Source organism: Pseudoalteromonas sp. MMG022, from assembly GCF_021654245.1.
Lineage (GTDB): Bacteria > Pseudomonadota > Gammaproteobacteria > Enterobacterales > Alteromonadaceae > Pseudoalteromonas > Pseudoalteromonas amylolytica.
Genome location: NZ_JAKFZQ010000006.1, coordinates 57672 through 173014, shown reverse-complemented (window position 1 = coordinate 173014; position 115343 = coordinate 57672). Strand labels below are relative to the sequence as shown.

Annotated in this window: 102 protein-coding genes and 2 tRNA genes (2 of these 104 cut by a window edge); 49 read left to right on the top strand and 55 right to left on the bottom strand. The window is 43.9% G+C overall.

Annotated features, from left to right (window positions below; translation table 11 throughout):
• On the top strand, window positions 1-536 hold the 3' portion of the coding sequence (gene arcA / locus L1070_RS07815; protein WP_070985700.1) for a two-component system response regulator ArcA. The gene continues 181 nt to the left of window position 1, outside the view; 536 of the gene's 717 nt are visible here — the last part of the coding sequence; the start codon falls outside the window, past its left edge; its stop codon occupies window positions 534-536.
• Window positions 537-596: 60 nt separating this feature from the next.
• Here arcA and arcB read toward each other — a convergent pair whose 3' ends face one another.
• On the bottom strand, window positions 597-2927 hold the full coding sequence (arcB, locus tag L1070_RS07810; RefSeq protein ID WP_237125116.1) for an aerobic respiration two-component sensor histidine kinase ArcB: 2331 nt from the start codon (window positions 2925-2927) through the stop codon (window positions 597-599).
• Between the two features lie 211 nt (window positions 2928-3138).
• Between arcB and folE2 the strand changes: the two genes are divergently transcribed.
• The 4 genes from folE2 (at window position 3139) to L1070_RS07790 (ending at window position 6531) form a co-directional block, all read left to right on the top strand.
• Entirely contained in the window at window positions 3139-4059 is a 921-nt protein-coding gene (gene folE2, locus L1070_RS07805) for a GTP cyclohydrolase FolE2 (protein WP_237125115.1), read from the top strand.
• Window positions 4060-4144: 85 nt separating this feature from the next.
• Window positions 4145-4735 (top strand): DUF2726 domain-containing protein, encoded by a 591-nt coding sequence (locus L1070_RS07800; RefSeq protein WP_070985702.1) that lies wholly within the window; start codon window positions 4145-4147, stop codon window positions 4733-4735.
• 124 nt (window positions 4736-4859) lie between these two features.
• Window positions 4860-5567 carry a 5'-methylthioadenosine/S-adenosylhomocysteine nucleosidase gene (gene mtnN, locus L1070_RS07795; RefSeq protein ID WP_237125114.1) on the top strand — a complete coding sequence of 236 codons (708 nt, stop codon included), beginning with the start codon at window positions 4860-4862 and terminating at the stop codon, window positions 5565-5567.
• A 16-nt stretch (window positions 5568-5583) separates the two neighbouring features.
• Window positions 5584-6531 (top strand): cobalamin biosynthesis protein, encoded by a 948-nt coding sequence (locus tag L1070_RS07790; protein ID WP_237125113.1) that lies wholly within the window; start codon window positions 5584-5586, stop codon window positions 6529-6531.
• A 53-nt stretch (window positions 6532-6584) separates the two neighbouring features.
• Here L1070_RS07790 and tyrS read toward each other — a convergent pair whose 3' ends face one another.
• The gene (gene tyrS / locus L1070_RS07785; protein WP_070985851.1) at window positions 6585-7784 is read right to left on the bottom strand and encodes a tyrosine--tRNA ligase; all 1200 of its coding nucleotides are present in this window, start codon (window positions 7782-7784) and stop codon (window positions 6585-6587) included.
• Window positions 7785-7932: 148 nt separating this feature from the next.
• Between tyrS and L1070_RS07780 the strand changes: the two genes are divergently transcribed.
• Entirely contained in the window at window positions 7933-9258 is a 1326-nt protein-coding gene (locus tag L1070_RS07780; protein WP_237125112.1) for a peptidoglycan DD-metalloendopeptidase family protein, read from the top strand.
• A gap of 204 nt (window positions 9259-9462) precedes the next feature.
• Complete coding sequence (locus L1070_RS07775; RefSeq protein ID WP_237125111.1) at window positions 9463-10047, top strand: class I SAM-dependent methyltransferase; 585 nt, start codon at window positions 9463-9465, stop codon at window positions 10045-10047.
• A gap of 140 nt (window positions 10048-10187) precedes the next feature.
• Here L1070_RS07775 and mdh read toward each other — a convergent pair whose 3' ends face one another.
• The gene (gene mdh / locus L1070_RS07770; RefSeq protein WP_070985707.1) at window positions 10188-11126 is read right to left on the bottom strand and encodes a malate dehydrogenase; all 939 of its coding nucleotides are present in this window, start codon (window positions 11124-11126) and stop codon (window positions 10188-10190) included.
• Window positions 11127-11380: 254 nt separating this feature from the next.
• Here mdh and argR point away from each other — a divergent pair, with 254 nt between their 5' ends.
• Window positions 11381-11848, top strand: coding sequence for a transcriptional regulator ArgR (argR, locus tag L1070_RS07765; RefSeq protein ID WP_070985708.1), 468 nt, complete (start codon window positions 11381-11383; stop codon window positions 11846-11848).
• A gap of 32 nt (window positions 11849-11880) precedes the next feature.
• Here the strand turns inward: argR and L1070_RS07760 are convergent, their stop codons facing one another.
• The 5 genes from L1070_RS07760 to L1070_RS07740 form a co-directional block, all read right to left on the bottom strand.
• Window positions 11881-12798 (bottom strand): Dyp-type peroxidase, encoded by a 918-nt coding sequence (locus L1070_RS07760; RefSeq protein ID WP_070985709.1) that lies wholly within the window; start codon window positions 12796-12798, stop codon window positions 11881-11883.
• A 25-nt stretch (window positions 12799-12823) separates the two neighbouring features.
• Window positions 12824-13855, bottom strand: coding sequence for an ABC transporter ATP-binding protein (locus L1070_RS07755; RefSeq protein ID WP_237125110.1), 1032 nt, complete (start codon window positions 13853-13855; stop codon window positions 12824-12826).
• A complete protein-coding gene (locus L1070_RS07750) occupies window positions 13852-15468 on the bottom strand; it encodes an iron ABC transporter permease (protein WP_237125109.1) in 1617 nt (538 codons plus the stop codon). Before L1070_RS07750 ends, L1070_RS07755 begins: the two co-directional genes overlap by 4 nt.
• A 17-nt stretch (window positions 15469-15485) precedes the next feature.
• Window positions 15486-16490 carry a Fe(3+) ABC transporter substrate-binding protein gene (locus L1070_RS07745; RefSeq protein ID WP_070985712.1) on the bottom strand — a complete coding sequence of 335 codons (1005 nt, stop codon included), beginning with the start codon at window positions 16488-16490 and terminating at the stop codon, window positions 15486-15488.
• 903 nt (window positions 16491-17393) lie between these two features.
• Window positions 17394-18062: a DTW domain-containing protein gene (locus L1070_RS07740; protein ID WP_237125108.1), complete on the bottom strand. Its 669-nt coding sequence runs from the start codon at window positions 18060-18062 to the stop codon at window positions 17394-17396.
• Between the two features lie 69 nt (window positions 18063-18131).
• Between L1070_RS07740 and L1070_RS07735 the strand changes: the two genes are divergently transcribed.
• Both L1070_RS07735 and L1070_RS07730 read left to right on the top strand, forming a co-directional pair.
• Entirely contained in the window at window positions 18132-18671 is a 540-nt protein-coding gene (locus tag L1070_RS07735) for a GNAT family N-acetyltransferase (RefSeq protein WP_237125106.1), read from the top strand.
• Between the two features lie 46 nt (window positions 18672-18717).
• The gene (locus L1070_RS07730) at window positions 18718-19107 is read left to right on the top strand and encodes a DUF2750 domain-containing protein (protein WP_237125105.1); all 390 of its coding nucleotides are present in this window, start codon (window positions 18718-18720) and stop codon (window positions 19105-19107) included.
• A gap of 25 nt (window positions 19108-19132) precedes the next feature.
• Here L1070_RS07730 and L1070_RS07725 read toward each other — a convergent pair whose 3' ends face one another.
• On the bottom strand, window positions 19133-20089 hold the full coding sequence (locus L1070_RS07725; RefSeq protein ID WP_237125103.1) for a LysR family transcriptional regulator: 957 nt from the start codon (window positions 20087-20089) through the stop codon (window positions 19133-19135).
• A gap of 112 nt (window positions 20090-20201) precedes the next feature.
• On the opposite strand from L1070_RS07725, the gene L1070_RS07720 reads away from it, so the two are divergent.
• Complete coding sequence (locus tag L1070_RS07720) at window positions 20202-21149, top strand: sodium-dependent bicarbonate transport family permease (RefSeq protein ID WP_237125102.1); 948 nt, start codon at window positions 20202-20204, stop codon at window positions 21147-21149.
• A gap of 30 nt (window positions 21150-21179) precedes the next feature.
• On the opposite strand, the gene L1070_RS07715 is transcribed toward L1070_RS07720, so the two are convergent.
• The 8 genes from L1070_RS07715 to serB form a co-directional block, all read right to left on the bottom strand.
• Window positions 21180-22616, bottom strand: coding sequence for a phosphomannomutase (locus L1070_RS07715; protein ID WP_237125101.1), 1437 nt, complete (start codon window positions 22614-22616; stop codon window positions 21180-21182).
• Entirely contained in the window at window positions 22594-24003 is a 1410-nt protein-coding gene (locus L1070_RS07710; RefSeq protein ID WP_237125099.1) for a mannose-1-phosphate guanylyltransferase/mannose-6-phosphate isomerase, read from the bottom strand. Before L1070_RS07710 ends, L1070_RS07715 begins: the two co-directional genes overlap by 23 nt.
• 196 nt (window positions 24004-24199) lie before the next feature.
• The gene (gene lpdA, locus L1070_RS07705) at window positions 24200-25624 is read right to left on the bottom strand and encodes a dihydrolipoyl dehydrogenase (RefSeq protein ID WP_070985718.1); all 1425 of its coding nucleotides are present in this window, start codon (window positions 25622-25624) and stop codon (window positions 24200-24202) included.
• 171 nt (window positions 25625-25795) lie between these two features.
• A complete protein-coding gene (aceF, locus tag L1070_RS07700; protein WP_237125098.1) occupies window positions 25796-27685 on the bottom strand; it encodes a pyruvate dehydrogenase complex dihydrolipoyllysine-residue acetyltransferase in 1890 nt (629 codons plus the stop codon).
• Window positions 27686-27697: 12 nt separating this feature from the next.
• A complete protein-coding gene (gene aceE / locus L1070_RS07695) occupies window positions 27698-30364 on the bottom strand; it encodes a pyruvate dehydrogenase (acetyl-transferring), homodimeric type (protein ID WP_237125097.1) in 2667 nt (888 codons plus the stop codon).
• A gap of 62 nt (window positions 30365-30426) precedes the next feature.
• Window positions 30427-31176 carry a pyruvate dehydrogenase complex transcriptional repressor PdhR gene (pdhR, locus tag L1070_RS07690; RefSeq protein WP_070985721.1) on the bottom strand — a complete coding sequence of 250 codons (750 nt, stop codon included), beginning with the start codon at window positions 31174-31176 and terminating at the stop codon, window positions 30427-30429.
• 526 nt (window positions 31177-31702) lie between these two features.
• Window positions 31703-32440: a hypothetical protein gene (locus tag L1070_RS07685; RefSeq protein ID WP_237125096.1), complete on the bottom strand. Its 738-nt coding sequence runs from the start codon at window positions 32438-32440 to the stop codon at window positions 31703-31705.
• Window positions 32441-32567: 127 nt separating this feature from the next.
• Window positions 32568-33590 carry a phosphoserine phosphatase SerB gene (serB, locus tag L1070_RS07680; protein WP_237125095.1) on the bottom strand — a complete coding sequence of 341 codons (1023 nt, stop codon included), beginning with the start codon at window positions 33588-33590 and terminating at the stop codon, window positions 32568-32570.
• A gap of 75 nt (window positions 33591-33665) precedes the next feature.
• Between serB and L1070_RS07675 the strand changes: the two genes are divergently transcribed.
• Window positions 33666-34283 carry an AhpA/YtjB family protein gene (locus tag L1070_RS07675; RefSeq protein WP_237125094.1) on the top strand — a complete coding sequence of 206 codons (618 nt, stop codon included), beginning with the start codon at window positions 33666-33668 and terminating at the stop codon, window positions 34281-34283.
• Here L1070_RS07675 and L1070_RS07670 read toward each other — a convergent pair.
• From L1070_RS07670 to prfC, 4 genes are all read right to left on the bottom strand, one after another.
• On the bottom strand, window positions 34250-35014 hold the full coding sequence (locus L1070_RS07670; protein ID WP_070985725.1) for a TatD family hydrolase: 765 nt from the start codon (window positions 35012-35014) through the stop codon (window positions 34250-34252). The two genes, L1070_RS07675 and L1070_RS07670, sit on opposite strands and share 34 nt — an antisense overlap.
• Before the next feature lie 85 nt (window positions 35015-35099).
• Window positions 35100-35741: a pyridoxamine 5'-phosphate oxidase gene (pdxH, locus tag L1070_RS07665; RefSeq protein ID WP_170829141.1), complete on the bottom strand. Its 642-nt coding sequence runs from the start codon at window positions 35739-35741 to the stop codon at window positions 35100-35102.
• A gap of 91 nt (window positions 35742-35832) precedes the next feature.
• Window positions 35833-37575: an arginine--tRNA ligase gene (argS, locus tag L1070_RS07660; RefSeq protein WP_237125093.1), complete on the bottom strand. Its 1743-nt coding sequence runs from the start codon at window positions 37573-37575 to the stop codon at window positions 35833-35835.
• 21 nt (window positions 37576-37596) lie between these two features.
• On the bottom strand, window positions 37597-39180 hold the full coding sequence (prfC, locus tag L1070_RS07655) for a peptide chain release factor 3 (protein ID WP_070985728.1): 1584 nt from the start codon (window positions 39178-39180) through the stop codon (window positions 37597-37599).
• A gap of 468 nt (window positions 39181-39648) precedes the next feature.
• Between prfC and L1070_RS07650 the strand changes: the two genes are divergently transcribed.
• Window positions 39649-42345: a hybrid sensor histidine kinase/response regulator gene (locus tag L1070_RS07650; RefSeq protein WP_237125092.1), complete on the top strand. Its 2697-nt coding sequence runs from the start codon at window positions 39649-39651 to the stop codon at window positions 42343-42345.
• Here L1070_RS07650 and rimI read toward each other — a convergent pair.
• The 5 genes from rimI to guaB form a co-directional block, all read right to left on the bottom strand.
• Window positions 42317-42736: a ribosomal protein S18-alanine N-acetyltransferase gene (gene rimI / locus L1070_RS07645; protein ID WP_237125167.1), complete on the bottom strand. Its 420-nt coding sequence runs from the start codon at window positions 42734-42736 to the stop codon at window positions 42317-42319. The two genes, L1070_RS07650 and rimI, sit on opposite strands and share 29 nt — an antisense overlap.
• Before the next feature lie 46 nt (window positions 42737-42782).
• Window positions 42783-43058, bottom strand: a complete 276-nt coding sequence (locus L1070_RS07640) for a hypothetical protein (RefSeq protein ID WP_237125090.1) — start codon at window positions 43056-43058, stop codon at window positions 42783-42785.
• 76 nt (window positions 43059-43134) lie between these two features.
• A tRNA-Trp gene (locus tag L1070_RS07635) sits at window positions 43135-43211 on the bottom strand.
• Between the two features lie 144 nt (window positions 43212-43355).
• Entirely contained in the window at window positions 43356-44930 is a 1575-nt protein-coding gene (gene guaA, locus L1070_RS07630; RefSeq protein WP_070985731.1) for a glutamine-hydrolyzing GMP synthase, read from the bottom strand.
• 104 nt (window positions 44931-45034) lie between these two features.
• The gene (guaB, locus tag L1070_RS07625) at window positions 45035-46504 is read right to left on the bottom strand and encodes an IMP dehydrogenase (protein WP_070985732.1); all 1470 of its coding nucleotides are present in this window, start codon (window positions 46502-46504) and stop codon (window positions 45035-45037) included.
• 132 nt (window positions 46505-46636) lie between these two features.
• Here guaB and xseA point away from each other — a divergent pair, with 132 nt between their 5' ends.
• A complete protein-coding gene (gene xseA / locus L1070_RS07620; protein ID WP_237125089.1) occupies window positions 46637-47992 on the top strand; it encodes an exodeoxyribonuclease VII large subunit in 1356 nt (451 codons plus the stop codon).
• Here xseA and L1070_RS07615 read toward each other — a convergent pair.
• From L1070_RS07615 to L1070_RS07605, 3 genes are all read right to left on the bottom strand, one after another.
• Window positions 47986-48606, bottom strand: a complete 621-nt coding sequence (locus L1070_RS07615; protein ID WP_237125087.1) for a hypothetical protein — start codon at window positions 48604-48606, stop codon at window positions 47986-47988. The two genes, xseA and L1070_RS07615, sit on opposite strands and share 7 nt — an antisense overlap.
• A gap of 26 nt (window positions 48607-48632) precedes the next feature.
• Window positions 48633-49454 (bottom strand): serine O-acetyltransferase, encoded by an 822-nt coding sequence (gene cysE, locus L1070_RS07610; RefSeq protein WP_070985735.1) that lies wholly within the window; start codon window positions 49452-49454, stop codon window positions 48633-48635.
• Between the two features lie 193 nt (window positions 49455-49647).
• Window positions 49648-52515, bottom strand: coding sequence for a pitrilysin family protein (locus tag L1070_RS07605; protein ID WP_237125086.1), 2868 nt, complete (start codon window positions 52513-52515; stop codon window positions 49648-49650).
• 262 nt (window positions 52516-52777) lie between these two features.
• Between L1070_RS07605 and L1070_RS07600 the strand changes: the two genes are divergently transcribed.
• Window positions 52778-53734 carry a hypothetical protein gene (locus L1070_RS07600; protein ID WP_070985737.1) on the top strand — a complete coding sequence of 319 codons (957 nt, stop codon included), beginning with the start codon at window positions 52778-52780 and terminating at the stop codon, window positions 53732-53734.
• A 50-nt stretch (window positions 53735-53784) separates the two neighbouring features.
• Here the strand turns inward: L1070_RS07600 and L1070_RS07595 are convergent, their stop codons facing one another.
• The 6 genes from L1070_RS07595 to proB form a co-directional block, all read right to left on the bottom strand.
• On the bottom strand, window positions 53785-55014 hold the full coding sequence (locus L1070_RS07595; protein WP_237125084.1) for a DEAD/DEAH box helicase: 1230 nt from the start codon (window positions 55012-55014) through the stop codon (window positions 53785-53787).
• A 78-nt stretch (window positions 55015-55092) separates the two neighbouring features.
• Complete coding sequence (locus L1070_RS07590) at window positions 55093-55785, bottom strand: DUF3581 family protein (protein WP_237125082.1); 693 nt, start codon at window positions 55783-55785, stop codon at window positions 55093-55095.
• A gap of 142 nt (window positions 55786-55927) precedes the next feature.
• Window positions 55928-57412 (bottom strand): glutamate--tRNA ligase, encoded by a 1485-nt coding sequence (gene gltX, locus L1070_RS07585; RefSeq protein WP_237125081.1) that lies wholly within the window; start codon window positions 57410-57412, stop codon window positions 55928-55930.
• A gap of 97 nt (window positions 57413-57509) precedes the next feature.
• Window positions 57510-57875, bottom strand: a complete 366-nt coding sequence (locus L1070_RS07580; protein WP_237125080.1) for a glutaredoxin — start codon at window positions 57873-57875, stop codon at window positions 57510-57512.
• Between the two features lie 46 nt (window positions 57876-57921).
• Window positions 57922-58920: a GGDEF domain-containing protein gene (locus tag L1070_RS07575; protein ID WP_070985742.1), complete on the bottom strand. Its 999-nt coding sequence runs from the start codon at window positions 58918-58920 to the stop codon at window positions 57922-57924.
• Window positions 58921-58997: 77 nt separating this feature from the next.
• Window positions 58998-60101, bottom strand: a complete 1104-nt coding sequence (gene proB, locus L1070_RS07570; RefSeq protein WP_237125166.1) for a glutamate 5-kinase — start codon at window positions 60099-60101, stop codon at window positions 58998-59000.
• Window positions 60102-60313: 212 nt separating this feature from the next.
• Here proB and L1070_RS07565 point away from each other — a divergent pair, with 212 nt between their 5' ends.
• The gene (locus tag L1070_RS07565) at window positions 60314-60529 is read left to right on the top strand and encodes a hypothetical protein (RefSeq protein WP_070985744.1); all 216 of its coding nucleotides are present in this window, start codon (window positions 60314-60316) and stop codon (window positions 60527-60529) included.
• A 3-nt stretch (window positions 60530-60532) separates the two neighbouring features.
• Here L1070_RS07565 and L1070_RS07560 read toward each other — a convergent pair whose 3' ends face one another.
• Window positions 60533-61033 (bottom strand): DUF1543 domain-containing protein, encoded by a 501-nt coding sequence (locus L1070_RS07560; RefSeq protein WP_237125079.1) that lies wholly within the window; start codon window positions 61031-61033, stop codon window positions 60533-60535.
• Window positions 61034-61141: 108 nt separating this feature from the next.
• Here L1070_RS07560 and L1070_RS07555 point away from each other — a divergent pair, with 108 nt between their 5' ends.
• On the top strand, window positions 61142-62782 hold the full coding sequence (locus L1070_RS07555) for an amidohydrolase (RefSeq protein WP_237125078.1): 1641 nt from the start codon (window positions 61142-61144) through the stop codon (window positions 62780-62782).
• Between the two features lie 19 nt (window positions 62783-62801).
• On the opposite strand, the gene L1070_RS07550 is transcribed toward L1070_RS07555, so the two are convergent.
• Window positions 62802-63017 carry a YgjV family protein gene (locus tag L1070_RS07550; RefSeq protein WP_070985747.1) on the bottom strand — a complete coding sequence of 72 codons (216 nt, stop codon included), beginning with the start codon at window positions 63015-63017 and terminating at the stop codon, window positions 62802-62804.
• Between the two features lie 246 nt (window positions 63018-63263).
• Here L1070_RS07550 and L1070_RS07545 point away from each other — a divergent pair, with 246 nt between their 5' ends.
• Window positions 63264-63920: a Crp/Fnr family transcriptional regulator gene (locus tag L1070_RS07545; protein WP_070985748.1), complete on the top strand. Its 657-nt coding sequence runs from the start codon at window positions 63264-63266 to the stop codon at window positions 63918-63920.
• A gap of 43 nt (window positions 63921-63963) precedes the next feature.
• Here L1070_RS07545 and L1070_RS07540 read toward each other — a convergent pair whose 3' ends face one another.
• Window positions 63964-64524, bottom strand: a complete 561-nt coding sequence (locus tag L1070_RS07540) for a phosphoribosyltransferase family protein (protein WP_070985749.1) — start codon at window positions 64522-64524, stop codon at window positions 63964-63966.
• 330 nt (window positions 64525-64854) lie between these two features.
• Between L1070_RS07540 and L1070_RS07535 the strand changes: the two genes are divergently transcribed.
• Entirely contained in the window at window positions 64855-65235 is a 381-nt protein-coding gene (locus L1070_RS07535) for a hypothetical protein (protein ID WP_237125077.1), read from the top strand.
• A gap of 13 nt (window positions 65236-65248) precedes the next feature.
• Here L1070_RS07535 and L1070_RS07530 read toward each other — a convergent pair whose 3' ends face one another.
• Window positions 65249-65938 carry a zeta toxin family protein gene (locus tag L1070_RS07530; RefSeq protein WP_070985751.1) on the bottom strand — a complete coding sequence of 230 codons (690 nt, stop codon included), beginning with the start codon at window positions 65936-65938 and terminating at the stop codon, window positions 65249-65251.
• Window positions 65939-66096: 158 nt separating this feature from the next.
• A tRNA-Leu gene (locus L1070_RS07525) sits at window positions 66097-66181 on the bottom strand.
• 271 nt (window positions 66182-66452) lie between these two features.
• Between L1070_RS07525 and L1070_RS07520 the strand changes: the two genes are divergently transcribed.
• On the top strand, window positions 66453-66950 hold the full coding sequence (locus L1070_RS07520; protein ID WP_237125165.1) for an RDD family protein: 498 nt from the start codon (window positions 66453-66455) through the stop codon (window positions 66948-66950).
• Window positions 66951-66997: 47 nt separating this feature from the next.
• On the opposite strand, the gene lptG is transcribed toward L1070_RS07520, so the two are convergent.
• A complete protein-coding gene (gene lptG, locus L1070_RS07515) occupies window positions 66998-68065 on the bottom strand; it encodes an LPS export ABC transporter permease LptG (RefSeq protein WP_070985753.1) in 1068 nt (355 codons plus the stop codon).
• Window positions 68062-69174 (bottom strand): LPS export ABC transporter permease LptF, encoded by a 1113-nt coding sequence (lptF, locus tag L1070_RS07510; RefSeq protein ID WP_070985754.1) that lies wholly within the window; start codon window positions 69172-69174, stop codon window positions 68062-68064. Before lptF ends, lptG begins: the two co-directional genes overlap by 4 nt.
• A gap of 198 nt (window positions 69175-69372) precedes the next feature.
• Here lptF and pepA point away from each other — a divergent pair, with 198 nt between their 5' ends.
• From pepA to L1070_RS07490, 4 genes are all read left to right on the top strand, one after another.
• Window positions 69373-70881, top strand: a complete 1509-nt coding sequence (pepA, locus tag L1070_RS07505) for a leucyl aminopeptidase (protein WP_070985755.1) — start codon at window positions 69373-69375, stop codon at window positions 70879-70881.
• A gap of 114 nt (window positions 70882-70995) precedes the next feature.
• On the top strand, window positions 70996-71442 hold the full coding sequence (locus L1070_RS07500) for a DNA polymerase III subunit chi (RefSeq protein WP_070985756.1): 447 nt from the start codon (window positions 70996-70998) through the stop codon (window positions 71440-71442).
• Window positions 71443-71465: 23 nt separating this feature from the next.
• Window positions 71466-74312 (top strand): valine--tRNA ligase, encoded by a 2847-nt coding sequence (locus tag L1070_RS07495; protein ID WP_237125076.1) that lies wholly within the window; start codon window positions 71466-71468, stop codon window positions 74310-74312.
• 96 nt (window positions 74313-74408) lie between these two features.
• Window positions 74409-74846: a hypothetical protein gene (locus tag L1070_RS07490; protein WP_237125075.1), complete on the top strand. Its 438-nt coding sequence runs from the start codon at window positions 74409-74411 to the stop codon at window positions 74844-74846.
• Window positions 74847-74892: 46 nt separating this feature from the next.
• Here L1070_RS07490 and L1070_RS07485 read toward each other — a convergent pair whose 3' ends face one another.
• From L1070_RS07485 to ftsY, 8 genes are all read right to left on the bottom strand, one after another.
• Complete coding sequence (locus tag L1070_RS07485) at window positions 74893-76158, bottom strand: outer membrane protein transport protein (RefSeq protein WP_237125074.1); 1266 nt, start codon at window positions 76156-76158, stop codon at window positions 74893-74895.
• Window positions 76159-76679: 521 nt separating this feature from the next.
• Entirely contained in the window at window positions 76680-77969 is a 1290-nt protein-coding gene (locus tag L1070_RS07480; protein ID WP_237125073.1) for an HD-GYP domain-containing protein, read from the bottom strand.
• 190 nt (window positions 77970-78159) lie between these two features.
• Complete coding sequence (gene rraB / locus L1070_RS07475) at window positions 78160-78495, bottom strand: ribonuclease E inhibitor RraB (protein WP_070985761.1); 336 nt, start codon at window positions 78493-78495, stop codon at window positions 78160-78162.
• Window positions 78470-79207, bottom strand: coding sequence for a 1-acylglycerol-3-phosphate O-acyltransferase (locus tag L1070_RS07470; RefSeq protein WP_070985762.1), 738 nt, complete (start codon window positions 79205-79207; stop codon window positions 78470-78472). Before L1070_RS07470 ends, rraB begins: the two co-directional genes overlap by 26 nt.
• Before the next feature lie 137 nt (window positions 79208-79344).
• Window positions 79345-80208, bottom strand: a complete 864-nt coding sequence (gene rpoH, locus L1070_RS07465; protein WP_070985763.1) for an RNA polymerase sigma factor RpoH — start codon at window positions 80206-80208, stop codon at window positions 79345-79347.
• 276 nt (window positions 80209-80484) lie between these two features.
• The gene (gene ftsX / locus L1070_RS07460; protein WP_237125072.1) at window positions 80485-81471 is read right to left on the bottom strand and encodes a permease-like cell division protein FtsX; all 987 of its coding nucleotides are present in this window, start codon (window positions 81469-81471) and stop codon (window positions 80485-80487) included.
• 2 nt (window positions 81472-81473) lie between these two features.
• Window positions 81474-82145, bottom strand: coding sequence for a cell division ATP-binding protein FtsE (gene ftsE / locus L1070_RS07455; RefSeq protein WP_070985765.1), 672 nt, complete (start codon window positions 82143-82145; stop codon window positions 81474-81476).
• Between the two features lie 73 nt (window positions 82146-82218).
• The gene (gene ftsY / locus L1070_RS07450) at window positions 82219-84300 is read right to left on the bottom strand and encodes a signal recognition particle-docking protein FtsY (RefSeq protein WP_237125071.1); all 2082 of its coding nucleotides are present in this window, start codon (window positions 84298-84300) and stop codon (window positions 82219-82221) included.
• Between the two features lie 242 nt (window positions 84301-84542).
• Between ftsY and rsmD the strand changes: the two genes are divergently transcribed.
• From rsmD to serA, 15 genes are all read left to right on the top strand, one after another.
• Window positions 84543-85142, top strand: coding sequence for a 16S rRNA (guanine(966)-N(2))-methyltransferase RsmD (rsmD, locus tag L1070_RS07445; protein WP_237125070.1), 600 nt, complete (start codon window positions 84543-84545; stop codon window positions 85140-85142).
• A gap of 128 nt (window positions 85143-85270) precedes the next feature.
• Entirely contained in the window at window positions 85271-85486 is a 216-nt protein-coding gene (gene rpsU, locus L1070_RS07440; RefSeq protein WP_010362466.1) for a 30S ribosomal protein S21, read from the top strand.
• A gap of 20 nt (window positions 85487-85506) precedes the next feature.
• Window positions 85507-85953 carry a GatB/YqeY domain-containing protein gene (locus L1070_RS07435; RefSeq protein ID WP_070985767.1) on the top strand — a complete coding sequence of 149 codons (447 nt, stop codon included), beginning with the start codon at window positions 85507-85509 and terminating at the stop codon, window positions 85951-85953.
• A gap of 88 nt (window positions 85954-86041) precedes the next feature.
• Entirely contained in the window at window positions 86042-87799 is a 1758-nt protein-coding gene (gene dnaG, locus L1070_RS07430) for a DNA primase (protein ID WP_237125068.1), read from the top strand.
• 104 nt (window positions 87800-87903) lie between these two features.
• Window positions 87904-89745, top strand: a complete 1842-nt coding sequence (rpoD, locus tag L1070_RS07425; protein ID WP_070985769.1) for an RNA polymerase sigma factor RpoD — start codon at window positions 87904-87906, stop codon at window positions 89743-89745.
• A 78-nt stretch (window positions 89746-89823) separates the two neighbouring features.
• Window positions 89824-90699: a 50S ribosomal protein L11 methyltransferase gene (gene prmA, locus L1070_RS07420; protein ID WP_237125067.1), complete on the top strand. Its 876-nt coding sequence runs from the start codon at window positions 89824-89826 to the stop codon at window positions 90697-90699.
• A 275-nt stretch (window positions 90700-90974) separates the two neighbouring features.
• Window positions 90975-91946 carry a tRNA dihydrouridine synthase DusB gene (gene dusB / locus L1070_RS07415; protein ID WP_237125164.1) on the top strand — a complete coding sequence of 324 codons (972 nt, stop codon included), beginning with the start codon at window positions 90975-90977 and terminating at the stop codon, window positions 91944-91946.
• Window positions 91947-91965: 19 nt separating this feature from the next.
• Window positions 91966-92256 carry a DNA-binding transcriptional regulator Fis gene (gene fis, locus L1070_RS07410; RefSeq protein ID WP_005491017.1) on the top strand — a complete coding sequence of 97 codons (291 nt, stop codon included), beginning with the start codon at window positions 91966-91968 and terminating at the stop codon, window positions 92254-92256.
• Window positions 92257-92484: 228 nt separating this feature from the next.
• On the top strand, window positions 92485-94071 hold the full coding sequence (gene purH / locus L1070_RS07405; RefSeq protein WP_237125066.1) for a bifunctional phosphoribosylaminoimidazolecarboxamide formyltransferase/IMP cyclohydrolase: 1587 nt from the start codon (window positions 92485-92487) through the stop codon (window positions 94069-94071).
• 98 nt (window positions 94072-94169) lie between these two features.
• Window positions 94170-95006, top strand: coding sequence for a methyltransferase (locus L1070_RS07400; protein WP_237125065.1), 837 nt, complete (start codon window positions 94170-94172; stop codon window positions 95004-95006).
• Window positions 95007-95022: 16 nt separating this feature from the next.
• Window positions 95023-96306, top strand: a complete 1284-nt coding sequence (purD, locus tag L1070_RS07395) for a phosphoribosylamine--glycine ligase (protein WP_237125064.1) — start codon at window positions 95023-95025, stop codon at window positions 96304-96306.
• A 126-nt stretch (window positions 96307-96432) separates the two neighbouring features.
• Window positions 96433-96978, top strand: coding sequence for a hypothetical protein (locus L1070_RS07390; RefSeq protein ID WP_237125063.1), 546 nt, complete (start codon window positions 96433-96435; stop codon window positions 96976-96978).
• A gap of 10 nt (window positions 96979-96988) precedes the next feature.
• On the top strand, window positions 96989-97594 hold the full coding sequence (locus tag L1070_RS07385; RefSeq protein WP_070985776.1) for a 5-formyltetrahydrofolate cyclo-ligase: 606 nt from the start codon (window positions 96989-96991) through the stop codon (window positions 97592-97594).
• Window positions 97595-97672: 78 nt separating this feature from the next.
• The gene (rpiA, locus tag L1070_RS07380; RefSeq protein ID WP_237125062.1) at window positions 97673-98326 is read left to right on the top strand and encodes a ribose-5-phosphate isomerase RpiA; all 654 of its coding nucleotides are present in this window, start codon (window positions 97673-97675) and stop codon (window positions 98324-98326) included.
• Between the two features lie 13 nt (window positions 98327-98339).
• Entirely contained in the window at window positions 98340-99569 is a 1230-nt protein-coding gene (serA, locus tag L1070_RS07375; protein ID WP_070985778.1) for a phosphoglycerate dehydrogenase, read from the top strand.
• Between the two features lie 61 nt (window positions 99570-99630).
• Here the strand turns inward: serA and L1070_RS07370 are convergent, their stop codons facing one another.
• Together L1070_RS07370 and radA are read right to left on the bottom strand one after the other, a co-directional pair.
• Entirely contained in the window at window positions 99631-100551 is a 921-nt protein-coding gene (locus tag L1070_RS07370; protein ID WP_237125061.1) for a hypothetical protein, read from the bottom strand.
• Between the two features lie 16 nt (window positions 100552-100567).
• Window positions 100568-101938: a DNA repair protein RadA gene (radA, locus tag L1070_RS07365; RefSeq protein WP_070985780.1), complete on the bottom strand. Its 1371-nt coding sequence runs from the start codon at window positions 101936-101938 to the stop codon at window positions 100568-100570.
• Window positions 101939-102132: 194 nt separating this feature from the next.
• Between radA and L1070_RS07360 the strand changes: the two genes are divergently transcribed.
• Window positions 102133-104631 carry a PilZ domain-containing protein gene (locus L1070_RS07360; protein WP_237125060.1) on the top strand — a complete coding sequence of 833 codons (2499 nt, stop codon included), beginning with the start codon at window positions 102133-102135 and terminating at the stop codon, window positions 104629-104631.
• 61 nt (window positions 104632-104692) lie between these two features.
• Here the strand turns inward: L1070_RS07360 and ampE are convergent, their stop codons facing one another.
• Both ampE and ampD read right to left on the bottom strand, forming a co-directional pair.
• Entirely contained in the window at window positions 104693-105544 is an 852-nt protein-coding gene (gene ampE, locus L1070_RS07355) for a beta-lactamase regulator AmpE (protein WP_237125059.1), read from the bottom strand.
• Window positions 105545-105555: 11 nt separating this feature from the next.
• Entirely contained in the window at window positions 105556-106095 is a 540-nt protein-coding gene (ampD, locus tag L1070_RS07350) for a 1,6-anhydro-N-acetylmuramyl-L-alanine amidase AmpD (RefSeq protein ID WP_237125057.1), read from the bottom strand.
• A 136-nt stretch (window positions 106096-106231) separates the two neighbouring features.
• Here ampD and nadC point away from each other — a divergent pair, with 136 nt between their 5' ends.
• From nadC to yacG, 7 genes are all read left to right on the top strand, one after another.
• A complete protein-coding gene (nadC, locus tag L1070_RS07345) occupies window positions 106232-107098 on the top strand; it encodes a carboxylating nicotinate-nucleotide diphosphorylase (RefSeq protein WP_237125056.1) in 867 nt (288 codons plus the stop codon).
• Between the two features lie 263 nt (window positions 107099-107361).
• A complete protein-coding gene (locus L1070_RS20335) occupies window positions 107362-107808 on the top strand; it encodes a pilin (protein ID WP_070985785.1) in 447 nt (148 codons plus the stop codon).
• A gap of 62 nt (window positions 107809-107870) precedes the next feature.
• Entirely contained in the window at window positions 107871-109100 is a 1230-nt protein-coding gene (locus tag L1070_RS07330) for a type II secretion system F family protein (protein ID WP_070985786.1), read from the top strand.
• Between the two features lie 37 nt (window positions 109101-109137).
• Window positions 109138-110022 (top strand): A24 family peptidase, encoded by an 885-nt coding sequence (locus L1070_RS07325; RefSeq protein ID WP_237125055.1) that lies wholly within the window; start codon window positions 109138-109140, stop codon window positions 110020-110022.
• A gap of 8 nt (window positions 110023-110030) precedes the next feature.
• The gene (gene coaE, locus L1070_RS07320; RefSeq protein ID WP_237125054.1) at window positions 110031-110657 is read left to right on the top strand and encodes a dephospho-CoA kinase; all 627 of its coding nucleotides are present in this window, start codon (window positions 110031-110033) and stop codon (window positions 110655-110657) included.
• A 130-nt stretch (window positions 110658-110787) separates the two neighbouring features.
• Complete coding sequence (gene pilB / locus L1070_RS07315; protein ID WP_237125053.1) at window positions 110788-112476, top strand: type IV-A pilus assembly ATPase PilB; 1689 nt, start codon at window positions 110788-110790, stop codon at window positions 112474-112476.
• Window positions 112477-112545: 69 nt separating this feature from the next.
• Window positions 112546-112791 (top strand): DNA gyrase inhibitor YacG, encoded by a 246-nt coding sequence (gene yacG, locus L1070_RS07310; RefSeq protein ID WP_070985789.1) that lies wholly within the window; start codon window positions 112546-112548, stop codon window positions 112789-112791.
• Window positions 112792-112846: 55 nt separating this feature from the next.
• On the opposite strand, the gene L1070_RS07305 is transcribed toward yacG, so the two are convergent.
• Window positions 112847-113272: a Spy/CpxP family protein refolding chaperone gene (locus tag L1070_RS07305; RefSeq protein WP_070985790.1), complete on the bottom strand. Its 426-nt coding sequence runs from the start codon at window positions 113270-113272 to the stop codon at window positions 112847-112849.
• Window positions 113273-113424: 152 nt separating this feature from the next.
• On the opposite strand from L1070_RS07305, the gene L1070_RS07300 reads away from it, so the two are divergent.
• Together L1070_RS07300 and L1070_RS07295 are read left to right on the top strand one after the other, a co-directional pair.
• Window positions 113425-114111: a response regulator transcription factor gene (locus L1070_RS07300; protein ID WP_237125052.1), complete on the top strand. Its 687-nt coding sequence runs from the start codon at window positions 113425-113427 to the stop codon at window positions 114109-114111.
• On the top strand, window positions 114092-115343 hold the 5' portion of the coding sequence (locus L1070_RS07295; protein ID WP_237125050.1) for an ATP-binding protein. It continues 161 nt past the right edge of the window; 1252 of the gene's 1413 nt are visible here — the first part of the coding sequence; its start codon is at window positions 114092-114094; the stop codon falls past the right edge of the window. Before L1070_RS07300 ends, L1070_RS07295 begins: the two co-directional genes overlap by 20 nt.

The window sequence follows — 115343 nt, the reverse complement described above, 5'->3', positions numbered from 1 at the left end:
AAAACGGTTTGATTCTCGCTCGTGAATTACGCCAAAAAAGAAATATAGGCCTAATTTTCTTAACAGGCCGTGACAACGATGTCGATCGTATTCTTGGCTTAGAAATTGGTGCTGATGACTACATCACAAAGCCATTCAACCCTCGTGAGTTAACTATTCGTGCACGCAACCTGATTTCAAGAACAGGTTCTTCTAGTGAAGAGTCGTCACTAGATAGTAATGGAGTTATCACGTTCAACGGATGGGAGCTAGACGAAAATAGTCGTTGCCTTACTTCTCCAGCTGGCGAAGCAAAACGCTTGCCTAAAGGTGAATACCGCGCACTACGTCTAATGCTTGATTCACCTGGTCGTATTTTTAGTCGCGAGCAGTTAATTAAGCACATGACAGGACGAGAGCTTCGCGCCAATGACCGTACTGTAGATGTAACAATTCGTCGTATCAGAAAGCATTTTGAAAGCGACAGTAACACTTCTGAACTGATCAGCACCATTCATGGTGAAGGCTATCGCTTTATAGGGAAGATTGATAGCTAAAGAACAGTGGTTTCAGGGAGTTTTGCAATTATTGAGTAAGGGGCCCATAGCCCCTTATTTTTATGCTTCACTTCGGTTAGCCAGCATTTCAATAACTTGCTCTAACAGGGATTGCCCTAGCACAATTTTATCTTCCAATTGCTCAATCCACATGTTGAGCACCTCATTATCAACTTGCTCTGCATCCAATTCCATTTTCTTGGCGTGTAATTGTACTTGATTTAAACCCACGGAGCCTGCTGCACCTTTTAACTTGTGTGCAACCGATGCGTATTCATCAATATCGTTGTTGTCCAGAGCTTCACGCAGTTCCGTGCAGTACTTAGGATTAAGAGTTTTAAACAATCGCGCGCTGCGCTTAAACGCATCAACCCCCATTGAATCCATAAAATCCGTTATCGTCTCGATATCTAGCTCATGCTGTTGCTGCTGACTAAAAGTTACTTCATCTGGGTGTGTTTTAGCGCTGTTTAGCTTGGCATCAATACCAAATAAGTCTGCTAGCATGCGATCTAGACGAGTGGTATTGATAGGTTTTGCCAACGCCCCCTGTATGCTTATACCTTCGAGCTCTTGTTCAGCGCTGCGCACATTCGCTGTTAATGCAACAATTGGAAGGTCATCATAATGGCTATCTGCGCGAATTTCCTTTGCAACCTGATCTCCGTTAATATCCGGCAACTGCATATCTAGCAGTATCAAATCTAGGTCATCTTCCGTTGCGACCAAAGATAACGCGTCTTCACCGGTCTCTGCCCAAATAACCTCATGCCCCCTTTGCTCTAACAGGTTCGTAGCAATTTCAGCATTCAGTGGTACATCTTCAACTAACAAAATGTACAAGCTTCGTCCTGCGTAACTTTGCTGCTTTGGCGCACTGCAAAGCGTTAACGGAATATCTACATCAAAACGACTTCCCTGCCCTTCTATGCTGCTGACTCTGATTTGACCTTTCATGGCCAACACGAGCGCTTTAGTAACCGCTAAGCCAATGCCTGAACCAATTGCGTTCGCACCCGTCAGATCTGGGGCTTTATAATACATGTCAAAAATGCGTTCTTGTTGATCACTTGGAATGCCTAAACCAGTATCGATTACACTGATTGCCAACCAAGGCCCCGTTTCTCTGTTTTCACGTCGGCATTCCAATGTCACGCCACCGCGGTGGGTAAATTTGACGGCGTTATTGATAAGATTCCAAAGCACCTGACGCAAGCGCGTTGGATCAAGCAACGCATAGACATCTAACATGCCTGAACGATTGATAGTAAAATCGAGACCCTTTTGATCTGCTATCAAACCCGCAAAGTTAACCACATCGTTTATAAAATCAGACACATTGATACTGTCTGTTGCTATATCTAGCTGCTCTCTATCTATTTTATCTAAATCTATAATATCGTTAAAAATATTACCAAGCGTTTCAGCACTTGAAAAAATGGTATTACACCAGCTCTTTTGCTGCTGAGACAACTCGGTATCTAATAGCATGCGGGTTAACCCTACAATCCCATTTAATGGCGTTCGCAGTTCATGACTTAATGTTGCGATAAACTTGCCTTTGTCTTTATAAGCAGTTTCAAGCGCTTGTTCTGCTTCTTTACGACTGGTGATATCACGGCCGAATGCCAGTAGGCCGATATACTTTCCATCGTCATTGATAAATGGCAGCTTGCGCATTTCAAACCAGCGATTTTCATCATTGACGGGATATTCAACATCTAGGGTAATTGGCTTGTGAGTTGTTGAAACTTCTGTATCGGTTCGCAATACTTCAGGCAAAAAGTTTTGCGGATAAATTTGTTCAACGGAGCGGCCAATCAATTCTTCACTGGGTTTACCTATCACCAACTCGAACATCTTGTTGCAACCAGCAAATACGCCATTTTCGTCTCGGTAATAGAATAAGTCAGGTGAGGAGTCAACAATCGAGCGCAGTAACATGCCCTGCTGAGCAAGTTCTTGTTGTGTCTTCTTACGTTCTGCTATTTCTTTTCGGAGTTCTTCAATCGCTCGATGCTTGGCGTGCAGCGCCATTTTACGCTCATCGATCTCATTATTTAAGCGGTTGATGTTATCTTTTAGGGTTTGGTTAAGTAATTTTTCTTGCTTGGTTGCTGACTCAAGGTAGGTTTTTGAGTCTTCTAATTGCCGCATTGCATGGATCAATATCGAGATCAGCACGGGTGACGTCACGGCAGAAAAAAACATCACCGCTAGAACATCAACAATTTTTATCTCGCCTAATGCAACGTAATAAAACATACATGACAAGATCAGCGCTATCAATAAGATGAATATAAAACACAAGAAGCTCGCTGGCTTTGCACCATATTTATTAACTAAGTTAGCTAACACGCGGGCCCAAGGGCCAAAAGAAGAATCTATCATAGTCACCATATACCCCATTCACTCGCACATTATACGCAAGCAACACCAAGATGCGAACTATCCTTTTTATTAAAATCTGTGCAATATGAACTGTAATATCTTTTGCACATTTTCACTTTTTCTACCGCTTAAGAGCAATTCTTATAGGGGCAACCCGTTCGATTATAGTGTAATATGCACGCTTTTAATCGTCGTGACTATGAGGGTTTAGATGCAAACCATAATGCCAGATATTGCTGATACCGCCGAAGCCTTGCAAACCGGCACCTTAAATTGGGTCGGTATGGGTAATATTGAACTACCTTTATTATTTGCCAGCAAGGGATTAAACGATATCACTGTCACTGCTAAAGCCGATGCATTTGTTAATTTACAAAACGAGCAGGCAAAAGGCATTCATATGTCTCGCTTATTTTTGGCTTTGGATACCTTATCTTGTGAGCAAACTTTAACACCTCAAACCTTAAAACAAGTACTTGATAGCTTCGTAAGTAGCCATGAAGGGCTGAGTAACGCCGCAAAAGTGGTACTGACTTTTGAGTTACCATTACGCCGCTCATCTTTGCTCAGTCAAAAACAAGGCTGGAAAAGTTACCCTGTTACCGTTACTGGCACAGTTCAAGATGGCCAATTTCAGTTGGAAGTTGCACTTGATGTAACCTACTCATCTACCTGCCCGTGCTCAGCGGCGCTTGCCAGACAGCTGATCCAACAAGCATTCAGTGAGCAGTTTTCTAAACAATCACTTAGCTTTGATCAAGTTCACCAGTGGCTGGGCAGCACTGAAGGTATTGTTGCAACACCACACTCTCAGCGCAGTATTGCCAATATCAAAGTGAAGCTTGCATCAGACAGTCAAGAGTTTGACATTTTAGCTTTGATAAATAGCGTCGAACATGAATTGAAAACGCCTGTTCAAGCAGCGGTTAAAAGAGAAGATGAACAAGAGTTTGCAAGACTTAACGGACAAAACTTAATGTTTTGTGAAGATGCAGCGAGGAAACTCAAAGCACTATTCGAGGCGTCTCATTATCTAGACTATTATATCAAGATTAATCACTATGAATCTTTACATGCGCACGACGCTGTGGCTTATGCTGTTAAAGGTTTATCTCATGGTTATCAAGTTTAGAAAATAAATACATAAAGCACTCCTAAACAGGCATGACATTTGCTTATTAACTGTAAATTGTCAAATTGTTGTTGTGGAGTGTTTTATGGAATTTGCTTTATTATCAATATTAGCACTTGTTGTTGTCGCCTCTGTCGTTGCGGCAAAATATACCGATACAGGTGGTAACCCTTACCCATTTAATAAAAAAGATTCTGTTTTTAGCACCGTAGAGGCTTCTTTTCTAACTTTGCTGGAAAGAGCCGTGGGTGATCGATTCAAAATTGTCAGTCGAGTAAAGTTAATTGACTTAATTGAATGCAAGCCCGGCCTTTCTGATAAAGCTCGTCGTGCCGCATTAATCAAAGCTAAAAACAAGCAGCTTGATTATGTGTTGGTTGATAAAGATACACTCAAAATTATGGCCGCTGTTGATTTAGTTAATAATGCCAATAAAAGCGGACACAAAGCGCAGCGCGACTGGTTTGTTAGTGGCGCGCTAGAATCTGCTGGCATTCCTCATATTCGGATGAAAGTTAAAGCAGGCTATAAGTCTTCAGAAGTGCGTAGCGCAATTTTATTTAAACTAGGTAAAAATGCTCAAGCGCCCAAACCACTTCGTAACAGAACAGAAAAGCCAGCCGTACTGTCACCTTCTCAAGCCAAGGCACACTCAACCCAATTAGCAGAAATATAAAACATCAAAGACATTAAAAAGCGAGCCTACGGCTCGCTTTTTAATGTCTTGCGTTAAGGTTGAAATTCGCATTTGTGGCGTGCTCAGGTATACTATGACGCAAATTTTCTGAGGAATACTTATCATGAATATTGGTATTATTGGCGCAATGGAGCCTGAAGTTGCGATCCTACGTGAAGCCATTCAAAACAAGCAGCAAATGAGTAAAGGTGGCTTTACTTTTTACACAGGTGATCTTGCAGGTCACACGGTAACTTTAGTGCAATCAGGCATCGGTAAGGTTGCTGCAACTGTTGCAACTACACTGCTGATTGACAACTTTAAACCAGATTGCGTTATCAATACCGGCTCTGCTGGCGGTTTTGAACCTAGTTTAAACGTTGGCGATGTGGTTATCTCAGATGAAGTGAAACACCATGACGTTGATGTAACCGCGTTTGGCTATGAAATCGGTCAGGTCCCGCAAATGCCTGCAGGATTTAAGGCACACCCTACGCTTATCGAAGCGGCCAAGCAGAGTGTTGCTAGCCTTGCTGATACGCAAACCATGACGGGCTTAATTTGTACGGGTGATTCATTTATGTGTGATCCGGTGCGAATTGACAAAGCGCGTGCTGATTTCCCAACGATGTTGGCTGTAGAAATGGAAGGCGCTGCGATTGCACAAGCATGCCATGTACTCGATACTCCTTTTGTCGTTATTCGCTCTCTCTCTGATATCGCGGGTAAAGAGTCACCACAGTCATTTGAAGAATACCTCGAAGTTGCGTCGATTAATTCTTCAAAGCTAGTCACCGCACTACTTGAAAAGTTAACTAACGTCACGCTTTAAGATGATGCTAGAACTCATGCAAGCCCACCAGGGCTTGCTGATATTCATACTTTCACTCAGTGCAGCACACCTGTTACCGCTGCAACGAAGTTACCACCCCAATACGATTTTTTTATTGGTTTTTAAGGGTATTGCCCAAAGAGTTTACCAACGTCAGGCATCAACAAGCTATCTTGCCTTCAGTGGCACACTTGCCTTTGTATTGCCAATATTGACCATTGTTATTTTATGCCTTTTACTGTCGCAGTTTGCCTATTATCCAAACTGGCTTGGTGGTCTTGTGCTTTACCTATGTTTAGATACCAGTATCACCATCCGTGCTAAGCGCATCGCAACCTTACTCAAGCAAGGTCAAAAATCCACCGCTAGACAGCTTTTACAATCCGTTGTGGCGCGAGACGTGGCTAAATTATCAAAAGTAGGTATTGCCAAAGCGTGTATTGATAGTACGAGCTTGCGCACTGTCAGGCATTATTATCTCATCATTATATTCTATTTATTACTTGGCCCAATTGCCGCGCTGAGCTACAAGCTACTACTGCTTTGTGACCACGCTTGGCGTGACAGTATCAAACCAAACAGCCGATTTATTACACCGCTCAAACAGACAATTTACGTCATTGAGTGGCTGCCTTTAAGAACGTTTATCACGCTTATGGCGCTATCACTCAATGGTAAAAAAGTCGCGCATTACATCAAACACTATGCGAGGTACTTTTATCAGCGAAACAGCGGTTGGATCTTGGCTTTGTTTGCAGCCAACTTAAGAGTCCAGCTGGGCGGACCCTGTTTTTACCTTGAGCAGCGCTTTGAGAAAATGCGCCTCGGCGTCGAGCGTCATCCAGAACCTGAAGACATAGATGCTCTACTTAGCTTACTAAAGCGTATTCGAACCTTCTTTTTATTGTTGATTGCGCTATCGTGGCTTGCCTATACGCTATCAGCAACCGCCTTAAGGTTTTAACGCTCATAAAAAAGGCCAGCAAAGGCTGGCCTAATATCAAACGTCATCGGTATTTAGTTAACTGTTACTTTAGCAAACTTACGTTTACCTACTTGATAAATGGCAGTGCTGCCTTTTTCAATCAGTAACTTGCTATCTGTTATCTTTTCTTCACCGTTAAGTTTAACCGCACCTTGTTTGATCATGCGCATCGCCTCTGATGTACTTGCCACCAAACCAGCTTCTTTTAGCAAGTTGGTTATAAATGTCGCAGGTTCATCAATTGAAATGCTTACTTGCGGAATATCATCAGGCAACGCATTCTTTTGGAAGCGTTTAATAAAATCTTGGTGTGCAGCTTCAGCATCTTCAGCGCTGTGGAAACGCGCTATCATTTCTTTGGCGAACTCAATCTTAATGTCTCTTGGGTTACGACCATCTGCAACTTGCGCTTTTAAGTTTGCAATTTCTTCTAATGACAAAGCGCTCAATAATTCATAATAACGCCACATCAACTCATCAGAGATAGACATCACTTTACCGAACATATCATTTGGCGCATCAGTAATACCGATGTAGTTACCTAGCGATTTTGACATCTTTTGTACACCGTCTGTGCCTTCAAGCAATGGCATCATCAGTACAGTTTGCGGTGTTTGTCCTTCTTCTTTTTGCAGCTCACGGCCCATCAAAAGGTTGAAGCGCTGGTCAGTACCACCAAGCTCAACATCAGCCTCTAACGCAACTGAGTCCCAGCCTTGTACCAGTGGGTATAAGAATTCATGAATCGCAATTGGCTGACCACCTGCATAACGCTTTTTAAAATCATCACGTTCAAGCATACGAGCAACGGTTTGACGTGCTGCAAGTTTGATCATGCCCGCACTACCCAATTTTTCCATCCAAGTTGAATTGAATGCAACCGTTGTTTTAGCTGGGTCTAGAATCTTAAAAACTTGTTCTTTATATGTTTCTGCGTTTGCCAATACATCTTCTTTGGTAAGCGGTTTACGGGTAACACTTTTACCCGTTGGGTCACCTATCATGCCGGTGAAATCACCAATTAAGAAAATCACCTCATGACCTAAGTCTTGAAATGTCTTTAGCTTATTAATGAGAACAGTGTGACCTAAATGCAAATCAGGCGCTGTTGGATCAAAACCCGCTTTGATCTTTAGTTTTTTACCTGACTTAAGCTTTTCCTTTAAGTCGTCTTCAATAAGAATTTCTTCTGCACCACGTTTTATCTCGGCAAATGCAGTTTCTAAGTCCACCATTCATCGCTCCAAATATTCAGTTTATCGGCCGATTCTAGCCTATATTTGCATGAGTTTAAATGCACAAAATACTGGTATTGCCGCTTTATTGCGTATATCCTGCAATATTATCAACAAAATTTCTTGACAGCAGAAAAGGCGCGTTATGGTTCACGTGGTGTATAAGCTCCCTAAAAAACACAAACTGCTTATTATTGGTCTCATCTCCCTTATGTTGATTGTTGCTCTATGGCCTTCAGAAAAAGCAACAGCTTCCAAAGATCATGACAAAAAAGCATTAGAAGTCGGAAAGCGTTATGAGCTACCAGTAAAGGTTAGCGAAGTAACTGAGCAACTTACCGAGCTTAACTCCGCTGATGCGCCGATTAACACAAAGAAAGTAGAATATACCTACACTGATCATGAAGTTAAGTCAGGTGATAGCCTAGCTGTTATTTTTAAAAGAGCAGGCTTTTCAGCACAAACGCTCCATCAGGTTGTTAACACTAATGAAGAAACTCGCAAGCTGACTAAAATTCACCCAGGTGAAGTATTAAGTTTTGCAACGGATGACAAAGGCCAGTTGGCGCAGCTTAAGTATGTACTGTCAAAAACAGACACCTTATTTGTTACCCTTAATGATGAAAGTCAGTACGAAACAGCCATACAGAGCAAAGAAATTGAGACTATAGCGAAAGCTGCTGGCGGTGAGATAACCTCTAGCTTTTGGACCGCGGGTATTACATCGGGCCTTTCCGAGCGTCAGATCATGAATTTCGCTGATATTTTTGGTTGGGACGTGGACTTTGCCAACGATATTAGAAAAGGTGATGAGTTTTCTATCATCTTCGAGTCGCACTTTGTGGATGGCGAAGAAATTGGCACAGGTAAAATCATTGCCGCAGAGTTCATCAACCAAGGTGAGCGCTACAGTGCAATACGCCATACCGACGGTAACTTCTATACCCCAGAAGGCCGTAGCATGAAAAAAGCTTTCCTACGTGCACCGGTTAACTTTAAGTATATCAGTTCAAGCTTTAATCCACGCCGTAAGCACCCTGTAACAGGTCGAGTATCTGCACACCGAGGCATTGATTATGCCGCTCGCACAGGCACGCCGGTCGTCTCATCAGGCGATGGTAAAGTGATCAAGTCTGGCCGCAACAACTTAAACGGTAACTACGTATTCATCGAACACGGTAATAAGTACATTACCAAATACCTACACTTAAACAAGCGTATGGTAAAAACTGGCCAAAAAGTTAAACAAGGTCAGAAAATTGGTACTGTGGGTGCTACGGGTCGTGTAACAGGTGCACATTTACACTATGAGTTTTTGGTAAACGGCGTTCACCGTAATCCAAAAACGGTCGAGCTACCAAAATCACAACCACTCCCTGCCGCTGAGATGGCCGCGTTTAAGCCCATTGCCAAAGAAATGCTAGCAAAGCTTGAGCGCAACAGAACACTACAACTGGCACTGCATAACTAAGCAGGGCTTCAATTGTCAAAAGGTCTCGATCGAGGCCTTTTTTATTGCGCTTAGAAAGCGTCTGTAAGTTGAAGGAAGTTCAGTGTTATACGGCAGAATAACAAACGACTTTCTGATACGGAGTGGGTCGCAAACTTTATACAAGCATAATCCTACCTCTGTTGATATATTATGCATTTGCGCATTCAAAAGCAGGAAAACAAAATGAGTGATAGTTGGGACGATTACGCAGAAGGTTGGGACTCTAACGCAGGGGTCATCGAATATTCACAAAAGGCATTTGATTCACTGTGTGAGTTTATAAATTTGGAAGGTTTGCGTGTTTTAGACTTTGGTTGTGGCACGGGGTTACTCACCGAAAAGGTGGCGCGTGTCGCTTCGTCGGTCGTTGCCGTAGATGCTTCGCCGAAGATGGTTGACGTCTTAAAGCGTAAAAATATTCACAATGTAAACTCGCTAACGTGTGAAATCTCAGCAGACTTAATCAATAGCCAGCCTATCTTTGAGCCACGTTTTGATCTAATTGTCGTCTCATCTGTGTGTGCATTTTTACCGGATTATGAGCAAGCCTTATCCACACTTAAACTGCTTTTAAAAGACGGTGGGACATTTATTCAATGGGATTGGAAGCGTAGCAACGAAGAAGATGATTTTGGTTTCACCAAAGAAATAATAACCAATGCCTACGCCCATGTCGGTCTCTCACTTGTACGTGTTAGTGATGCGTTTTCACTGAAAAGCAACAAAGGTGAGGCACACGTACTTATGGGGGTTGCAAACAACGCGTAGCAGAGTCTACTAGCGCCAAGTAAAGCCCTCTGGGCGTGGTTAATCTTACACGTAGTTCTCTGAGTAGGACTTGATTAGCGATCACAACAAAAACCCACAAAAAAGCCCGCGACTGCGGGCTTTTCAATCACTTGCTAGGCTTACTTAGCCATGAAGTCAACACCCTCTTGGATGTCTTTGTTTAGTGTTTCAAGCATGTCTTCTTTCGCTTTTTGCTCGAAAGCGCTTAGCTCGCCGTAAGATAGGATTTCTTCAACACCGTTCTTACCAAGACGTACTGGGTGCGCGAAGTAAGGAGCGTCACCATTTTCAACCGCAACATAAGCGTAATCTACAACGTTGCTCTCGCCTTGTAAGCCTTTTACAAGTGAGAAACAAAAACGTGCAGCTGCTGCGCCCATTGAAAGCGTCGCAGAACCGCCACCCGCTTTAGCGTTAACTACTTCAGTACCTGCATTTTGGATACGTGGCGTTAGTGCAGCAACTTCTTCATCAGTGAAGGTTACACCTTCAACCTGAGAAAGTAGAGGTAGGATAGTTGTACCTGAGTGACCACCGATAACTGGCACTTTTACTTCAGATACGTCAACACCTTTAAGCTCAGCAACAAATGCTTCTGAACGGATAACGTCAAGTGTCGTTACACCGAATACGCGTGAAGCATCATAAGTACCCGCTTTTTTGAATACTTCAGCAACGATTGGAACCGTGCCGTTAACTGGGTTTGTAATAACACCAACGAGTGCTTTAGGACAGTTTTTAACAATACCTTCAGCCAAAGTCTTGATGATACCTGCGTTTACGTTGAACAAGTCCGCACGGTCCATACCTGGCTTACGAGGCATACCCGCTGGGATAAGTACGATATCAGCGTCAACTAACGCAGCGTCTAAATCATCAGCACCAAAACCTGCAACTTTTACTGCAGTTGGAATGTGAGAAAGGTCAACCGCTACACCAGGAACAACTGGTGCAACATCGTATAGTGCTAGCTCAGAGCCTGCAGGCAAGCCATTTTTTAGTAAAAGCGATAAAGCTTGACCGATACCGCCAGCGGCACCTAATACAGCAACTTTCATGTGAATTCTCCATAATTTGAAGGTGGAATTAAATGAGCTGTAAAGATAATGAAAAGCGCCGCTAAAGACAAATTAATCCGAGTTATTTTCATGATTTTTTCGACTATAGTTGTAAAGCTTTTGGCACTTTGCCCTTTACGCATCGTTGTATACAATCTCAACAATACCATCAAAGCATATTTCATTGTGAAAATTTGGGTAACACTGCAGTTTTGTGTAAAATCCCAAGACCGCTTTAGAAGAAATGAAACATTATGCAACCACAAGAAAAGCAAGAAGCCTTGATTAAAGCCTTTAAGGCTCTATTAAAAGAAGAAAACTTCGGTTCCCAAGGCGAGATTGTCGACGCCTTAAAAGATCAAGGCTTTGATAATGTTAGCCAAAGTAAAGTATCTCGTATGCTGAGCAAATTTGGTGCGGTGCGCACACGCAATGCTAAACAAGAAATGGTTTACTGTTTGCCCGCTGAAATGGGCGTTCCAACCGCGAAAAGCCCTTTACGTCAATTAGTTATTGATATCATGCATAATGAAATGATGATCATCATTCGCACCAGTCCGGGTGCTGCACAGCTAATCGCACGACTACTTGACTCTTTAGGCACAGCAGATGGCGTGCTGGGCACCATAGCGGGTGATGATACGATTTTTATCGCTCCGGCCAAAATATCTGAAATAGATGAAACACTAGACCGTGTAAAAACGCTTTTTGATAACGTTTAGTCACCATAGAAAAGCTGTGATTATCACAGCTTTTATTGTTCACAAAGCTTAGCCATATCAGTCAAAAATTGAATAGACGGCGCAAAAAAAGCCGCCCCCATATCCGCTTGGCTGTAATCCAGTAATGGGTCATAACACTGCGGATTGCCTAGCCTAGACGTTAAAATTTGCTCAAACCCATTCCCATTGCCTGAGCAACTGAGCCATAAACTACCCTGCTCAAACACATCACCAAACGGCATACTTTGGTCAAGTACCAACGCCAGTCCATTATCATCTTTGAGCTCAGTTAAGGTTGCATGACTATCTGGCTGTTTAGGCTCCAGCAGGGTATTATCAAGGCGTGTACGCCCCATTAACTGCTCTTGTTCATCAAGTGGTAGGCGTTGCCAAGCATCGATGTCAAACTTCACGCGCATAACGTGCACATAACAGCCCTGATCATCGCGACTGTGCGGGTTATTAACCAACGCCACTTGACGCTTAAAGCGACCGTGTGGTGCATTGCCACCGTACACAAAACCATTGAAGTCTCTGCCATCTAAAAAACGAAAACCTCTGACATGTGCCACCAGCTCGACACTGGGTGCCAACATGTGCAGTACACTTTGTGCAAAAAGGTGGTTTACATCTTCTCGGTCTGAACGGATCACGTAAAGTAAATCAAATGGTTGAGAATGAACTACATGTTCTGAGCTACTCACATTTGGAAAGCTCTTCAACTGTTCAGGAATGAACTCAGGATAAATATGTGGCCAGTACTGCGCCCCTATCGCAACAAAGCTCGATACCATAGATTCAGAGAATCTATCACTTAATTCATTTTGTAACCGTTCGCAGTTAGCCAGCGCAGCACGGACGACCTCATCCTGGCCTTCCAGTACATTAAAAAATAAATGCAGCCCATGTAGGTTTGCCTCAGCACAGACCCCTGATTGTGCTTGCGCCATGCCTTTTCCTTTTGTTCATCTAGTGTTAAGAAAAGAAATTTACCGCATGTGCTTTAATTTTTAAAGAGACAGGTTGATTTGTATCTAATAATTGCTCTGCGGGTGCCGGAACTTCGAGTTGTTGATCAGCTACCTTTATATGATAGACGTATTCTGTACCAATGAATCGTTGTTGTAGTATTTCTACATGTCCGTCAGGTGCATTCACCAATTCAATATGCTGCGGACGAACATAAATTTGCCCATGCCGTTCAGATTCTGGCAGTGTGATGGATGAGCTGACCTCACCAAATTTGGTCGCAACACTGCGGCCATTATAGCGCGTTGCATCTAGATAAATACCACGGCCCAAAAACTCGGCAACAGATTTTGTTTTTGGCTTTTGAAACAGTGCCTTAGCACTATCCAATTGCGCAATTTTACCTTCATGCATGATGGCGAGTTTGTCTGCAAAAGCAAATGCTTCATCCTTAGAATGACTCACAAAAATCGCAGAAACTTGTTGATCTTTGATGATGCTGCGGATGTCACTAATTAATTGAAAACGTACTTGCGTATCAATATTTGAAAATGGCTCATCCAACAACAATAAGTTAGGGCGATATGCGAGCGCCCTTGCAATGGCTACCCGTTGCTGTTGACCTCCTGATAGCTCGTGTGGGTAGCGCTTTTCTAACCCCTCTAAACGCACCAACTCCATCATTTGCGCCACGCGACTGCTGCGCTCAGACCGGCTTAGTTTAGATAAACCAAACGCCACATTCTGCGCCACAGTGAGGTGGGGGAAAAGCGCATAATCTTGAAACATCATGCCAATATTTCGGTGCTGAGGGGCAACGAACAGTTGCTTGTTGCTCATACACTGGCCATGAATAGAGATACGCCCCTGTTGTGGTCTAATCAGCCCCGCAATTGCTTTTAATGTGGTGGTTTTTCCACATCCGCTTGCACCGAGCAAACACACAATTTCATTGTGCTCTACTGTCAAATCTAACTGAGAAATCACAGCCTGCTGCTGATACTGATAGGATACCTTTTCTAATACAAGACTACTCATGAGCTGTGTTGTTCCATTGAACGATTAACGATATACAGCGGTACCAAACCCACTAATACAATAAATAACGCTGAGATTGAGGCCAATTCCAACTGCTCATCACTGACGTATTGAAACACATGTGTGGCGAGCGTTTCGTAGTTAAATGGTCGCAATAGTAAAGCTGCGGGTAGTTCCTTCATACACTCGATAAAAACCAATAATGCCGCAGTAAGAATGCCTCTGCGCAATAACGGAAAGTGCACCAAACTCAAAGTTTGTAGCAAATTCTTACCCATACTTTGGCTTGCCATATCAAGTGATGGACTGATCCGTACATAACTAGACTCAACCGCACCATGTGCAATGGCGTAAAAGCGTACAATATATGCAAAAACCATCGCAAATATACTACCACTGAGCAATAAACCGGGTTCAAAATCAGTGTTGGCAAACCACTGATTCAATTTATTATCTAGTAGCGTCAGCGGCAGTAATACGGCAATGGCAAGCACCGTCCCCGGTAGCGCATACCCCGTACTTGCAAACCTGCCAGGCACACTCTTACTGACATTGCTTCCTATGCGCTGATAAAACACCACCAGCAGACTTAACAACACCGCCACAACACTGACCCAAATCGCAATTTGCAAACTCTGCCAAGCATAAACGAAAAATTCACTACTCCATGCTTGTTCAAAGTAATCAATGGCATAACCAACTAAAATGGTAACAGGCAGAACAAACGCGATAAGCAAGATAACTGTACAATATGCAGTCGCTAGCCAAGCTCGCTTACCACTGAGGCGATACAATGCTTGTTCATTCATGCTCACTTGCCGCTCGTGAACGGTATTATTTTTTCTGCTAAAACGCTCCAGTAATAAAGATACAAACAAAAACAACAGCATGATCCCTGAAATTTTCGCAGCAGCCGTCAAAGAATAATACCCCAACCAAGTGTCATACACTGCCGTGGTTAAGGTGCTTACAGCAAAATAGTGAACGGTGGCAAAATCAGCCATGGTTTCCATGCTGATCAATGCCAGTGCGGCTACAACAGCTCCACGAGCCAGCGGCAGGCTCACTTTGAAAAAGCTTTGCATCGGATTAAGGCCCATCAACTGACTGGCCTGAACCAATTTAAATGATTGCTCACGAAGGGCGGTTTTGAAAATTAAGTACAGGTATGGATAAAGTACCAACGCTATCATCACAATCGCGCCCGCTAAGGTGCGAATATCAAAAAACCAATAATCTGCGGGTGAGTGCCAACCAAACCAATTACGCAGCGCGACTTGCACGGGGCCTGCATAATCCAATAGGTCAGTGTAAATGTAAGCAATAATATACGTTGGCATTGCTAGGGGCAGCATCATTGCCCATTCAAAAAAGCGTCTGCCGGGGAACTGACAGTACGCAGCAAGCCATCCCAGAGGCAGTGCAATAATACAACTTAGTGTGATCACACCGAGAATAAGTAATACAGTATTACTGATGTAATCCCATAAAACGGTATCCCAAAGGTGAGAAAACACCTCTGAGTCGCCTTGCAGTGATTCAAAAATTAAAAATGCCAATGGAGTCGATAAGCACACGCCTATCGACCACGCTATGACTTGCCACCTAGACAAACATCAACCTCCGAGTGTTATAGATCGAACTTAACTTCATCAATCAGTCTAAGTGCTACTGGGCGATATTTTGCTATCTCGGATAGTGCCAATGCGTCTTCTTTGAATGTACCCCATGATTCAACTAGCGGTGATAACTTAACGCCCGGTTTTACTGGGTATTCCATGTTAACCGACGCGTACATGCTTTGTGCCTCATCAGCGCTCATAAACTCAATTAGTTTTAGAGCATTTGCTGAGTTTTTAGCATATTTGGTCATCACTACACCTGACACATTCAGGTGTGAACCTCGATTCTCTTGGTTTGGGAAGTTGATAAATACAGACTCCGCCCATGCCTTTTGTTTCTCGTCTGTCAGCATTTTTCCAAAGTAGTAACTATTACCCAGCGCTAAATCACACAACCCTTCTTTTACCGCTTTGACTTGCGCTCTATCGTTACCTTGTGGCTTACGCGCTAAGTTAGCCTTGACATCTAACAACCATTGCTTAGTGTAAGCTTCACCGTGGTGCGCTACCATAGAAGCAACTAAGCCTAAGTTGTATGGATGTTTACCTGAGCGGGTACAGATTTTTCCGCGATATTTAGGATCCGCTAATGACTCATAAGTTAGCCCCTTTAGCTCTCCTAAACGCTCTTTTGATGAGTACACATTACGTACACGTTTAGTCAATGCCACCCAATCACCTTGTGGGTCTCGAAATGCCGCAGGGATATTGTCAGTAACTAAATCGCTTTTTATCGACTGTGTCAGCTCAAGCTCTTCTAATTGGATCAAGGCACTAAAGTTCGACGTTAAAACTAGGTCGGCTCGACTATGTTTACCCTCGCGTTTTACACGCTCAATTAACCCTTTTTTCGCAAAAACCACATTGGTTTTAATACCCGTTTGTGCCGTGAATTTATCTAAAATTGGTTGAATTAGAAAAGGTTGACGAAAAGAGTAAATATTTACTTCTTCATCAGCCATAACTGGCGTACATACTAACGTGGTAAAAAGAACTGCGAGCAGTCGCTTCATAATCAAGCTCCAATATAATGTTTATTCTTATTCAGGCAATTTTAACCTGTATCTGGGTATTGTACACCCGTTCGACCTGACTATTCACCTGCATCTCGGTGAACGGTTGCGCCAGATTGGAATTTACGTGTGAGAAATGTCTCACTAAGCACTAAGCGATCATGGAAGAGGCTGCTGTTTATATCACCAAAAAAACGATAAACCAATGAATTGAAATGACTTTTTATTTTATGCTCGTATCTGAGATAAATTTTATTGCTAATAGCTCCCTAGAGCACACTCCAGAATTGCTTATACTTAGTAACAAGTTCAGGAGAACATCGGTTTATTAGCAAGCTGATTACTCGGGTCGGATGCCCAGCTTACTAGGATGGTAAGTGTAATGGAAGAAGCATAACGGATGCATGCGGTGTCGAGTTAGAGTGAACAGGAAGTTCCTATCGTTGCAATGATGCAAAAAGGACACGCTACAGGAGTGGCGTTGAGAGTATCTCTCAAGTGGAAATTGGAAATCCGAGGATTAGATAAACAGGATTAGAGCCGTTGGCTCATAACAGGGACTCAAAAGGACGTTGGCTAAGGACATACAGCAGGAAGCTGTTATCAATGGAAGGAGCGCAGGAGCACAAGGAAGATGAGGACATTAGCAGGAAGCTAGATTTCGCAGAAACATAACGCCAAGCGAAACCAAGGAACTGGACGAAATTAGGAGTTGAAAATTTCAACATAGCAGGACGCTATAAAAGATTCCGTCAGCGCGACTCATTGAGTCGCGCTTCTTTGTTTCTGACGCATACTAAAATTAGCTTTAAGTTACCGTTTTGCTCATTACCAGACACTTTTTCGCTTTGGGTATACCGCCCAAGTCAAAAATACTCGCTCTAAATCTCGCAACCGAGTTTGTTAGCCCTTTTGACGCTTCCCCTTTAAATAAGCATCTCTGAAATCTATAAAATGCTCAGTGAGCAAAGTCGCGGCCTCTACTTCACCGTTTTGTTCTAGTACCACACACCCAACTTCTGCTGTGCCAAGCTGGTGTGCATGCGGCGCTACGCGTAATTTATAATCAGATAGTGACTGCGGGGACACAGATAGCACCGGCATGTTGTCTAAATAGGGGCTTTTGCGAAACATTTTTTTCGCTTCTCGCCATGTGCCATCCAAAAAAATATACAGGGGTATTTTGTTGTCTTCACGTATCACATGCTCAATGACACGTTGCGGCTCCACATTTTCGGCAGGAAACACCACGATAGGCTGATACCGAACATCATTTAGCAACGCTAACAGTGCAGGGTCGGGTTCTGTTCTGTCCCATCTAAAAGCATGATTATCAGGAATAACATCCGCGATTAGTCGGCCTGTATTTGATGGCTTGAAGCTCTCGTTATGATACATTAACAGGCACACTGCACTGTTGCAGTTGTGTGCAACTCGAATACCGCTACAGATGCACAAGCTTTGTGCTAACAAGCAGGTTTCACAACGACTTAGTTTTGAACCTCTGGCTTTATATTCGCGTTTAGCCACGGCTATTTGCTGTTGGCGTAGAGCCAATACAGAATTGTTCACTGAACACCCTCATATAAATTGGGCGCGTATTGTAATCAAATTCACACATAAAAGCAGTAAGGAGATAAGATGAATATTACCAACTCAGCACGCCTGAGCTACCGACTCATGGATGAACATGACGCACAGTTGTTATTTGAACTCGACCAAGACCCTGCTGTAATGAAATATATAAATGGTGGCATCCCCAACTCCATGGAAGACATTGAGAATATCTTCATTCCTCGGTTAAATGCTTTTAGTAACCCCTCTCAAGGTTGGGGGCTCTGGCAAGTAAACGTGCTTGATACACAGCAATTTATCGGCTGGGTATTAGTGCGCCCCATGGGATTTTTTAACGGCGAACGAGATGACAGCGACCTTGAGCTGGGCTGGCGCTTCAAGCAATGTACATGGGGCAAAGGCTACGCCACTGAAGCTGCTTCACATATTGCTCAGGCACTAAGCACTAATCCAGCCACTGCATCATTCTCTGCTACAGCACTTGCAGATAACCTAGCCTCAATCAGCATAATGAAAAAGCTCGGCATGTCTTTTATTAAAGAGTATATCCACCGCGATCCCCTCGGTGATATGGAAGCCGTGTTATATCGGAAAAACTTAGACTAAGATTTATGTAATCCCCGTCGGCTGCTTACACATCATGGATAAAAATATGAATACCTCCATTAACCCAGATCGCATTAAAGCGATTTTAAATAATGACAATGCACAACGTTATAAATACTTAATAAAAGAAGTCACCCAAAGTGAAAAAATCTGGATTTTAACCGATGAACATGGCTGCGTGATGCTCAACAGTGACAGTGAAGACTGCGTGCCTGTTTGGCCAAATAAGGAGTTTGCCGAACTATGGGCCACGGGAGACTGGAAAGACTGCGAGCCACAGGCCATTAGCCTGAAAAAATGGCATGATAAGTGGACTGATGGGCTGGCTGATGACGAGCTCGCTATTGCTATATTTCCCCTTCCAGATCAGGATGGACTGATTGTTGACCCTGATGAGTTTGATTACGAGTTAGAGCAATTTAGAAAACGAATGTAGGTAACATCGTGACGGAGCAAAAGAATCAAGGTTGTTGCTCTGTCACATTCAGTCGATGTAACTCATTCTCTGTCCATGGACTATCTAAATAACGCTCTAAGTGTGACGTCGCAAAACGTAAAAATGACTTCGCCGAGTGAGAAATGTGCCTATCGGTTCGAACTACAAAATACCAGTGACTTGCTAAATGGGTGTCGCTTACATCTAACTTTACAATGTTAGATTGGTCTTGACCCAACACGTGCTCAGACAGCACCGCCACACCCATTCCTGCACTTACCGCTTCTCTAATTGCTTCATTGCTCGCCATTTTCACACTGTTGGATAGCACCAAACCACGACTTTGCAGCTCACTTTCAAACAACATACGTGTTGCCGAACCACTCTCCCTTAACAAAAAACGATACTTGACCACATCCGCGAGGTTAAGCCCGCTTGATTGTGACAACGGATGCCCTTTAGGTGCAATAAAGACTAGTGGGTTTTTCAAAAACCTAGCCGCTTGCGCATGTTCCAGTGTCGGTGGATGGCTAAATACGTAGAGATCATCTTCACCACGTTCGAAACGGCTCAACACATGCGCACGATTACCAACCTCAACATGCATCTCAACATTTGGATGAGTCGCACTAAAAGGCCCATATAACTTAGGTAGAATATACTGTGCAGTGTTAACCATTGCGATACGGCAATGTCCCCGCTCGCCGCCGCGCAGTTCTTCAAGATAGCCTTGATAGTCTTCAAAGTGGCCGAATACCTGCTGACAGGTTTGAAACAACCTCATTCCCGCATCAGTAGGGTGCAAGCGTTGTTGATAAGTGTAAAAAAGCGGCTCCGCGACGGTTTCTTGTAAACGTTTTATCTGCAAAGACACGGTCGGTTGCGTAAGGTGCAAGCGGCGAGCTGTTTCACTTATCGAGCCACTTTTCACTACACTCATGAACACTTCCAGTAACCGAAATGATATCTGTCTTAAATCCATTTCACCCACCCATTTATATATATCTATACATAACTATCAATTATTTTATTTTTATCTATCTTAAATTCACTCTAAGATCCTGTCTATACATTGATTGAACGAGGAGTACATAATGCCCGATATTGTGGTCATGTTTTTCATTCTAGGGCTCACCGCTGGAATATTACGTTCTGACTTGGCTATTCCTAAAGCAACATACGAAACGCTAAGTCTGCTGCTTATGCTAACCATAGGTCTAAAAGGCGGTATGGTGCTTCACGGTAATCTCAGCTGGACGCTATTACCTGAAATGGCCAACGTAATGCTACTGGGTGCTTTAATTCCATTGACGCTTTATCCCGTGCTAAAACACCTCATTAAGCTTTCTACAGCGAACAGCGCAAGCATTGCCGCTCACTATGGTTCTGTGAGTGCAGGCACCTTTGCTGTTGCCTTGGCCTACGCCGAATCACAACAACTTCAAGTAGGTGCAGAAGTAACCTTGTATCTCGTCATGCTTGAGCTGCCTGCGATTATTGTCGCTCTGTTACTCTACCGACGTTTTGGAGAACACAGCGACACGCAAAGTACGCTCTCTCTAAAGCACCTTTGGCACGAAACACTCACTAACAAAAGCGTTATTTTGCTGGTCGGGGGAGTCATCATCGGTATGATGTACGGCACACAGCAAGGCAGTCAGGTCACAAGCCTGTTGACCAATAGCTTTAAAGTGGTCTTAGCGCTGTTTTTATTGGAAATGGGTTTAACTGCCGCGCAAACGCTCAGACCCGTGCCATGGCATCATTGGAGACTGGCGAGTTTTGCACTACTCACGCCAATAGCGCTGGGCTGTGTTGGTGTGGGTGTGGGCACTTTGTTGGGCTTAGAACTAGGCTCCGTTGTCATCTTAGCCAGCCTTGTTGCGAGCGCATCCTACATTGCGGCACCCGCAGCCATCAAAGCAGCTATTCCTGACGCGGATATAGGGCTGGCGATGCTCAGTTCACTCGGGCTCACCTTCCCATTTAATGTGATCATTGGGATTGGGTTGTACCATCAGCTCGCATTATTCATTTACTAAACATGCAAAGCTCAGCTTAAAGCTGGGCTTTCAAAACAGTGTCTCAATGCCAGATAAAACCCCTGCAACTAACTTTTGTGCAACTGCTTTGTTACTTGCTTCGCTATAGCACCTTAACTCAGGAGCATTACCCGATGGCCTAATATGGATAATATGTCCTTTATCCACAAGTGTGATACGCACCCCATCGGTTGTATCCACCTTTAACTCCCCTTGATAAGCGATATGCAAACGTTTAAGCAGTAGCTCTGGATGAGTGGTAGCCAACTCAATAACACCCGCACTTCTGTGCTGTGCAAAGTTTTTTAGTCGGTCGCTGTGGGTATGCCTGTGCGTTACATCTGCCACAACCTGACTTAACTTTTTCTGAGATACACACGCCAAAGCACATAATGCAGGTAGCGTGGCATCACGTGTTGGTAACTGTTTTAGTACTTTTTTATTGTTATACACATCAGAACCAAGTAAAAAACCACCATTGGCTTCAAAACCCGCAACTCTGTGGTGGCCGTGCTGTAACGCTGCCATTCCCGCTATCACATAGGGTGAGCCAATTTTAGTGCGCTGAACTTGCTTGAAAGCACCTGATGCTTCTATGGATGAATTACAGCTAACAGGGGTAGCAAGCGCCTCAATCTTCAAATACTTCGCCGCCAGTAGTGATAGAATGTCTCCCGCTAAATACTCACCTTGTTCATCGGCCAGCAGTGCTCTATCACCATCACCATCTGTGCTAAATAGAGCATCTAGCTTATGTGATGTCACCCACAGTCTGGCTTGTAAACGGTCTGCATGCGCTACCGCCTCTGTATCTATTGGCACAAATTGTTCACTGCGCCCAAGCAAAGTGACTTGCGCCCCCAACGCATTCAATATCAATGGATAAATGTCTCTACCCGCACTGGTATGCTGATAGATACCAATATGCTTTCCAGCTAACAAATTTGCTGGGAAATAATCAACATACCGCTTGATATATTGTTGCTTTGCGTAGTCACTCGCCTTAGGCAAATCAAGAGAAGGAATGGTTGGCACACTGACTTGTGCATTAATAATCGCTCGTTCATCCGCTTTACTGACTTCACCCGTGGCCAAATAAAACTTGATACCATTACGGTCAAAAGGAATATGACTTCCTGTGATCATAATGGCGGGAATGCCTTGTAATTGAGCCGCATAAGCCAACGCTGGAGTCGGAATAACCCCATAATACTCAACCTCATAGCCATGTAGTTTGAGTGTGCTAATACACACTTTTGCGATCTGCGGACTACTTGGGCGGTTATCGATGGCAAGGGCAACGCGTTTGACGTGCTTTTGAATAGCCACAAATGCCAGCGTAAATGCACCAATCACGTCTGGTGTAAACTGGCTGACCTCGCCTCTGACGCCACTCGTGCCAAAGCTTATAGCACTTTGCGCTATTACTTCATTACTGCGCATATCAACGCCGGCCATATTGATCATCAAAGCGCACAATATCATCCTCAGCCAAGTAAGCGCCTGATTGTACTTCTATTAACTCTAAATCCACTTTACCAGGGTTTTCCAACGCATGAACCTGTGCAATTGGAATATATACAGACTCATTTTCACCGACGTACTGCTCTTTATCACCAATCAACACTTTGGCTGTGCCTGCAACCACTACCCAGTGTTCCGAGCGATGATAGTGCATCTGCTTGGATAACTTGGCACCGGGTTTAACCGTAATGCGTTTTACCAAAAACCGTTCACCACGGTCAAAGGCATCGTACTTGCCCCACGGGCGATACACTTCACGATGAATACTCGCTTCTGAGCGGTTTTCATCTTGCAGCTGTTGAGCAATATCCCTGACCTTTTGAGTGTGATCTTGATGTGCGACTAGTAGCGCATCTTTGGTGTTAATTATCACTAAATCCTGTACGCCAAGCGTTGCTACCAGCTTGTCTTCATTGAGTATTAACGTGTTTTGCGTATCGAGTGCTTTCACATCTCCTTTGATAACGTTACCCTGTTCATCTCTTTGCGATATATCCCATAACGCGGAGAACTCACCTACATCATTCCAGTGTGCATCCAAAGCCACAACAAGCCCGTGTTTTGTATGCTCCATCACGGCATAATCAATCGAGTCACTCGGACACTCAGCAAAAGCGTCTTGATTAATACGTATAAAGTCGAGATCGGGTGTTTGATCACGCATCGCTGCTTTACATGCGGTATAAATATCGCATTGGTATTGTTTTAATTCTTCGAGATAGCGACTTGCTTTAAACATAAACATACCACTGTTCCAATAATACTCACCCGTGCTCAGATAATGCGTTGCCAGTTCAAGGGTAGGCTTTTCAACAAAACTATCCACCCGATAACCATACGGTTGCTGTGCTTGTCCGCTTTTGATGTAGCCATAGCCGGTATGCGGGTGCGTGGGTACGATACCAAAGGTCACTAAGTGGTTGTTCTTAGCCAGTGTTGCTGCCTGCTCAACGGCATGATGAAATGCCTGAATATCTGCTATTGTATGATCTGCGGCCAATACTAATAAAATCGGGTCTTCCCCTTTCTCAAGTGCTTTTAATGCAGCCAATGCGATGGCAGGAGCGGTATTACGCCCCTCAGGTTCAAGTAAAATTTGCGTATCAGTATGGTCAATTTGTCTTAGTTGTTCGGCGGTAATAAAACGGTGTTCTTCGTTGCAAATCACCAATGGGCTCGCATGGGGTAGTCCTTGCAAACGCAATACCGTCTGTTGAAAAAGGGAGTGCTTTGAATCTGTCAGTGTGAGGAATTGCTTTGGATACTTTTCTCGAGATAGCGGCCAAAGGCGTGTACCGACACCGCCCGCAATAATGACTGGTTGAAACATTTTTACCTCACTTTACATCTAATTGGCGGTATAGTCGGAGTTCTTCACCAGCTTGGTGTCACTCAAGCCCTCTATTGTAAACCAGCGAACTCCATTGAGGATAGTTTATTGCTACATTCGAGCCAATTTTCCGCCGTTAGGGCATAAAAAAACCCAGCATAAGCTGGGTTTTTAGCATTAAGTCGCAGTAATAAAATTACTTTTTCTTAGCTGCTTTTTTGTTTGGTAAATCAGTGATTGAACCTTCAAAAATTTCAGCCGCAAGGCCGATTGACTCGTTCAATGTTGGGTGCGCGTGAATCGTCAGTGCGATGTCTTCACCGTCTGCGCCCATTTCAACTGCAAGGCCGATTTCACCTAGCATTTCACCGGCGTTGATACCAACCATAGCACCACCGATCACACGGCCTGACTCTTTATCAAAGATAAGCTTTGTTTGACCTTCAGTACGTGCAGAAGCGATAGCACGGCCTGATGCTGCCCACGGGAATACCGCAGTTTCAATGCTAAGACCTTGCTCTTTTGCTTCTTTCTCAGTGACACCCACCCATGCAATTTCAGGGTCTGTGTATGCGATTGAAGGGATACATTTAGGGTCGAAGAAGTGCTTCTTACCAGAGATAACCTCTGCTGCAACGTGACCTTCGTGAACCGCTTTGTGCGCAAGCATAGGCTGGCCTACGATGTCGCCGATCGCGAAGATGTGGTCAACGTTGGTTTTCATTTGCTTGTCAGTGCTGATGAAGCCACGCTCATCAACGCTGATACCCGCTTTGTCAGCATCAAGTAGCTTACCATTAGGTGTACGACCTACGGCCACAAGTACTTTGTCATAACGTACTGGCTCAGCCGGCGCGTTCTTACCTTCGAAAGTAACGTATAGACCATCGTCTTTTGCATCAACAGCCACAACTTTCGTAGAAAGCATCACGTTGAACTTGTCTTTAACGTAACGTTGGTAAATTTTGATAACGTCTTTGTCAGCTGCTGGAACTAGCTGATCAGCAAACTCAACAACGTCGATTTGCGAACCAAGTGCACGGTATACAGTACCCATCTCTAGACCGATGATACCACCACCTAGTACAAGTAGTTTCTCTGGCACGTCTTTAAGTTCAAGTGCGCCTGTTGAGTCAATTACACGATCATCTTCTGGGATGAAAGGTAGGTTAACTGGCTGAGAGCCCGCGGCAATAATAGCGTTATCGAAAGTAACGGTTGTTGTACCTGCGTCACCTTCTACAGCAATGGTGTTTGCGCCTGTAAATTTACCGTAGCCATTGACTACTTTTACTTTACGCATTTTCGCCATGCCGTCTAGGCCACCAGTTAGCTGGCCAATAACAGACTCTTTCCATGAACGGATTTTGTCTAAGTCAATTTGTGGCGCACCAAATGTTACACCGTGAGATGACATTTCTGCCGCATCATCGATGACTTTAGCAACGTGTAACAATGCTTTTGAAGGAATACAACCAACATTCAAGCACACACCACCTAGGGTATTGCGAGATTCGATCAGTGTAACTTCTAAACCTAAATCCGCAGCACGGAATGCTGCTGAGTAACCACCAGGACCACCGCCTAGTACAACAACTTGAGTTTTGATTTCGTTGCTCATGTTATTACCTTAACTATTATTCGAACGGGACTGTACTCTTTTGAGTATCCGCACCCAAAATGCCTGCCGCGTACAAAAACACCGGTACAAGGCAGAGAGATTTTAAAGTGTGCGAAAGTGTATCATCCGCACAAAAAGATGTCCCGCCTAAATAGTAGGCGGGACAATAAATTACATCACTAATTGGCGAATATCGCTCAAGTAGCTGGCCAGCGTCACAGTAAATTTCGCTGCCAATGCACCGTCAATAACACGGTGATCGTAAGAACAGCTCAGCGGCACCATCAAGCGCGGCTCAAATTCTTTACCATTCCACTTTGGCTTCATCTCAGATTTAGACACACCTAAGATAGCCACCTCTGGCGCGTTAACGATAGGCGTAAACGCCGTACCACCTATGCCACCAAGACTTGAAATAGTAAAACAGCCACCTTGCATGTCAGATGAGGTTAACTTGCCTTCACGCGCTTTGGCTGAAATTTCCATAAGCTCGCGAGACAGTTCAATGATGCCTTTTTTGTTTACATCACGAACAACCGGCACAACCAGACCATTCGGCGTATCTACTGCGATACCAATGTGAACATACTTTTTCAGGATTAGGCTTTCACCATCTTCTGATAATGAAGAATTAAACGTTGGGAATTCTTCCAACGCTTTTGCCGCTGCTTTCATCACGAATACTAATGGCGTGATCTTCACACCCATTTTCTTCTTCTCAGCCAGTACATTCTGCTCTTTACGGAATGCTTCTAAGGCCGTAATGTCTGCTTCATCGAACTGTGTCACATGCGGGATCTGAACCCAGTTACGGTGTAAGTTAGCACCCGATAGCTTTTGGATGCGAGAAAGCTTCTTCTCTTCAATTTCACCAAACTTACTAAAGTCGACTTTTGGCCAAGGGATCAGACCCAACTCACCGCCGCCTGCGTTGCTGTTGCCTGACGCTTTACCTGACTCAACTTGCTTCACAAGCTCTTTGACGTAGTTTTGTACGTCTTCTTTGATCACTCGACCTTTACGGCCTGTGCCTTTTACGCGCGCAAGGTTTACACCAAACTCACGTGCTAAACGACGTACCACGGGTGATGCATGGGCATAAGATGAATTTGCTTCAAAGTCTTCTTTTACACTTGATGCAGCTGGCGCTGCTGATTTTGGCGCGGTGCTTGAAGCCGGTGCAGGCTTAGATTCAGCAGGCTTATCTGCGGCCTTTTGTGGCGCACTACCCGCTACTTCAAATACAAAAATTAGTGACCCAGTAGACACTTTATCGCCAACAGCAACCTTCACCTCTTTAACAGTACCCGCAAATGGCGCTGGTACTTCCATTGACGCTTTATCGCCTTCAACGTTCAGGATTGATTGATCCGCTTCAACGCTATCGCCTACCGATACCATTACTTCGGTCACTTCAACTTCATCGCCACCAATATCTGGCACGTGAACTTCTTTTACTTCAGACGATGTTGCCGTATTAGCAGTTTCTGACTTTGACTCTGATTGGTCTGAATCATTGGCCGCTGCCCCTGTTTCAAACACAAAGACCAAAGACCCCGTTGACACTGTGCCGCCAACTTCGACTTTAATCTCTTTTACTGTACCGGCAAATGGTGCCGGTACTTCCATAGAAGCTTTATCACCCTCTACGTTTAAGATTGACTGCTCTGCCTCAACTTTGTCACCAACGGCAACCATGATTTCAGTCACTTCAACTTCGTCACCACCAATATCTGGTACATGTACCTCTTGTAACTCGGTTGCGCCCGCCGAAGCCGGTGCAGGCTGATCGTCAGATTTTGCTTCGCTGTCTTGTTGCTGTTCACCATCAGCGGCATCAAAGATCATGATAAGTGAGCCAGTCGATACCGTGTCACCTTCGCTAATTTTGATCTCTTTAACAGTACCTGCTTGTGCAGCAGGTACTTCCATTGATGCCTTATCGCCTTCTACCGTGATAAGTGATTGTTCTTCGCTAACCGAATCCCCAACTTTTACTAGGATCTCAGTAACTTCAACTTCATCAGCACCAATATCTGGAACATGAATTTCGATTGTCATTAGTAACGCCCCTTATGCGTAAAGTGGGTTAGTTTTGGTCGTATCGATATCAAATTTCTTGATAGCTTCAACGACTACTGACTTCTCAACTTTGCCTTGCTTAACAAGCTCAGTAAGTGCTGCAACAACAACGTATCCAGCATTCACTTCAAAGTGACGACGTAGATTCTCACGGCTGTCTGAACGACCGTAACCATCCGTACCTAACACTTTGTATGAAGCACTTGGCATAAAGGCACGTACCTGCTCAGCATAGTTCTTCATGTAGTCAGTAGCAGCAATGGCTGGTGACTCGCTCATAACAGTCGCAATGTAAGGTACTTTTGCTTCAGACTCAGGGTTTAGCATATTGAAACGCTCTGCATCTTGACCATCACGCGTTAGTTCATTGAATGACGTCACAGAGAACACATCAGAACCAACACCGTACTCTTCACTTAAGATCACGCCCGCTTTGCGTACTTCATTTAAGATAGTGCCTGAGCCCATTAGCTGAACATGCGCTTTGTCGCCTGAATTGCTCTCAAGCTTGTAAATACCTTTACGAATACCTTCCTCAGCGCCTTCTGGCATGGCTGGCTGGTGGTAGTTTTCGTTCATCAATGTTAGGTAGTAGAACACGTTTTCTTGCTCAGGACCGTACATACGACGAATACCGTCTTGTAGAATCACTGCCACTTCATAACCGAATGTTGGGTCATAAGAGATACAGTTAGGTACGGTGCCCGCTTGAATATGTGAGTGACCGTCTTCGTGTTGTAAACCTTCACCATTTAGCGTCGTACGACCTGCCGTTGCACCCAGTAAGAAACCACGTGCCTGTTGGTCGCCCGCCATCCATGCCATGTCACCAACACGTTGGAAACCAAACATAGAGTAGTAAATGTAGAATGGGATCATCGGCAAGTCGTTGGTGCTGTATGATGTTGCAGCAGCAACCCATGACGACATGGCACCTAGCTCGTTGATACCTTCTTGTAGTACCTGACCCGATGTTGCTTCTTTGTAGTAAGAAACGATGTCACGGTCTTGTGGCGTGTAGTTCTGACCATGTGGATTGTAAATACCGATTTGACGGAATAAACCTTCCATACCAAATGTACGCGCTTCATCAGCGATGATAGGTACAATGTTTTGACCAATGTTTTTATCTTTTAGCAATACGTTTAACGCACGAACAAATGCCATAGTCGTTGAAATATCACGTTTTTGCTCTTGTAGCAGTGGCTCAAACGCGTTGACTTCTGGTAGCGTTAACGCTTGAGTAAAGTTAGGTAAACGCTGTGGCGTATAGCCGTGTAGTGCTTTACGACGAGCATGCAGGTACTCGAACTCTTTTGAACCTTCTTCAAGCTTCAAGTACGGTAGGTTAACCAGCTCTTCGTCTGACACCAAGTCTTGTAGACCTAGACGTGAACGTAGGTGCTCTACGTGTGTCATATCCATTTTCTTAACTTGGTGTGCGATGTTTTTACCTTCCGCCGCTTCACCCATGCCGTAACCTTTAACAGTTTTAGCTAGGATAACCGTTGGACGGTCTTTCGTTTCTTGCGCAGATTTAAATGCTGCGTACAACTTAGAAGGCTCATGACCACCGCGTTTCAGTGCAAAAATTTCTTCGTCGGTCATATCTGCAACCAGTGCCGCAGTTTCTGGGTAACGACCAAAGAAGTGCTCACGTACGTATGCGCCGTCTTTTGCTTTGTAAGTTTGATAGTCACCGTCGATGGTTTCGTTCATCAACTGTAGTAGTTTACCTGTGGTGTCTTTTGCCAGTAGTTTGTCCCAGCCCGAACCCCATACTACCTTGATCACGTTCCAACCTGCACCTCTGAATAGACCTTCAAGCTCTTGAATGATCTTGCCATTACCCATTACAGGGCCATCTAGACGTTGTAGGTTACAGTTGATTAGGTAACAAAGATTATCCAGCTTTTCACGCGCGGCAAAAGAGATCGCACCACGTGATTCTGGTTCATCCATTTCACCATCGCCTAAGAACGCGTAAACACGCTGGTTCTTGGTATCTTTTAAGCCACGGCCATCAAGGTATTTTAGAAAACGCGCTTGATAGATAGATGCGATTGGTCCAAGCCCCATAGAAACGGTAGGGAATTGCCAAAATTCAGGCATCAGTTTAGGGTGTGGGTAAGATGAAATACCTTTACCATCCACTTCTTGACGGAAGTTATCTAACTGCTCTTCAGTTAAACGACCTTCCAAAAATGCGCGAGCATAGATACCCGGTGAAATATGACCTTGATAATAAACTAAGTCACCACCGTCAACCTCGTTAGGTGCACGGAAGAAGTGATTGAAACACATTTCATAGAACGCTGCTGACGACTGGTAAGACGCCATATGTCCGCCAAGTTCTAAATCTTTCTTTGACGCACGTAATACGATCATGATGGCATTCCAACGAATGATTGAACGAATACGACGCTCAATGTTTACATCACCTGGATAAGCAGGTTCTTGGTCCGCTGGAATAGTATTCACATAGTTAGTAGTTGTGCCAGTTGGCATATCTACGCCTTCTAGACGTGCTTGCTCAAGTACTTGCTCTAACAAGAACTGCGCGCGCTCAACACCTTCTTCTTTTACTACCGACTCAAGCGCTTGCAACCACTCTTGGGTTTCTAACGCGTCTACGTCAAATTTATTGACTTCAGACATATGGAATTTTCCTTATGTTTAAAATACGAATTTATTATTCAGTTTTAATGTGATCAGCACGCTTACTGCTGTTTTGTACGTCTTAAGCTACGCTCGATGCGCGAACGCTCTTTGCCCGCTTCAAGTAATGCTTCTTCAATAAACGCTAAGTGCGCGTTACTGGCTAAACGTGCCTGCTCAGGGTTGCCATTAATAACGGCCTCCAACAACACTCTTCTATGCTCAGCCAGTTGCTCACTTACTTCTGATTTTTGCACCAATACCGTTAAGTTCTGCAACACATTCTGCTCAAGTAACGATTGCATACCTCGCATTAAATGTAACAACACCACGTTATGTGAGGCTTCTGCCACCGTAAAATGAAAGGCATTAATAGCCGCTGCAGTTTGGGCAAGATCCCCTTGTGCTTGAGCGATGCTATCAAAGCTGTTTTGCACCTTTTCGAAATCTGTATCGGTACCGCGTAGCGCTGCATAATAAGCGGCAATCCCTTCAAGGGCATGACGAAACTCAAGTAAATCAAATTGTGATTCAGGGTGCTTGCTGATCAAGTCAAATAACGGATCTGTCAGCCCTTCTTCCAATTGATTCTTAACGTAAGTTCCTCCGCCTTGACGGCGTGTTACTAGGCCCTTTGCTTCGAGCTTTTGAATTGCTTCGCGTAGTGAAGGTCTCGATACTTCAAATTGCTTAGCAAGCTCGCGCTCAGGGGGCAACTTTTCTCCTGGCATTAAAGAACCCTCAAGGATCATATTCTCAAGCTGTTCTAAAATAACATCGGATAACTTCGCTGCTTTTATCTTTAAAGACATTGATCTAACGCCGAATTTCAGTGTACTGCTAACCTCAACTATTTGTGGTTAGCCGATCCATTAAAACCAAAAGGTAAATTGGTCATACCAAATTTGCACAATACGTTATCAAAATCAATGAACACTGTCAAAAATCTGCGTATAAATACCCACTGAAAGTGCATAGTTAAAGTGTAAACTTTATACAAAAATATCGAATTTCCTAGGTTTATAAAAAAGGTCTGACCAGTTTGAAATTAAAGAGGGATCATCCACCAACACATACCAATCGAAAATATATAGGCACTAAAATTGATGCTCGCCGATACCAACTGTATGCCAGCCATGTGTAGATATCCAATCTTAAAAGTGAAATATCAAGTGCCATTAACTTAGAACCTATTCTTTACTAGGAGAAAACGCGATAGATATAATAGTTCTTAGCTGTGTGAGGTTTGGGCGGAACACCAAATGAGGCTGTAATCGCGATAGCTGTAATAATAATGGTAGTTACTCCATTGCTTATCATTCAAGTTTTTATCAAGCTTTACGCGGCGTATGTTGCTTGCGCTTTGGTTCTTAACTGCGATGAAATATTATCAATGAAGCCAAACATATTTAGGTTATAGCCAATACGTGCGCTGACGTCATCTTCCGTGCTTTGCTCTTTCACCAAGGCTCTCATATCAATGATTTGTGAAAAGTTCTCGTTGTTCACATCATACTTCCCCCAGTATTCACTGGTTCCTTGCTCGCTTGGACCACGCTCAAGTTCGGTATACTTCAAGAAGTTATCTTTAACATCATTGGCCAGCTGCACGAACTTTTCATTTGCATTCAATTTATCTTCAAGATAGCTGATTTGATCAGCGCTTAGCTGCCCAGAGACCTTAATCGCCCCTTCTTTATCAACTGAGAATGCCCAGTCTTTTTGAGCAAGTTGTGGGTCACTGCTAGTCAGCTCACTCATAAACTGGTTATATTCCCCGGCCAATTCATCAGCCGCTTTGTACATATCACCGTTAAAGTAGAGTTGGTAATAGGCTTCATTGAGTCTCGCACTTGTCTGTTCTGGCTCTTCTATAAGATCCTGAGCTTCTCCCAAAACAATAGGTCTACTACACGTGGCATCTGGGATCTGCTCTTTGGAACCGTGGTAAGTATCAGCCGCAAGTTTAAGATCACTGTTTTGCACAGTGGTGGTATTTTCCTGATTAACTGATTTTGAAGTGCCTTTATTTGCTAAAGCACCTATCTCAATCAGTTGACTGGCATTTACTTTCATAAAAAATATCCTTTTCTTAATGAACTTTTATAGGTTATCGGTCAGACTATCCCAAACTATTATTCACATAAAATATTCACTTTACTTACCTAGCATATAGCGCTTATTCACGATTTCTATAACGCGTTTAAAGCGGAATAGATAGCAAATAAAGGACTTGTAGTAGTGACCCTTCACAGATCGCTGCATCCGCTTGAGCAACAACCTTAGGCTTGCCGTGCACAGCAACCCCAGTACCGGCTTGAGCCATCATTAGCAAGTCATTTGCGCCATCGCCCATTGCTACAGTTTGAGACTTATTCAAGCCATGCTGTTGCGTCAAAATATTTAGTATGTCGGCCTTCTTCTGTGCGTCTACCACCTCTCCAAGCACCTTTCCAGTTAAGTGCTCGTCAGCGATTTCAAGCTCATTGGCATAACACCCATCGAGTTGTAGTGGTGCTAACAAAGCTTCTGCAAACCAAGTAAAACCGCCCGAGGCAATATACAAATGCCAACCATGTTGCTTCAGGTGAGTACATAATGTTTTTATACCATCCATTAACGGCAGGTTATTCTTTAACTCTTTGATTAAACTCAGCTCTATGCCTGCCAACTTACTGACCCGTTGATGCAAACTATCACTAAAAGCGAGCTGTCCAGCCATTGCCTGAGCCGTTACTTTTGCAACTTCATCATAAACATTGGCTAGACGAGCAATTTCGTCAATACACTCAATCTCTATCGCGGTAGAGTCCATGTCCATCACCAGTAGCCCGGCTTTTGAAATAGTTGCAGGGTTTGCCAAAATAGCACACTGTAGCGCCAGTGAATGTGCCGCCTCTCTGAGCTGTTGCTTGAGTTGCTCGGTTACCTCTGGCACATAGCGCTTATCAACATACATCACCATAGCTTCTGGTAATGCAGGGTGTGGGTGATATTGACATATGGCGCTAACTGGCAGGTCCGAGTCGTGTAAAAATGCCAGAAAGTTTTGCAGCTTCGCGGTTGTTAACTGCTCGCCAAACAAGGTGATAAACACGCCTTTTTGGCTATCAGGAGTCATATCGCTTAATAAGCACTGTGCACTTTCAATTCGGTACCATTTTGCTAAAGTGAAGATATGAGATAAATCATGATCAGGTAATTGCACAAGGCTAGAGGTTGGCATACATAAGCTCCTAAGTAACAGACTCGCCCTTTTTAACATCTATCAATGATACTGTCAGCAACCAACATAGGTAATATGAAAAATACACAAGCAATTGATTTATTAAAGTCTTCACGAGGCCGTCGATTAGTACGTTTGATGGTTGCGGCGGCTTGCTTTGTTACCCTAACGTGGCTTGCCTTTAATACCAGCTTTCAATCACATCAATTATTGTACAAACAGGCTGATATGAATGCTCGCAGCCTAGCGCGTCAACTGGCACTTAATGCCGCCCAACCTCTTATCAAAGAAGACGCACCTTTGTTAAAACAGCTTAGCCAACATCTGGAAAGTGACAAAAATGTACTCAGTATCGCCATTTATAACAACACGGGAGAGCTGATTGTTGCGAGTGAAGGCTTTACACAACATGATAATACCTACGGTTTACCTCAACAGTTACCAGGCATCAGTAAACTTAAAACCTCGGTGGTTGAGCCGATCACCGCCAATGGCAGACCACTTGGGTTTGTCAGCATGGTGTACTTAACTCAGTCCGCGATGAGCCAAAGCCATTATCATTTCCATGAGTTGGGCCGTATGGTGCTGCTCATGTTACTTATCACAGGCGTATTTACTTGGCAAATTGGTCGCGCATTAAAAGGCTGGGAAGTAAAACGTCAGATCCGAAAAAGCGTACAAGATGACAAGTAAAGTTGCCGTGCTATTTGCTCGGGGTGCTCGCTACGCAATTGACATAAATACTCAAATACATCTAACAAACGCCTAGGCTCATTAACCTTGCCCTGATGCCCCGACAAGGGCATGGATGGCGCATCGGTTTCAAGTAGCAAACATTCTAACGGTACTTGGCTAAACACTTTTCTGGTCTTGCTTGCCCGCTCATAACTTATGGTGCCACCTACTCCAAGCTTGAAGCCTTGCTTGATGTAATACTGCGCTTGTTGTAAAGACCCAGAAAAAGCATGGATCACCCCGCCAAACTTAGGCGGCGTTTGCTTGAAAGTTTGTGCGATTAAGTGATGACTTTGTCGATGGTGCACAATCAAAGGCAGTTGCAGCATATTGCTGAGTTTAATCTGCTCCGCAAAAAGTGCTTGTTGCCATGGTAATTGTGGGCATGTGCCATCTATACCGCACTCCCCAATAGCCACCAAGTGATGCTTATTGTTTTGGGCAAATAATATAAGCTGATGCAGCGCCTCATCCGTGTGTTGGTCAATAAAGTACGGATGCAGCCCCGCAGCAACTCGGCATTGCGAATAACGCTCAGAAAATGCCAGTAATGATTCGCTTTGCTTTATTGTAATGCCAGGCACAACAAAATAATCAACCCCTAACGCGTGCGCGTGCGCCAGCTGCTGTTCGAGATCAAGTTTAAACTCGGTAAAGTCTAAGTGACAATGAGTATCAATGAAGTGCATGTTCACCTTAATAGCTGCACATTATGAAGGTAAGTATAAATGCTCTAAGGTTGTATGGCAGCACGCATGGCTGCCTTATACTTTTTTAAGGGTTGAGCCTGTCGATTTCCCAACTACCATCGCTTTGCTTGATATACATAAAGCGATCGTGTAAACGATGCTCACCACCTTGCCAAAACTCAACCTTGGATGGCTCAACACAGTAGCCGCCCCAGAAATCAGGTAAAGGGATCTCTCCTTTGGAAAACTTGGCTTTCATACTATGAAAGGTCTCCATTAAGGCTTTACGTGAGGAAACCGGACGAGACTGCTGTGAGGCCCACGCAGCAATTTGACTCTCGGCTGGACGTGATAAGAAATATTTGGCCACCGCTGCAGTCGACAGTGGCTTTGCTTGTCCATATACGATGACTTGTCGTTCAATTTCTTGCCATGGGAAATGCAAACAAACCTTATTGTTGCCCTTGATTTCTTGCGCTTTGCGCGACCCTGTGTTGGTAAAAAACACAAAGCCATTGTCATCTAAGTGTTTTAATAACACGATGCGCTGTGACGGTTGACCATGCTCATCTACCGTTGCCACCACCATGGCTGTTGGATCTGCAAACTTTGCTTCAACAGCTTGCTGTAGCCATTGCTCAAACTGCAAAACAGGGGTTTGCGCTAGCATTTCTCTGCGCAGCCCACCTTTTGTGTATTCGCGACGAATATCTTCAAGCTTCATGATTTTTCCTTACAAAAAAGCCGCAATAAACAAGGTTCTATGCGGCTTTTAGATTAACACCTCTACGAGGCTATGTAACTAAGCGAATGCGAATTTACATTTGCTCCATCACTTCAATACCCAACAGTTCTAAGCCGGTGCGCAAGGTATTGGCAACTAGGTTACAAAGCATTAAGCGGCTATCACGCACATCATCTGCCACATCGTCTTTTAGAATTGGACAAGCCTCGTAGAAAGTCATATACAAACTTGCTAACTCATACAAGTAGCCACACAATACGTGCGGTGTTGCTTCATTGATCATCAGATCAAGTACTTCTTCCAACTGCAGCAATTTAAGCGCCAATGTTTTTTCTTGTGGCTCAACAATACTGATTGGCGCATTCAATGCCGTGCTATCAACACCCGCTTTACGGAAAATACTACGTACACGCGTATAGGCATATTGCAAGTAAGGCGCTGTTGCACCTTCAAAACTGAGCATGGTATCCCAGTTGAAGATATAATCACTGGTACGGTGCTTAGATAAATCTGCATACTTAACTGCGCCAATACCTACTTTTCGAGCGATTTCCTTGCGTTCTTCATCCGATAAGCCAGAGTCTCTGTTCGCTAACTTGTCTGTAGCACGACTAACGGCTTCTTCTAACAAGTCTGCCAATTTAACGGTACCACCAGTACGGGTTTTAAATGGTTTACCATCATCTCCCATCATCGTACCGAATAGGCTTGGCTCATAAGTTGTTTTGTCTTTTAACAGGCCCGCTTTACGCGCCGTGATCTCAACTTGGTTGAAGTGTAAGCCTTGGCGGGCATCCACAAAAATTAGAATACGATCAACATCTAATTCGTTCGAGCGATAGTCACATGCCGCTAAGTCTGTGGTGGAATACAAGAAGCCGCCACCCGATTTCTGTACAATAAAGACCGAAGGTTCACCGTCTTTGTTCGCCAGTTCATCTAAGAAAACCACCTGTGCGCCTTGGTCTTCAACTGCAATGCCTTTTGACTTGAGTAAGTCAATCACACCAGCTAGGCGATCATTGTAGGCACTCTCAGCCATGATGTCGTCACGTGTAAGCGTCACGTTTAGCTTCTCGTATACTTCTTCAGAGTGCTTCACTGAGGTATCGATAAACATTTGCCAAAGTTTTTTACAGTGCTCGTCACCACTTTGTAGCTTCACAACATAGTCACGTGCTTTGTCTGCGAAGCCTTCTTCTTCATCAAAGCGTTTCTTGGCGTCACGGTAGAAACTTTCAAGGTCAGCCAATGCGACATTTTCAAGGTCAACACCTTGATTTAACAAATCTTCAAGGTGTGCTATCAACATCCCAAATTGTGTTCCCCAATCCCCCATGTGGTTTTGGCGGATCACGGTGTCACCACGAAACTCAAGTGCACGCACCACTGAATCACCAATGATGGTCGAACGTAAGTGACCAACGTGCATTTCTTTCGCAAGGTTTGGTGATGAGTAATCGACCACAACCTTTTTAGCAGGTTGATGCTCAGACACACCAAGTTTAGCGTCTTTGTTAGCCGCAGCTAAACTGGCGGATAAAAACTCTGGTTTTAAATGAATATTGATAAAACCAGGCCCTGCGATTTCTGTTCGTGCAGCAATATCACTCACATCTAGATTATCGATAATTTTTTGTGCCAGCTCTCTTGGGTTGGTTTTCAGCGCTTTTGCCGCGCCCATCGCGCCATTAATTTGGTAGTCACCAAACTGCGCACGCGTACTTTGTGTTACTGCTGGGTTAGTTCCTTCAGGGATCCCCGCAGCCACCATGGCCGCATTGGCTTTTTCAATTAGAATCGTTTTAATGTTCATGCTTTATCCTTTGTATGCGGCTTAGTGTTCACGAGTATGATGGAACTCAACGTCTGGGTAGCGCTCCATAGATAAATTCAGATTTACACGGCTTGGCGCGATATATGTCAGGTTATCTCCCCCATCCAGTGCCAAGTTTGACTCACATTTACGTCTAAATTCCGCCATTTTCTTTTCATCTGAACAGCTAACCCAACGAGCCGTTTGTACATTGACACTCTCATAAATTGCATCAACGTTGTATTCTGCTTTTAAACGAGCGACAACCACATCGAACTGCAGTACACCCACAGCACCAACTATCAAGTCGTTATTAATTAAAGGTCTAAATACCTGCACAGCACCTTCTTCAGAAAGTTGTACCAAGCCTTTTAACAACTGCTTTTGCTTGAGTGGATCTTTTAAACGAATACGGCGGAATAACTCAGGCGCAAAGTTAGGAATACCACTGAATTTTAATTTCTCACCTTGCGTAAACGTATCACCAATTTGAATGGTGCCGTGGTTATGCAAGCCAATAATGTCACCCGCAAACGCGTCATTTGCACGTTCACGGTCGCCCGCCATAAAGGTTACCGCATCGGAAATACTCACTTGCTTACCAATACGCACGTGATTCATCTTCATACCTTGGCTATATTTGCCCGATACGATACGCATAAACGCGATACGGTCGCGGTGTTTAGGGTCCATATTCGCCTGAATCTTGAATACAAACCCACTGAAATTCTCTTCTTCAGCTTTTACTTCACGCTCTTCGGTCTGGCGAGGCATCGGTGCCGGTGCCCACTCGGTCAGACCATCTAACATATGATCGACACCGAAGTTACCTAATGCTGTACCAAAGAAAACTGGCGTCAGCTCACCTTTTAAAAACAACTCTTGATCAAACTCATGTGACGCACCAATCACTAACTCAAGTTCTTCACGCAGTTGCTCCGCAAGCTCTGCGCCTACAGCCTGATCAAGCTCTGGGTTATCCAAGCCTTTAACAATTCGTTTTTCTTGAATCGTGTGGCCTTGACCCGTTTGATACAAAATCGTTTCATCGCGGTGAATGTGGTATACCCCTTTAAACTCTTTACCACACCCAATAGGCCATGATACTGGTGCACAAGCGATGTTTAACTCTGTTTCAACTTCGTCCAACAGCTCCATTGGGTCACGAATATCGCGGTCAAGCTTGTTCATAAAGGTAACGATAGGTGTATCACGCAGACGGGTGACTTCCATTAGCTTACGCGTACGATCCTCAACACCCTTTGCGGCATCAATCACCATCAAACAAGAGTCAACAGCCGTAAGTGTACGATATGTGTCTTCCGAGAAATCTTCGTGTCCTGGCGTATCGAGTAAGTTAACTAAAGCGTCATTGTAAGGAAACTGCATCACAGAGGTCGTTACTGAGATACCACGCTCTTTTTCCATTTCCATCCAGTCAGATTTAGCATGTTGGTTCGACCCGCGCCCTTTTACGGTACCTGCTTTTTGCAACGCCTTTCCGAACAATAAAACTTTTTCGGTGATGGTGGTTTTACCCGCATCCGGGTGCGAGATAATAGCGAACGTGCGTCGCTTGTGTATTTCATTAACGATATTTGACATGTAAGCAGCTTTAGCCCTGTGTGCTCGCAGTTCTGTTTGCGAAACAAGTTAAAATTTTGCCGATTATACCTGTTTTAGACGGGGCAAAAAAGCCGCCAGATTAAGTTATTGGGCGAGAATTTGCGCTTTACACACTCTCTTTACCAGAACACCCCTTCATCAGCTCAAACCGTTCTATTGAATCCCACTCATATCAATTGAATACAGGCACTGCACATGGTTTGTTAGCAACAACAACACACAAGCTTGTATTAAACATAAGTGCTTGTTTTCAATTCTTGCATTTTTGCAATTGTATTGTCAGTTCCTGACAATTTGGTCTACAGTGATAGCCTAAGGTTGACAATACATCTGCTACTTTAAACAAACATATTTTTAGCAGTAACAACGTAAAAAAGCTTTAAATTGACCGTATTCTTAAACCCGAATAGACCGATATGATTTTCATAGGGAAATTATCGTAACGCCATGAAAATAAGTAAGTTAAGCATAAAACTGCTACGCTACATTACCCCTTTAGTGGTGCTACCCTCATTGTTTCTTGGTGGTTTTACATTGTCGAATGTGACTAGCTCAACACAAAAGCAAGCCAAACTTACCGTCAGCCGCTTTGTTGAGCAACAACAGCAAAAAATTCTCAATTATATCGATATATATCAATCAACAACCAAATTGCTGTCAACTTCACCTGTGCTCAACAATTACCTCGGTGTACGCCATCTTGATTCGGATACTACTGAGCAACGCCGTGTAGCACTACAAAACGTATTCGCCAGTTATACTGAGGCATATCCTGATATTTTCAGTATTAATCTGGTCGATCAACAAGGTCGCAGCACTGCTTATCTCGCCAATAACTTGCACCTACCGCCACAAGGGTACGCTTTTTTCAATCAGGTACGCAAAAGCAATTTGCGCCAGCAGTACTTTATGATCCCCACCGATAATGGCATGACACACTTATACTTTGTGCAGCAAGTCTTTGCAGTAAATAGCTCAGCTAATCAAGCTACTTTGGCAGGCTACGTTGTGGTACGTGTAGACCCTTCAATCATCAATTATTCTATTTTAGAGTCTCCGTACGACAATGCTCTTAACTTACTAATCACCGGTGAAGGTAAAATCCTATTCAGTTCCGCACCGGCTTTATACGCACAAACTTTACAATCACAAGAGGTAGATCAAGTTCATAATCTCGCAGATCAAGAAGAGCTGACGAACCTCAATTTGCCGAGTATTAATAAACTAGACATGATCAGCTATGCAGTGCAATTGAGTGATGATTACTACTACTTATCTGCGATTCCTAAGCATGTACTGTACGAGTCTGGGCAGGCAATTAAAAATCTCACTGCACTCATTGTTTTGCTATCCATAATCGCGCTCCCTATTTTGGTACTGATTGTCGTAAGGCGCTTTCTGATCAACCCAATTGAACTGTTGGGTGAAGCTAGCCATCGTGTGGGGGATGGTGATCTCAGCGTATACTTACCAAATGACAATAAAGATGAAGTAGGTAAGCTGTTTAGAGACTTTAACCATATGGTTAAACAAATTAGAGACTTTCAAGGAGAGCTTGAAGACTACAAACTACACCTTGAAGAGAAGGTTGATAACCGCACATTTGCCCTTGAACGTATGAACCAACAGTTAGAAACTGCTTTTACGCAAGCTGAGCAAGCTAACGAGTTAAAAAGCCGCTTTTTAGCGAATATGAGTCACGAAATTCGTACCCCACTGACGGCCATTATTGGCTTTACAGAGCAGCTAATCAACAACCGTGATACCCAATGCAACCAAAAGCACCTAGAAACCATGTTGCGTAACTCAAAGCACTTGCTTGAATTAATTAACAATATTCTAGATTTATCAAAAATAGAGGCGGAAAAGCTCGCCGTTGAATGCAGCGAGGTTGAAGTTCAGCCATTGATGGAAGATGTTGCTGACATAATCATCCCGATGAGTGAGCAAAAGCAGCTGTCTTTTTCCATCAATTACCAGTTTCCTATCCCTAAAGTGTTGTATAGTGACGCAACTCGAGTAAAGCAAATCTTAATTGATATTTGTAGTAATGCCGTAAAATTTACAGAATACGGCAAAGTCACCATCGACGTTTCTTATGATGTGTCTACTGAGCACTTTAAGTTTATTGTTGAAGATACTGGTATTGGCATGTCACAAGGCGAAATAAGTAGAGTATTTAAGCCATTTGAGCAAGCAGATAGCACCATTACACGCCGCTTTGGCGGTACGGGCTTGGGGCTATGCATCGCAAAAAATTTAGCACAACTGCTTGGTGGCGATGTAATGGTTAAGAGCGAACAAGGCGTAGGTAGTCAGTTTGTCATCACCATTGCGGGCAACTATCAAGATGATACTCCACCACAAATGCAAAACACCCTCGAAGTACAACAGACTAAGGAAAATATTACCCAAGAGTTTGCAGATATTCATGTAAACGCCCGTATCTTATTGGCAGAAGACAATCTTGATAACCAAGAACTGATCGCCCTGCTGCTGAATGCTTGGGGGATCACCCCTGACATTGTAGACAATGGTGCACAAGCCGTAGAAAAAGCGCTGATTAACGACTATCAGCTCATTTTAATGGACATGCAAATGCCTGTAATGGGAGGGCTTGAAGCAACTCAGATGTTGCGCCATGCCGCTTATGACGGCCCTATCATCGCTTTGACGGCCAATGTGATGAAGCACGATATAGAATCTTACTTAAAGGCTGGTTGTGATGCTACGCTCGCCAAACCAATCGATAGAGAGCAATTAGGAAAGGTGTTACTGAAACACTTACAGCTTCAAGCCGCTAGCGAGTCAAAGTGGGACTCATTACTCAAAAGTGAGAAATTTGCACAAATTGCGCACAACTACAACCAAAAGCTCCCTGAATACCTTGCGCAGCTCAAACAATATTATCAGCGTGGTGACTGGGAATCTTTGAGAGCTTTAGCACATAGCCTTAAAGGTAGCGCAGGCTGCTTTGGCTTTACGAATATTCACAGTGCTGCGGACCAACTAGAGCAGATGCTACGCACCAATGATGAGAATCAGTGGCACTATGCTATGCTGTCATTAACTGAGGCCATAAATTATACGCTTAAGCAGCAGATCTGCGAGTCAACTAAAGACTACTCTGAGAGCCGAAGTTAAGCGTCATCGCCATTAGGATTGCATCTTCGTTGCCATTGGCACTTGGATAGTAGTTTTTACGTATACCGACTTCACTAAACCCAGCCCATTGATACAACGCAATCGCACCTTGATTAGATGCGCGTACCTCTAAAAACAAGTTTTCAGCACCGGCTTCTTCACTGACTGTGATAAAATCTGTTAACAGTGTCTTGGCCACACCTTGACGTTGGTAAGCTGGCGCTACACAAATGTCCATTAAGGTGTGATCAGGCCCGGCGACCTCACCGATGTAAAATCCAATTAGCTGCTCTTGTTCGAATATTGCACCATTAAAATAACGGCCGCTTAGGCATGATTGCATGGTATTTGCTGACCACGGAAATTCATGACATGCGGTTTCAACGCTCATCAGCTGTTCAAACACAACGTCGGTTAATACGTTACGCTGTACTAATTTATTCACTAAGTAAGGCCCATAACTGACGCTTTTGCGCACTGGATAATTGTTCTGCAGGTAAATACAACGAAGTACCTTGGATCTCAATACTCTGTGCTTTGAACACATTATGTAATTCGCGTGCTGTAGCGAGCTTAATATCTTCCCACAGTAGAGGACTGAGATGGCATCGTTCAACCGTTTCGCATTCGTTCTGATTAGCATCGCTAACACAATAACGATTATTTAAAACAAGCGGTGTGATATCCAAGATTTCAGCATACAAAGAGTGCATAGTTGCCTGTTGTACTGAGTATTAATAATTTGGGAATATACTGCTTTGAAGAATATAAAGCAAAATTAAAAAGAAGTGGCAGGGGCGGCAGGACTCGAACCCGCAACCATCGGTTTTGGAGACCGCTGTTCTACCAATTGGAACTACGCCCCTGCAATGTCGACGCATTATAAAGAGGTTTTTCCAAAGGTAAAGAAAAATTATAAAAATAGCGTTTAACTGCTTCTAAAATAAACAAAAGGGCGAATATCGTTTAACTCGCCCTTAGATTTACACCCTATGTTAGTGCTGAAATGATTATTCCCACTCTATCGTTGCGGGTGGTTTACCTGAAATATCATATACCACACGAGAAATGCCATCGATTTCATTGATGATACGATTAGACACCTGACCTAAGAACTCATAAGGTAAGTGTGACCAGCGTGCTGTCATAAAGTCGATAGTTTCAACACAACGCAGTGATACGACCCAATCATATTTACGTGCGTCCCCCATCACGCCCACAGAGCGAACTGGTAAGAATACCGTGAATGCTTGCGAAACTTTGTGGTAAAGGTCAGCTTTATGTAACTCTTCAATGAAGATAGCGTCCGCTCGACGTAGTAGATCACAGTACTCTTTTTTGATCTCGCCGAGAACGCGAACACCTAGACCTGGACCTGGGAACGGGTGACGGTAAAGCATATCATAAGGTAGACCTAGCTCTAGACCAATCTTGCGTACTTCATCTTTGAACAACTCACGTAATGGTTCTACCAAACCCATTTCCATATCTTCAGGTAGACCGCCCACATTGTGGTGAGATTTAATCACATGTGCCTTACCTGTTGCCGATGCAGCAGATTCAATAACGTCAGGATAAATCGTGCCCTGTGCCAACCATTTCGCATTTTTCAGCTTACTGGCCTGCTCGTCGAATACTTCTATAAATGTGTGTCCGATAGATTTACGTTTTGCTTCTGGCTCGTCAATCCCCTCAAGTGCTTTAAGGAATCTCTCTTCGGCATCAACTTTAATGATGTTCAGGCCAAACTTGTCACCGAACATGTCCATAACCTGCTCACCTTCATTTAAACGAAGTAAGCCGTTATCAACAAATACACAAGTAAGCTTGTCGCCAATTGCGCGGTGAATAAGCATGGCTACTACCGATGAGTCTACACCGCCAGACAAGCCTAGGATCACTTCGTCATCACCTACTTGCTCTTTGATACGCTCAACTGCGTCTTCAATGATTTGCGCTGGCGTCCATAATTTTTCACATGCACAGATATCAATCACGAAACGCTCTAACAGGCGTTGGCCCTGCTGAGTGTGGGTTACTTCTGGGTGGAATTGCACACCATAAAAGCGCTTTTCTTCCCATGACATCGCAGCATGCGGGCAGGTCTCAGTTTTTGCTGTAGTAACGAAAGAATCTGGAATATCAATTACTTTATCGCCGTGGCTCATCCACACATCAAGGTAGTCCAAACCATCTTCGATATGATCTTGGATTTGGTCAAATAGCTTACAATTACCAACCTTTTCAACACGGGCATAGCCAAACTCTTTCTTGTCTGAGCTGTGTACTTTACCGCCTAACTGCATCGCCATGGTCTGCATACCGTAGCAAACACCCAATACAGGCACACCAGCGTTAAATACGTACTCTGGTGCACGAGGGCTGTTCTCTAACGTCGTTGACTCAGGACCGCCTGATAAAATAATGCCCTGAGGATTAAACTCACGGATTTGCTCTTCGGTAACGTCCCAAGCCCATAGTTCACAGTACACACCAATTTCACGTATACGACGTGCAATTAGCTGCGTGTATTGCGAACCAAAGTCTAAGATCAAAATGCGGGAATCGTGGATGTCTTTGCTCATTGATAATCTCGTTAGTTAGTAAACGACTAAATTCAGTAAAGCATATATAGGCAGCTTTACTTAAAATTAAGAAGAGCTAGCAATCGCTAGCCCACTTTTGAGTGTTAGCCCAGACGGTAGTTAGGGGCTTCTTTGGTGATCTGTACATCGTGTACATGAGACTCACCCATACCCGCAGATGTGACACGTACAAACTGCGGTTTAGTATTTAGTTCTGCAATCGTTGCACAACCCGTTAGACCCATCGCACTGCGGATACCGCCAACCTGCTGATGGATGATCGTCGCGATTGGACCTTTATAAGCAACTCGTCCTTCAATGCCTTCTGGCACCAACTTGTCTGCTTCGTTTGATTTTTGGAAGTAACGGTCTGATGAACCTTCTTTTTGATTCATTGCACCAAGCGATCCCATGCCACGGTATGACTTGTAATAGCGACCTTGATAAAGTTCAACTTCACCCGGAGACTCTTCAGTACCCGCAAGCATTGAGCCCACCATGACGCAAGATGCACCCGCAACAAGGGCTTTTACAATATCACCTGAGAAACGAATACCACCATCGGCAATCACAGGAATGTCACGACCTTTTAAGCCTTCAACCGCATCTGAAATTGCAGTGATCTGCGGTACACCACAACCAGTAACGATACGTGTTGTACAGATTGAACCTGGGCCAATCCCCACTTTCACAGCATCAGCACCAGCGTCAGCAAGCGCAATAGCGCCATCCGCAGTTGCCACGTTACCCGCTACAATTTGTAGGTCAGGGTAAGCTTCACGGGTTGCTTTAACTCGGTCAATTACACCTTGAGAATGACCGTGTGAAGTATCAATTAGCAATACATCAACACCCGCTTCAACTAAAGCTGCAATACGCTCGTCAGTGCCTGCACCTACACCCACAGCCGCACCCACGCGCAAGCGGCCTTGCTCATCTTTACAAGCGTTAGGCTTGTCCTGCGCCTTTTGGTAATCTTTTACCGTGATCATGCCTCTGAGCTTAAACGCATCATCAACCACTAGGATTTTTTCAATACGATGCTCATGCATTAGACCTAAGATCTCTTCGCGAGAAGCACCTTCTTTAACCGTCACCAAGTTTTCTTTGGTAGTCATAACGGTTGAAACAGGCTGATCAAGCTTTGTCTCAAAACGCATGTCACGGCTAGTAACGATCCCCTCTAACTGATTATCTTTGCCAGTTACAGGAAATCCAGAAAAACCTTTTTCTTCTGCTAATGCATTTGCTTGCGCAATCGTTAGATCAGCAGAAACAGTAACCGGAAAAGATACAATGCCCGCTTCATACGCTTTTACTTTGCGTACATTGCGCGCTTGCTCTTCAATGGTCATGTTCTTGTGAATAAAACCAATTCCGCCTTCTTGCGCAAGCGCAATAGCAAGGCGAGCTTCTGTTACTGTATCCATAGATGCAGAAACAAGCGGCAGGTTTAGTGTAATACCACGCGTCAATCGCGTTGATAGATTTGCTGTATGAGGTAAAACAGTAGAATGTGCGGGAACTAATAGCACATCATCAAAGGTTAGGGCTTCTTTTGCAATTCTTAGCATGGTTGCGGTTTCTCTCACGTGGAACTGAGTATAAGGAATTGCGGCGAAATTTTATCAGCGTTCAGGGGTGGAGTAAATAATATTTCGCAAAAAATATGATAAAGTAGCCGTGAATTTTTTATGGAGCGTTCTATGTCATTGTCTGGCTTTCATTCTGGTGCCTCATCAACTTACACCGTTTCTCGTCTAAACAGAGAAATTAGAAGCATTTTGGAGCAAGGTTTTGCTTCGATTCGTCTCAGTGGAGAGATTTCTAACTTTGTGGCCCCAGCTTCCGGACATTGGTATTTTTCTTTGAAAGATGACAAGGCGCAAATTAAAGCGGCCATGTGGCGCGGTAATAACCGTTACTGTCAATACAAGCCAACCAATGGCGCTCAAGTAGAGGTACAAGCACGAGTCTCTGTGTATGAGCCTCGGGGTGATTATCAGCTTATTGTTGAAAAGATGGAAGCAGCGGGTGAAGGCTTGCTAAAACAACAATTCGATGAACTAAAAATGCGTTTAGCCGCAGAAGGCTTGTTTAGTAGCGCTCATAAAAAGCCAATGCCAAGCCAAATAAATAAAGTTGGCGTGATCACCTCCGCCACAGGGGCCGCTATCAAAGATATCTTAACCGTACTCAAACGCCGAGCGCCGCAACTGGAAGTCATCATTTACCCCGCTCAAGTACAGGGCAAAGAAGCACACCTCCAGTTGATTGAAAAATTAACGATAGCAAATCAACGTGCCGAGGTTGACGTACTTATCATTGGTCGAGGAGGCGGCTCACTCGAAGACATGTGGTGCTTTAACGAAGAGCCGCTGGCTCGTGCTATTTTTGCGAGCCAATTACCCGTGATCAGTGCCGTGGGTCATGAGATAGATACTACCATCAGTGATTATGTTGCTGACTTAAGAGCTGCGACACCATCTGCTGCTGCCGAACTGGTGAGCCCAGACCAAATGGCTTTACAGCAACAACTTATGCAGTACAAACGCGCACTTCATATACAAGTACAGCAAGCTATCAAACATGCCAGACATTACTGTGCAACGCTCGAACAACGACTCAAATTGCAGCATCCTGAAAATCAATTATTGCAGCAGCAACAAAGAGTCGATGAATTGTCGAGCCGTTTAAGCCGTGCATTTTTACAAATGCAGAGCCAGCGTAGTAGCCACCTTGGTTTGGTAAAGCAGCGCTTAAGCCACCAGCACCCAAAACGACGTTTACAAGACAGCACGCAACAGTTGCAACAGCTTAAAAATGCGCTTATCCAAGCAATGCAAAAGCAACAACAGCTACGCCAGAATCAACTGGCTCTTTACGCCGCTAGGCTCGATAGCGTGAGCCCTTTGAATGTACTAGCACGTGGCTATAGTATTACCAGCCAACAGCAATCGGTTATCAAGTCTGTGGCACAAGTTAACACTCAACAACCGCTGGTGACTCGATTGCACGATGGGGAAGTTCACTCCCATATAGTGAATATAAAACCTTATTGATCGACCACTTGTTGAGTACTTAAGTAAATCTGCATACGGTCGCTGGTACTAGAAGATGTGCTCATCGTAAAACGTTTGAACCAACTTTGCTCAAACAACTTTTTACTGACTGCCCGCCAGTTTGCTTCGTCAAATTCATCAACGGGAACGCTGGGGACTAGCTCCACCTGGCACACGGTGGTTTTACAGCCATAGCTGTATAACGAAACGAGATGACTTAAGTCGCTTTGATAGAGAAAGTCGTTGATCAGTAACTCTAACTCGTCAGCCCACAATCCATCACGAGCTTCCTGCTGATATTGTTGCGATAACACAGCGCTTAAATCACCATTAGCCAACTGTATCGCTGGCGCGCTTGTTTGTTGTTGAGCAACTAAAAGTTGCTGCTGGAGTTGACGATTTTGCGCTTGTAATTGCTCTATAGTGCTGTTTGCTGATTCTATTTGTGGTTCGGGTTTGTCAGAGGGTGAAGGTATAGGCATGTACCGCCTCTCCTTTGGCATCTGTAGATGTGTTGTCGCAATTCCCTGATTCTCAATTACTGTAGGTGGTGCAGCCAGCCATAACCGCTCCACCATGATCCCCATTGCGAAAGCAAACAGTAATAAGATCAATCCTATAAACCCTCTCACAGCAGCCTCTAAATCATAGCACTGGTTTGCGATTCATTCTTTGGGTCATCACTGTCTTCTAAGAAGTTTTGATTCATACTCTCTGCAGGGCAAGGGCTGCAAGGTTTACCAACAGTTTTAGCTGGGACACCAACCACGGTCGTATGCGGAGCAACAGGGTTTAGTACAACTGAACCTGCACCTATTCGAGCACCTTCACCAACTTCGATATTCCCCAGTACTTTAGCCCCCGCGCCAATGAGTACACCGGCTCTGATCTTAGGGTGTCTGTCACCTTGCTCGTTACCCGTCCCTCCAAGCGTAACCGATTGTAAAATAGATACATTATCTTCAATTAGTGCTGTTTCACCAATCACGATACCGGTTGCATGGTCAAACATGATACCGTGACCGACTTTACACGCGGGATGAATATCTACACCAAACACTTCTGAGGTTCGACTCTGGATGAATCGTGCCAGCTCTTTACGGTTTTGTCGCCACAAACAATGCGCCAACCTATGTGCCTGTATAGAATGAAAACCTTTAAGGTTTAGCATTACCGTTAGATAACTATCCGCTGCTGGGTCTCTGTCTTTAACCGCTTTAATGTCATGAGCAACATGAGTGAGCATATTGTCACAATCAACAAAGGCCTGATCAAATAGTTCACGAATCGTAAACGCTGATACCACTGCATCGGCCAGTTTATTAGCCACGATAAAACTCAGAGCTGCGCCCAGACATTCATGATTCAAAATACTTGAATATACATGACTGGCTAGCAATGGCTCGTGGCTAACAAGCTCTTTTGCTTCGGCGCGAAGTTGTTGCCATATTTCATGACGCATAGCGATACCTTTATTCAAATTAACACCACAGATTCTAACGACAAAACACCCACAGGTGTTACCGTAATAAAAAACTATATAGTAATTAGTTATAACAAAGTGCTATTTGCCGCGCAACGTATGCTTATGACAGCTTGACAATTAAAAAGCCGCACATTAGGTGCGGCTTTTTTAGCTCAACTTGCTCCGCGTATTATTCAAATACTGAATTCACTTCAAGTACTTCAATATTCTGCTTAGGAATGCTTAGTTTGTATGAGGCAATACGCTTATCTTCTTGTAACAATTGCTCTGGTTTTTCAGAGTTATAGCTCATTGGTGAAGGCGTTTCTTCTGCCAATCGCTGTGCCATATCTTTACCGTCACCCGTTACAAATACGTACTGTATATGCTCCGTTTGCAAGTTCTCTCGGATCACTCGGTTAACATCCTCTACAGTCAAACTAGCTAGTTGCTTGCGCACATAATCAACAAACCCTTCAATGTTATAAAACTGGCTATCTAGTGCATAGCCTAGTTGACGGTCTTGGCTTGAAACAAGCTGAGCCACGTAATTGCTTAGGAAATTACGAGTTGCAGCAAAGTCTGCTTCGCTCATACCCTCTTTAATGAGCTTATCTAGCTCAAATAGTGCAACACGGGTGGCAAAATGTGCATCATTATTAGAACGCAATGGGCGTAACCAAACTTGGAATATTTGCTCCGAACGACCCAAGTTTGCATCTGGTACCGTTTGGAACATGCCACGTGGGAAATATTCTATGTAGGCATAATCACCATAGTTCATACCACGCGTTTCACGAATACGCTGATACAGGAAGCTATTCGAGTTTCTATGTTCACCAAAATACGAGCGAACCAACCAAAGTGCCGTCCAGTCTTTGTTGCTGCGAATGGTGTCAATTGGAAAACCGAACGATACCGCTGTAGATTTCGCACTTTTTTCCACAATCGTGGCGTGATGACCGTTCAACGCTGGCGCATCAGGTATATTTAAACGCTTTTCATCACCTTTAGGCAGCTTAGTTAGGTCTGCAAATAATCTAGCTTTGATATCCTCTGGCATGGCTCCTGTGATACCCACATTCAGCTTAGCTTGAGTTAGCTGCTGCTGATAGAAGGCTTTGACGTCATCTAAGGTCATGGCTTCAAGATCAGACAAGTCGCCTAAGTTATAATTTTCATAAGGGTGTCCCTGATACAACTTATGATAAAGCACCTCTTTACCTAACTCTTCATCATTTGATGATTTTAGGCCCGCCTTGATGTTGTCCAACATTTCTTTTTTCAAACGGCTGAAGTCTTCAGCCCTAAATCCAGGGTTGAGTAACTGCTCACTGACCAGCGCATACCATTGATGGATGTTGTCTTTGTGAACACGACCACGTAATGACAACATCTCTTTGTCGATTTGATAGTTGAAAGTGCCTGCAATTGGATACAAAGCCTTTTGAATTTCTTTATATGCCTTGGTCTGAGAGCCACCATTGGCAATCATGGCCGCCGTCATCGCTGCCAAGCCTTTTTTACCATCAGGATCTGCCGCAGCCCCGGTATAAAATAGTAAGTTTACGTCAACAAGCGGTGAGCTATTGCTATTATCAACTACCTTAAAGTGGCGTTCAGCCGGCTTATTTGCCTTATCAACTAATGCCTGTAGCGACACTTCATTGTCAAACCCATCGATTGAGGTCTGCGCCGACATGGTTACAGTAGTACGATTAGAGTCCACAAAGTACTTGTTAGCAATCGCTTTGATATCCTGCGCGGTGATGGCATCAGCGGTTGCATACAACTGGTTGATCACTTCAGGGTCTCGTTCAAAGTGCATGTATTGAGCTAGCTGTGACGCAATGGCTTGCGATGAATCAAGACCATTAATAAAGCTATATTTTCTATTCGATTTAAGTGCATTTAGCTTGTCTTCATTTACAAGCTCTGTACGCGCCTTAGCATAAGTTTGGTTAATGGCATCACGCACAGTCGCTAAGTCTTCTGCGTTGTCTACCTTAACAAATACATGTCGTAGGCCTGGATCTTTGGTTTGGGGATTGTATGTCAGTATTTGACTGGCTATTTGTTTCTCTACTACTAACTGCTGATATAGTTCCGACGTTTCTGAAAAGTACAGATCCGAGATTAGATCAAGCGCCGCTCTATCCTTTGCTTCTGGCTGCCACGCAGCGCCCTTGTATGACACCAATAGCCAGTGACCCGGTAACCCTTCACTTTGTTTATGCACATATTTTGGTTCATCTTGCTTTGGCTCTTGTGGTACATCTGAAACATAATCGCCTCGCTCCCAACCACCCCAATGTTTTTTCACCATGGCGATAGTCTCTTGTGGGTCTACATCACCGACAATCACTAAAGATACATACTCTGGGTTATAAAAACGCTCAAAGAAGGTTTGTCCATAGGCCATCTGATCCGGCATGGCTTCAATGTCTTCAAAAAAGCCCATTGTCGTATGCTTGTATGTGTGCTTTTCAAACGCCTCTTTGCGCACCGCAGCTAACAACTGGCGAATCGGATTCGCGTTATTCTTTAAATACTCCCCTTTAACCGTCAACGCCTCAGTGCGGAACTGTGCTTCGGTGTATGTTAGGTTTTGAAATATATCGGCCTGTATTTCCAATACCTTATCTAAATGTTGCTTAGTAAAGCTCAGATAATAGTTGGTATAGTCGTTGGTTGTGTATGCGCGGTTATCTACCCCTGAGTTTTTCAAGATATCGGCATACACATCTTTTGGATATTTTTTTGAGCCTTTAAACATCATATGCTCAAAGAAATGAGCAAAACCGGTACGGCCCGGTTCAACTTCATCGCGAGAACCGACCGATACAGGAATATGCACTGACACTACGTCTGGGTAGTCCGTTTTAACCACCATGACGCGCAACCCATTTTCTAATTCTTCTAATACGTAATCTTGTGAGAATACTTTGCTGTTACTTTGTGTTTGAACGATGTTTGTCGATTGGTTAGTACCTTTACTAACGCAACCTGCCAAGGCCAATGTTACCGCAAGGCTCACTGCCAAATGTTTAAATTTCATAGTTTTCCCTGAATTTGTTGTTTGCACTGCCATAGCTGATAAGTGCTTTGATCACAGACCATTATGCAATAATTTATCATTGAGGTAACACCCGCCAAGTCAAAATTGTGTAAATAAATATGTTAACAACCGCATAAAAAGCCAAGTGAACTTGAATTAATTTCATATTCATTGAATAACTTTCACTATAAAAATCTATCTAGACGTCTAAATGGCTGCTATATTATCCTTTATCGACACACATTGAGCTGGGATGAGGATCATGGCGTTATCACTGCAAGAGAAAATATTAGACTCCAATCAGGGAGTATATTTAATCGGAACAACCCCACCAAAGGTGGGAACCGACACCACGAAACTAAAAAGCATTGCCACTAAACTGCTCGGTCGCTTACATGAAATTGAATATGACGGTGTAGTCATCTATGACATTCAAGACGAAAGTAGTCGCACACAAGCGCCACGCCCTTTTCCTTTTAAACATACAGTTGACCCGTGCGAATATTCTCAGCTGATCAGTGAACTGTCACAACTGGACGTCATCACTTACAAAAGTGTCGCGCAACGTGAAGCTTCTGAATTTAATAGCTGGTTAGATAACACCAAAGCACAATACGGCCTAAAAAACTTGGTTTTGGTAGGCAGCCCTTCATCTACTGGCGATATTAAACTCAGCCTGCCCGAGGCATATGCAGCACTTGCTGAACATCAGGAAGAGTTCTTCTTGGGTGGTGTTACCATTGCAGAGCGCCATGCCAGCAAACGCAATGAACATGAAAGGCTGCTGGAGAAAACCACACAAGGATGCGAGTTCTTTATCTCTCAAGCGGTATATAACGCACAAGCTACAGTTGATTTGATCACCAGCTACGCACGCTCATGTAAGCAACAAGGACTGACGCCCAAGCGTGTTATTTTAACGTTTACGCCATGTGGAGGTGAGAAAACGCTCGAGTTTATGCAGTGGCTGGGAATTTCTGTACCTGAAGCGACTAAATGGCGCATTTTAGATGCCGATAACTCATTGAGTGAATCTATTCGCATCTGCCGTGAAAACCTCGATCAGATCTTAAGAAGCTGTGCGCATTTAGATGTGCCGCTGGGTTTAAACATTGAGAGTTTAACAAACCGTAAAGAAGAGATTGACGCGTCAATCAATTTATATCGGCTTTTAAAAGCAACGATGGAACTCACACTTGCAGAAAAGCAAATTGCATAATAAAAAAAGCACTCAGTGCTTTTTTTTTATTTGTGATTTTAACTGGTAAGTTAACGGCGACGTGTTGAGCGTTTGTTTAAAATACGCTTTTTGTCCCTTTGCTTACGAGACTTGTTGGAGTTTTTGCGGTTATCTTTGGGCTCTTTGGTTAAATCAGGCTCATACCCTGGCAGCCACTGTGGTGTTAGTCGCTCGTCCAGCAACACTTCGATTTCTTCTAACAGCCACTGTTCATCGATACTCACTAAAGACATTGCGTAGCCGGTTTTTCCCGCGCGCCCCGTACGACCAATACGGTGAACATAATCCTCTGCAACATAAGGAAGCTCGGCATTAATCACGTAGTCTAAGTCAACTATGTCTAACCCTCTAGCTGCCACATCCGTTGCCACCAGCACACGTGTTTTACCACTTTTGAATTGCTCTAGCGCTTTGTCTCTCGCCCCCTGAGACTTATCGCCATGAATTGCAAGGGTCGCCAACCCATCTTTGTTGAGTTCCTTCGCGAGGCTATCCGCCATATTTTTGGTACGAGTGAATACCAACACCTGCTGCCAGTTGTTTTTGCCAATCAAGTGCGACATCAGTTCACGCTTTCTGTCTTCATCCACAGCGTAAAAGACTTGCTCCACCTGCTGTGCTGCGCTGTTCTCTTTGTCAATGCTTACGCGTTTAGGGTCATTGAGCCACTGTTTTACTAAGCTTTGTACCTGCTCATCTATGGTGGCAGAAAAGAGCAAAGTTTGTCTCTGTGCTGGTAAATGGCGCATGATACGTTTGATTTCGCCAATAAAACCCATATCTAAAATTCTATCCGCTTCATCAAAAACCAGATGTTCTACCTGCGCAAGTGATAGCGTGCCTTTAATCAAATGATCAAGTAAACGGCCCGGTGTCGCCACAACCACATCCGAACCCGCTTTTAATGCCTTCTCTTGAGGCCCGATATTTGCCCCGCCATACAAACAGACCATTTTTAAAGCTGTACACTGTGCATAGCTTTGAGCACTTTGGGCGACTTGTTGCGCCAGCTCGCGGGTTGGTGTCACTACCAACGCCCTAACGGTTCCTTGGCGCTCGGGACTGGCCAGCAAACGCTCTAAAATTGGCAACATAAAAGCCGCAGTTTTACCGGTTCCCGTTTGCGCAGTCGCGACTAAATCATGCCCCGCTAATACTGCTGGTATACATTGTGTTTGTACGGGGGTTGGCGCTGTGAAATTGAGTTTGTTAAGCGCTTGAGCAAGTTCGCCGCAAAGAGATAAAGCTTGGAATGACATGGATAAACCGGATATAAACGAAGATGCTTGGCAGTATAACAAAAGCGCGCTTGGGATGCGCGCTTTAGCTGTGAGTGATTACAAAGTGACTTTTCTATCGTTGTAATAGTCAATCAAACCATCAACCATCTCTTGGCAATAGTCTCGAATACCCGATACTACCATGTGCTTTTCACCATAACCCACCTTTTGACCCTCACTGAGCAGGTTAAAGCGCAAGATGATCTTGCCTCGTTTCCCTTCGTAATCAAATTCGGGTGTCGCTGCTTCCAAGTCTAACGTCTTTACATCTAGTTTATCTAAATGAATAGCCATTGACTCATAAATTACCATGGGGCGAGCTGGGTTAATCATAACCTGCTTTTGTGCCATAAGTGGAATGATGACATGAGGAAAGGTTGTGCCTGAAAATTCAACATAGTTCTTGGTCAAACTATCTACCAGTGTTTGGCACAGATTGTTTTCACCCTCTCTTTTTACCGATAGCATGACCTTGTCATTAGAGGTAATGTCAAATGAATCACTTCCAGCCGGAAAGTCTAACCGTGATGTTTCATCAACCATACCAGCAAATGTAAAGTGCATATTTTCGCTAACACCATACTTTGCCAATACCAGTGCAAACAATAAGTCTCCTGGTACACAAAACTTTTTCGCATCGACATCATGCAAAGGATTAAAATCATCAGCCACACGCTTGGCAAACTCACTGCCTTGCTCACGACTGATCACAACTTGATCACCATCTTGCTGGAAAAATTGACTTAACATAGACCTTTTCTTTCACGACTAAAAACCGCGCTATGTTAACAGAATATAGCTTGTTAGAGGTCATATCTGTTTAATTTTCTGCATAATAAAAAAGCCACAATAACCGAATTGTGGCTTTTATTATTAATATCAGATAGTTAAATTAGTCTTGAGGAAAATCTCGATATGCTTTCTCAAGCTTCTTAGCCTGCTTTTTAGACACGCCAATGTGTGCTAATGCAACGCGTAAGCGAGCACGAGACAGGTCCGAACCTAAAATTTCCATCGCATCAACCACTGATGTTGAAGACTGTTTACCAGTAATCGCAACAAAGATTGGCTCTAAGAAATCTTTTATCTTCAATTCGTGGAAGTTAGCAACCGCTTTCGCTGTTGCGAAAATTTCCGACTTATTCCAGCTACGAAGCCCTTCTAACTGCCAAATAAAGAACTGTAGTGCTTGGCGAACCGTTTCTTCATCCGCTTTACCTGCTGTCAGTAACGCTGGATCATAGTCAGGTTGACCTGATACAAAGTGCCCTGCCAAGTCCACCAAATCAGACAATGTATTAATACGCGCCTTCGCTTCTGGAAGAATGCGAGCTAATGTTTGTGCATTAAACTTCCAATCCACAAAACGTTGAATAAGCTCTTCATCTGAAAGGTTTTCGCGGATCCACAACCCGTTTAACCAGCTTAGTTTGTCTACATCAAATACTGGGCCACCAAGTGATACACGCTTCATATCAAAGTGTTCAATCATCTCAGCTAAGGTGAATTTTTCGCGCTCATCAGGCATTGACCAACCCATGCGGCCCAAGTAGTTTAAGACTGCTTCAGGTAAGAAACCCATCTCTTTATAGTAGTTGATTGAGGTTGGGTTTTTACGCTTAGACAGCTTTGACTTGTCTGGGTTGCGTAATAACGGTAAGTGACCCAACACAGGTGGCTCCCAACCAAAATCTTCGTATAACTTTAATAATTTAGGTGCTGAGTTGATCCATTCTTCACCTCGGAAGATATGGCTTATCTGCATATGGTGGTCATCAACCACGTTCGCTAAGAAATAGGTCGGAAACCCATCCGCTTTGAGCAATACTTGCATGTCAACGTTTTCCCATGGGATCTCAATCTCGCCACGTAGATAATCATTGAACTTAAAAGTACCTTCGCTTGGAATTTTCATGCGAATTACATACGGCTTGCCGGCAGCTAAGTTTTCTTTAACCTGTTCTTCGCTCAGTAATAAACCACGACCGTCATATTTTGGGCGTAAGCCTTCAGCCATTTGCTGTTCGCGCATTTCATCCAGCTCTTCAGCCGTTGCGAAACAATAAAACGCCTTACCTTGCTCAACGAGCTGATGGGCATACTTTTTGTAAAGCTCACTACGTTCTGATTGACGATAAGGACCAAACTCACCACCCACATCTGGACCGTGATCCCAGTTCAATCCTAACCAGCGTAAGCTATCCATGATCGCCTGCTCTGATTCTTGTGTACTGCGTACCTGATCGGTATCTTCGATACGTAAAACAAACTCGCCACCTTGCTGCTTAGCAAAACAGTAGTTAAAAAGGGCAATATAAGCGGTACCTAAATGCGGATCACCTGTGGGTGAGGGGGCAACACGAGTACGGATAGTCATGGTGTTTCTCTTTAAATATCTGACAATAGATTATGGGCGGCTATGCTAGCATAACCGCGGGGTATCTCAAACGCTCTACGACGTTTGCAAGTGTAAATTATGCGGCCTTTTCAAGCTTTTCGAGGTAGCTAACAATATCGCTAGATTCATACAGCCACCGTACATTGCTGCCTTGTTCAATGCGCAGACAAGGTACCTTGATCTTTCCGCCATGTTCCGCCAACTCTTGACGAAATTGCGCATTATTTTTAGCATCCCGTGTTTCGATTTTTAAGCCTTCGCGTTTAATCGCTCGACGTACTTTGACGCAAAATGGACAGGCGTGGAATTGATATAATTTTAGTTGCGCAGTTTGCTCATCGAGCTTTTGCTGTGCGTCCTCTGGGCGTTTTTTGCTACGGGGTGTAAAAATAAAGTCCAAAAGTAGAATAATTCGACCCAAAAACCAACGTACAAATTTCATGCTCGCTCCCATTTATTAAAGTTAATGGGCGCTATATTAACACAGGCTAAAACAATTCAATATCACCTGAATGATGGTTATTTTGTTTATCTTTTAAGCTCGAATATGCGGTCACTTTATTGCGGCCATCTTGCTTAGATTGGTAGAGCGCTCTGTCTGCTCGATTAACAAAATCAGCAACCTGCGCAGCATCTTTTAATTCAACAAATCCCATACTAATTGTTACTTTTCCCACCTGAGGAAACCGAGTGTCGGCTATCAAGGCGCGTACACCATCTAGTTTAGCCATGGCTTTAGCTTCGTGTTCACACGGAAATACTATTGCAAACTCTTCGCCACCATAACGAAAAACGTAGTCTCCCGCCCGAAAGTTACTTTTTAGTAACTGTGCAACCAGTAATATCACCTCGTCACCGATGACGTGACCATAATTGTCATTAACATGTTTAAATAAGTCGATGTCCGCGATAGCCATATACCAATGGAGCTGCTGCTTGCTCTCACGAACCAGCCATGCTTCTTTTCCCGAAGCGATATCAATGATTTTTTCATCAAAGGTCTGACGGTTCAATAACTGTGTTAATGGGTCCATACGTGCGTATTGTAGTGTCGCCAATTGATGCACATATACATTAAGAATGTGATTGAGTACCGAGTACCCAGAAGTCGGAATGATAGATTGATTGTGAAGCACTAAAAACCCCAGCACCAACCCTTGATATCTCACGGGCAGCACTTGTATGTGTGCTAAATTAAGTAGCTGCACGTCCTGATTTAGTTTCCGTAGACGCTCTAACAATGGCGGCACGTCAACTTCCAATAAGGCTGTTTTATTTTCATCGCAAAGCTGCTTACCTGTTGATGCTAGCGTTAAACAAGGTGTTTGCTGTACAGAAAGGCTTTTACTGAAGTAAAAGGCAAATATACCGGAATCACCCAATAGCTGATTTAATGTATTGGCTAAGCAGCTATCTAAAGTGTGTTCACTATTTTGCGAAATCAGCCCTATAGTCCATTCATAGCCACACGATGATATTTTTTCCATCTGCAACCTTGTTGTTGTACACAGTAGCTTAAGTCTAGCGTAACTCGCTCATTTTGCATGTGATTAACCGTACAGATTTATAGCAAAACCATATCATCACGATGGATAACCACACTCGATGCTTTGTAACCAAGTGCCGATGCAATATCTAAACTATGACAACCTTTAATGGTATCGAGCTCTCGCTCCGAAAATCCACATAATCCTTTTGCTATCACTTGTCCTTGGCTGTCAGTCACGGTGATTAGATCTCCCCGAACAAAGCTGCCTGATACGCCTACCACGCCTTTGGCTAATAAGCTGGCACCTTGGCGTGCAATAGCTAGGCATGCACCGTTATCAATAATCACGGTACCAGTGGATTTTGGTGCCGATAATAACCACTTTTTCCGCCCCTCTAGCGGTGCGTCAAAACGCATGAACGTCGTGCTGAGTGCTTCTTTGCTCATGATTTTTAGAACAATATCCGCTTCACTCCCCTTTGCTATCACAGTTTCGATCCCCGCGCGCTGTGCGATATCTGCCGCTTGTAACTTGGTTGCCATACCACCGGTTCCAAGTGATGTGCCACTGTCACCGGCTAACGCTCTCAACTCATCATCAATTTTATGGACCTGAGCAATTAACTCGGCCTGGGGATTTTTGCGAGGATCGGCGGTGAACAGCCCTACTTGGTCAGTTAACAATACCAGCTTGTTAGCATTCGCTAAGATGGCGACCATGGCAGATAGATTGTCATTGTCTCCTACTTTTATTTCGCTGGTTGCAACCGCGTCATTTTCGTTGATGATAGGAATGACTTGGTGTTTTAATAATTGCGTCAACGTATCTCTGGCTGTTAAATAACGCTCCCTATGTTCCACATCCGCACGGGTTAACAACATTTGTGCCACTGGAATATCATAAAGTGCGAACAAACTCTGCCACAGGTGAATTAACTGCCCTTGACCGATGGCTGCCAACATTTGTTTCTCTGAGATTGAATCCCCCACCGGTTGGGCTAGCTGAGAGCGACCCGCAGCGACTGCGCCACTTGATACCAATACAATTTGATGACCTTGCTGCTTGAGCGTTGCACATTGTCGCACCAGTTCCACCATACGGGGTTTGTTGAGGTGAATATCACCCGCTGTGAGCACACTAGTTCCTAATTTTATGATGATTGTTTGCTGCCCCATAATCCCACTCTCAGAAATAAAAAATCAGTTATATCAGAGCCGGGCAAAGGCACAAGCAAATTTTGTTCATAAAGACACAAAGTGCTAGAATCGCGCGCTAAACAACGATTGTCACTCATCCATAGAATGCGTGTTCAATCATTGAACAAAGTCATGATCACCATCAACAATGTGAGTGCAAATCACTGTCATAGTGGCAAGTAGGAGATTGATTAATGAAAACACACTCGAAACGAAAAGAACTCATCATGTTGCCGCTACTACTGATCACCATAGTGTTATGCATAGGTGGGCACTATATTTTACAACCGAATTATCAAGACAGTTCTATCGCTGAATATGCATTGGCTGCTCTACCGTTTTTAATGTTTGCGGTGGTGCTTGTCGCCATTAAACTGGCGATTAAGGCCGACAAGCAAGAAGACGAGTGATCATTATAAAATGTGATAGCCAAACCAATCAGGTGTTATAGGCTGGCTTTTACCACTTGGAGTAAGGGCAATAAAATACTGTTGGTCCACTAAATCTATCGCAAAACAGTCATCTACATCATGTAGGTTGTCTTTATGTAGATGACTCATACCGCTGAGCAAACTTGCTTTAGCCTTTTCTTTTGCTTCATATTCACTTTGTGCCACAAACAAGGCAAAGTCATGTTGTTCCGCTAAGCGCTCTGGAACATAAGCCCCCAGATTCACAAAGTACAGTTTTTGCTGTTGCTTTGGTTGCTCAGTCACTAGGCTGACCTCATAACCATCCGCATGTTCGATAACAGCGTATGAATCCATATGAACGGCCGATTTATCGCCAACCCACTGCGCTTTTAGCTTTTGATAGCAATCTTCAATCTTTTCCCCAACAACAAAACGCACATCGTGCATCTCGATATGGCAACCCGCTACGCGACCACCCAAGTAAACCATAAATAACTTCATTCCAGTCCCTTAATGTAGAACAAAAACCAATAATATCATTATTTTGAGTCAAAGCTAAAACTACGCTAAGGTGAGTTACAAAAATAACAATCGACATGGACTAAGCCTATGAAACTTTTAGTAAGCCTGAGTGTTTTGCTTTGTAGCCTGATGGTACAGGCTAAAACAACCATGATCCACAATGTCCAAGGTTACACACCGACCAAACAAGGATCCGTAGAGTCATTTTCAGTATTGGTGTTTAAAGATGGCAAGGTTATCAAAACAGGAGATGACAATACCCTAAAGCAGTTTCCAAACGCGGTGAGAATAGACGGTAAAGGAAAAACACTGCTGCCAGGGCTTGTAGATGCACATGGTCATATCATCGGCCTTGGAAATAACCTGATGCGACTTGATGTACGCGGCAGCAAAACGGTTGCTGAAGTAGGTAAGCGTCTTCGCGAATACGCAAAGCAAGCACCCGAGGGCTGGATATTAGGTCGAGGCTGGGATCAAACGTTGTGGCCAGAAAAAGGGTTTCCAACCGCAGCGGATCTAGACCGTTATGTTAAAGATCGCCCTGTTGTGCTCACCCGCGTCGATGGTCACGCGATTTGGGTTAACTCAAAGGCGATGCAACTTGCGGGTATCAATACGCAAACTCAAGCCCCTGCTGGCGGTGAAATTTTACGTCTAGCAAACAATAAACCCAGTGGCATATTCATCGACAAAGCGGAACAGCTGGTCAATACACACATTCCTCCTATGAGTGACGAGCAAAGACAACGGGCCCTGAATAAGGCGGGTGAACATCTATTGGGTTTGGGTATCACCTCTGCACATGATGCGGGTATCGCGTATAAAACATGGCAACTATACCAACAGCGTGCTGAGCAACACACACTCCCTATTCGTATTTACGCAATGCTCAGCGCGGCCGACCCGCACTTAGCAAAGATGTTAGGGCAAGGCGTCATTAAAGATAAAGATGATTTTCTGTCTATGCGTAGTGTGAAAATCTATGCAGATGGTGCATTAGGCAGTCGTGGCGCAGCATTGCTAGATGACTACCATGATAGAGCTGGTTATCAAGGTTTGATGCTGGAAACGCAAAACCAGCTTGAAAACCTGTTGAAGCAAAGTTTCTCCAGTGGTTATAGCGCTCATACTCACGCCATTGGTGATAGAGCAAACCGTATCGTGCTCGATAGCTATGAGAAAATATTCAAACAAGTGGGCGGTAAACTACTGCGTAACCGCATTGAGCACGCACAAATTGTTCACCCAGACGATATCCCACGCTTTAAAGCACTTGCCATTATCCCTTCAATGCAGCCTATTCATGCAACATCGGATATGCATATGGCCGAACAGCGCTTAGACGAACAGCAATTACGAGGTGCCTACGCGTGGCAAACATTCTTAAAACAGGGCAGTAAAATAGCGGCAGGTTCCGACTTTCCGGTTGAGCTTGCCAACCCATTTCATGGTCTCCATGCTGCGATCACACGTATGTCGCGCACAAATCAGCCGGAAGGGGGATGGCGTGCTGCCGAGCGATTAAATAGAGAGCAAGCACTACGCGCATTTACGCTTGATGCGGCTTACGCTGCATTTCAAGAATATAAACTAGGTAGTTTAGAGCAAGGTAAATGGGCAGACTTTATTTTACTGGATCAAGATTACTTCAAAGTGCCGATATCGCAAATAGATGATATTCAGGTTTTACAGACTTGGCTGGCAGGTAGCTTAGTGTATCAACGCTAAGCTAAAAGTGACATCGGGCTTAGCATGCCCGATGTAGCTTATACAAGTGATATAGATTGACCACTGCTAAAAGGCCATTTGTAAAAGCAACTGGCCACGCCTCAATCATCACACCATAAACGGTAAAACATACACACCCGGTTAGGTTAAACCAACGCAATTTAACCACATTACTCATCATTAACGAGATAACCAAAAAAACAGAGGCAATATAGCCTAAATATTCCCAAGTCATTTGTTCTCTCCGGTCAGTTGAGTTAGCATAGTGGGTCGCGTAGTAACAATGTGTGTAAGATTAAGCCTAGAAGAAAAAAGCTAACCCACAAACCCCTTGAATTAGTACCCTAGTAAGCTCTAACACGGGATGGGGGCTAAACGAGGAAAACCTCAATAGCAGGTGTGAGTTAGCGTAAAAGCAATGTCTTCATGCTATCTTTATTCAATATTAATAAATAGGACAAATGTCCGAAGAGCCATCTAGATGTTTCAATATCATTTTTCGACGAACTTAGTGGAACAATTGCTTAGCTTTGCGGGCAACGCTTTTGTACACAACAAAAAAGACGTATTAATCCATCAAGACGAACCTTTAACTAAGCTAATTTTAGTCAGAAGTGGCACCGTATCATTTAGCTATGATGTGGGTAATGGCCGCCGTTTGCTGCTCGGGCAGCTGGATTGTAATAATACCTTGATCGGTGAAATTGAAGCCCTAAACAACCAACCTTGTATCTATACGGTCACTTGTTTAAGCGATGTACAATATAACCTAATTGAGCTGAAACATTGGCGCCAACTGTTACTTGATCAACCCGAATTAAGTTTATATACCGCACAAACCATTGCGGCAAAGTTTGCTGAGAACCAAAAAATCAACCTCGACAAATTGCTATTACCGCTTAGCTACAATATTGCTAAAGACTGTTTGTTACGCGCAGAAAACAACAACCCTACCCTGCTTCGCGCTTATCCTACGGTTAATGCGGAAGCTGAGCGCTTTGCCACAACCGAGCGTGCCTATCGACGTGTAGTGACTGAGTTAGTAGATAAAGGTTTGATTATCAGAAGTAGTGAAGGCCTAAAACCTGTAGATTTGGATGCGTTGGAAGAGTTTGTAGACAGCTTTGCACAAATTTAATGGCATGCGAATGGCTTGCCATTCGGCAAGCCATATATTTGGCTTACTTAAACAAATCCTGAATGTTGCTCAAGTCAGACTTGCCTTCAATAATTTCATCTGGTGTTAGGCCTGAAAGCTCATGTGGAAACACCAGCCACTCATCTGATTCGTGAATAAAGTAATCAGGTTTCATCGGCACTTTCGTATTTTTTGGCTTGTAGTATGGACAAGCTACGCGAATATCTTTTGGTAAATTGAGACGCATCAACTCCGCCAGCTTTTCTTTAAGCGCATAGATGCTACGGCCTGAGTCAAAAACATCATCCACTATCAGCAGTGAGTCACCCGCATTCGCGTTTTCTATGATGTAGTGAAGCCCATGTACTTTAATTTCTTTCGATTGCTTACCAATGCCGTAATAGGATGACGTGCGTACCGCGATATGATCGGTTTCTATTCCTTTGTAGTCGTAGTACTCTTGTACCGCTATACCAATGGGTGCACCACCACGCCAAATACCAATAATAAAATCAGGACGAAACCCATCTTCATAGACTTGCGCTGCAACGCGAAATGAATCTTCCAATAGTTGCTGTGCAGTGATATAGCACTTATCTGACATACAAAAAACCCCGTGAGAACCAAATAATATCGTGTGTTATCTGCTGCGAGCCAGTTACCTTAAGGGTATAAACCAGTTAACGCAGCTTAAGTAATAACCGCTTATTTTAGCGTAGATAAATAAAAAATGCTTGTGTTGATGTATTGGCTAATGAAAAGATAATGCGCAATTGCATCTAAACGCATATGAATGGCGTACAGCGCAGACATGACAGGCCCCAAATAAGGCTTTTTGGCGTTTAACACACTATAAAAATCAATTAACTGACTCTATATATCGGTATTGATGATAACGTCGCTCTATTATGAGATTGTTGTTTAAGGAATTAATATGGCTGAATTAAAGGATAGAATCGTACACGAAGAAGAGCTGATCCATAGGCGACTTGGTTGGATGCTTGCTTTTCAAGGTTTTTTATTTGCTTCTTACTCTAAAGTGTTTTCAGGAAGCTTAACACTAGATGCTCAGCTTGCAATAGTCTTGCCGGCGGTTGGTCTGGCCAGCGCCCTGTTGACCCTGTCGGGCATCGCAGGTGCATACATCAGTATTGGTGCCGAACGAAACAAACAGCAAGCACATCAGCCTTCTGCACCTGCTTCACAAGTAACTGATTTTGGTGCCGGTGGCTGGGCTAAATATTTGGGCAGACTCAACGCATTTGGCCTACCTGTAATTCTCTCAAGCGCTTGGTTATACTTACTGTGGTTTTGACAATGAAAAAATTTTAACGTGGAGCAAACTCGCTTTGCTCCACTTCATTGACGACAAAATGCTTTTTATATCGAATCATCATGTTTTGCAATGCATTAAAGCGCTCATCAATGTATTTAATAGGCGTATATCTACCACCATCCCGTAGTGAGTTTTGCCGCTCGGCTCGCTGCTTTGCCAATTGTGAAGAGCATTGAATGTAATGGATGCGCAGCTCATATCCATATTGATTTACAATGACTTTGTAAAGTTCCAAATGCTGCTTAGGTGTAGAGCTATGCTCAAATACAATATTACACTTCATTTCCAACGCCCTCTGTAGCAACTCATAGCCAAGCACCCTGGCCACCAGCTCACATTTATGGAACGCCAGCTCGCTATCTACCTGCAACAGGTTTTGATAATAGGATAACTCTTTCATCAGCGCATCAAACGAAATAAGCAGATAACCTAAAAAGTCACCTTTTTTGCTTTGAATAAATGAGCTTTTTCCAGAAAAAGGAATACCTGATACAACCTCAAACATTGGAGTTTTTTGTTTGTGTTGGGTTTGTAGCTTTGCACAAATGAGAGCCTCAATTTCAGCTTCAGCTTGCCTATATGGCCAGTCTTGCTCACTAATATCGAGGTGTTCAAAAACCCGCGCTATGTCATTAAACTGGTAGCCTGTAATGCTGTACACAACTTGGTTTATCGAAAGCATTTCTCTGCCCTAAACATCCTGATGTCCTCAGCTAATGTAGCATAAACAAAATAATTGAAACAGCAGATAACCACAGCATGGGTTAAAGCGGATACTAAACATATCATTTAGTTACAGGCATAAAAAAACCCCAGCCAAACGGCTAGGGTTATAAAAAGTGGTACCAGTGGGCGGACTTGAACCGCCACGCCCGAAGGCAACGGATTTTGAATCCGTCATGTCTACCAATTCCATCACACTGGCATAATTTTTCTTTCATCTTCTAAAACAAGAGAAAATAAAGAAAAACCACTTTGAGCTAGGGCTTTGTTTATATTGCCTTCGTCTCTATGCTTTGCATTATACAAACATCGCTTAACTCGGCAAGCAATTTTTTTATTTACGCATGTTAACTGCTTGGTATTTGTACAAAGCGGGTAGAAAACTAGCATTTATAATGATTTCGCCATTACGCTTGCCTTTGTGTAAAATACACCACAAATTAATTGAGTTTGATCTAGCTAAGAGTCTGTCTATGTCTGAGTTCCCTAAAGCCGGTTTTTTTCGCCGATTAGCATCGCTAATTTATGATGGCTTGGTTGTGATTGCATTCGCAATGCTAACAACTGTGTTTTACCTACTTATCATTCAAGGGTTTATCTCAGCCGACCTACTTCGGCTCGGAGCGCACCCCGACGTGTCAGCATATATTCAAGCGTCACCGTTGCTATACGGCATTCGAGCTACCCTGCTTGTCTTGGTGAGCGTGTTATTTTTCGCTTATTTCTGGACTAAAAGCGGCCAAACGATCGGTATGAGAGCCTGGCGTTTACGCGTAGAAACAGACTCTGGAAAACCGCTGTCTTGGCCTGTGGCGATGTTACGTAGCCTATGTGCTTTGTGTGGTTTAGGAAATTTGTTGGTTTTAGTGGATTTAAAACACAAACGCGCTCTGCAAGATCTTATCTGCAAAACACGCGTAGTCGTACTAAGTAAAGAAGAAAACAAGAAAGTCTACAACAGCTTAGACTGACGTGATACAGCCCAGGTGCAAGAGTATTTGCATTTGGGCTGAATAATTTATTGCTGACGCTTCAAAAGGTAACTGGCGATACCAATAAACAACACGCTTGGCATCATCGCCCCCATTACTGCGGGCACATCATAAACCATTACAATAGGGCCAAAAATTTCATTACTTAAATGAAATGCAAGTCCTGTTACTACCCCCATAATTATTCTTGCTCCCATGCTCACAGAACGTAGTGGGCCAAAAATAAATGACAGTGCCACCAGCAACATCACAGCTATCGTTAAGGGTTGCATGACTTTACGCCAGAGCGCTAAATCATAACTACTGGTATCTTGATCGTTTTGCTCTAAATAGGATAAATATGACCATATCCCCCGAAATGATAAGGACTCAGGATCAATAGACACAACATCAAGTTTTTCAGCGGTTAGTTGAGAGTTGTATATTTGCGACTCGCGATAAAATGTATTAATTCTATCTTCACTGATAATGACTTCTTCAATACCACTAAATATCCAACCCTGAGGCACACTTCGTCCGCGTTCCACTCGCATGACCTTGGTTAGCTCTAGCGCATCGTTGAAGTAATATATATTGACGTCTTTTAGCTCCCCAGACTGTTCAATATTTCCGATATTAATAAAGTTATTACCATCTTTGGCCCACACACCTTTTTGTGCATTAAACACCTCACCACCAAAGATAGCGTTGTTTCGTAGCTGTTTAGCAGCCTTTTCAGCTTGTGGAACGCCCCACTCTCCGAGCGCCATCATACACAACGCCAAAACTATGGCAGTTTTCATTACCGAACCAATGATTTGCAACCGCGACATACCCGCAGCCTGCATGACAACCAATTCACTACTGGAGGCTAAGGCACCAAGTCCGGTTAAACCACCTATCAATGCCGCCATCGGAAAAAATACCACGATGTCTCCAGGCATACTGTAAACGGTGTATAACATCGCATCCAACATATCGTAGCTACCGCGGCCAACCGATTTTAGCTGCTCTATGTATTTAATCAGCGTATTGATGCCAACAAATACCAACAGGGCAAACCCTGTGGTTTGCATAATACTACGACCCAAATACCAATCTAATGTTTTCATCATGCTACAGACGCTCGCTTATTAAAGATTGAGCGTACCCAAACGCCAAATGGACGCCCTTTAGCAATTAAGTAAGCGCCAATAAATAACACACTTAAGTGGATCCACCATAAGCCGACTGCAGAAGGGATTTTTCCTTCTGCGACCAAGAATTTACCCGCGTTCAATAAAATGAAATATCCCAAGTACAAGCTTATTGCAGGCACCAGTTTAGCAAATTTACCTTGCCTTGGATTAACCACACTCAATGGCACAGCCAATAACGTCAACAGAATAATTGAGATTGGCACCGACAGACGTAACTGAAATTGTGCAGCAGCTTGCGGAGTATCCATTTCTAGCAACTGTAAGGTTGGGATAGCTTCAAGCTTGCGACGCTGATGTTCTATCACCTGCTCACGAATTTGCACCTGATAGCTTGCAAATTCAGTCTTATTTAACGCCTGACTCAAGCCATCTGTTTCATAGCGTTTGCCATCGTTAAGTACCAATTGTTGCTCACCACTTTCTTGCTCCAGCACGCGTCCTTTTTGCGCATATACGATACGTGCGGCTTGGTTAGAATCTTTGTTTGGCAACTGCGCCACAAAAACTTTGTCTAATTCTTTACCCTGATCAATGATGTTATGAACAAACACCACCGCTTTTTCATTACCCGTTTGTTGGAAGCGCCCCGCCCTGAGCGTAGATAACCCCGACTCAGCTTCTGCTTGTTCTTTAAGCTGATATTCCTTTTCCGAGGCCCATGGCGCGACATACAAACTCACCGCCCCAGCTAAAATCGCAAAGCAGACACTTGAAACCAAAGTCACACGGACAACATACCACTCACTGACGCCACAGGCTCTAAGTACCGTCATTTCGCTATCTGCATATACTCTGCTATAAGCCAATATGATCCCCAAAAACAAGCTCAACGGCAGAATATAGACTGCCAACTGGGGGAGTTTAAGCATTAATACCGAAGCCACTAATTTTGCTGGAAGGTCGCCATCTGATGCGTCACTTAAGATCCGAACAAACTTTTGTGACAGGAAAATCGTCATCAACGTGAGAAACACGGCGATCTGCGATTTCAATACCTCAGCAGTTAAATAACGAAAAATTAGCAATGTTTGCCCCTATAAAACTTCGTGTTTCACTGGAATAGTGGGAGATTTTGAGTAAACTGGTTATTTTAGTCAGTTTATTATATGCCATCAAATTAAATTATTATACCAACACGCCAGAGATAATCGCGCATTTATGGTATGGATAATCACATTGGCATAAAGTTCAAAAAGACATAACTTTCAGACTCAGGAGTCGCAATGGAATTCAGCGTAAAAAGTGGCAGCCCAGAGAAACAGCGCAGTGCCTGCATCGTCGTCGGTGTATACGAGCCTCGCCGTTTATCTCCGATCGGTGAACAGCTGGATAAGATCAGTGATGGTTACATCTCAAATTTATTGCGTCGTGGTGATTTAGAAGGCAAACCCGGGCAAGTATTATTATTACATCATGTACCAAACGTGCTCAGTGAGCGAGTATTGTTAGTGGGCTGTGGTAAAGAACGTGAGCTTGATGATAAACAATATAAGCAAATTATTTCAAAAACGATCAATACCTTAAATGATACAGGCTCAATGGAAGCTGTCTGCTTTCTCACGGAGCAACATGTCAAAGGACGCGACACATATTGGAAGGTGCGCCAAGCGGTTGAAACAACTCAAGACTGTTTGTACACCTTCAATCAGCTTAAAAGTAAAAAGGTCGACCCTCGCCGCCCACTACGTAAAATTGTTTTCAATGTACCAACAAGGCGAGAACTTACCATTGGTGAAACTGCAATCGAGCATGGTTTGGCGATTGCGTCAGGTGCCAAGCAGTGTAAAGACGTTGCCAACATGCCACCGAATATCTGCAATCCTCGCTATTTAGGTGAACAAGCCAAATCGCTCGAAGAGTTTGCCAATGTCTCTGTGAACTTAGTCGGTGAACAAGAGATGGAAGAGTTAGGGATGCACTCTTATCTAGCGGTTGGTCGCGGTAGTGCGAATGAGTCCATGATGTCGGTTATTCACTATAACGGTGGCACTGAAGATCAAGCACCTATCGTATTTGTAGGAAAAGGCTTAACCTTTGATTCAGGCGGTATTTCACTCAAACCGGGTGAAGGCATGGATGAGATGAAATATGATATGGGCGGCGCTGCAGGCGTGCTAGGCTTAATGCGAGCTCTGGTTGAAATGCAACTACCCATCAACGTCATCGGTGTACTCGCTGGGTGCGAAAATATGCCAGGTTCTAATGCGTATCGCCCAGGAGATATTCTTACTACCATGTCAGGTCAAACCGTCGAGGTGCTGAACACTGATGCTGAAGGCCGTTTGGTTTTGTGTGACGCACTCACTTATGTTGAAGCCTTCGAACCAGAAACGGTCATTGATGTTGCTACTTTGACAGGCGCCTGCATCACCGCCCTTGGTGCCCATGCGACTGGCTTATTATCTAGCCATAACCCACTTGCACACGATCTGTTAAAAGCGGGTGAGCAAAGTGGTGATCGCGCATGGCAACTGCCACTGTGGGATGATTACCAAGAGCAACTTGAAAGCCCATTTGCTGATTTCACCAACTTAGGCGGACGCGCTGCTGGGACTATCACCGCAGCATGTTTCTTATCTAAGTTCACTAAAAAGTATAATTGGGCACATTTAGATATTGCAGGCACCGCTTGGCGCAGTGGCAAAAATAAAGGCGCAACAGGTAGGCCTGTTCCAATGTTAATGCAATACTTGCTCAACCGAGTGAATGCCACCGACATACAACAAGATTAACCCTACTGCGGCGATTGATGGCATGGGGTTTCTGTGTCAAAATGCGGCTTTATTTTGAACGCTGAGTTTTGCCTGTAGTAATACAGAATAACCGCCCATAATGAAGTCGATGCCATGACCATCAATGCACGCTTTTATGTGTTAAAGCATGATAATGAGCCGGACGCTAAACTACCGGCTCATTTTGATCTAGCTGCTCGAGCGGCAGCCAAGCAATATAGAGCGGGTCAACGCATATTTATTTATGTTGATTCAGTTGAAGATGCCCATGCGATCGATGAGCACTTATGGTGTTTTGAAGCCGACAGCTTTGTGCCGCACAATCTGCAAGGGGAAGGCCCAAAAGGAGGTGCCCCTGTTGAGATTGGGCAAACACCTCCGGTTGGTCGTCGCACTGTGCTGATCAACCTGGCCACAAAGTTACCCGACTTTATTCGTCGCTTTGCTCAGGTATATGATTTTGTACCTGCCGAGCCACAAGCAACCCAAGCGGCACGAGAACGGTTTAAGCACTTACGTCAACTTGGCGCCAGTATTTCAACCAAAGAAATTGAAAATTAAAGTATTTATTAAGGTTCTGTGAAATGGATAAAACCTATAATCCACAAGATATAGAACAGTCTTTATACCAAGACTGGGAAGAAAATGGCTATTTCAAGCCATCAGGTAAAGGCGATGCATATTCGATCATGATCCCGCCGCCCAATGTCACAGGTAGCCTACATATGGGACATGCCTTCCAAGACACCATCATGGATACTTTGATTCGCTACAAGCGTATGCAAGGTAACAATACTTTATGGCAAGTAGGCACCGACCACGCAGGTATTGCAACACAAATGGTTGTCGAGCGTAAACTTGCTGCCGAAGAAGGTAAAACGCGTCACGACTTAGGCCGTGATGCATTCATTGATAAAATCTGGCAGTGGAAAGCGCAATCAGGTGGCACGATTACTAAGCAGTTGCGCCGCTTAGGTGCCTCTGTGGATTGGGATCGTGAACGCTTTACGATGGATGATGGCCTATCAGAAGCCGTAAAAGAAGTTTTTGTTCGCCTGCACAAAGAAGACCTCATTTATCGCGGTAAGCGCTTAGTTAACTGGGATCCTAAACTGCACACAGCCATTTCAGACCTTGAAGTAGAAAATAAAGACAAACAAGGTCATATGTGGAATCTGCGCTACCCTCTTGCTGATGGCGCAAAAACGCTTGATGGTAAAGACTACATCGTGGTTGCCACAACGCGTCCCGAAACCATGCTGGGTGATACGGGCGTTGCTGTAAACCCTGATGATGAGCGTTACCAGCACTTAGTGGGTAAAGAAGTACTATTACCTATCGTTAACCGCCGCATTCCCATCGTTGCTGATGAGCACGCTGATATGGAAAAAGGCACAGGTTGCGTAAAAATTACACCTGCTCATGATTTCAATGATAACGAAGTGGGCAAACGCCATCAGTTACCAATGATCAATGTGTTTAATAAAGACGCAGCAATACTCACAACTGGCGAAACATACACTTTTGATGGTAAAGCGCTTGAGTTAGACGCACCAATTCCAGAGCGCTTCCACGGCTTAGATCGTTTTGATGCGCGTAAGCTCGTTGTTGAAGAATTCGAACAAGCAGGTTTACTCGAAAAGATTGATGATCATAGCCTAACAGTTCCTTATGGTGACCGCTCTGGCGTTGTTATTGAGCCATTGCTGACTGATCAGTGGTATGTGCGTGTGGCACCGCTTGCAAAAGTGGCAACCGAAGCGGTTGAAAACGGTGAAATTCAATTCGTGCCTAAGCAGTATGAAAACATGTATTTCTCTTGGATGCGTGACGTACAAGACTGGTGTATTTCTCGCCAGCTTTGGTGGGGACACCGCATTCCAGCATGGTACGATGCACAAGGCAACGTGTTTGTTGGCCGTGATGAAGCAGAAGTTCGCCGTGAAAACAACATCGCAGATGATGTAGCGCTGACACAGGATGAGGACGTACTTGATACCTGGTTCTCATCTGCACTGTGGACTTTCTCAACGCTAGGCTGGCCACAGAACACCGATGATCTTCGTGTATTCCACCCATCTGATACGCTTGTAACTGGCTTTGATATCATTTTCTTCTGGGTTGCCCGTATGATCATGATGACCATGCACTTCATCAAAGATGAAAATGGCAAGCCGCAAGTACCATTTAAAACCGTGTATGTGACGGGCCTTATTCGTGACGAAAACGGCGACAAAATGTCAAAGTCTAAAGGTAACGTGTTAGACCCGCTTGATATGATCGATGGTATCGACCTTGAGAGCCTTGTTGAAAAGCGTACCGGCAACATGATGCAGCCACAGCTGGCTAAAAAAATCGAAAAGAATACACGTAAAACGTTTGTCGAAGGTATTGAGCCTCACGGTACTGATGCGTTGCGATTCACGCTGGCAGCCATGGCGTCAACGGGTCGTGACATCAACTGGGATATGAACCGTTTAGAAGGTTACCGCAACTTCTGTAACAAACTTTGGAATGCAAGTCGCTACGTGTTGATGAGCACAGAAGAACAAGACTGTGGATTCAATGACAGTGAAAAAGCTTATTCACTTGCTGATCGCTGGATTTTGGGGCAATTCCAAAATACCGTTAAAACATTTACTGAGCACCTTGATAATTACCGTTTTGACCTTGCCGCAAATACCATCTACGAATTCACTTGGAACCAATTCTGTGGCTGGTACTTGGAGCTGACCAAACCGATTCTATTTAAAGGCAGCGAAGTACAACAACGTGGTACTCGCCACACGCTGATCACAGTACTAGAAGGCCTACTGCGCCTGATGCACCCATTGATGCCTTACATTACTGAAACTATTTGGCGTCGTGTTGCGCCACTTGCTGGTATTGATGCAAAGACCATCATGTTAGAAAGCTTCCCTATGTACGATGCAAGCCTAGTAGATGAAACTGCAATGGCCGACCTTGAGTGGGTGAAACAATTTATTCTAGCCATCAGAAACATCCGTGGTGAGATGGATATCAGCCCGAATAAACCACTGAATGTATTGCTCGCTAAAGCGGGTGAGCAAGATTTACGTCGTCTGGAAGACAACAAAGCGTTCTTGAGCTCACTGGCTAAGTTAGAAACATTTACTGTGCTTGATAATGCCAATGAAGCACCAGCATCAGCCACCGCGTTTATCGGGAACTTAGAAATCCTAATCCCAATGGCGGGTCTGATTGATGTGGATGCTGAACTAGCACGTATCGCGAAGCAGCTTGAGAAAGCAGAAAAAGGCCTAGAGCAAGTAGAGAAAAAGCTTGCTAATGAGAAGTTTGTTAACAACGCACCTGAGGCTGTATTAGCCAAAGAGAAAGAAAAGTTAGCAGAGTTCTCTGATGCAAAAGCCAAGCTGCTTGAGCAAAGGGCAAAAATCGAAAGTCTGTAATCGCATTTACACAGATGAAAACGCGGGCCTTGCCCGCGTTTTTTGTTTCTATAATAGGTTTAATCTGTTAGCATCCCGATTTTCAAAGGAAATCATATGAAAACTCGTCAGGTGCTCTTAGCATTACTGCTGTGTGCTTCGCATAATGTAGCGGCACAAAGTAGTTGGTCTGCAGGAGTGGGCTTATTTGAATACGGTGGACACGTTGGAGCCAAGTACCAGACACAGATAAGCGAAAACCACTTCGCTAGTGCTTCTTTTGGCATTATTGGCTATGCGCTAGGTTATGAGTATAAAGTTAACGAGCAACTCAGCGTTGGTGTAACACTTGGTCAACAGGTTGGATACGCAGAAGATGGTTATATTGTCACAAAGCTAAATTATCACTTCAATGGCTTTGATAACTCAGGCTTTGTAATTGGTGCCAGTCTGGGAGTACAAGAGGATGATGGTGACTGTTTGGTACTGTGTCCAAGAAAAGATACTAACTCACTAGAAGGCACAGCTGGTATTCATATCGGCTACAAATTCTAATTTTCGGATAGGGTATTCAATACCCTATCCTACATGGATTTTTAACTTAAAAGCTCATGTTGTACTGCAAACCAGCAACCGTTGCATGGCCTTTAGATTCAAAACCCCAAGCCTGCCCTAAGTTATCAGTTTCTACAAAGTTTTGTGTCTTACCACGTAAAATACTCACACCTAAATCCACTGAGCTGGTTTTTGATAGTTGATATTCGGCACCAAATGAATACCAAAGTCTATCCGTATCTGGGATAGAAATTGACATATGATATGGGTCCGCTGGAGACTCATCATAAGCAATACCCACACGCAGCTTCAAAGATTCATTGTATTGGTGATCGGCCCCTACGGAGTAACGCAGTGAGTTTGAGAAGTTCTCATCTTTGCTAAATACCACGCCACGCCCATCAACTTGCGCTTCTAACGTTTTAAAGCTAGACCAACCAGTCCACAACACACTGTAATGAAGCGCACTGTGCTCGCTTACTTGATGGCTGCCCGAAAGCTCAGCTATAGCAGGTAAGGTTAATTCTAACGATCCCGGTAACGAAGTGCCGGCAGTACCGTAAAAAGGTGCTCCCGCTGGTAGCTGATTGCTAAACTCACCATCAAATACGATCTTAGTCTCGCTACGGTAGTTAAAACCAAAACGACTATCTTGATCTAGCTGATAGCTCAGTCCTATATTCCAGCCATAACCCTGATCGTCCCCTTCTAAATGCACCGCTTGTGTTTGCGCAGGCACAGGTAACATAGATGCACCAAAGTTACGGATCACTTTAGCATCGGCATACACGTGATTAACACCAAATGCCACCGTCAGCTCAGGTGATACCTTGTATGCCGCACTTAGGTTAGTATTTACCGTCACAATTTCGGTTTCACCCGCCAATTGACCTGCTGCATAATCCGCCGCAAACTCAGTTGCTAAACCAAACTGTGAGTAGACGCCCACACCTACAAACCAGTCGTTTGAGATCGGCTGTAGATAATATGCAGCAGGCACTATAGCACTTGGCGCAATACTGCTTTCATCTAGCAGCGCTGCGTCCATACCATTATTCGTAGAGGTGCCTGTTAGACTAACATCTGGCTCCACAAACATCGCAGCAACCGACAGCTGAGCACTATCAAACTGGCTCATTAATGCTGGGTTACGAGCTACAACAGAAGCATCATCAGCAACTGAGGCTTCTCCCGCATACGCGCGACCCAAGCCCGATACACTCTGCTCAGCCAATTGAAATGCTGCCGCAAAAGCGCCTGAAGAAACACACATCAAACTTGATGCTAATATCGTTTTTTTAAATAAAGACATTTATAAATCCCACGTGTACATTCACATTTTTAAAACGCTGACACACTACCTAAATCTCAGAAAAAAAGCTGCATTTTCGAGACAATACTCTATTCAAACGAACAAATTTACATCGATGCTTGTTTTTTAATCGCTTCTTTTGTTCCTACACAACCAAATGATATTGATTACCATTTGCATTGACGTGAGTTATAAAATTACTTACACTTGATTCACAGCTGCCAATTAAGGAATAAAGAAGATGCTGCTAATGATATTGTTTGCGCTGTTCTTTTCGGGACTAAGCGTTTACTTTTGGAACAAAGCAACATTCTGCGCATGCCATCACTCAGGACAATGCGACAACCCTATTAGCCTCTACTGGCTTGGCTGTATTCTTTTCTCATTGTGCTCATTGGTGTTTTGTTGCTTGGCTCTACATAGCCATAAGGGAACGCTGGTATGGTTGGTATTGACCACATGCTGCTTAATTGGCGCAACACTACTTACTGGCTTGTCTAAACGATTACGCTACAATGAGGCTAAACTAGGAGGTGATCTTTTAACAAACGAGATAAGTTGATTTGATAGTCAAGCGGGCTAATGCTGGCAATGACTTTAATATCATGATCTTCCGCACTCAAGTCAAGCTCTTTAGCAGTAATATGATGCATATGCTTGGTATTGTAAAACACCCGCACTTTTGGTGATGTAGGAGCGTGTTGATTCCCCTCTAAAACAAGCGCTAATCGTTCATTGGTCAGCTTTACGATTGACCCCACAGGGTGAACACCTAAGCACTTGATAAAACGTTGTACTAACTCAGGGTCAAATTGCTCTTTATTTGATAGTAAGTGCCTGAGCGCATGTACGGGCTCTTCGCCTTGTTGATAAGGCCTTTCTGACGTCATTGCATCGTACACATCAACAATGGCCATCATGCGTGCTGCTTTACTTATTTTATTGCCTTGCAAACCACGCGGATACCCTGAACCATCAACTCGTTCATGATGATTCACTATCATATCCATAATAAGCGGTGTGATCCCAGCCTCGCCTTTGACCAAACCCAATGAATGTACCACATGCTTTTTAACCGCTTTGAACTCCATTTCGCTCAGCTTGTCTCGTTTATTGACTAAACCCTGAGGTAGGCGAGCGTGTCCAACATCATGCAGCATCGCTCCCATGGCAAGTTGCTCAATAGTCGCCTGCTTAACACCCAAATATTTCGCAAACACACTGATCAAAATCGCGCAGTTAACCATGTGACGCCAATTATACCCCTCCCTATCTTGCAAGCGCGTTAAGATAGCCATTGCATTACTGTTTCTCAGGACGGACTCAACAATCTCTTTACTGACTTGATTGATTAAACCAACATCGACTTTCATACCTGATGTGATGTCACCGTAAAGAACCTGAATTTTCCGGTTATGCATGTCAAAAGCTTGGCTGGCTATCAAAAATTCTTTTTCGAGAGAGTTTGTCTCACTGTCCTGATCTGGCTTTTTGTTTGAGCGCGCTTTTGCCTCTTCTTGTTGTTGGCCTCTGCGTCTCCTTCTTTGCTTAGCCTCTATAAACTTAGATTCAGGTGTATTACGTTCGACGGTTTCTTCATTGATCTGGTATTTTTCTGGAACGGCTATTTCGCTCAGTGAGAAATCGATATTCAGCTCTAAAACACCTTCATCGAGCAAACGACTAATGATCCCCTGATCACGAACTAAACCTCTGGATTTAATTTTCACACCCGCATCTGAACGCTGCTTGTGAACACTATCCACAAACATGCCTGGTTTGAGTTCCGAAATAGGGAGTGTGACTCGCATAACTGGATTCAATCAAGATAAATACAACAAGTACGATTAATAGCACTTTTCGGTATAAATAGTCTATATTTCATTCATTAAATAATGATTAACTATTAGAAGTTGACTAAAGAATGGCACTAAAACAGAGGTTTTGAAGGTGCCAACGGTATTTGGCACCTTGATAGACTAGAATGGCTTATAAAGTCACTTATTCTTGAAAATAAGTTCCCCAGCCATCATATTCAACATTGTGTTCCTGAGCGAGTGCGACCAACTTATCTACATCTTCCATAATGACGTCAGCGTCTAATTCCACTTCGACAACAATATCAAATCCCCAGATTTTGCTGCCATCTTCTAACTCAAGTTCAGCTGGGTCTTCCACATCATAGCCTAGCTTAAATGCAGCCAATGCAGCATTTTCCAATTTTTTGAAGTCTTCACACACAAAATGATGCTCTACTTCGTACAGCTTATCAGTCGCGGAGCCATCTTCTAAAAGCGAATCAACAATGTCTTCACTTATTTCGCGCCAGTTTTCCATTCTTCTCTCTCACTTTTTCATCAAGCAAGGCAATACGCTGTGCCATCAATGCATGTATTGCCTGAGCATGTTCACGAGCGCTGATTTGTTCATCTAAATAAACCGGCGCTAAAATATCAATATAGATTGTACCATTGTCCCAACGGTTTAGTTTAATACTATTATGCGTGCTGTTCATACACACCGGAACAACCGGAACCTGTGCATTCAATGCAGTGTGAAAGGCCCCTGTTTTAAATGGCAATAAGCCACGCCCATAACTTCGCGTTCCTTCAGGAAACATCCAAAGTGACAAGCCTTTGCTTTTAATCTTTGCAGCTGATTTGCCCAAAGTACCTACCGCTTTAGAGCGATTGCTACGATTGATGAGAATATTACCAGATAGCCAATAAAGCTGACCAAAAAATGGGATCCACTTTAAGCTTTTCTTACCCATACTCACTGTTTTTTCTGGCACGACTGCTGGTAAAGTAAACAGGTCATAGTTATTTTGATGGTTAGCTACATACACCGCAGGCCCTATATCTACACTATCTGGATGCCTCGATACGGTCAATTTAACGCCTATCACCTTAGACATTTTACCAAACCAGCTCGCGATGGTGTGTACATTATTGGGATGAAATGGACGAACGATGCATAATAATAGCCCTAGGATACAGCTAAAAATAATAAACAACGCCATCGCTACGATACGTAATACTGCCAACAAAATTGTGTCTCCTCATTTTCGAAGGCGCATTATAATCAAAATAGCGAACACTTGTAAGCTCAAATATCGGATTACTTTATCCACAAAAATGAAAAAGCCGCTAACGAGTAGCGGCTTTTTTAAATTCAATAAATTAATCAACTCATTGCAAGTTGCAGCTTTTTCATTGCTGACTTCTCTAGCTGACGTACACGCTCAGCAGATACGTTGTATTTCTCAGCTAAGTCTTGCAATGTTGCTTTTTCATCCGCTAACCAACGGGCGCTTACGATATCCTGAGAACGCTCATCCAGAGTTTTAAGTGCAGAAAACAAACGGTTTTCCGATTGCTCTTGCCACTGTTCCTGCTCAATGACTTCAGCTAAATCGCTGTTTGAGTCTGTTAGGTACTGGACTGGTGAGTAGCTGCTTGCTGGAGAGTCGTCATTGTCATCTTGAGTCAAGTCAAAACCCATGTCTTGTCCACTCATACGAGATTCCATTTCACGGACTTCTTTTTCACTGACCCCCAACTCGTTAGCAACTGTAGTCACTTCTTCTTGGTTAAACCAGCCAAGACGCTTTTTGTTTTTACGAAGGTTAAAGAACAATTTACGCTGTGCTTTAGTTGTAGCAACTTTCACTATGCGCCAGTTTTTTAGCACATACTCATGAATTTCTGCTTTGATCCAATGCACTGCAAATGAAACAAGTCTTACACCTACCTCAGGGTTAAAACGTTTAACAGCCTTCATCAGACCAATATTACCCTCTTGGATAAGGTCTGCTTGAGGCAGGCCATAACCCGCGTAGCTTTTTGCAATGTGGGCAACAAAGCGAAGGTGAGAAACGATAAGCTTTTTAGCAGCTTCCAAATCACCTTCTTGTTGAAGGCGAGTGGCCAACACTTTTTCTTGCTCAGCATCAAGCATAGGAATAGCACTCACAGTTTGTAAGTAACCATCTAAGCTTGCGCTTTGTTGTCCAGCTGTTAGTGCTAATGCATATATATCTTTACTCATTTTTCACCTCAGTGATAAATATTTCAGTCCATTTTAGCACTCTTTAATCAAGAGTGCTAATGCGTATATAATACTTTTTATAAAGAAAATGCAAGTATTTTCTTCATTCTTTTCCTAAAGAAACTAAATAATTGATTTAAATAGGATAAAAAATAGGTTTAGGAAGGTAGGCTTACCTGCTCAACGGCAGCATAACTAGTTTTTATGAATTAATTATGACTAGACACAAGCACTTGAATAACATCGTATTGGCACTCAAGTGCTAATTTTTGCAGTCTATACCTTATCAGGTTCAATGTCTTTAATGTAACGATGCACTGATAGGAATGATCCGCCAAAGCCCAACATAACCGCCAACAGCAATAACGTCAGTAGTTCATTGCCATTGAGACCTTGTAGAACAAACGAACTTTGGTATACACCTGCAACCATAGAAACTGCGGATTCCAGCCACCACAACATCATAGCAACACTCATAAATGCGACCAAGCCACCGACAATGCCATACCATATCCCAGTCCAGATAAATGGGGTATGAATAAAGGTGTTAGTCGCACCGACAAGTTTAAGCACTTGGATCTCTTCCTTCTTATCCATAATAGATAAACGTATGGTATTACCAATAATTAAGATCACCGCACTGAGCAGCAACAATGCGATCGTCACAACACTTTCTTTGAGTAAACTTAACAAAGCGTTGAGACGCTCTAGCCACTCTATATCCAGTTTGCCAAACTCAACTTCTCTTTCACCTTCTAATTTGTCTAGCAATTGCTGCGCGGCTAGTGGTTTGCGATAACGGCTGGTTGGAGTAACAAGCACCACATTAGGCAGCGGGTTTTCTTCGAGATAGTCTAACGCCTGACCGAACCCCGACACACGCTTGAACTCTTCCAGTGCCTTCGATTTGGAAATCAGTTTAACGTCATCCACTTCCGGATAAAGCGCTAAACGTTTAACCAAAGTCTGAGTTTGTTGTTCAGTCATTGAATCTTTTACAAATAAGGAGATTTCGGCGGCATCACTAAAGCCACTGCTTACCTGTTGTACGTTTTTAACAACAATGTACAAAGTAGCAGGTAGGGTAAGACTTAGCCCCAGCACCAAAATAGTCATCAATGACGCCATCGGTGTACGCCACATTTCTCCTAACGAATTGATACCTTGGCGAAACACAGTCAATACAAAAAAGTAGCACCTCATAATCCAAGATTTACTTTGGCTGCTAGTTTGTGCTTCTCTGCCTTTGAAAAGTAAACTCATCGCTATTCCTCCATCAATGGATCTTGGCTTAAACGGCCATGATTCAAAGTCAAACTACGGTATTTCATTCGTGCAATGAGTCCCAAGTCATGGGTCGCGATGAGTACTGCTGTGCCGTGACGATTAAAATCTTCGAACAAACGCAGTATTTCCATCGACAGTTCAGGGTCTAAGTTACCAGTTGGTTCATCAGCCAAAAGTAATGGAGGGGAATTAACGATAGCACGGGCAATACCAACACGTTGTTGCTCCCCGCCTGATAACGTACTTGGTTGACATCGAACTTTATCAAGCAGCCCGACTTTATCTAGCGCCGCATGAACTCGCTTCGCAATGTGCTTGTGGTGCATTCCTTCAATCACCAGTGGCAGCGCTACATTGTCAAATACATTGTAACGTTCAAGTAAGCGGTGATTTTGAAAAATGATACCAATATCTCTGCGTACAAAAGGGATTTGACGATTACTAACCCCATTTAAGTCAACCCCATTAATAGACACACGTCCAGCAGAGGGTCGTTCCATAACGCTGATCAACTTTAATAAGGTACTTTTACCCGCACCACTGTGGCCTGTCAAAAAAGCGAGCTCACCATTGCCCAGCTCAAAGCTGACTTTTTCCAAAGCTCGATGACCACCTGGGTACGTTTTACTGACTTGGTCAAATTTGATCATGTTAGGCCTGCTTATAATTGTGTTTTAGACCAAAGAAAGGGAGCACTCTGTCTCCCCATATCTTACTTTACGCTTAATCGTTGCTAAATAATGCTTCGATAAAGTCATCGCTTTTAAATGTGCGCAAATCATCTATCCCTTCGCCCACACCAATATAGCGAATAGGCACTTGGAACTTGTCGGCAACAGCGAAGATAACCCCACCCTTTGCGGTGCCATCTAACTTAGTCAAAGTAATACCTGTCAAACCTACTGCTTGGTTGAATAGGTTAACTTGGCTGATAGCATTTTGACCTGTACCAGCATCAATTGTCAGCATGACCTCATGTGGCGCATCAGGGTCAAGCTTTTTCATAACACGAGCGATTTTTTCCAGCTCTTGCATTAAGTTGTCTTTGTTTTGTAGACGACCAGCGGTATCTGCTATCAATACATCGATGTTGCGAGCCTGTGCAGCTTGAAACGCGTCAAACACCACAGAGGCACTGTCAGCGCCTGTGTGCTGTGCAACGACAGGGATATCATTACGCTCTCCCCATACTTGTAATTGTTCTACAGCTGCCGCACGAAAAGTATCACCTGCTGCCAACATAACAGATTTACCCTGTTGCTGAAATTGCTTGGCCATTTTACCAATGGTAGTGGTTTTACCTACACCATTAACGCCCACCATTAAAATCACAAATGGTTTTTTATCCTTTGGGATCTCCAGCGGCTGCTCAGCTTCTTTGAGCAGTTCGGCCATTTCTTGCTTCATTAATTCGTATAGTGCATCACCATCTTTTAGCTGTTTGCGATCGGCTGCATCGGTTAGGTTGTCGATGAGCTTCATGGTGGTATCAACACCCAAGTCAGCCGTTAATAACTGTGTTTCTAGTTCTTCGAATAACTCATCGTCAATCTTCTTGCCTTTGAAGATTGACGCAATACCAGAGCCTAGGTTTACTTTGGTTTTCAGTAATCCTTTTTTTAGTCTAGAGAAAAAGCCTTCTTTCTTTGGCTTATCATCCAAAGCAGCCTTTTCCGCCTGTGCTTTGGCTTCGGCTTCATCTGCGAGTCGTTGACGCTCAGCTTCTTCTGCTGCCGCTTTTTCAGCCTGTGCTTTGGCTTCGGCTTCTGCTGCTAGGCGCTGACGCTCAGCTTCTTCTGCTGCTGCTGCTTTTTCAGCCTGTGCTTTGGCTTGGGCTTCTGCTGCGAGGCGTTGACGCTCTGCTTCTTCTGCTGCCGCCTTTTCTGCCTGTGCTTTGGCTTCGGCTTCATCTGCGAGTCGTTGACGCTCAGCTTCTTCTGCTGCCGCTTTTTCCGCCTGTGCTTTGGCTTGGGCTTCTGCTGCGAGGCGTTGACGCTCTGCTTCTTCTGCTGCCGCCTTTTCAGCCTGCGCTTTGGCTTGGGCTTCTGCTGCGAGCCGTTGACGCTCAGCTTCTTCTGCTGCGGCTTTTTCCGCCTGTGCTTTGGCTTGGGCTTCATCTGCGAGTCGTTGACGCTCAGCTTCTTCTGCTGCCGCTTTTTCCGCCTGTTCTTTGGCTTCGGCTTCATCTGCGAGTCGTTGACGCTCAGCTTCTTCTGCTGCCGCTTTTTCCGCCTGTTCTTTGGCTTCGGCTTCTGCTGCGAGCCGCTGACGCTCTGCTTCTTCTGCAGCCGCCTTTTCAGCCTGCGCTTTGGCTTCGGCTTCTGCTGCGAGCCGCTGACGCTCAGCTTCTTCTGCTGCGGCTTTTTCCGCCTGTGCTTTGACTTGGGCTTCTGCTGCGAGGCGTTGACGCTCAGCTTCTTCTGCTGCCGCCTTTTCCGCCTGCGCTTTGGCTTGGGCTTCTGCTGCTAGGCGCTGACGCTCAGCTTCTTCTGCTGCCGCCTTTTCCGCCTGTGCTTTGGCTTCGGCTTCTGCTGCTAGGCGCTGACGCTCTGCTTCTTCTGCTGCCGCCTTTTCCGCCTGTGCTTTGGCTTCGGCTTCTGCTGCGAGCCGCTGACGCTCTGCTTCTTCTGCTGCCGCCTTTTCCGCCTGTGCTTTGGCTTCGGCTTCTGCTGCGAGGCGTTGACGCTCAGCTTCTTCTGCTTGTTGTTTAGCAAGCTGCTCCTGCTCTTCGGCTTGTTGCTGTGACTGTTCTGCTTCTTTTTTACCAAATCCAAACCAAGACAGAAATTTGTTCTTTTTTCCCATGCTCGCTAAATACCGTATTAATAAATCTGATAGACTAGTGATGGTTCTCTAAATTGTCGTATGTAAGACATCTGAACCACAAATGAGTAACATTAAAGCTAAGTTCATATTCACACTCAGCATTAACGTCAAAATAAATTCAAAAATTAGCGCGCAGTGTATCATGTTCCGTAAAGATGAAAAATGTAGCTGCAGTGATTTATACGAGCAAACATATTAAGATTTCGTGATAAGTAGTATCTATGAGAAAAAAACCAGCTTCTAAAAATAGCCAGAGCGACGGTGTGATCCGCATTATAAGTGGTCAATTTCGAGGTCGAAAGTTACCCGTAAAAGATGTTACAGGGCTACGTCCGACGACGGATAGAGTCAAAGAAACGCTGTTCAATTGGTTAATGCAAGATACAAGAGATGCTACTGTTTTAGACTGTTTTGCAGGTTCGGGCGGCTTAGGCTTCGAATGCTTATCTCGTTTTGCCAAGCAAACGTGTTTTATAGAGCTTGATAGGCAAGCCGCACAACAGTTAAACAGCAACATAGCCACACTCAAGTTGAGCAACGCAAAAGTTATAAATGACAATACGATTGATGTACTGAGTCGTAAAAATGAACAAGCGCCTTTTGATCTGGTATTTGTCGATCCTCCTTTTAGACAAGATCTAGCGCAGCCATGCTGTGTGCTCTTAGAGCAAAATAACTGGCTCACAAACAACGCCCTTATCTATGTAGAAGTAGAAAAAGAACTCGATTTTACCGCCCCACAAGGCTGGCAAATTCTCAAAGAAAAGCAGGCAGGACAAGTGTTGTGCCGGCTTTACCAACGAAATGAAAAAGTAAGTTAGTATTTAGCTCTAATTTACGCTTTACATGTGGTATTGCTTCGGATTACAATACCGCACCATTTTTGAACCACTTGATCAATATTTGATCAGCGTGAGCATTGCTCATTAATTAGGTAGGTGAATTTTTAATGCCAGTAATTAAAGTAAGAGAAAACGAACCGTTTGACGTTGCACTTCGTCGTTTCAAGCGTTCATGTGAAAAAGCAGGTATCCTTTCTGAAGTTCGTCGTCGCGAGCACTATGAAAAGCCAACAGCTGAGCGCAAGCGTAAAAAAGCTGCTGCGGTTAAGCGTCACATGAAAAAGCTTTCTCGCGAAAACGCACGTCGCGTTAAATTATACTAATCGGTCTCGGTCTTGTATAAATGAGCCTTTTAACTAAGCTAAAAGACGCACAAAAAGATGCCATGCGTGCTAAAGACAAAATCAGTCTTGGTGCAATTCGCATGGTTCTTGCTGAAATAAAGCAGCGCGAAATTGACAATCAAACAACATTAGATGACGCAGGAATCACTTCTGTACTAGTGAAGTTAGTTAAACAGCGCCGTGATTCTTTCACCCAGTATAAAGATGCTGGTCGTGATGATTTAGCTGAAATTGAAGCAAATGAGATCAATGTACTTGAGACTTTCTTACCTCAGCCTTTGACTGAAGAAGAAATCATCGCATTGATTGATGCTGCAATTGCCGACACTGGCGCTGCAGGTATGCAAGACATGGGTAAAGTTATGGGCATAATCAAGTCCAAAGCTGAAGGTCGTGCCGATATGGGCAAAATCTCTGGCTTGATAAAACAACGATTAAGCGCATAATCCCGCATACAGATTGTATGATTAAAGTGAACCGAGCCCTAGCGCTCGGTTTCTTCGTCTAGGTATAAGGGAACATCGTTAGAAAAATATGGCTGGAAAGATCCCAAGAGAGTTTATTGATGACCTGCTCGATCGTACCGATATCGTCGATTTGATCGATGCCCGTGTTGGCTTAAAAAAAGCGGGAAAAGACTATCAGGCATGTTGTCCATTTCATAACGAAAAGTCTCCTTCTTTTACGGTCTCTCGTGATAAACAGTTTTATCACTGCTTCGGATGTGGTGCCAACGGCAACGCTATCTCCTTTATGATGGAATATGACAAACTCGAGTTTGTGGATGCCATCGAAGAACTCGCCAGTTTACTAAACCTAGACGTCCCTCGTGAACAAGGATCCGGCAAACCCGAACGTACCGTTGAACAAAAGCGCTCAGATTACGACCTAATGTTGCAAACAGCTCGCTTCTATCAACATCAACTGAAACACCATAAAAACTCCAGTGCGGTTATCGACTACGTGAAAAGCCGAGGTTTATCCGGTGAGACAGTAAAACACTACATGATAGGGTATGCCCCAAGTGAGTGGGAATCTCTATGTAAACAAGTAGGACGCACAGCTGAACAGCGTCAACAATTGCTAGAACTAAAGCTTGCTTCTGAAAAAACCCCCGGTCGACAATTTGATTTTTTCCGCGATCGTCTTATGTTCCCTATTCGTGACAAACGCGGACGGGTTATTGCGTTTGGCGGCCGAGTTATGGACAACGACCAAGGGCCAAAATATTTAAACTCTCCTGAAACCAGAATCTTCCACAAGGGTTTTGAGTTGTATGGCCTGTATGAAGCAAAACAAGCTAATGATAAATTAGATAACGTTTTAATTGTTGAAGGCTACATGGATGTTGTCGCGTTGGCAGAACAAGGTATCAATTATGCCGTCGCGGCGCTTGGTACAGCCACAACCGCCGAACATATGCATACCCTGTTTAGAACAACCGATACGGTTATTTGCTGCTACGATGGTGATAGAGCTGGAAAAGATGCAGCATGGCGAGCGTTAGAAAACGCTCTATCCCACTTAAAAGATGGCAAATCGCTGCGATTTGTATTTCTCCCTGATGGTGAAGATCCCGATTCGCTAGTTCAACAAGAAGGCAAAGACACTTTTGAAACAAGGCTTGCTCAAGCTGATGACTTCTCCAAAGTACTATTTGATAAACTGGCCCAAAGCTGCGATCTGACCAATGATGCAGGTAAAGCCAAGCTGATGAGCGAAGCGCTGCCCATGATAGGCAAAATACCCAGCGACTACTACCAGGAGAGTCTGCTGGAAAAACTTGCTCGATTAATAGGGCGCACAAGAGAGCAGCTGTCCGCTAAGCTTGCAACACCAAAGCAGCAACACAGCATTGAACGTAAGTTTAAAGTTACTCCTATGCGCCGAGCAATTGGGCTATTAATACAACATCCACAGTTGGCGACAAGTGTTGAGTATTTACCCGAATTAGCACAAATGAATATACCAGGCATCCAACTGCTCCTAGAGTTACAATTGGTTTGCTTGCAAAACTCACATTACACTACGGCACAACTACTTGAATACTTCAGAGATAAGCCTCAGTACGATGCGCTAAAAAAGCTCGCTGTGTGGCGACATGATATAAATGAACAAGCTCTAAGCGAAGAATTCAAAAATACTTTTCAATTTATTGAAGATCAGTGTTTAAATTTTAGGTTAGAGACCTTATTAATAAAAGACAAAACAGAAGGCCTAAACAGCGAAGAGCGGCTTGAATGCGCGCTGTTAACACAAGCGTTAAGCAGCAGAAGAACTAGTCAAAATTAAATTTTGCTGTTATAATGTTCTATTCACTGCGTCATGCAAATTGTTCGGTGTTTTTTCGCTGGCGCCTGTTGTATCAACTTATCAGAGTGGAAGCATAAATCTCTATGGATCAATCTCCTCAGTCACAACTCAAACTTCTGATTCAGAAAGGTAAAGAGCAAGGGTACTTAACTTTTGCAGAAGTTAACGATCACCTTCCACAAGACATAATAGACTCAGATCAGGTCGAAGATATTATTAGTATGATCAATGACATGGGTATTCAGGTAGCAGAAAATGCGCCAGATGCTGATGAATTGATGATGCAAGAAACTACCACCGATGAAGACGCTGCTGAAGCAGCCGCGGCTGCATTAGCCACAGTTGAAAAAGAAATCGGTCGTACTACTGATCCTGTACGTATGTACATGCGTGAAATGGGTACTGTTGAGCTATTGACCCGTGAGGGTGAAATTCAAATCGCCAAGCGAATTGAAGAAGGTATCAATCAGGTTCAAATCTCTGTGGCAGAGTATCCTGAAGCTATTACCTACCTTTTGGAGCAGTGGGATAAGTTCGAAGCCGAAGAGATGCGCTTAAGCGACATCGTATCTGGCTTTTTCGACCCTAACGCTGAAGAAACACAGATCTCAGCAACACATATCGGTTCTGAACTAAGCGATGAAGACTTAGCAGACGAAGATGATGAGGATGACGAAGACAGCGACGATGATGAAGATGCGGATACGGGCCCAGACCCTGAAGAAGCACGTGTTCATTTCGAGCAACTTCGCACTCTTTACAACAAAGCCCGAGAAGTGTTTGAAAGCAAAGGCCGTTCACACCCAGATTCACAAGCTGCCATCTTTGAAATTGGTGAGTTGTTTCGTACTTTCAAACTAGTACCGAAACAATTTGACCGCATGGTTAACAACATGCGTGAAATGATGGACAGAGTTCGCGTTCAAGAACGTATCGTCATGAAGCAAGCGGTGCAAATTGCAAAAGTACCAAAGAAAACTTTTGTTAAGCATTTTGCCAACAACGAAACGGATATGGCGTGGGTAGATGCTGAAATCGCTGCTGGTGAAAAGTATTCGAAAAAATTGGCTGAAGTTAAGCCTGAGATTGAACGCTGTATCAACAAATTAAAAGTGATTGAAGAAAGCACTGGCCTAACTGTCGAGCGTATCAAAGACATCAACCGTCGTATGAGTATCGGTGAAGCGAAAGCCCGTCGTGCTAAAAAAGAAATGGTTGAAGCCAACCTACGTCTTGTAATTTCAATCGCTAAGAAATATACCAACCGAGGTTTGCAATTCTTGGATCTTATTCAAGAAGGTAACATTGGTTTGATGAAAGCGGTAGATAAGTTTGAATACCGTCGCGGTTATAAATTCTCAACTTATGCAACTTGGTGGATCCGTCAGGCAATTACTCGCTCAATTGCCGATCAGGCGCGTACTATCCGTATTCCTGTGCACATGATTGAGACAATCAATAAGCTGAATCGTATCTCACGTCAAATGCTTCAGGAAATGGGCCGTGAGCCTAACCCAGAAGAGCTGGCTGAGCGCATGATGATGCCAGAAGATAAGATCCGTAAAGTACTGAAAATTGCCAAAGAGCCAATTTCTATGGAGACACCAATTGGTGACGACGAAGATTCGCACTTAGGTGATTTTATCGAAGATACAACCATTGAGTCACCTATTGACTCAGCAACAATGGAGAGTCTTCGTGGAGCAACCAATGAAGTGTTAGCTGGTCTTACGGCACGTGAAGCTAAAGTTTTACGTATGCGTTTTGGTATCGATATGAATACTGATCATACCCTAGAAGAGGTTGGTAAACAGTTTGATGTAACACGTGAGCGTATTCGTCAAATCGAAGCCAAAGCACTGCGTAAGCTGCGCCACCCTTCACGTTCAGATCTACTGAAAAGCTTCTTGGATGTAAAAGGTTAAGCTGTTTTTACGCCACCAGAATCAATGAAAGGCCGCAACAGCGGCCTTTTTAATAACTAGCATAATTTAGGAAAGCTCATGGCTTGGATCCAAATCCGCATTCACGCTAATAAAGAAACCGCCGATCAATTAAGCGACCTATTGCTTGATGTTGGCTGTCCGTCTGTCACCTTCATGGATGGTAGCAATAACCCTGTTTATGAGCCTAAGCCCGGTGAAGTCATTCTTTGGCCAGACACCATTGTTATCGGCTTATTTGATGCGGCCCATGATATGGATGAAGTTGTCAACTACCTTAAAGAAAACAGTTCACAACCAGTTACATACAAGATTGAGCAGCTCGAAGACAAAGATTGGGAACGTGAGTGGATGGATAACTTCCACCCCATCAAGTTTGGTGAACGCTTATGGATTTGCCCTAGCTGGCGTGATATTCCCGAGCCTGATGCCGTAAACGTGCTACTGGACCCAGGTTTGGCATTTGGCACAGGTACTCATGCTACAACCGCACTGTGTTTAAAATGGCTTGAGAGTCAGGACCTCACAGGTAAGACTGTCGTTGACTTTGGTTGCGGCTCAGGCATTTTGGGTATAGCCGCTATCAAACTGGGTGCACAACGTGTGATTGGTATTGATATCGATCCGCAAGCATTAGCCGCTAGCCTTGATAATGCCAAACGAAATGGGGTTGCTGATCAGCTTGAAGTGTACTTACCTGAAAATCAGCCGGAATTTAGCGCCGACATCGTCGTTGCCAACATCCTTGCTCAACCTTTGCGGGAGTTACACGAAATTATTCTTGCCTTCTTAAAGCCACATGGAAAAATTGCCATGTCTGGTATTTTAGAAGAACAGGCACAGTCTGTCGCAAATGTATATGAAAAATATATCGATCTTGAGGCAATAGCTCAGGAAGGTGAATGGACTCGTGTCAGTGGCAGTAAACGTAATTAACCCAAAAAAACATTTATGGGTTAGTAACTTGTAACAGCTAAAGCCTGTATTTAACAGGCTTTACTGTTTTTTCACAGCAAAGATAGCTCATATTATCAACATGCCTTCATTTGAACTGATTAAATTTCAGCCAAATAAATCAGTGACTCAAACTGTTATAAAAAGTCAACCCAATAAGTTCAAAAAAAAAGCAATAATGTTCAATTTATAGCCTTTGATTTTTGCAAAAAAAACCGTAAACTTAGCGCCCCTTGAAAAGAGGCAGATTGAACAACGTGCGTATTGGTCCATACCAACTAGATAACAACATTATTGTGGCCCCTATGGCTGGGATCACTGATAGACCTTTTCGACAGTTATGCCGTCGATTAGGAGCAGGTTTAGCTGTATCAGAAATGATGTCGTCAAATCCAAAGGTATGGAAAACAGATAAGTCTATGAACCGCATGGATCATAATGGCGAGTCTGGTATTCGCTCGGTGCAAATAGCGGGTGCTGATCCAGAATTGATGGCACAGGCTGCACAGTTCAATGTAGCAAATGGGGCGCAGATCATAGATATCAATATGGGCTGCCCTGCAAAGAAAGTGAATAAGAAACTGGCAGGTTCTGCACTGTTGCAGTATCCCGATTTAGTAGAGCAGATAGTTCAAGCAGTAGTGGAAGCTGTAGAGGTACCTGTAACGCTAAAAATCCGTACAGGTTGGGATACACAAAACCGTAACGGCGTAGAAATTGCTAAAATTGCTGAACGTAATGGCATTGCATCGCTTGCCGTACATGGCCGAACTAAGGCGTGTATGTACAAGGGTGAAGCAGAGTACGCCACGATAAGGGATATTAAACGTGCAGTAAGTATACCTGTGGTCGCTAATGGAGATATTACTTCTCCGCAAAAAGCAAAGCAGGTACTGGATTATACGGGCGCAGATGCCATCATGATTGGTCGAGCCGCCCAAGGTCGCCCTTGGATATTTAGGGAGATAGACCACTTTTTGCGCACTGGAGAACAGCTACCAACCCCAGAGATTTCTGAGGTACGTAGTATTTTGATGGAGCATTTAGTAAATCTTCATCAGTTTTACGGTGAGCCAATGGGAGCGCGCATCGCACGCAAGCATGTATCATGGTATTTGCAAGCTCACGACCAAGCAGGTCAGTTTAGGCGAGTATTTAATGCCCTTGAGACGCCAAATGAGCAAATTGAGGCATTGGAACAATACTTTGAAACACTAGCAGCTAACTAAGAAAGAAAGAGACATAACGATGTTCGAACAAAATGTGACTTCTCCATTTATCACTAACGCTCATGTTCAGTCACAAGAGAAACCGCAACCTTTACGCGATGCAGTAAAAAAAGCTGTTCATCACTATTTAAAGCAGCTTAACGGTCAAGATGTGCAAGACGTTTACGATCTTGTTCTTTCAGAGCTAGAAGCGCCATTACTAGAAGAAGTGATGACGTACACGCGTGGTAACCAAACTCGCGCGGCAATCTTGTTAGGTATCAACCGTGGTACTTTACGCAAGAAGCTGAAAAAATACGGCATGAACTAAGCCTTGCTTGGTTTTGACCACTAATAAAAAGCACCTTAGGGTGCTTTTTTAACATCTTCGTACCTCGCTTCTCACCACAGCTTTCAAGCTAACACCTTGCCCAAATTATAAATTCACAAAATCTCAATCATCAGCCAAGGTTTATGATCGTTTTCTTACGTAAATTAGGCTAAAATAGCGCCCTTCTAAGCTAGCCCTTAACTTATCATTGAGGAAACCTAAACCATCATGGATATACATCGTCCAATTCGTCGCGCGTTATTAAGCGTGTCAGATAAAACCGGTATCGTTGAATTAGCAAGCGCACTGTGTGCTCAAGGCGTAGAGATCCTCTCTACTGGCGGTACTTTCAAACTATTAACTGATAACGGCATTGCAGCCACAGAAGTATCTGACTATACAGGTCACCCAGAGATCATGGATGGTCGTGTAAAAACGTTACACCCTAAAGTACATGGCGGCATCCTAGCACGCCGTGGACAAGACGAAGCAGTGATGGCTGAGAATGATATTTCTGCTATCGATATGGTTGTGGTTAACTTATACCCCTTTGCACAAACCGTTGCAAAAGCTGACTGTAGCCTTGAAGATGCCATTGAGAATATTGATATCGGTGGCCCAACCATGGTTCGTGCTGCGGCTAAAAACCATAAAGATGTTACCATTGTCGTTAATGCCGGTGACTATCAACGTGTAATTGATGAACTAAAAGAAAACAACGGTTCTACAACCTATAAAACACGTTTTGATTTAGCAATTGCGGCCTACGAGCACACCGCTCAGTACGATGGTATGATTGCAAACTACTTTGGTAACATGGTACCTGATTACACTGAAGAAGCTGCAGTTGAGACGAAGTTCCCACGTACTATCAATATGCAATTCACCAAAAAACAAGATATGCGCTACGGTGAAAATTCACATCAAGACGCTGCGTTCTACGTTGAAAACGACCTGCAAGAAGCGTCTGTTGCAACGGCAAAGCAGCTACAAGGTAAAGCCTTGTCATTCAACAATATCGCAGATACTGATGCGGCACTTGAATGTGTTAAAGAGTTCGATGCACCTGCTTGTGTGATTGTAAAGCATGCGAACCCTTGTGGTGTTGCTGTTGATGAAAACATCCTTGCAGCATATGATCGCGCTTTTAAGACCGATCCGACCTCAGCATTTGGTGGCATCATTGCATTTAACCGCCAGTTAGATGCTGATACAGCAGAAGCTATCGTGTCTCGTCAGTTTGTTGAAGTGATCATAGCACCCAGTATTTCTGAAGAAGCAGCGCAAATCGTTGCGGCGAAAAAGAACGTGCGTTTGCTAGAGTGTGGCCAATGGAATACCAAGACAACTCAAGCTGATATCAAACGTGTCAATGGTGGTATCTTAGTTCAAGACCGAGATCAGGGCATGGTAACACTGGACGACCTTACCGTGGTGTCTAAACGCCAGCCTACCGAGCAAGAATTGAAAGATTTATTATTCTGCTGGAAAGTCGCTAAATTCGTGAAGTCTAACGCTATTGTTTATGCCAGAGATGGTATGACGATTGGTGTGGGTGCAGGCCAAATGAGTCGCGTATATTCTGCTAAAATCGCGGGTATCAAAGCGGCAGACGAGAACTTAGAAGTTAAAGGTTCAGTCATGGCATCTGATGCGTTCTTCCCGTTCCGTGATGGCATCGATGCCGCTGCGCAAGCCGGTATCACTGCGGTTATTCAACCTGGTGGCTCAATGCGCGATGAAGAAGTTATCGCCGCAGCCGACGAAGCGGGTATGGCCATGGTATTTACCGGAATGCGTCACTTCCGTCACTAAAAATTACAGCGCGAACCGTTCAACGTTTCGCGCTTTTTGTTTGCACTAAATTCGAGTATTCTGCTTAAAACACAATCACAAAGTGAAGGAACAGAAAGATGAAATTTGGTTTAAAAACACTTCTCACAGCAGCCGTCGTGGCTGCATTAGCTGGCTGTAACGCTAACAACAGCGTTAACACAAACCAAGCTAACGCAGCGGTTGTTTCAGCCGTACAAAGTTCAGAACGCCCTGAAGCACACCGCGCTCGCGATAAGTATCGTAATCCACTAGAAACATTAGAGTTCTTTGGTTTACAAAGTGATATGACAGTGGTTGAAATTACACCTGGTGGCGGTTGGTACTCAGAAATTCTGGCTCCTACGCTCAAAGGTAAAGGTACACTGTATGCTGCACACTTCCCTGCTGACTCTGAGATAGGCTATTACAAGAAATCACTTGCCAGCTTTAAAGATAAAGTTGCAAATGATCCCCGTTATAGTGAAGTAAAAGTGACCGAATTTTTTCCTGTGACCCATTTGGATATTGCCCCAGCAAGCAGCGCTGATATGGTACTCACTTTTAGAAATGTACATAACTGGTACATGCAAAAAGACCATGAAGGACTGTTAAGTGCATTTAAAGCATTTAACAAAGCGTTGAAACCGGGTGGCATCTTAGGTGTTGTTGAGCATCAGTTACCAGAAGATCGTGATGACGCCCAGCAGAAAAGCTCGGGTTATATGAAGCTAAGCTATGTGGTTGATGTAGCAAAACAAGCTGGATTCGAACTAGTGGCTCAAAGCGATATTAACGCTAACCCTAAAGATAGCGCAGACCATCCAAAAGGTGTTTGGACTTTGCCTCCGCACCTAACAATGGGTGAAGAGCAAGCCGAGAAATACAAAGCTATCGGGGAAAGCAATCGCATGACTCTAAAATTTAAGAAGCTTTAAATAGGAAAATTTCGCCATGAATGTACTCGTCATTGGCAGTGGTGGCCGTGAACACGCATTAGCGTTCAAAGCCGCTCAAAACCCATCGGTAAAAACGGTATATGTTGCACCAGGTAATGCAGGTACAGCATTGGAACCAAAAATAACCAATGTTGCTATTGGTGTTGAAGACTTAGATGCACTCGTGTCGTTTGCAAAAGAAAACAATGTCGAACTGACTATTGTAGGCCCTGAAGCGCCACTGGTAATTGGTGTTGTTGATCGCTTTCGCAATGAAGGCTTGGCAATCTTTGGTCCTACGGCAGCTGCGGCTCAACTGGAAGGTTCCAAGTCGTTCACGAAGGACTTTTTGGCCCGCCATGATATCCCAACAGCTCAATACCAAACGTTCGAACAAGTTGAGCCGGCTTTGGCTTATCTTAAAGAGCAAGGCGCCCCTATTGTCGTGAAAGCCGATGGCCTAGCGGCAGGTAAAGGTGTTATCGTCGCCATGACCGAAGCCGAGGCTGAAGAGGCTATTCGCGATATGCTAGCGGGTAATGCTTTTGGCGAAGCGGGTAGCCGCGTTGTCATTGAAGAGTTCCTTGAAGGTGAAGAAGCTTCATTTATCGTCATGGTAGATGGTAAGCATGTTCTCCCTTTTGCCACCAGTCAGGATCATAAACGCGCTTACAACGGCGATCAGGGTCCAAACACAGGTGGTATGGGTGCGTACTCTCCAGCTCCTGTTGTCACCCCAGACATTCATCAACGTATCATGGATGAAGTGATCCATCCGACAGTTGAAGGTATGGCGAGCGAAGGCAACCCTTACACTGGGTTCTTATACGCTGGTTTGATGATTACAGCTGATGGCACACCAAAAGTTATTGAGTACAACTGTCGTTTTGGAGACCCTGAAACTCAGCCAATCATGTTGCGCTTGCAATCAGATTTAGTAGAACTTATCGAAGCGGCTAACCGTGAAGAGTTAGACAAAGTAGATATTAGATTTGATCCTCGCGCAGCTGTGGGCGTGGTACTGGCAGCAAAAGGCTACCCAGGCAACTACCCTAAAGGCGATGCTATCAGCGGCTTGCAAGTAAGCTACCCTGAAGGCGAAAAGGTATTCCACGCAGGCACCAAACAAGATGGCGAAGAGGTCGTTACAGCAGGTGGTCGAGTTTTGTGTGCAACCGCACTTGGACACTCAGTGACAGAAGCGCAAAAAAGAGCCTACTCGCTGGTTAAAGACATCCATTGGGATGGTGTTGAATACCGCACCGATATTGGCTATCGTGCCATTGCCAGAGAGCAATAATACGATCTATTTGGCAGGCCGCTCTAACCGGCCTGCATCATCTTCCCCCTCGCCTCTCGATAACGCATTCGCAACATACAAAAAATTCGGTATACTCAAAGCATTAGCATAGCTTTAGGAACTATCATGTCACAAAAGTATCGAGTCGTGTTTATCGGTTTACAAAGCACTACATCAGCCGAAGAGGTTGTGACAACTTTAAGCTCTAAACTCAATATTGCACCACAAAAGGTTGAGGCCTTTCTTGCCAAAAAACCTCTTTTTGCGCCTGCTGAGCAAAGTAAATCGTTAAAGCAGGTAAAGTTGTTGGAAAGAATGGGTGTTAAAGCTAAGCTTGTCGCCGTTGAGCCACCAGCTGATACCAGCCCTCAAAGTCAAAAAGATGAGCGAGTGTTCGAAGCACTAGATTACATTACCAGTAGCTTAATTCGTATTGAGGAGCGCCTTGAAGAAATAGAACATCGCTTAGGCAACTCATCTGATGAAGACAAAGACGATTCAAAACCAGATAGCTGGCAAGAAGATGAACTATTTGAAGAGCTAGACCTTGATTTAGAGCCCGTCAAAAAAATACCAACCCGCAAGCTCCAATATACCTTAGCGGCCACCCTTATCGTGCTGCTAACCGTATTAGCACTGGCCATAATCTACCCTCAGTGGTTTAATTTATAGCAGAGGCGCCATGTACAATGCCGAACAATCTTCTCTTTCACGTTCAGAAATCCGCAAGAATATTAGAAATGCGAGAAGAAATTTAAGTAATTTAGAGCAGGAACAAGCCGCGAAAAAAATTAATATTAATTTTTTTCAACACAAAAAACTCCCAAATAACGCCCGGATTGGCCTCTATCTCAGTAACGATGGAGAACTTGATACATCCATTTTAATTCAATCACTTAACAAGAAAAGACATCAAGTCTTCCTGCCCGTAATACACCCCTTTAACGGCACAACATTGCTATTCCAGAGGTATGAAAATAATTCACCCATGACACAGAATCGCTATGCTATCTTGGAGCCACAGTTGAATTGCAGTCATATTTGTCCTTTATATGAGCTGGATTACCTCTTAATGCCCCTTGTGGCTTTTGATAAAGAAGGTAACCGCTTAGGCATGGGGGGCGGCTACTACGATAAGACGTTGGCGCGTTACTATCGTGAGCAAATGAAAAAGCCAGAGCTTATTGGCTTAGCTCACGACTGTCAGCAGGTTGAAAAGCTGCCAATACAGGCTTGGGATGTGCCATTACAGCAGATCATCACGCCCAGCAAATTTTATCAATGGTAAAGGGTATTCAGACTCATTCTACACAAACAATTACGGTATACTCTAAGTGTTCAATTTGACAACACAGTGAATTACGTAATGACCCAAGATGAAATGAAAAAAGCCGCAGCCTGGGCTGCGTTGGAATATGTAAAAAAAGATACCATTGTTGGTGTAGGCACAGGTTCAACCGTCAACCACTTTATTGATGCCCTTGGTAGTATCAAAGAACAAATTAAAGGGGCGGTTTCCAGTTCAGAGGCATCCACTGAAAAGCTAAAAGCACTGGGTATTGAGGTATTTGAACTTAACGACGTTGACCAACTAGACGTGTATGTTGATGGCGCTGATGAAATCAATGCTAGCCACGACATGATCAAAGGCGGTGGCGCAGCGTTAACACGCGAAAAGATCGTAGCAGCAGTAGCAAAACAATTTATTTGTATCGTGGATAACACTAAACATGTAGAGACTTTGGGTGCCTTCCCATTACCTGTTGAAGTGATCCCGATGGCTCGCAGCTATGTGGCGCGAGAGTTATTAAAACTGGGTGGTGATCCCGTTTATAGACAAGGAGTTGTTACCGATAACGGCAATGTCATCCTTGATGTGCACAATCTGCAAATCAAAGAGCCAAAGCAGTTAGAAGAAAACATAAACCAGATTGTCGGCGTTGTAACCAACGGCTTATTTGCGCACCGTGGTGCCGATATTGTTATCACAGGAACCCCTGAGGGTCCTAAAATCAGCTAAATAGGAATGAGTCATGAGTAAGGTATCGTTAGCCAAAGAGAAAATCAAAATTTTGCTGTTAGAAGGTGTGCACCAAAGTGCCGTCGAAACTCTAAAGCGTAACGGTTACAGCAACATTGATTATGTCAAAACATCGTTACCTGAAAGTGAATTGCAAGAGCGAATTAAGGATGCCCACTTTGTGGGGATCCGCTCTCGCACCCATTTAACAGAAGCTGTGCTCAATGCCGCAGAAAAGCTCGTTGCTGTAGGTTGTTTTTGTATCGGCACTAACCAAGTAGATTTACAGGCAGCGAAAGAGCGTGGTATTGCCGTATTCAACGCGCCGTTTTCAAATACGCGTTCTGTGGCTGAGTTAGTATTGGGGGAAATCTTGTTGCTCCTTCGTGGTATTCCACAGCGTAATGCCATGGCGCACCGTGGCGAATGGTTTAAATCGGCTGTAGGCTCGTACGAAGCTCGTGGAAAAACACTTGGTATCATAGGTTACGGACATATCGGCACACAACTTGGCATTATGGCTGAAAACATCGGTATGAAAGTTGAGTTTTATGATATCGAAGACAAACTTACGCTTGGTAATGCTCAACAAATTCAAAACCTGACACAGCTATTACAGCGTTCTGACGTAGTTAGCCTACACGTCCCAGAAACCCCTTCAACTAAAAACCTAATCGGTATGGCTGAGCTTGAAGTGATGAAACAAGGCGCTATCCTGATCAACGCTTCACGCGGTACCGTTGTAGACATCGACGCTCTGGCAGAGGCGCTAAGAGATAAAAAGCTTGCCGGCGCTGCTATTGATGTGTTCCCTGTGGAGCCTAAATCAAATGATGAAGAGTTTATTTCTCCACTGCGTGAGTTTGATAACGTTATCCTTACGCCACACGTGGGTGGCTCTACGCAAGAAGCACAAGAAAACATTGGTATTGAGGTGGCAGGTAAAATCGCAAAATACTCAGACAACGGTTCAACCTTAAGTGCAGTCAACTTCCCTGAGGTAGCCTTACCTGAATTGGCAAATCGTAGTCGTCTATTGCACGTGCACCAGAACCGCCCAGGCGTCCTGACGCAAATTAACCAAGCATTTGCACAACATGGTATTAATATCGCAGCGCAATACCTACAAACCGATGATACCATCGGCTATGTGGTAATTGACGTAGACAGCGATCACTCAGAGGTGGCATTAAAAGAGCTCAGCGCCGTTGAAGGCACAATCCGAGCTAGGATTTTGCACTGATATCTATTTACGTTAATGAAAGAGGCCGCTGATCGCGGCCTTTTTCATTACTAGACCCACTTTATGACCCTTCTACTTTCAAATTAAGAAAGTCTGCAGCGGCTTCAGGCTGACCATAAAGCTCATTTAGCCGCGTGGTGAGGCTTGGAAAATTCATCCCCTCAGGTAACTGAGCCGATATGTGCAATCTCTGCAGGCCCTCGGCGAATGCCAGTAACGCATCCTTGACTTTTTGTGTAGAATCAGCGCTATAAACTTGCTCAGTAAACATTTGTTTAAATGCCTCTCTGTCCAGCCCTTGATTTTTTAGATGCTGATCCAGTAAATCTGACAACTGGCCGAGGCTATTTACCTCTAACATAAAAGCACGTGGCTCTAGCTGCATCCATGCATCTGATATACGACCAGAATCACTGGGAGAATTTAATGCATGACTTTGCGTATCCATTTGTAGCCGTTGTTGACGACGTGCATGATAGGCTTCCATAAAAGATGTCGAGTTATTAAAGTTGGCAGACATCGCCATTGATACGATCTTTTTTGCCTCCATTCCCAACTTAATTTCAAGCGCTCCTGAGTCTGGTTCGTAGGCCATCGCAAAAGCAAAATCAAAACGACTCCCCAGTAATAGGGGCGGAAATGTCGCTGGATGCTGCCAAGCTTCCTTATTTAAGCGCATACCCTTTAAACGCACCTCGGTAAATTCACTGACCTCATCAGGGTGAAAACCCTGTAAAGACATAAGTTCAACACTCGCCATCTTTTGATGAGCCGTATTTTTTACTTCCAGGCCCCTGACACTTATTTTGTCACTGAGTAGGTGTACATCTACACTGGCATAGTCGATCTCTACCTGCTCTTGCAGTTCGATTAGCGACAGCTGTTTTTTAAGCGCTTCTTCGGCTTCTTGGTTGGCGAAGTGTTGCACTGCCCCATAAGTAACTAATCCAGCGCCTATCACCATCAATAGGATCTTTCTCATTATTTATTCATTCCTACTAAAATAGCGCCTCTAGCGCTTCACTTAAACTATTAACACCAACCACTTCCATACCTTCAATCGGCTCTTTTGGTTTATTGGCATTGGGCACAATCGCGCGTTTAAAACCATGCTTCGCAGCTTCTTTTAGACGCTCCTGACCACTGGGAACAGGCCTTATCTCGCCACCTAGGCCAACCTCACCAAACACCACAAGTTGCCGCTCCAGCGCGTAATTCTTAAAGCTTGACACCAAAGCAACGATTAATGCTAGATCGGCGCTAGTTTCTGAGACTTTCACCCCTCCCACGACATTAACAAACACATCCTGATCCGCCACTTGCAACCCGCCATGGCGGTGTAACACCGCCAGTAACATAGCTAAACGGTTTTGCTCTAAGCCCACCGTAACGCGCCTTGGGTTTGCCAATTGGGAGTAATCAACCAATGCCTGCACCTCAACCAGCAATGGCCGTGTCCCTTCCCAAATCACCATCACAAGAGACCCAGGTGTTTGTTCTTCGCCTCGGTTGAGAAAAATAGCTGAAGGGTTACTAACTTCTTTAAGCCCCTGCCCTGTCATCGCAAATACACCTAGTTCATTAACTGCACCAAAGCGGTTTTTGTTGCCGCGCAAAGTACGAAAGCGGCTGTCCGAACTCCCTTCTAGTAAAATTGAACAATCAATACAGTGCTCCAATACTTTCGGACCGGCTAAACTGCCATCCTTTGTTACATGGCCGACCATAAAAATAGCGACTTGGTTTTGTTTTGCAAAGCGGGTTAAATAGGCGGCGCTTTCTCGCACTTGAGAAACACTACCAGGTGCTGACTGCACATCGCTCATGTGCATCACCTGAATCGAGTCGATGACCATGATGCTGGGCTTTTCTTGTAGAGCCAGTTGGCAAATAGTTTCTACGTTAGTTTCGGCTAAAGTACGTAATTTGTCAGTGGGCAACCCCAATCTGTGAGCTCGCATGGCAACTTGCTGTAATGACTCTTCACCGGTTACGTATAAGGTGTTCATACTCTGTGCGAGTAAACACATGGTCTGCAACAGGACGGTACTCTTACCCGCACCAGGTGAGCCGCCGATTAAAATGGCACTGCCAGGTACCACCCCACCACCCAACACACGGTCAAACTCTTTAAACCCAGTACTAAAACGTGGCAGGCTCTCAAGGTTGACTTCATCCAACGTTTGTACCTTCGCATCAACCATCCCTGCATATCCGGCCATTGCAGCGCTACGAGGAGGCGCCTTCACCGAGGGCACACGAAACTCTGTCACCGTATTCCAAGCTCGACACTCTGAACATTGCCCCTGCCATCTGGCAAATTCGGCACCACAATCGCTACACACAAAGGCTGTTTTCTTTTTAACCATAACTTAAGGCACACTTTTTGCTTGTACTTTTAACTCAATCTCTGTGCAATATAACCACTGCAATAGCAGACGAAGTTAACAGAATTGTTTAGAATTAATTAACTATGATTTAATATTGTCATAGTTTTGGCTTGATATAACAAATAATAACTAATAAGCCTCAGGGCTTAAACTCGGATAATTAATGGGTCATTATGGCTGAAGATAAGCTACAGAAGTATCAACCTCTGATCAAAGAGTTAAAATCGCAGTTGGGTAACCCCGACTTCGATAAGCTGTTTGAACAGATGACCAAGGATATTTCCAAACCCGACCGATTCTTGCTAAAAATGGAAATGTCTCGCTTATCTCAACCCATCGCCCGTTTTATCGACCTACGAGGGCAAGTTGCTGGTGATGTTAAGCCTTATGAATATGAAGGTAAACAACACTTTATGGACGACCTGGCCATCGAGGTGTTTGAGCGTGAAATTGCACGTCATGGCGGCTATACGCTCGCTGTGTATGAAGAAGTAATGCAAACCGAAAATAATTTTCGGGTCATGCAGAAAAAAGCACAAGATACTGAAAGTCTTGTTCAAGATGTTGTAGAGAAACAACCAGAACACGCTAAGCTAGTGCGCTTTGCCTCCTATGAAAGCCGCATTGAAGAGCGGATGAATTACTCAATTAAAATTTCAATTGAGCTGAATAAAGGGCACCAAGCCACCGGTACCACATCAGATATCTCACTCAGCGGTGCAAAAATTAAACTTGCGGCAAAAGAGCGCGTGAGTCCTGGGCAATTGGTCAGCGTCAGGCTAACAGGGCTTGAGCAAGAGTTTGAGCTGGGACTCAAAGAGGGGATCCAATATGAAGTTATTGCAGTTGAACCAATTTCTTCTGGATTTCAGCACGTTAGGTTGAAAAGAACCTTTATAGAAAACAGTAGTGCATTTGATGAGTTTCTCAATAGCTTTATTCACGGCAATAAACGCCGCTATAAAGTCAATTTAGATAATACCATGGATGCTATAACCTGTAAGGGTTACGAGCAATATTACCAACCTAGGGTTAACTCACTTTTTGTGTTTATTTCACAAAAGGACAAACACCTGTTGCCCACTATTGCGTTAACCAATGAAAATAACGCATTTATTAATTACTATTTTGAAGACGAACGTAAAGTATCCTGCTTGTATCAAATTTTTTCGCAACCTCGATTAGCAGCACTACTGGCACTCTCGAATGCCGTCAAAGAATCGACATTATATAGCTTTACGCACATAAAAGATGGCAAAATATACCACTATTCAGCATTTGATTTTGAATTAGCCAAACAACCTGATTTGCGTAATCTATTCGTTGCCTACGGCGCTCAAAAAAGCAGTTGGCGTACTTACAAAGTTCAGCTCATGCCAAGCCATCATGAAGATGCCTTTATTCCATTATCACTGCCAGCCAATGCCAGCAAAAACATTGAAAAGCTGAACAAGCGACCAACTCCACGCGTGCAAAGCCATATCCAAGACGTGAAGTACTTATTGTTGATTACTGACATTTCTTCACAGTATCAACAAGAGGCCTATCAAAAGGTCAGCTTTGACAAAAGCCTCGTTAATCAGCTCAAAGTATTTGGCCGAGGAAAAGCGCTCAACCCACCAAAGCTCAATGTGATCTCTCTAGATTATATTAATCTGCGAGCACACAAGCGGTATCTGTATAAAACCTCGGTTGTATTACACATAGATGGCGCTGAACCATGTCAAGGGCATACCTTAGACTTATCTGAGATGGGGTTACAAGTAGAACTTGCGCAACCTACGACCTTAACTAAGGGTGCTATTATCCACCTTGATTTACCCGACCTACAAAAGATTACTAAGCAACATACTTTGAGCAACTTGCGTTATGAGGTCGTTGCAATCAGTAAAGCGAAAACCATCATTAATCTTAAAGTAAGCAAACTGACCGACTTACCTCAAGTGGCCAGTGAGTTCTTCAAGCTATTGATTAATAACAACAAAGACAAGTTACAGCCTTGCCAAGAAGCGCCTAGGATCCCAGGGTTATCGACCGCATTGCGAAACATGATCACCAAAAGCGTATGCCAATTCCCATTTTACTTACATAAAGAAACATCGCACTTTAAGATTGGGGCGGTAGGCATAGGGTTGTATCCTACACCGATACACCGCGTATTAATGCATTATCACACCGGTAAACAAGGGCAACTCAATATGAAACCCCTGTTCCCATCGAGCTTCATCGAAAATCACTTAACCGAAGCGCTGCGTAAACACAGCCGTAAAAGCAAACCGCTCAAATACACGCTGTTTGTTGCATTCGATAGCCAGGAAAAGGACATCAACAAAGCCTTCAAAGGGCAATGTATCGAGCAAGACCAACCGCAAGAACCATTATTTTTGTTCCAGAAAAAGGCCATCACAAAGAATATTTTATTTGTGTTTCATCTGCATGTATCAAAAACAGGCCGACCCGATACGGATTATTTGGCCAATGAGCTGCGTTATGTGAGCCACTATGCTTTACATAAAGCAAAAGAACTTGAAGAAGGCTTATGGAAAGTAACTGGTGTGTGTGACTTGATTGATGTGACCGATGAGCACCTGCGAACCCTAGACATTGATAGCAAACTTATCACCGCGATGAGATTGCGAAAACAAACCTACCTAAAAACCCTCCTGAGTTAACAAACGCGGTAAATGTGCCAGTTGCACATTTACCGCCAGTGTTACTTATCACATAGGTGAGTTAAGCCAAGTTACCAAATAACGTCAGCAAAGCGATTAGCACCAAATAAAACAGTATGTTGCGTTTAACTAAGCGCATCATACAACTTGCTTCATATGTACATCCAACGTACTGTTGCTCTATTTGCTCTGCTGCCAGTGCCGTAGATGTGACAACATGTCGATTTGAAACGTTGAAATCAAGTACATATTTAAGCCAACAACTGGTACCTTTAGAAAAGTTACCAATGATCAAATAGCCAAAGCTCGTCAGCCGAGCTGGGACCCAATCAAGCCAATGTAACATCGTTTCAAAACGGCTATATTGTGCCTTGAGTGGGTGTTCTGAATTGTCTTCAATGTCGTCAAATAAACTACGGGTTATGGCATAAAGCACGGCCCCTGGAGCGCCAAGCATAACAAACCAAAATAATACACAGCAATAATGACGAAAATTGATCCACACTAAAGTTTGCCCAAACCACTCACCACCTTGCTCTAATTCTGTACGTTTTTGTCCCATTTGTAAGGCGTATAAAGTTGCGGCTTCATTATCTCCCCGAGTCAGGGCATTTAAATAGCCTTTATAACGCACCCTTTGATGCGCACAACCGATACAAATCAGCAATAGACAGGTGTTCAAAATAAGTTGTGCAAGCACCATATCAAATACGTGGTATACAATGGCTACCAAAATACTGGGGACAACCAGCCAAATCAACACGCCAACACCTGAGCCCATCAGGCCTTTTACCATGCTGTTATCAACACTATGTGCAACATACCCGTTGGTATAGAAGCTCATCTGCCAATAATTCCCTCTGGCAGCTAACCGCTCAATCGCCAACGCAAGAATGATGGAAATTAAAATCATATGTAACTCTTTTATTGTTCAAGTTGATGAAAAAATTCAGACCATTGAAATGCCGGCCCAGGATCCGTTTTTCTATCGGGCGCAATATCGCAATGTCCGACTATGCGTTGCCTAGTAATCGCTGGGTACGCTGCCATTATTTCCTTCGTCACCGCAACCAACTTTTGATATTGCGCCTCACTATATGGCGTATCGTCCGTCCCCTCAAGCTCAATGCCAATGCTAAAATCATTGCACCGATGACGACCTTCAAAGCTAGAGACACCAGCATGCCAAGCACGTTTATTAAACGGCACATACTGAAGCACTTGTCCATCGCGGCGAATAAAGCAGTGTGCAGACACCTCTAACCCCTTTAAATCGCAAAAACTGGGGTGTGCATCACATTCAAGCGTTCCACAAAACAACTCATCCACATAAGCAGTACCAAACTCTCCCGCTGGTAATGAGATGTTATGGATCACTAACAATGAGACCGTTTCTTGTTCAGGCCTATCGTCGTAATAAGTACACGGCCGCCTGTTAGCAGCGCTTAGCCAATCTAGTGACATAATATAAAATGAACGCTAATAATCATACTGTTACCTTATCAAGGTTGATGTTAATTCACTAGCAGCGATTGTGTAAATGCGCGCAACACAGTAAAATTCGCACTCTCCCATAATAGCCAACACAAGTGACAGAACTATGCAAAGCCAACCTATCTCTAATGAACTAATAAGCCAATTGGTAAAACAAGCACTTAACGAAGATCTTAATTACCAGTGTGCAGCTGATGGAGATATCACGGCCCAGTTGATCCCTGAAACGGAGCAAGCAAATGCCTATGTGATCACACGTGAAGACTGTGTGTTCTGTGGCAAAGATCTCATTGTTGAAGTATTCAAACAAGTTGACCCGCAAGTTAAAGTGGAAGTGCTGGTTGACGATGGCGATCACGTGAGTGCGAACTCAAAGCTGTTCACTGCATCGGGCTCGGCTCGCTCGATTCTTACAGCAGAGCGTACTGCTTTGAATTTTGTTCAGTCTTTGTCTGGTACCGCAACCACAACCGCTCACTACGTAAAGGCGCTTGCGGGTAGCCAAACACAGTTACTTGATACGCGGAAAACCATTCCGGGTTTAAGAGCATTACAGAAATATGCAGTAACCTGTGGTGGCGGTAAAAACCACCGTATCGGTCTATTCGATGCCTTTTTGATCAAAGAGAATCACATTGCAGCTTGCGGTGGCATTGCCAATGCGGTCAGTAAAGCGAAAACAAACCATCCCAATAAGCCAGTCGAGGTGGAAGTCGAGAGCCTAGATGAGCTTGCACAGGCCCTACAAGCCGGTGCCGACATCATCATGTTAGATAACTTCACAGTAACTGACATCAAACAAGCCGTTGAATTGACTCAGGGCAAGGCAAAACTGGAAGTTTCAGGTAACATGACACTTGATACCCTAACAACGTATGCACAAGCGGGCGTCGACTTTATTTCTAGTGGCGCATTAACAAAGCACTTGTGCAGTATTGACTTATCCATGCGTTTTGTTGAGCAAAAGGCATAAATTATTCTAAATATTGCGAATAATTGGTTCTAATTGATTGACAAGCGCGCTATGAAACCGTTAAATACGACGAAAGAATGAGTTTGATAACAAGCTATTAAAAAACGTATTTATTAAGTTTATACGGCATTTCAATAGCAAACGTGCAATCATGCGCTTTTAACACCTATAATTGAAGCTATTAAGTTTCAAAACCATAAAGATTTTAATATCTTTCTAACTTACAATTACCGAGTTAGACACAGTTCCTTAGGAGACACATCATGGCAAGACAACAACAGGGTGGCTTTACCCTTATTGAGTTAATGATAGTAGTAGCTATTATTGGTATTTTATCCGCTGTGGCATTGCCTGCGTATCAGGATTATGTTGCTCGCTCACAAGCAGCCGAAGCGGTTTCTCTATCCGCCGGTGCAAAAACGGCTATTGCTGAATATCATCAAATCAATGGTTCATACCCAACTGCAGACACTGCTCCATCTTTAACTGACTTAGCAGCGACAGGTACCTATTCAGCATTAGAAGTACAGGCTAACGGCGTTATTGTTGTAACTATGGATGCTACCGATGCAGTATCAGCACTACAAAGTGAGACTTTCACGTTTACACCTAACACCGCAGATAATGCATTTAAATGGACCTGCGTAAGTAGCTTAACGGATGCTAGCTTAGTGCCTCAAGGCTGTACTGCAACAGCGGCTACAAACTAAAAGCCTTAAAGCAGTTGCTAAGCAACTGCTTTTCTCCTTACTTTACAGCTAAGCGGTGCAACATGGCGAAAAATACTGGTGAAAAATCCTTAGACACGTTCCAGTGGGTTGGCGTCAGTACCCGAGGTAAACGCCTTGAAGGAGAAATGACCGGCACCAGCATAGCTTTGGTTAAAGCACAATTGCGCAAACAAGGTATTACTCCCTCCAAAGTAAAACGTAAACCCAAAGCAATTTTTGGTCTAAACCGTAGCCCGAAAATTAGCGCCAAAGATATCGCCGTCACCACTCGTCAAATCGCCACGATGCTCAACGCTGGCGTACCGCTTATTCAAGTGTTGGACATGATAGGCTCTGGCATTAACAATAAAAGCCTTAAAAAGCTGATCTCCAGCATTGCCGATGAAGTACGTGCAGGCCAGCCCTTGTCTAAGTGCTTGCGTGCCTACCCTCGTCATTTCGATGATTTATATTGTGACTTAGTGCAATCAGGTGAACAGTCAGGTTCGTTAGACCATGTTTTTGAGCGTATCGCCATCTACAAAGAAAAAGCAGAAGCACTGAAGTCAAAAATCAAAAAGGCGCTGTTTTATCCTATTGCCGTAATTGTTGTCGCCTTAATTGTAACCTCTATTCTATTGATCTTTGTTGTTCCGCAGTTTCAAGAAATCTTCAATGGCTTTGGTGCCGAGCTGCCCGCTTTCACACTTATGGTTATCGCCATCTCAGAAGTAATGCAAAAATACTGGTGGATGGTGCTCGGTGTGTTATTTTTTGGTGGTTATCTCTACAAAGAGATGCTTTTTAAATCAAAAGCGCTACGTAGTTTTAACGACAGGTTACTCCTAACACTACCAGTTGTAGGACCCATTCTTGATAAAGCCGCTGTTGCCCGTTACGCCAGAACCTTGTCTACAACGTTTGCAGCAGGGGTGCCGTTGATTGATGCACTTGACTCTGCTGCTGGCGCCTCGGGAAATGCCATTTTCCGAGATGCAATTTTAGATATAAAAAGTGAAGTCAGCTCGGGTAACCAAATGAACTGGGCCATGAGAAATACCAGTGTGTTTCCCGATATGGTGATCCAAATGGTGGCTATTGGCGAAGAGTCAGGCACCCTAGACAGCATGCTGGCAAAAGTCGCCAATATTTACGAGCAGGAAGTAGATGATTTGGTCGACGGCCTCTCTAGCCTGCTTGAGCCGTTAATTATGGCTGTGTTAGGTGTGCTGATTGGTGGCCTTATCATTGCCATGTATTTACCTATCTTCCAGTTGGGTTCGGTTATTTAACCTGACCCATAAAATCTAAACAAAAATAAGAACAGTTATGCTAGATGTTTTTCAGTTAATGCAAGCTCAAACTTGGTTTTTTTTGCTCTGCGTCGGTTTAATCAGCCTATGCATTGGTAGCTTTTTGAACGTGGTCATTTATCGCCTGCCTGTGATGATGAATAAGCAATGGCGTGATGAATGTAAACTAATACTAAGTGACGAAAGCCCCGAGCCTAAGCATGCTCAGGCAGAGACATTTAATTTAGCCGCACCAGGCTCCCACTGCCCTAACTGCAACACTAAAATTAAATTTTGGCAAAATATTCCTCTGCTTAGCTGGCTTTTACTACGTGGCAAATGTGCTCACTGTAAAACAACAATTTCAGTACGCTATCCATTGGTGGAACTCGGTACCGCTTTAGTGTCTTTGTTCGTTGCTCAGCACTTTGGCGCAACGCCACAATGTGTACTGTTTTTAGTGCTGACCTGGGCATTGATAGCGTTAATCTTTATAGATATTGATCACATGCTACTGCCCGATCAAATAACCCTTCCTTTGCTGTGGCTTGTACTCCTTGCCAGTGTGCAAGGACTCACTATTGCGCCCAAAGACGCAATTACAGGGGCCGCTGTTGGCTATCTTAGTTTGTGGAGTGTGTACTGGTTGTTTAAATTGACCACCGGAAAAGAAGGTATGGGTTATGGTGACTTTAAACTGCTCGCTATTTTTGGTGCACTACTAGGCTGGCAAGCCATCTTAACGATTGTGCTTTTATCTAGCGTCGTGGGCGCAGTAATAGGCAGTATTCAGCTGGCTGTGCAAGGCAAAGACAAAAGCACACCCATTCCCTTTGGCCCTTATCTGGCCATTGCTGGGTGGATAACCCTGTTATATGGTGACACCATTGAACGTTGGTATTTTAATCTAGTTCTTGCGTGAGTGATATTATGAGTAATTGGGTGTTAGGACTCACCGGTGGCATTGGTGTCGGAAAAACCGCTGTCAGTAATGCTCTTGCTGATAAAGGGATTGTGATTGTCGATGCGGATGTCATCGCTAAAGACGTTGTAGCCAAGGGCAGCCCGGGCCTCAATGCTATTGCCAATCAATTTGGTGCAGATATGCTCTTGCCTGACGGCAGTTTGAACAGAGCTAAACTACGCGAGCTGATCTTTGCCGATGAGCGTGCTAAAACGTGGTTAGAGCAATTATTACACCCTATGATCCGTAGCGAGATCTTAGCTCAACTTAATCAGGCCAAAGGCCCCTATGTAGTGCTCTCCGCACCGTTATTATTTGAAAACAACTTAGATGCGCTTTGCGATCACACGTTGTTGGTTGACGTACCTGAACATATTCAAATAGCTCGCACTGCTGCGCGTGACCATGTTCCCACTGAACAAGTGGAAAAAATCATCACCGCACAAATGTCTCGTTCTGAGAAACAAAAACGAGCAAACACTATACTAAATAATGATAAATCATTAACTGATATGTATAATGAGTTAGAATTGTTACATCAAAACTTTGTCTCTATTGCATTAAATCATTCAACAAGTAAACCGCATTCATAATGCTAGCTAAGCTAACGGCGCCGAGCGCAAATAGATGCTAACTCAATAAAAGCTTGTTGCAGGTTCATAAGTTTATTTATAACTGATTGATGTAGATTGAAGTAGTTGATATATCTTTATCTGAGGGCTTATGGAACATCACTCACCATTATTACGCAAATTTATTACGCTTGGTCGCGTAACCCCAGAGCAAATTAAGAATAAGCAACGCGAAGCACAATCAACCGCTGAGCTGATTTGTTTATGCAGCGGCATGAAAAGCTCAGAGCTGGCAGCTCAATGCCTAGATTTATTCCGAGTGCCATTATTTGATCTGAGTGAATTTGATATTGAACAAATTCCTGAGAATCTTATCAATGAAAAGCTGATCCGCAAGCACCAAGTATTACCCCTTTATAAAAAGGGCCGTAAACTTTATATCGCGGCGTCTGATCCTACCGATTACGGGGCATTTGAAAACTTTGAGTTCAGTTCTGGGTTGCAGTGTGATGTGGTGGTCGTTGACCATAAGCAACTTGAAAAGAAAATTGACCAACTTTTTGACTCGACCAGTGGGCTTTCGCTCAGTGAAGACGAGTTTCAAGAGTTTGCTAACCTTGACATCGAAGATGATCAAAAATCACTACAAAACGTTGAAAACAAAGAAAAGGACAAAGATGATGCACCCATCATTGTATATATCAATAAAATTTTGATGGATGCAATTAAAAAAGGTGCGTCTGATTTACACTTTGAACCTTATGAACATAAGTACCGTATTCGTTTTCGTATTGACGGCCTGTTGCATGAAATGGCAAGTCCACCAACCTCTTTGTCTACAAGGCTTGCCGCGCGCATCAAAGTCATGTCACGCCTTGATATCGCAGAGAAACGCAGGCCACAAGATGGTCGTATAAAATTAAAAATATCGGAACGTAAAAGCATTGATTTTCGTGTCAGTACCATGCCCACAATGTGGGGCGAGAAAATAGTAATGCGTATCCTTGATTCCTCTAGTGCCATGATGGGGATTGACGCTCTGGGCTATGAGAGCGAACAAAAGCAAATGTATCTTGATGCGTTAGCGCAACCACAAGGCATGATCTTGGTGACGGGCCCTACAGGTTCGGGTAAAACGGTCTCATTATATACAGGATTAAATATCCTCAATAAACCTGAGCGAAACATCAGCACCGCGGAAGATCCTGTTGAAATCAACCTTGAAGGCATCAATCAGGTTCAGATAAATCCAAAAGCTGAGATGACTTTTGCTAATGCACTCAAAGCCTTTTTGCGCCAAGACCCTGATGTCATCATGGTCGGTGAGATCCGTGATTTAGAAACCGCCGAAATCGCTATCAAGGCAGCTCAAACTGGGCACCTTGTAATGAGCACCCTGCATACCAATTCAGCACCTGAAACACTGACACGCCTGCTCAACATGGGCGTTCCCGCTTACAACGTAGCCAGTTCGGTCAACTTGATTATTGCCCAGCGCTTGGCCCGTCGTCTGTGTAATCATTGCAAAAAGCCTGAGACTTTGCCTAAAGATGAGTTGCTCAAGCAAGGCTTTAGTGAAGCACAAATCGCAAACATTACGCTTTTTGCCCCACAGGGCTGCGAACATTGTACCGATGGTTACAAAGGCCGTGTTGGTATTTATGAAATGGTCCCGATCACACCTGAAATTTCACAATTAATCATGTCTGGAGGCAACTCTATGCAAATTGCGCAAATGGCTCAACAGCTTGGCTACGAAAACTTAAGAACATCTGGACTGAAAAAAGCGGCGTCAGGCCTCACATCATTGACTGAAATAAATCGCGTAACAAGCTTTTAGTCACACGGCTCTGGCATCTGGGGGTTAATTTAATTAGACTGTCGGCAAAATACACCAAGGGAGCACCCTATGCCCACGCTTGTAAAATGCCCAACTTGCCAAGCCGATGTAACTTGGTCTGAGCAAAGCCCAAATCGACCTTTTTGTTCAAAAAGATGCCAACTGATTGACTTGGGTGACTGGTCGTTTGAAAACAATAAAATCTCTACGGCTATCACGTCAGATACGCAGATGAGCACCCAAGATCAACAAGAAATGATTGAAGACATCGAAGCCATGTTAGCAAAAAATGATGATTCGTTTTTTCAACAATAGTTAGAATAAAGACGGCCGTTAGTCGAGCGTATCGGCTAACGGCAAAATAGACATATCAGTGGTGTTTTTTCATTTTATGATGTGCAATCTTTTGTAGCTTGTCACGCTGCTCTTGATTTAATACCTGTCTGATCTGATGCTTACTCTTCAATTTAGCAAGCAGTGCTTCACCCTTCGCTTCGCTACTTTTCGCAATCAAAGCTTTGGCTTGTTGCTCGTCAAAATAATCATTTTCCATCAGCGCCTTAAAATCATCTTTGTACTCTGCGCGTGATGCTTTCAGTGCTTTCATTGCTGATTTCTTCTGTTCGAGGATCTGAGCTATTTTATCTTGCTGGTCCTGGCTTAGGCTGAGCTTTTTGACCGCTTTTTCTGTCAATAAAAAGTGCTTGTCGTGATGACCCTGCCCTGCTTGAGCCAAAGAAGCGAATAATAATGTGCCTGTAAGTGCCAATGTACTTAATGTTGATGTTACTTTCATAAAGAGTTCCTTTGGGTTATTAGTGAACATACATGGTTAGCTTAATTGCTCGGGTGCAAAGCAACGCAAAGCAATGTAAAGGCTATGTAAAGATCTGCAATTTAATATTTTGCAAGGTAAACTACTGTTATCTCCCATAGAAAAAAGACGTTATGAGTAAGCTGCTATTAATTGAAGATGATCACACCTTAAGTGATTTACTCGCTGAATATCTTAGAGCTCAAGGCTGTGAAGTATTGCAGGCCTTTGATGGCGAACAGGGCTTAGAGTTGGCTACCAGTGAACCTTTTGATGTTGTCTTGCTCGATGTCATGCTACCTGTGTTAGATGGCTTTGAAGTACTTAAAAAACTCAGGGCCACACACTTAACACCAGTTATCATGCTTACCGCAAAAGGCGATGACTTTGATCGCATATTTGGTCTTGAGTTAGGTGCCGATGACTATTTACCAAAACCCTTTAACCACAGAGAATTACTTGCTCGAATACATGCCATTGGCCGCCGTATTGATTACGTCAAACAAACAAGTCAACAGGTTCAACTGCTAAGCATTAGTCATGTAACACTCAATGAGTCAGCACGCCGAGTTTGCGTTGCTGGGCATGAACTCACACTAACGGGAACCGAGTTTGCGGTATTACATCAGCTTATGAGCCACGTCGGTAAAGTAGTTAGTAAAGATGCACTGAGCCAACATGTACTTGGTCGCCGCTTGGCCCCCTTTGACCGCTCGATTGATGTACATGTCAGTAACTTACGTAAGAAAATTGCCAAATATTCCGAGACTAACTGTATTCAAACCATCAGAGGTAGCGGCTATGTTTTCTTGGATCACTAAGGTGCAACAGCATTGTCAAAAAGTACGCCAGAAAATGAGTCCATCGGGGCTGTTTTTCCAAGCCTTTTTAAGTTTCTGGCTCACTATTTTCAGCATTTTGGTGCTACTCGTATTGCTCAGTCAACTGCAACCCGAGCGGCTTGAAACTAAAGCCTTAAAAGGTAAGTTATTAAATTCGATGGTGCACCTGCAACAAAACATCGAAAGACTGGTAAACGTTAAACAAAAACCTCTTACAAAAGTTATTGCTCATCCTCGCTTTAACGAGCATAAATGGTTGTATTTAGCCCATTCAAACATAGAGCAAAGCCTGACATCACAACCCAACAAATATAATTTGGATCTGTCATTACTGCACTTTGATGAACCTCAGGTTCCCCAGTTTATCGCCACGGAACGCTACTTTGCTTATGGCCCTTTTGAGCTCAATGTACAGGGTGAACGTTATCAGCTATTCCAAATTAAGCCACTACGCGAGCCCCCTTTATTGATGCGTATAAAGATGCTGCCCTTTTGGCTTAAAGCCCTCGCAGTGCTATTACCTTCTGTATTATTGAGCATTCTTTTCAGTCGCCGCCTAGTCGCGCCACTCAATTCGTTGGGCAGCAGCGCTAAAGCACTGGCATCGGGTGAGCTTACCGCCCGCGTACAAATTCCAAAGCATCGCCGCGATGAAGTCACAATATTGATGCATGACTTCAACCACATGGCAGACAAACTTGAGCAAAGCGTAAACACGCATAAACAACTGCTGGCGGATGTTTCTCACGAGCTGCGCTCTCCGCTCACCCGCTTGAGTCTGGCCAATGCTTTGGCACAAGACAACGCCAATGAACAACAACTCGCCTATTTGACTAGAATTGAAAAAGAAGCCCAGTGTTTGGACAAGATGCTGTCTGATATCTTAACTCTGTCACGTTTAGAGCATGGGCAGCAGACTCTGCATGTACAGCAGGTAAGTATGGCGACATTACTTGATAACATACTGCTTGATGCGCAATTTGAAGCCGAGCAGATGGGTAAAGAGCTGCACATTGCAACATTACCTGAGTTAACTCTATCATGTGATGGAGAGTTACTAAGCAGCGCAATTGAAAACGTGCTCCGTAACGCCATCAAGTATGCAGCGCAGACTATAAATATATCCTTTACGGTAACCAATAATCAAATTGAAATTTGTATCGCGGATGATGGTGAAGGCGTGTCAGAAGAAGCCCTGAAACAGCTATGCC

Bases quoted from the DNA above. Each gene is read 5' to 3' on its own strand.
- rsmD (WP_237125070.1), top strand. From the start codon at position 84,543: ATGAGAAAAAAACCAGCTTCTAAAAATAGCCAGAGCGACGGTGTGATC.
- rraB (WP_070985761.1), bottom strand. From the start codon at position 78,495: ATGGAAAACTGGCGCGAAATAAGTGAAGACATTGTTGATTCGCTTTTA.
- coaE (WP_237125054.1), top strand. From the start codon at position 110,031: ATGAGTAATTGGGTGTTAGGACTCACCGGTGGCATTGGTGTCGGAAAA.
- ftsE (WP_070985765.1), bottom strand. From the start codon at position 82,145: ATGATCAAATTTGACCAAGTCAGTAAAACGTACCCAGGTGGTCATCGA.
- L1070_RS07775 (WP_237125111.1), top strand. From the start codon at position 9,463: ATGAGTGATAGTTGGGACGATTACGCAGAAGGTTGGGACTCTAACGCA.
- prfC (WP_070985728.1), bottom strand. From the start codon at position 39,180: ATGTCAAATATCGTTAATGAAATACACAAGCGACGCACGTTCGCTATT.
- L1070_RS07550 (WP_070985747.1), bottom strand. From the start codon at position 63,017: ATGACTTGGGAATATTTAGGCTATATTGCCTCTGTTTTTTTGGTTATC.
- L1070_RS07600 (WP_070985737.1), top strand. From the start codon at position 52,778: ATGGCGTTATCACTGCAAGAGAAAATATTAGACTCCAATCAGGGAGTA.
- fis (WP_005491017.1), top strand. From the start codon at position 91,966: ATGTTCGAACAAAATGTGACTTCTCCATTTATCACTAACGCTCATGTT.
- aceF (WP_237125098.1), bottom strand. From the start codon at position 27,685: ATGACAATCGAAATTCATGTTCCAGATATTGGTGCTGATGAAGTTGAA.
- L1070_RS07360 (WP_237125060.1), top strand. From the start codon at position 102,133: ATGGCTGAAGATAAGCTACAGAAGTATCAACCTCTGATCAAAGAGTTA.
- guaB (WP_070985732.1), bottom strand. From the start codon at position 46,504: ATGCTAAGAATTGCAAAAGAAGCCCTAACCTTTGATGATGTGCTATTA.
- L1070_RS07480 (WP_237125073.1), bottom strand. From the start codon at position 77,969: ATGCGAGTCACACTCCCTATTTCGGAACTCAAACCAGGCATGTTTGTG.
- rpiA (WP_237125062.1), top strand. From the start codon at position 97,673: ATGACCCAAGATGAAATGAAAAAAGCCGCAGCCTGGGCTGCGTTGGAA.
- dnaG (WP_237125068.1), top strand. From the start codon at position 86,042: ATGGCTGGAAAGATCCCAAGAGAGTTTATTGATGACCTGCTCGATCGT.
- L1070_RS07730 (WP_237125105.1), top strand. From the start codon at position 18,718: ATGAATACCTCCATTAACCCAGATCGCATTAAAGCGATTTTAAATAAT.
- L1070_RS20335 (WP_070985785.1), top strand. From the start codon at position 107,362: ATGGCAAGACAACAACAGGGTGGCTTTACCCTTATTGAGTTAATGATA.
- purH (WP_237125066.1), top strand. From the start codon at position 92,485: ATGGATATACATCGTCCAATTCGTCGCGCGTTATTAAGCGTGTCAGAT.
- mdh (WP_070985707.1), bottom strand. From the start codon at position 11,126: ATGAAAGTTGCTGTATTAGGTGCCGCTGGCGGTATCGGTCAAGCTTTA.
- serA (WP_070985778.1), top strand. From the start codon at position 98,340: ATGAGTAAGGTATCGTTAGCCAAAGAGAAAATCAAAATTTTGCTGTTA.
- L1070_RS07745 (WP_070985712.1), bottom strand. From the start codon at position 16,490: ATGAAGCGACTGCTCGCAGTTCTTTTTACCACGTTAGTATGTACGCCA.
- ftsX (WP_237125072.1), bottom strand. From the start codon at position 81,471: ATGAGTTTACTTTTCAAAGGCAGAGAAGCACAAACTAGCAGCCAAAGT.
- yacG (WP_070985789.1), top strand. From the start codon at position 112,546: ATGCCCACGCTTGTAAAATGCCCAACTTGCCAAGCCGATGTAACTTGG.
- guaA (WP_070985731.1), bottom strand. From the start codon at position 44,930: ATGAGCAAAGACATCCACGATTCCCGCATTTTGATCTTAGACTTTGGT.
- mtnN (WP_237125114.1), top strand. From the start codon at position 4,860: ATGAATATTGGTATTATTGGCGCAATGGAGCCTGAAGTTGCGATCCTA.
- radA (WP_070985780.1), bottom strand. From the start codon at position 101,938: ATGGTTAAAAAGAAAACAGCCTTTGTGTGTAGCGATTGTGGTGCCGAA.
- L1070_RS07390 (WP_237125063.1), top strand. From the start codon at position 96,433: ATGTCACAAAAGTATCGAGTCGTGTTTATCGGTTTACAAAGCACTACA.
- L1070_RS07535 (WP_237125077.1), top strand. From the start codon at position 64,855: ATGGCTGAATTAAAGGATAGAATCGTACACGAAGAAGAGCTGATCCAT.
- prmA (WP_237125067.1), top strand. From the start codon at position 89,824: ATGGCTTGGATCCAAATCCGCATTCACGCTAATAAAGAAACCGCCGAT.
- rpoD (WP_070985769.1), top strand. From the start codon at position 87,904: ATGGATCAATCTCCTCAGTCACAACTCAAACTTCTGATTCAGAAAGGT.
- pdhR (WP_070985721.1), bottom strand. From the start codon at position 31,176: ATGTCTTTAAAGATAAAAGCAGCGAAGTTATCCGATGTTATTTTAGAA.
- purD (WP_237125064.1), top strand. From the start codon at position 95,023: ATGAATGTACTCGTCATTGGCAGTGGTGGCCGTGAACACGCATTAGCG.
- L1070_RS07385 (WP_070985776.1), top strand. From the start codon at position 96,989: ATGTACAATGCCGAACAATCTTCTCTTTCACGTTCAGAAATCCGCAAG.
- L1070_RS07640 (WP_237125090.1), bottom strand. From the start codon at position 43,058: ATGCACTCTTTGTATGCTGAAATCTTGGATATCACACCGCTTGTTTTA.
- rimI (WP_237125167.1), bottom strand. From the start codon at position 42,736: ATGAGCGTTGAAACCGCATGTCATGAATTTCCGTGGTCAGCAAATACC.
- pepA (WP_070985755.1), top strand. From the start codon at position 69,373: ATGGAATTCAGCGTAAAAAGTGGCAGCCCAGAGAAACAGCGCAGTGCC.
- L1070_RS07595 (WP_237125084.1), bottom strand. From the start codon at position 55,014: ATGTCATTCCAAGCTTTATCTCTTTGCGGCGAACTTGCTCAAGCGCTT.
- L1070_RS07500 (WP_070985756.1), top strand. From the start codon at position 70,996: ATGACCATCAATGCACGCTTTTATGTGTTAAAGCATGATAATGAGCCG.
- L1070_RS07650 (WP_237125092.1), top strand. From the start codon at position 39,649: ATGAAAATAAGTAAGTTAAGCATAAAACTGCTACGCTACATTACCCCT.
- L1070_RS07725 (WP_237125103.1), bottom strand. From the start codon at position 20,089: ATGGATTTAAGACAGATATCATTTCGGTTACTGGAAGTGTTCATGAGT.
- folE2 (WP_237125115.1), top strand. From the start codon at position 3,139: ATGCAAACCATAATGCCAGATATTGCTGATACCGCCGAAGCCTTGCAA.
- lpdA (WP_070985718.1), bottom strand. From the start codon at position 25,624: ATGAGCAACGAAATCAAAACTCAAGTTGTTGTACTAGGCGGTGGTCCT.
- L1070_RS07715 (WP_237125101.1), bottom strand. From the start codon at position 22,616: ATGATCAATATGGCCGGCGTTGATATGCGCAGTAATGAAGTAATAGCG.
- cysE (WP_070985735.1), bottom strand. From the start codon at position 49,454: ATGCGTCATGAAATATGGCAACAACTTCGCGCCGAAGCAAAAGAGCTT.
- L1070_RS07485 (WP_237125074.1), bottom strand. From the start codon at position 76,158: ATGTCTTTATTTAAAAAAACGATATTAGCATCAAGTTTGATGTGTGTT.
- L1070_RS07490 (WP_237125075.1), top strand. From the start codon at position 74,409: ATGAAAACTCGTCAGGTGCTCTTAGCATTACTGCTGTGTGCTTCGCAT.
- L1070_RS07565 (WP_070985744.1), top strand. From the start codon at position 60,314: ATGAAAACACACTCGAAACGAAAAGAACTCATCATGTTGCCGCTACTA.
- L1070_RS07555 (WP_237125078.1), top strand. From the start codon at position 61,142: ATGAAACTTTTAGTAAGCCTGAGTGTTTTGCTTTGTAGCCTGATGGTA.
- L1070_RS07590 (WP_237125082.1), bottom strand. From the start codon at position 55,785: ATGTTAAGTCAATTTTTCCAGCAAGATGGTGATCAAGTTGTGATCAGT.
- L1070_RS07560 (WP_237125079.1), bottom strand. From the start codon at position 61,033: ATGAAGTTATTTATGGTTTACTTGGGTGGTCGCGTAGCGGGTTGCCAT.
- L1070_RS07685 (WP_237125096.1), bottom strand. From the start codon at position 32,440: ATGAAAGTAAATGCCAGTCAACTGATTGAGATAGGTGCTTTAGCAAAT.
- L1070_RS07605 (WP_237125086.1), bottom strand. From the start codon at position 52,515: ATGAAATTTAAACATTTGGCAGTGAGCCTTGCGGTAACATTGGCCTTG.
- nadC (WP_237125056.1), top strand. From the start codon at position 106,232: ATGCAAAGCCAACCTATCTCTAATGAACTAATAAGCCAATTGGTAAAA.
- L1070_RS07735 (WP_237125106.1), top strand. From the start codon at position 18,132: ATGAATATTACCAACTCAGCACGCCTGAGCTACCGACTCATGGATGAA.
- rpsU (WP_010362466.1), top strand. From the start codon at position 85,271: ATGCCAGTAATTAAAGTAAGAGAAAACGAACCGTTTGACGTTGCACTT.
- argS (WP_237125093.1), bottom strand. From the start codon at position 37,575: ATGAACATTAAAACGATTCTAATTGAAAAAGCCAATGCGGCCATGGTG.
- L1070_RS07400 (WP_237125065.1), top strand. From the start codon at position 94,170: ATGAAATTTGGTTTAAAAACACTTCTCACAGCAGCCGTCGTGGCTGCA.
- L1070_RS07720 (WP_237125102.1), top strand. From the start codon at position 20,202: ATGCCCGATATTGTGGTCATGTTTTTCATTCTAGGGCTCACCGCTGGA.
- aceE (WP_237125097.1), bottom strand. From the start codon at position 30,364: ATGTCTGAAGTCAATAAATTTGACGTAGACGCGTTAGAAACCCAAGAG.
- pilB (WP_237125053.1), top strand. From the start codon at position 110,788: ATGGAACATCACTCACCATTATTACGCAAATTTATTACGCTTGGTCGC.
- L1070_RS07530 (WP_070985751.1), bottom strand. From the start codon at position 65,938: ATGCTTTCGATAAACCAAGTTGTGTACAGCATTACAGGCTACCAGTTT.
- ampE (WP_237125059.1), bottom strand. From the start codon at position 105,544: ATGATTTTAATTTCCATCATTCTTGCGTTGGCGATTGAGCGGTTAGCT.
- L1070_RS07520 (WP_237125165.1), top strand. From the start codon at position 66,453: ATGTCTGAGTTCCCTAAAGCCGGTTTTTTTCGCCGATTAGCATCGCTA.
- argR (WP_070985708.1), top strand. From the start codon at position 11,381: ATGCAACCACAAGAAAAGCAAGAAGCCTTGATTAAAGCCTTTAAGGCT.
- L1070_RS07755 (WP_237125110.1), bottom strand. From the start codon at position 13,855: ATGAGTAGTCTTGTATTAGAAAAGGTATCCTATCAGTATCAGCAGCAG.
- L1070_RS07760 (WP_070985709.1), bottom strand. From the start codon at position 12,798: ATGGCGCAAGCACAATCAGGGGTCTGTGCTGAGGCAAACCTACATGGG.
- L1070_RS07670 (WP_070985725.1), bottom strand. From the start codon at position 35,014: ATGCACTTCATTGATACTCATTGTCACTTAGACTTTACCGAGTTTAAA.
- L1070_RS07780 (WP_237125112.1), top strand. From the start codon at position 7,933: ATGGTTCACGTGGTGTATAAGCTCCCTAAAAAACACAAACTGCTTATT.
- ftsY (WP_237125071.1), bottom strand. From the start codon at position 84,300: ATGGGAAAAAAGAACAAATTTCTGTCTTGGTTTGGATTTGGTAAAAAA.
- lptG (WP_070985753.1), bottom strand. From the start codon at position 68,065: ATGATGAAAACATTAGATTGGTATTTGGGTCGTAGTATTATGCAAACC.
- L1070_RS07790 (WP_237125113.1), top strand. From the start codon at position 5,584: ATGCAAGCCCACCAGGGCTTGCTGATATTCATACTTTCACTCAGTGCA.
- L1070_RS07325 (WP_237125055.1), top strand. From the start codon at position 109,138: ATGCTAGATGTTTTTCAGTTAATGCAAGCTCAAACTTGGTTTTTTTTG.
- L1070_RS07580 (WP_237125080.1), bottom strand. From the start codon at position 57,875: ATGAAATTTGTACGTTGGTTTTTGGGTCGAATTATTCTACTTTTGGAC.
- rpoH (WP_070985763.1), bottom strand. From the start codon at position 80,208: ATGAGTAAAGATATATATGCATTAGCACTAACAGCTGGACAACAAAGC.
- L1070_RS07545 (WP_070985748.1), top strand. From the start codon at position 63,264: ATGTTTCAATATCATTTTTCGACGAACTTAGTGGAACAATTGCTTAGC.
- L1070_RS07800 (WP_070985702.1), top strand. From the start codon at position 4,145: ATGGAATTTGCTTTATTATCAATATTAGCACTTGTTGTTGTCGCCTCT.
- L1070_RS07675 (WP_237125094.1), top strand. From the start codon at position 33,666: ATGAAAAATACACAAGCAATTGATTTATTAAAGTCTTCACGAGGCCGT.
- xseA (WP_237125089.1), top strand. From the start codon at position 46,637: ATGTCATTGTCTGGCTTTCATTCTGGTGCCTCATCAACTTACACCGTT.
- gltX (WP_237125081.1), bottom strand. From the start codon at position 57,412: ATGACTATCCGTACTCGTGTTGCCCCCTCACCCACAGGTGATCCGCAT.
- L1070_RS07435 (WP_070985767.1), top strand. From the start codon at position 85,507: ATGAGCCTTTTAACTAAGCTAAAAGACGCACAAAAAGATGCCATGCGT.
- ampD (WP_237125057.1), bottom strand. From the start codon at position 106,095: ATGTCACTAGATTGGCTAAGCGCTGCTAACAGGCGGCCGTGTACTTAT.
- L1070_RS07495 (WP_237125076.1), top strand. From the start codon at position 71,466: ATGGATAAAACCTATAATCCACAAGATATAGAACAGTCTTTATACCAA.
- serB (WP_237125095.1), bottom strand. From the start codon at position 33,590: ATGCCAACCTCTAGCCTTGTGCAATTACCTGATCATGATTTATCTCAT.
- L1070_RS07575 (WP_070985742.1), bottom strand. From the start codon at position 58,920: ATGGAAAAAATATCATCGTGTGGCTATGAATGGACTATAGGGCTGATT.
- L1070_RS07300 (WP_237125052.1), top strand. From the start codon at position 113,425: ATGAGTAAGCTGCTATTAATTGAAGATGATCACACCTTAAGTGATTTA.
- arcB (WP_237125116.1), bottom strand. From the start codon at position 2,927: ATGATAGATTCTTCTTTTGGCCCTTGGGCCCGCGTGTTAGCTAACTTA.
- L1070_RS07370 (WP_237125061.1), bottom strand. From the start codon at position 100,551: ATGAGAAAGATCCTATTGATGGTGATAGGCGCTGGATTAGTTACTTAT.
- L1070_RS07305 (WP_070985790.1), bottom strand. From the start codon at position 113,272: ATGAAAGTAACATCAACATTAAGTACATTGGCACTTACAGGCACATTA.
- L1070_RS07710 (WP_237125099.1), bottom strand. From the start codon at position 24,003: ATGTTTCAACCAGTCATTATTGCGGGCGGTGTCGGTACACGCCTTTGG.
- L1070_RS07540 (WP_070985749.1), bottom strand. From the start codon at position 64,524: ATGTCAGATAAGTGCTATATCACTGCACAGCAACTATTGGAAGATTCA.
- L1070_RS07330 (WP_070985786.1), top strand. From the start codon at position 107,871: ATGGCGAAAAATACTGGTGAAAAATCCTTAGACACGTTCCAGTGGGTT.